Source organism: Acinetobacter sp. CS-2 (assembly GCF_016599715.1).
Lineage (GTDB): Bacteria > Pseudomonadota > Gammaproteobacteria > Pseudomonadales > Moraxellaceae > Acinetobacter.
On the sequence record NZ_CP067019.1, the window covers coordinates 807400 to 922742 of the forward strand.

The 115343-nt window shown below is 42.2% G+C and carries 108 protein-coding genes, 5 tRNA genes, 1 other RNA gene, 1 pseudogene and 1 riboswitch (1 of these 116 running past the window's edge); of the genes and pseudogenes, 49 read left to right on the plus strand and 66 right to left on the minus strand.

Annotated features, from left to right (window positions below):
* Positions 1-514: the start of an exonuclease SbcCD subunit D C-terminal domain-containing protein gene (locus tag JFY49_RS03715; RefSeq protein ID WP_200223836.1), read on the minus strand. The gene continues 740 nt to the left of window position 1, outside the view; the window shows 514 of its 1254 coding nt (coding positions 1-514); it begins with the start codon at positions 512-514; its stop codon lies off the left edge, out of view.
* Positions 515-1062: 548 nt separating this feature from the next.
* Here JFY49_RS03715 and JFY49_RS03720 point away from each other — a divergent pair.
* Positions 1063-2025: a diguanylate cyclase gene (locus JFY49_RS03720; protein ID WP_200223837.1), complete on the plus strand. Its 963-nt coding sequence runs from the start codon at positions 1063-1065 to the stop codon at positions 2023-2025.
* 69 nt (positions 2026-2094) lie between these two features.
* Here the strand turns inward: JFY49_RS03720 and JFY49_RS03725 are convergent, their stop codons facing one another.
* Positions 2095-3066: an MBL fold metallo-hydrolase gene (locus JFY49_RS03725; protein ID WP_200223838.1), complete on the minus strand. Its 972-nt coding sequence runs from the start codon at positions 3064-3066 to the stop codon at positions 2095-2097.
* Between the two features lie 103 nt (positions 3067-3169).
* Here JFY49_RS03725 and JFY49_RS03730 point away from each other — a divergent pair, with 103 nt between their 5' ends.
* Positions 3170-5170 (plus strand): ATP-binding protein, encoded by a 2001-nt coding sequence (locus JFY49_RS03730; protein WP_200223842.1) that lies wholly within the window; start codon positions 3170-3172, stop codon positions 5168-5170.
* Positions 5171-5220: 50 nt separating this feature from the next.
* Here JFY49_RS03730 and metG read toward each other — a convergent pair whose 3' ends face one another.
* Positions 5221-7278 carry a methionine--tRNA ligase gene (gene metG, locus JFY49_RS03735; protein ID WP_200223847.1) on the minus strand — a complete coding sequence of 686 codons (2058 nt, stop codon included), beginning with the start codon at positions 7276-7278 and terminating at the stop codon, positions 5221-5223.
* 307 nt (positions 7279-7585) lie between these two features.
* Here metG and JFY49_RS03740 point away from each other — a divergent pair, with 307 nt between their 5' ends.
* Complete coding sequence (locus tag JFY49_RS03740) at positions 7586-8302, plus strand: hypothetical protein (protein WP_200223849.1); 717 nt, start codon at positions 7586-7588, stop codon at positions 8300-8302.
* A gap of 269 nt (positions 8303-8571) precedes the next feature.
* Entirely contained in the window at positions 8572-9375 is an 804-nt protein-coding gene (locus tag JFY49_RS03745; RefSeq protein ID WP_200223851.1) for a hypothetical protein, read from the plus strand.
* Positions 9376-9652: 277 nt separating this feature from the next.
* On the opposite strand, the gene JFY49_RS03750 is transcribed toward JFY49_RS03745, so the two are convergent.
* Positions 9653-9847 (minus strand): hypothetical protein, encoded by a 195-nt coding sequence (locus tag JFY49_RS03750; protein WP_086196922.1) that lies wholly within the window; start codon positions 9845-9847, stop codon positions 9653-9655.
* A gap of 560 nt (positions 9848-10407) precedes the next feature.
* Here JFY49_RS03750 and sbmA point away from each other — a divergent pair.
* The 3 genes from sbmA to JFY49_RS03765 all read left to right on the plus strand — a co-directional run bounded on the left by sbmA (position 10408) and on the right by JFY49_RS03765 (position 14109).
* Positions 10408-11604: a peptide antibiotic transporter SbmA gene (gene sbmA / locus JFY49_RS03755; protein WP_200223856.1), complete on the plus strand. Its 1197-nt coding sequence runs from the start codon at positions 10408-10410 to the stop codon at positions 11602-11604.
* Positions 11605-11722: 118 nt separating this feature from the next.
* On the plus strand, positions 11723-12793 hold the full coding sequence (locus JFY49_RS03760) for a DUF1176 domain-containing protein (protein ID WP_200223857.1): 1071 nt from the start codon (positions 11723-11725) through the stop codon (positions 12791-12793).
* A gap of 326 nt (positions 12794-13119) precedes the next feature.
* Entirely contained in the window at positions 13120-14109 is a 990-nt protein-coding gene (locus JFY49_RS03765; protein ID WP_200223858.1) for a hypothetical protein, read from the plus strand.
* Between the two features lie 89 nt (positions 14110-14198).
* Here JFY49_RS03765 and JFY49_RS03770 read toward each other — a convergent pair whose 3' ends face one another.
* Complete coding sequence (locus tag JFY49_RS03770; RefSeq protein WP_200223859.1) at positions 14199-14777, minus strand: DJ-1/PfpI family protein; 579 nt, start codon at positions 14775-14777, stop codon at positions 14199-14201.
* 296 nt (positions 14778-15073) lie between these two features.
* Here JFY49_RS03770 and JFY49_RS03775 point away from each other — a divergent pair, with 296 nt between their 5' ends.
* From JFY49_RS03775 to JFY49_RS03790, 5 genes and pseudogenes are all read left to right on the plus strand, one after another.
* Complete coding sequence (locus JFY49_RS03775) at positions 15074-15529, plus strand: hypothetical protein (RefSeq protein ID WP_413784598.1); 456 nt, start codon at positions 15074-15076, stop codon at positions 15527-15529.
* 177 nt (positions 15530-15706) lie between these two features.
* Positions 15707-16000, plus strand: a pseudogene (locus JFY49_RS03780) (hypothetical protein); the annotation flags it as partial.
* 244 nt (positions 16001-16244) lie between these two features.
* Complete coding sequence (locus JFY49_RS17635; RefSeq protein WP_265092676.1) at positions 16245-16394, plus strand: AAA family ATPase; 150 nt, start codon at positions 16245-16247, stop codon at positions 16392-16394.
* Complete coding sequence (locus JFY49_RS03785) at positions 16388-17662, plus strand: DUF3696 domain-containing protein (RefSeq protein WP_265092677.1); 1275 nt, start codon at positions 16388-16390, stop codon at positions 17660-17662. The genes JFY49_RS17635 and JFY49_RS03785 overlap by 7 nt, the downstream gene beginning before the upstream one ends.
* Positions 17662-18672 carry a hypothetical protein gene (locus JFY49_RS03790; protein ID WP_200223862.1) on the plus strand — a complete coding sequence of 337 codons (1011 nt, stop codon included), beginning with the start codon at positions 17662-17664 and terminating at the stop codon, positions 18670-18672. The genes JFY49_RS03785 and JFY49_RS03790 overlap by 1 nt, the downstream gene beginning before the upstream one ends.
* 31 nt (positions 18673-18703) lie before the next feature.
* Here JFY49_RS03790 and gatB read toward each other — a convergent pair whose 3' ends face one another.
* Genes gatB through gatC form a run of 3 tightly spaced genes read right to left on the minus strand, consistent with a single transcriptional unit; the run spans position 18704 to position 22024 of the window.
* Positions 18704-20179 (minus strand): Asp-tRNA(Asn)/Glu-tRNA(Gln) amidotransferase subunit GatB, encoded by a 1476-nt coding sequence (gene gatB, locus JFY49_RS03795; protein ID WP_200223864.1) that lies wholly within the window; start codon positions 20177-20179, stop codon positions 18704-18706.
* Positions 20179-21657, minus strand: coding sequence for an Asp-tRNA(Asn)/Glu-tRNA(Gln) amidotransferase subunit GatA (gatA, locus tag JFY49_RS03800; protein ID WP_200223866.1), 1479 nt, complete (start codon positions 21655-21657; stop codon positions 20179-20181). Before gatA ends, gatB begins: the two co-directional genes overlap by 1 nt.
* Positions 21658-21709: 52 nt before the next feature.
* On the minus strand, positions 21710-22024 hold the full coding sequence (gatC, locus tag JFY49_RS03805) for an Asp-tRNA(Asn)/Glu-tRNA(Gln) amidotransferase subunit GatC (RefSeq protein ID WP_086174772.1): 315 nt from the start codon (positions 22022-22024) through the stop codon (positions 21710-21712).
* A 132-nt stretch (positions 22025-22156) separates the two neighbouring features.
* On the opposite strand from gatC, the gene JFY49_RS03810 reads away from it, so the two are divergent.
* The 6 genes from JFY49_RS03810 (at position 22157) to JFY49_RS03835 (ending at position 26911) form a co-directional block, all read left to right on the plus strand.
* Positions 22157-23203, plus strand: a complete 1047-nt coding sequence (locus JFY49_RS03810; RefSeq protein ID WP_086196910.1) for a rod shape-determining protein — start codon at positions 22157-22159, stop codon at positions 23201-23203.
* A 15-nt stretch (positions 23204-23218) separates the two neighbouring features.
* On the plus strand, positions 23219-24076 hold the full coding sequence (gene mreC / locus JFY49_RS03815) for a rod shape-determining protein MreC (RefSeq protein WP_086196909.1): 858 nt from the start codon (positions 23219-23221) through the stop codon (positions 24074-24076).
* A complete protein-coding gene (mreD, locus tag JFY49_RS03820) occupies positions 24063-24554 on the plus strand; it encodes a rod shape-determining protein MreD (RefSeq protein WP_200223868.1) in 492 nt (163 codons plus the stop codon). Before mreC ends, mreD begins: the two co-directional genes overlap by 14 nt.
* Positions 24542-25108, plus strand: coding sequence for a Maf-like protein (locus tag JFY49_RS03825; RefSeq protein ID WP_200223870.1), 567 nt, complete (start codon positions 24542-24544; stop codon positions 25106-25108). Before mreD ends, JFY49_RS03825 begins: the two co-directional genes overlap by 13 nt.
* Positions 25109-25150: 42 nt before the next feature.
* Positions 25151-26605: a ribonuclease G gene (gene rng / locus JFY49_RS03830; RefSeq protein ID WP_200223871.1), complete on the plus strand. Its 1455-nt coding sequence runs from the start codon at positions 25151-25153 to the stop codon at positions 26603-26605.
* A gap of 135 nt (positions 26606-26740) precedes the next feature.
* Positions 26741-26911, plus strand: coding sequence for a PA1571 family protein (locus tag JFY49_RS03835; protein ID WP_086196905.1), 171 nt, complete (start codon positions 26741-26743; stop codon positions 26909-26911).
* Between the two features lie 77 nt (positions 26912-26988).
* Here the strand turns inward: JFY49_RS03835 and JFY49_RS03840 are convergent, their stop codons facing one another.
* Positions 26989-28374 carry a WS/DGAT/MGAT family O-acyltransferase gene (locus JFY49_RS03840; protein WP_086196904.1) on the minus strand — a complete coding sequence of 462 codons (1386 nt, stop codon included), beginning with the start codon at positions 28372-28374 and terminating at the stop codon, positions 26989-26991.
* Positions 28375-28541: 167 nt separating this feature from the next.
* Positions 28542-29273 (minus strand): phosphoadenylyl-sulfate reductase, encoded by a 732-nt coding sequence (locus tag JFY49_RS03845; protein ID WP_200223873.1) that lies wholly within the window; start codon positions 29271-29273, stop codon positions 28542-28544.
* Positions 29274-29472: 199 nt separating this feature from the next.
* On the opposite strand from JFY49_RS03845, the gene thrH reads away from it, so the two are divergent.
* The gene (thrH, locus tag JFY49_RS03850; RefSeq protein WP_086196902.1) at positions 29473-30090 is read left to right on the plus strand and encodes a bifunctional phosphoserine phosphatase/homoserine phosphotransferase ThrH; all 618 of its coding nucleotides are present in this window, start codon (positions 29473-29475) and stop codon (positions 30088-30090) included.
* 77 nt (positions 30091-30167) lie between these two features.
* Here the strand turns inward: thrH and JFY49_RS03855 are convergent, their stop codons facing one another.
* Together JFY49_RS03855 and JFY49_RS03860 are read right to left on the minus strand one after the other, a co-directional pair.
* Complete coding sequence (locus tag JFY49_RS03855) at positions 30168-31379, minus strand: OmpP1/FadL family transporter (protein ID WP_200223879.1); 1212 nt, start codon at positions 31377-31379, stop codon at positions 30168-30170.
* A 328-nt stretch (positions 31380-31707) separates the two neighbouring features.
* Positions 31708-33006 carry an OmpP1/FadL family transporter gene (locus tag JFY49_RS03860; RefSeq protein WP_166171227.1) on the minus strand — a complete coding sequence of 433 codons (1299 nt, stop codon included), beginning with the start codon at positions 33004-33006 and terminating at the stop codon, positions 31708-31710.
* A gap of 499 nt (positions 33007-33505) precedes the next feature.
* On the opposite strand from JFY49_RS03860, the gene JFY49_RS03865 reads away from it, so the two are divergent.
* Positions 33506-34278 (plus strand): IS5 family transposase gene (locus JFY49_RS03865; RefSeq protein WP_413784590.1). Its coding sequence is split into 2 segments (ribosomal slippage): positions 33506-33740 and positions 33740-34278, totalling 774 coding nucleotides; the frame shifts between segments, so codons are not numbered across the junction.
* 156 nt (positions 34279-34434) lie between these two features.
* Here JFY49_RS03865 and JFY49_RS03870 read toward each other — a convergent pair.
* Positions 34435-34507: transfer RNA gene (locus tag JFY49_RS03870), tRNA-Arg, on the minus strand.
* Positions 34508-34597: 90 nt separating this feature from the next.
* Positions 34598-35953, minus strand: a complete 1356-nt coding sequence (locus tag JFY49_RS03875; RefSeq protein ID WP_200223881.1) for an amino acid permease — start codon at positions 35951-35953, stop codon at positions 34598-34600.
* Positions 35954-36279: 326 nt separating this feature from the next.
* Between JFY49_RS03875 and prpF the strand changes: the two genes are divergently transcribed.
* Positions 36280-37470, plus strand: coding sequence for a 2-methylaconitate cis-trans isomerase PrpF (prpF, locus tag JFY49_RS03880; protein WP_200223882.1), 1191 nt, complete (start codon positions 36280-36282; stop codon positions 37468-37470).
* Positions 37471-37689: 219 nt separating this feature from the next.
* The gene (locus JFY49_RS03885; protein WP_200223883.1) at positions 37690-38598 is read left to right on the plus strand and encodes a polyprenyl synthetase family protein; all 909 of its coding nucleotides are present in this window, start codon (positions 37690-37692) and stop codon (positions 38596-38598) included.
* Positions 38599-38677: 79 nt separating this feature from the next.
* Here the strand turns inward: JFY49_RS03885 and putP are convergent, their stop codons facing one another.
* The 5 genes from putP to JFY49_RS03910 all read right to left on the minus strand — a co-directional run bounded on the left by putP (position 38678) and on the right by JFY49_RS03910 (position 43399).
* The gene (gene putP, locus JFY49_RS03890) at positions 38678-40168 is read right to left on the minus strand and encodes a sodium/proline symporter PutP (RefSeq protein ID WP_200223884.1); all 1491 of its coding nucleotides are present in this window, start codon (positions 40166-40168) and stop codon (positions 38678-38680) included.
* Between the two features lie 181 nt (positions 40169-40349).
* Complete coding sequence (locus JFY49_RS03895) at positions 40350-41204, minus strand: SPFH domain-containing protein (RefSeq protein ID WP_200223885.1); 855 nt, start codon at positions 41202-41204, stop codon at positions 40350-40352.
* Between the two features lie 13 nt (positions 41205-41217).
* Entirely contained in the window at positions 41218-41691 is a 474-nt protein-coding gene (locus JFY49_RS03900; protein WP_086196894.1) for an NfeD family protein, read from the minus strand.
* Between the two features lie 98 nt (positions 41692-41789).
* Positions 41790-42707 carry a patatin-like phospholipase family protein gene (locus tag JFY49_RS03905; protein WP_200223886.1) on the minus strand — a complete coding sequence of 306 codons (918 nt, stop codon included), beginning with the start codon at positions 42705-42707 and terminating at the stop codon, positions 41790-41792.
* A gap of 65 nt (positions 42708-42772) precedes the next feature.
* Complete coding sequence (locus tag JFY49_RS03910; protein WP_166170473.1) at positions 42773-43399, minus strand: 1-acyl-sn-glycerol-3-phosphate acyltransferase; 627 nt, start codon at positions 43397-43399, stop codon at positions 42773-42775.
* Between the two features lie 145 nt (positions 43400-43544).
* On the opposite strand from JFY49_RS03910, the gene JFY49_RS03915 reads away from it, so the two are divergent.
* From JFY49_RS03915 to JFY49_RS03935, 5 genes are all read left to right on the plus strand, one after another.
* Entirely contained in the window at positions 43545-44792 is a 1248-nt protein-coding gene (locus JFY49_RS03915) for an MFS transporter (protein ID WP_200223888.1), read from the plus strand.
* A 141-nt stretch (positions 44793-44933) separates the two neighbouring features.
* The gene (locus JFY49_RS03920) at positions 44934-46049 is read left to right on the plus strand and encodes a porin (RefSeq protein WP_200223889.1); all 1116 of its coding nucleotides are present in this window, start codon (positions 44934-44936) and stop codon (positions 46047-46049) included.
* A gap of 127 nt (positions 46050-46176) precedes the next feature.
* The gene (locus JFY49_RS03925; protein ID WP_200223891.1) at positions 46177-47844 is read left to right on the plus strand and encodes a phosphoethanolamine transferase; all 1668 of its coding nucleotides are present in this window, start codon (positions 46177-46179) and stop codon (positions 47842-47844) included.
* A gap of 9 nt (positions 47845-47853) precedes the next feature.
* Positions 47854-48531 (plus strand): response regulator transcription factor, encoded by a 678-nt coding sequence (locus JFY49_RS03930; protein WP_166170465.1) that lies wholly within the window; start codon positions 47854-47856, stop codon positions 48529-48531.
* A gap of 39 nt (positions 48532-48570) precedes the next feature.
* Positions 48571-49881: an ATP-binding protein gene (locus tag JFY49_RS03935; RefSeq protein WP_200223893.1), complete on the plus strand. Its 1311-nt coding sequence runs from the start codon at positions 48571-48573 to the stop codon at positions 49879-49881.
* Positions 49882-49929: 48 nt separating this feature from the next.
* On the opposite strand, the gene JFY49_RS03940 is transcribed toward JFY49_RS03935, so the two are convergent.
* A complete protein-coding gene (locus tag JFY49_RS03940) occupies positions 49930-50631 on the minus strand; it encodes a phosphatase PAP2 family protein (protein WP_086196886.1) in 702 nt (233 codons plus the stop codon).
* Positions 50632-50840: 209 nt separating this feature from the next.
* On the opposite strand from JFY49_RS03940, the gene JFY49_RS03945 reads away from it, so the two are divergent.
* A complete protein-coding gene (locus tag JFY49_RS03945) occupies positions 50841-51524 on the plus strand; it encodes an HAD family hydrolase (protein ID WP_200223894.1) in 684 nt (227 codons plus the stop codon).
* A 386-nt stretch (positions 51525-51910) separates the two neighbouring features.
* Here JFY49_RS03945 and JFY49_RS03950 read toward each other — a convergent pair whose 3' ends face one another.
* The 6 genes from JFY49_RS03950 to JFY49_RS03975 form a co-directional block, all read right to left on the minus strand.
* On the minus strand, positions 51911-53098 hold the full coding sequence (locus JFY49_RS03950) for an ammonium transporter (protein ID WP_200223895.1): 1188 nt from the start codon (positions 53096-53098) through the stop codon (positions 51911-51913).
* Between the two features lie 437 nt (positions 53099-53535).
* A complete protein-coding gene (locus tag JFY49_RS03955) occupies positions 53536-54261 on the minus strand; it encodes an amino acid ABC transporter ATP-binding protein (protein ID WP_200224789.1) in 726 nt (241 codons plus the stop codon).
* Between the two features lie 14 nt (positions 54262-54275).
* The gene (locus JFY49_RS03960; RefSeq protein ID WP_086196882.1) at positions 54276-54959 is read right to left on the minus strand and encodes an ABC transporter permease subunit; all 684 of its coding nucleotides are present in this window, start codon (positions 54957-54959) and stop codon (positions 54276-54278) included.
* Positions 54959-55702: an amino acid ABC transporter permease gene (locus JFY49_RS03965; RefSeq protein ID WP_200223896.1), complete on the minus strand. Its 744-nt coding sequence runs from the start codon at positions 55700-55702 to the stop codon at positions 54959-54961. Before JFY49_RS03965 ends, JFY49_RS03960 begins: the two co-directional genes overlap by 1 nt.
* Positions 55703-55773: 71 nt before the next feature.
* Positions 55774-56721, minus strand: a complete 948-nt coding sequence (locus JFY49_RS03970; protein ID WP_200223898.1) for a transporter substrate-binding domain-containing protein — start codon at positions 56719-56721, stop codon at positions 55774-55776.
* A gap of 320 nt (positions 56722-57041) precedes the next feature.
* Positions 57042-57719, minus strand: coding sequence for a YetF domain-containing protein (locus JFY49_RS03975; RefSeq protein ID WP_200223899.1), 678 nt, complete (start codon positions 57717-57719; stop codon positions 57042-57044).
* A gap of 258 nt (positions 57720-57977) precedes the next feature.
* On the opposite strand from JFY49_RS03975, the gene JFY49_RS03980 reads away from it, so the two are divergent.
* Positions 57978-59006: a molecular chaperone DnaJ gene (locus JFY49_RS03980; RefSeq protein ID WP_200223901.1), complete on the plus strand. Its 1029-nt coding sequence runs from the start codon at positions 57978-57980 to the stop codon at positions 59004-59006.
* An 86-nt stretch (positions 59007-59092) separates the two neighbouring features.
* Positions 59093-59566: a hypothetical protein gene (locus JFY49_RS03985; protein ID WP_200223903.1), complete on the plus strand. Its 474-nt coding sequence runs from the start codon at positions 59093-59095 to the stop codon at positions 59564-59566.
* Between the two features lie 146 nt (positions 59567-59712).
* Here the strand turns inward: JFY49_RS03985 and JFY49_RS03990 are convergent, their stop codons facing one another.
* From JFY49_RS03990 to JFY49_RS04015, 6 genes are all read right to left on the minus strand, one after another.
* Positions 59713-61359 (minus strand): IS66-like element ISAba16 family transposase, encoded by a 1647-nt coding sequence (locus JFY49_RS03990; RefSeq protein ID WP_200223913.1) that lies wholly within the window; start codon positions 61357-61359, stop codon positions 59713-59715.
* Between the two features lie 74 nt (positions 61360-61433).
* Positions 61434-61769 (minus strand): IS66 family insertion sequence element accessory protein TnpB, encoded by a 336-nt coding sequence (gene tnpB, locus JFY49_RS03995; protein ID WP_000618091.1) that lies wholly within the window; start codon positions 61767-61769, stop codon positions 61434-61436.
* Positions 61766-62149: a transposase gene (locus tag JFY49_RS04000; protein ID WP_032022232.1), complete on the minus strand. Its 384-nt coding sequence runs from the start codon at positions 62147-62149 to the stop codon at positions 61766-61768. Before JFY49_RS04000 ends, tnpB begins: the two co-directional genes overlap by 4 nt.
* An 82-nt stretch (positions 62150-62231) precedes the next feature.
* Entirely contained in the window at positions 62232-63230 is a 999-nt protein-coding gene (locus JFY49_RS04005; protein WP_200223915.1) for a 5'-nucleotidase, read from the minus strand.
* A gap of 53 nt (positions 63231-63283) precedes the next feature.
* On the minus strand, positions 63284-64117 hold the full coding sequence (locus tag JFY49_RS04010; RefSeq protein ID WP_200223917.1) for a hypothetical protein: 834 nt from the start codon (positions 64115-64117) through the stop codon (positions 63284-63286).
* A gap of 63 nt (positions 64118-64180) precedes the next feature.
* The gene (locus JFY49_RS04015; protein WP_200223923.1) at positions 64181-67075 is read right to left on the minus strand and encodes a valine--tRNA ligase; all 2895 of its coding nucleotides are present in this window, start codon (positions 67073-67075) and stop codon (positions 64181-64183) included.
* Between the two features lie 184 nt (positions 67076-67259).
* On the opposite strand from JFY49_RS04015, the gene JFY49_RS04020 reads away from it, so the two are divergent.
* Both JFY49_RS04020 and JFY49_RS04025 read left to right on the plus strand, forming a co-directional pair.
* On the plus strand, positions 67260-67946 hold the full coding sequence (locus JFY49_RS04020; RefSeq protein ID WP_180043204.1) for a hypothetical protein: 687 nt from the start codon (positions 67260-67262) through the stop codon (positions 67944-67946).
* A 20-nt stretch (positions 67947-67966) separates the two neighbouring features.
* Positions 67967-68773 (plus strand): SDR family oxidoreductase, encoded by an 807-nt coding sequence (locus JFY49_RS04025; RefSeq protein ID WP_180080649.1) that lies wholly within the window; start codon positions 67967-67969, stop codon positions 68771-68773.
* A gap of 88 nt (positions 68774-68861) precedes the next feature.
* On the opposite strand, the gene JFY49_RS04030 is transcribed toward JFY49_RS04025, so the two are convergent.
* The 8 genes from JFY49_RS04030 to sdsA all read right to left on the minus strand — a co-directional run bounded on the left by JFY49_RS04030 (position 68862) and on the right by sdsA (position 79537).
* A complete protein-coding gene (locus tag JFY49_RS04030; RefSeq protein ID WP_180174712.1) occupies positions 68862-69296 on the minus strand; it encodes a YbjQ family protein in 435 nt (144 codons plus the stop codon).
* Between the two features lie 3 nt (positions 69297-69299).
* Entirely contained in the window at positions 69300-69656 is a 357-nt protein-coding gene (locus JFY49_RS04035) for a YbjQ family protein (RefSeq protein WP_180080651.1), read from the minus strand.
* 105 nt (positions 69657-69761) lie between these two features.
* On the minus strand, positions 69762-71222 hold the full coding sequence (gene adeK, locus JFY49_RS04040; protein ID WP_180080681.1) for a multidrug efflux RND transporter AdeIJK outer membrane channel subunit AdeK: 1461 nt from the start codon (positions 71220-71222) through the stop codon (positions 69762-69764).
* Positions 71222-74404, minus strand: a complete 3183-nt coding sequence (locus JFY49_RS04045) for an efflux RND transporter permease subunit (RefSeq protein ID WP_086196868.1) — start codon at positions 74402-74404, stop codon at positions 71222-71224. The genes adeK and JFY49_RS04045 overlap by 1 nt, the downstream gene beginning before the upstream one ends.
* Positions 74405-74416: 12 nt before the next feature.
* Positions 74417-75685 (minus strand): efflux RND transporter periplasmic adaptor subunit, encoded by a 1269-nt coding sequence (locus JFY49_RS04050; RefSeq protein WP_200223925.1) that lies wholly within the window; start codon positions 75683-75685, stop codon positions 74417-74419.
* A gap of 31 nt (positions 75686-75716) precedes the next feature.
* Entirely contained in the window at positions 75717-76322 is a 606-nt protein-coding gene (locus tag JFY49_RS04055; RefSeq protein ID WP_180080653.1) for a phosphatase PAP2 family protein, read from the minus strand.
* A 148-nt stretch (positions 76323-76470) separates the two neighbouring features.
* Positions 76471-78525, minus strand: a complete 2055-nt coding sequence (locus JFY49_RS04060; protein ID WP_200223928.1) for a site-specific recombinase — start codon at positions 78523-78525, stop codon at positions 76471-76473.
* Between the two features lie 34 nt (positions 78526-78559).
* The gene (gene sdsA, locus JFY49_RS04065; protein WP_086196865.1) at positions 78560-79537 is read right to left on the minus strand and encodes an All-trans-nonaprenyl-diphosphate synthase; all 978 of its coding nucleotides are present in this window, start codon (positions 79535-79537) and stop codon (positions 78560-78562) included.
* Between the two features lie 435 nt (positions 79538-79972).
* Between sdsA and rplU the strand changes: the two genes are divergently transcribed.
* The 7 genes from rplU to JFY49_RS04100 all read left to right on the plus strand — a co-directional run bounded on the left by rplU (position 79973) and on the right by JFY49_RS04100 (position 86138).
* Positions 79973-80284, plus strand: a complete 312-nt coding sequence (rplU, locus tag JFY49_RS04070; RefSeq protein ID WP_086196864.1) for a 50S ribosomal protein L21 — start codon at positions 79973-79975, stop codon at positions 80282-80284.
* An 18-nt stretch (positions 80285-80302) separates the two neighbouring features.
* Positions 80303-80560 (plus strand): 50S ribosomal protein L27, encoded by a 258-nt coding sequence (rpmA, locus tag JFY49_RS04075; RefSeq protein ID WP_086196863.1) that lies wholly within the window; start codon positions 80303-80305, stop codon positions 80558-80560.
* Between the two features lie 222 nt (positions 80561-80782).
* The gene (gene lolA / locus JFY49_RS04080; RefSeq protein ID WP_200223930.1) at positions 80783-81481 is read left to right on the plus strand and encodes an outer membrane lipoprotein chaperone LolA; all 699 of its coding nucleotides are present in this window, start codon (positions 80783-80785) and stop codon (positions 81479-81481) included.
* A 493-nt stretch (positions 81482-81974) separates the two neighbouring features.
* Complete coding sequence (locus tag JFY49_RS04085; protein ID WP_166170425.1) at positions 81975-82763, plus strand: RsiV family protein; 789 nt, start codon at positions 81975-81977, stop codon at positions 82761-82763.
* Positions 82764-82882: 119 nt separating this feature from the next.
* Positions 82883-84154, plus strand: coding sequence for a serine--tRNA ligase (serS, locus tag JFY49_RS04090; RefSeq protein WP_166170423.1), 1272 nt, complete (start codon positions 82883-82885; stop codon positions 84152-84154).
* Between the two features lie 90 nt (positions 84155-84244).
* The gene (cysG, locus tag JFY49_RS04095; RefSeq protein WP_200223932.1) at positions 84245-85621 is read left to right on the plus strand and encodes a siroheme synthase CysG; all 1377 of its coding nucleotides are present in this window, start codon (positions 84245-84247) and stop codon (positions 85619-85621) included.
* A 37-nt stretch (positions 85622-85658) separates the two neighbouring features.
* Positions 85659-86138, plus strand: a complete 480-nt coding sequence (locus JFY49_RS04100; RefSeq protein WP_200223934.1) for a tRNA (cytidine(34)-2'-O)-methyltransferase — start codon at positions 85659-85661, stop codon at positions 86136-86138.
* 57 nt (positions 86139-86195) lie between these two features.
* Here JFY49_RS04100 and JFY49_RS04105 read toward each other — a convergent pair whose 3' ends face one another.
* The 6 genes from JFY49_RS04105 to rpoD form a co-directional block, all read right to left on the minus strand.
* A complete protein-coding gene (locus tag JFY49_RS04105; RefSeq protein WP_200223935.1) occupies positions 86196-87590 on the minus strand; it encodes an APC family permease in 1395 nt (464 codons plus the stop codon).
* Between the two features lie 267 nt (positions 87591-87857).
* A complete protein-coding gene (locus JFY49_RS04110) occupies positions 87858-89042 on the minus strand; it encodes an iron-containing alcohol dehydrogenase (protein WP_200223937.1) in 1185 nt (394 codons plus the stop codon).
* A gap of 1 nt (position 89043) precedes the next feature.
* Positions 89044-89577: a hypothetical protein gene (locus JFY49_RS04115; protein WP_200223939.1), complete on the minus strand. Its 534-nt coding sequence runs from the start codon at positions 89575-89577 to the stop codon at positions 89044-89046.
* Between the two features lie 77 nt (positions 89578-89654).
* Positions 89655-90314, minus strand: a complete 660-nt coding sequence (gene lipB, locus JFY49_RS04120) for a lipoyl(octanoyl) transferase LipB (protein WP_200223942.1) — start codon at positions 90312-90314, stop codon at positions 89655-89657.
* A gap of 162 nt (positions 90315-90476) precedes the next feature.
* Positions 90477-90764 (minus strand): YbeD family protein, encoded by a 288-nt coding sequence (locus JFY49_RS04125; RefSeq protein WP_086196931.1) that lies wholly within the window; start codon positions 90762-90764, stop codon positions 90477-90479.
* 117 nt (positions 90765-90881) lie between these two features.
* On the minus strand, positions 90882-92768 hold the full coding sequence (rpoD, locus tag JFY49_RS04130) for an RNA polymerase sigma factor RpoD (protein WP_200223945.1): 1887 nt from the start codon (positions 92766-92768) through the stop codon (positions 90882-90884).
* Positions 92769-93137: 369 nt separating this feature from the next.
* Here rpoD and JFY49_RS04135 point away from each other — a divergent pair, with 369 nt between their 5' ends.
* Together JFY49_RS04135 and JFY49_RS04140 are read left to right on the plus strand one after the other, a co-directional pair.
* Complete coding sequence (locus JFY49_RS04135; protein WP_200223948.1) at positions 93138-93347, plus strand: PA3496 family putative envelope integrity protein; 210 nt, start codon at positions 93138-93140, stop codon at positions 93345-93347.
* A 69-nt stretch (positions 93348-93416) separates the two neighbouring features.
* Positions 93417-93941 carry a YecA family protein gene (locus tag JFY49_RS04140; protein ID WP_166170407.1) on the plus strand — a complete coding sequence of 175 codons (525 nt, stop codon included), beginning with the start codon at positions 93417-93419 and terminating at the stop codon, positions 93939-93941.
* A 161-nt stretch (positions 93942-94102) separates the two neighbouring features.
* On the opposite strand, the gene JFY49_RS04145 is transcribed toward JFY49_RS04140, so the two are convergent.
* From JFY49_RS04145 to JFY49_RS04160, 4 genes are all read right to left on the minus strand, one after another.
* Entirely contained in the window at positions 94103-94522 is a 420-nt protein-coding gene (locus JFY49_RS04145) for an ABZJ_00895 family protein (RefSeq protein WP_200223951.1), read from the minus strand.
* Between the two features lie 21 nt (positions 94523-94543).
* A complete protein-coding gene (locus JFY49_RS04150) occupies positions 94544-95158 on the minus strand; it encodes a DedA family protein (protein ID WP_200223954.1) in 615 nt (204 codons plus the stop codon).
* An 85-nt stretch (positions 95159-95243) separates the two neighbouring features.
* A complete protein-coding gene (locus JFY49_RS04155) occupies positions 95244-95528 on the minus strand; it encodes an FUSC family protein (protein WP_200223957.1) in 285 nt (94 codons plus the stop codon).
* A 513-nt stretch (positions 95529-96041) separates the two neighbouring features.
* Positions 96042-96974: a rhodanese-related sulfurtransferase gene (locus tag JFY49_RS04160; protein ID WP_180042395.1), complete on the minus strand. Its 933-nt coding sequence runs from the start codon at positions 96972-96974 to the stop codon at positions 96042-96044.
* Positions 96975-97180: 206 nt separating this feature from the next.
* On the opposite strand from JFY49_RS04160, the gene JFY49_RS04165 reads away from it, so the two are divergent.
* Positions 97181-97669 (plus strand): DUF1289 domain-containing protein, encoded by a 489-nt coding sequence (locus tag JFY49_RS04165; RefSeq protein ID WP_200223960.1) that lies wholly within the window; start codon positions 97181-97183, stop codon positions 97667-97669.
* A 139-nt stretch (positions 97670-97808) separates the two neighbouring features.
* Here JFY49_RS04165 and ribB read toward each other — a convergent pair whose 3' ends face one another.
* The 13 genes from ribB to JFY49_RS04230 form a co-directional block, all read right to left on the minus strand.
* Positions 97809-98468 carry a 3,4-dihydroxy-2-butanone-4-phosphate synthase gene (gene ribB, locus JFY49_RS04170; RefSeq protein ID WP_200223963.1) on the minus strand — a complete coding sequence of 220 codons (660 nt, stop codon included), beginning with the start codon at positions 98466-98468 and terminating at the stop codon, positions 97809-97811.
* 94 nt (positions 98469-98562) lie between these two features.
* Positions 98563-98723: riboswitch (FMN riboswitch) on the minus strand.
* A 150-nt stretch (positions 98724-98873) separates the two neighbouring features.
* The gene (locus JFY49_RS04175) at positions 98874-100208 is read right to left on the minus strand and encodes an IS4 family transposase (protein WP_200223737.1); all 1335 of its coding nucleotides are present in this window, start codon (positions 100206-100208) and stop codon (positions 98874-98876) included.
* Between the two features lie 124 nt (positions 100209-100332).
* Complete coding sequence (panD, locus tag JFY49_RS04180; RefSeq protein ID WP_086196843.1) at positions 100333-100713, minus strand: aspartate 1-decarboxylase; 381 nt, start codon at positions 100711-100713, stop codon at positions 100333-100335.
* A gap of 143 nt (positions 100714-100856) precedes the next feature.
* Positions 100857-101438 carry an aminoacyl-tRNA hydrolase gene (gene pth, locus JFY49_RS04185; RefSeq protein WP_200223966.1) on the minus strand — a complete coding sequence of 194 codons (582 nt, stop codon included), beginning with the start codon at positions 101436-101438 and terminating at the stop codon, positions 100857-100859.
* A 19-nt stretch (positions 101439-101457) separates the two neighbouring features.
* Positions 101458-101754: a 50S ribosomal protein L25 gene (gene rplY / locus JFY49_RS04190; RefSeq protein ID WP_086196841.1), complete on the minus strand. Its 297-nt coding sequence runs from the start codon at positions 101752-101754 to the stop codon at positions 101458-101460.
* A 100-nt stretch (positions 101755-101854) separates the two neighbouring features.
* Entirely contained in the window at positions 101855-102808 is a 954-nt protein-coding gene (locus tag JFY49_RS04195) for a ribose-phosphate pyrophosphokinase (protein WP_086196840.1), read from the minus strand.
* Between the two features lie 36 nt (positions 102809-102844).
* Positions 102845-102919, minus strand: a tRNA-Gln gene (locus tag JFY49_RS04200).
* Between the two features lie 91 nt (positions 102920-103010).
* Positions 103011-103085: transfer RNA gene (locus JFY49_RS04205), tRNA-Gln, on the minus strand.
* Between the two features lie 27 nt (positions 103086-103112).
* Positions 103113-103187 (minus strand) — tRNA-Gln (locus tag JFY49_RS04210).
* Positions 103188-103214: 27 nt separating this feature from the next.
* Positions 103215-103289 (minus strand) — tRNA-Gln (locus JFY49_RS04215).
* Position 103290: 1 nt separating this feature from the next.
* Positions 103291-104121 carry a 4-(cytidine 5'-diphospho)-2-C-methyl-D-erythritol kinase gene (gene ispE, locus JFY49_RS04220; protein ID WP_200223969.1) on the minus strand — a complete coding sequence of 277 codons (831 nt, stop codon included), beginning with the start codon at positions 104119-104121 and terminating at the stop codon, positions 103291-103293.
* 24 nt (positions 104122-104145) lie between these two features.
* Positions 104146-104727: a lipoprotein insertase outer membrane protein LolB gene (lolB, locus tag JFY49_RS04225; RefSeq protein WP_200223972.1), complete on the minus strand. Its 582-nt coding sequence runs from the start codon at positions 104725-104727 to the stop codon at positions 104146-104148.
* Between the two features lie 8 nt (positions 104728-104735).
* On the minus strand, positions 104736-106448 hold the full coding sequence (locus JFY49_RS04230; protein ID WP_200223974.1) for a tetratricopeptide repeat protein: 1713 nt from the start codon (positions 106446-106448) through the stop codon (positions 104736-104738).
* A 78-nt stretch (positions 106449-106526) separates the two neighbouring features.
* On the opposite strand from JFY49_RS04230, the gene hemA reads away from it, so the two are divergent.
* Complete coding sequence (hemA, locus tag JFY49_RS04235) at positions 106527-107816, plus strand: glutamyl-tRNA reductase (protein ID WP_200223977.1); 1290 nt, start codon at positions 106527-106529, stop codon at positions 107814-107816.
* A 22-nt stretch (positions 107817-107838) separates the two neighbouring features.
* On the opposite strand, the gene JFY49_RS04240 is transcribed toward hemA, so the two are convergent.
* Together JFY49_RS04240 and JFY49_RS04245 are read right to left on the minus strand one after the other, a co-directional pair.
* Positions 107839-109746 carry a DNA primase gene (locus tag JFY49_RS04240; protein ID WP_200223979.1) on the minus strand — a complete coding sequence of 636 codons (1908 nt, stop codon included), beginning with the start codon at positions 109744-109746 and terminating at the stop codon, positions 107839-107841.
* Between the two features lie 197 nt (positions 109747-109943).
* Positions 109944-110975 (minus strand): outer membrane protein assembly factor BamD, encoded by a 1032-nt coding sequence (locus JFY49_RS04245; protein WP_200223982.1) that lies wholly within the window; start codon positions 110973-110975, stop codon positions 109944-109946.
* A gap of 71 nt (positions 110976-111046) precedes the next feature.
* On the opposite strand from JFY49_RS04245, the gene rluD reads away from it, so the two are divergent.
* The 3 genes from rluD to JFY49_RS04260 are packed head-to-tail and all read left to right on the plus strand — an operon-like array spanning position 111047 to position 113482.
* Entirely contained in the window at positions 111047-112099 is a 1053-nt protein-coding gene (rluD, locus tag JFY49_RS04250; protein ID WP_180080671.1) for a 23S rRNA pseudouridine(1911/1915/1917) synthase RluD, read from the plus strand.
* 48 nt (positions 112100-112147) lie between these two features.
* Positions 112148-112888, plus strand: coding sequence for a peptidoglycan editing factor PgeF (pgeF, locus tag JFY49_RS04255; protein WP_200223985.1), 741 nt, complete (start codon positions 112148-112150; stop codon positions 112886-112888).
* A gap of 42 nt (positions 112889-112930) precedes the next feature.
* Complete coding sequence (locus JFY49_RS04260) at positions 112931-113482, plus strand: flavodoxin family protein (RefSeq protein WP_180080675.1); 552 nt, start codon at positions 112931-112933, stop codon at positions 113480-113482.
* 62 nt (positions 113483-113544) lie between these two features.
* On the opposite strand, the gene smpB is transcribed toward JFY49_RS04260, so the two are convergent.
* The gene (gene smpB / locus JFY49_RS04265) at positions 113545-114021 is read right to left on the minus strand and encodes an SsrA-binding protein SmpB (protein WP_086196831.1); all 477 of its coding nucleotides are present in this window, start codon (positions 114019-114021) and stop codon (positions 113545-113547) included.
* A gap of 140 nt (positions 114022-114161) precedes the next feature.
* Here smpB and coaD point away from each other — a divergent pair, with 140 nt between their 5' ends.
* From coaD to rnpB, 3 genes are all read left to right on the plus strand, one after another.
* Positions 114162-114653, plus strand: coding sequence for a pantetheine-phosphate adenylyltransferase (coaD, locus tag JFY49_RS04270; protein ID WP_086196830.1), 492 nt, complete (start codon positions 114162-114164; stop codon positions 114651-114653).
* A gap of 1 nt (position 114654) precedes the next feature.
* Positions 114655-114918, plus strand: coding sequence for a YfhL family 4Fe-4S dicluster ferredoxin (locus JFY49_RS04275; protein WP_200223990.1), 264 nt, complete (start codon positions 114655-114657; stop codon positions 114916-114918).
* 26 nt (positions 114919-114944) lie between these two features.
* Positions 114945-115328, plus strand: an RNA gene (rnpB, locus tag JFY49_RS04280) — RNase P RNA component class A.
* Positions 115329-115343: the final 15 nt, after the last annotated feature.

Sequence of the window (115343 nt, forward strand, 5' to 3'; positions counted from 1 at the left end):
GTTGCTGGTGCAAATAGGCAATCGCATTTTGGCTATTACTGGTGTGTTCATTCACACCGGTAATTTCTGCTGGACGTAAAAACGGTAGTGCCAGACACCAGGCCACAATCTGTTTTTGCTGATCGTAAATAGGCAGTAGCAAACGGTCTAAATCAATCTGGCCTGCCGCATTTTTATGAATCACCCCCACTGTTTTAGCATTATATTTTTCCAGTAAAGGTTCGACCTGTTCAATGCGATAACCCGAATCATGATTACCGGCGATCATCAGCGTTTGCATATGCGGGGCAAGGGCATGGGCATCGGCTAAAAATTGATAAAGCTGTTTTTGCGCGCTAGATGCAGGGTTGATGACATCAAAAATATCGCCAGCAATCAGCAGCGCATGGGGCTGTTTTTGTTGAATTTGTTGAAGTAGCCAGCTTAAAAACTGTTCATGTTCATATTGGCGTGAATGGTTATAAAAGAACTGTCCCAAGTGCCAGTCAGATGTATGCAAAAAATGAACAGCCACGAATGCCCCAAATCACAATGGATAAAATGAGCTTATAAATTACCATAAATGATGTAGCTGATTCTGTCATTGATTACAGAAAGAACCATTAAAATTAAAGTAAGTCTTTAGAATTAAAATATTTAATTTTTTGTTTCAGCAAAATATTTTACTTTACCAAATTTCCGGTCAAAACAATTTGTTGAATATGAAGGTCGCTAGATAGGTGCAAGGTTTGGACTGCAATCTAGACAATCTTATTCGCTCTTTGATCTAAACATAATGAATTCTGCATATTTTAGAAAGTTTATAGGAGATATTTCGGATAAGAAATTTTTGACTACTTTTTAAAATATATTAAATGATCTGAAGGATATACTTTTTTTGGAGAGAAATTGTAGAATAAATAATCATCTTGAAATGTAAAAATGTTCAGTGATGAAAAAGCAGTTTTTATTGAGGAACCTGCTCCAAGCAGGTGAATCATCAAGCGCGTATTGAAATGTCGTGTATGGTAAAACCAGAATATGCGAAGACATTTTTTTGCCCATTCAAATTAGAGTAGTCCTATGCCGAAAAATCCGTTTGATGAGCAGCAATTGTCGAATGACATGTTTTATAAAACATTATTAGAGTCGACTTTGGCCATACCCTGGAGCATAGACTGGGCCACCAAACAGTTTAGTTATATTGGCCCTCAAATTGAAAAGTTACTGGGCTGGGAACAGGATTCCTGGAAATCGGTGCAGGACTGGGCAGACCGTATGCACCGGGATGATCGTGATCATGTGTTGAATTATTGTGTGTCGCAATCGATTGCGGGTATAGATCATGAAGCGGATTATCGTGCCTTAAAGGCAAGCGGTGGATATTGCTGGATTCGTGATGTGGTTCATGTGGTACGCAAGGAAAATGGTGAAGTTGAACGTTTAGTCGGATTTATGTTTGATATTTCTGAACGTAAGAAAAAGGAAGATGAATTAAAAGCGTTGCACCGCAAGCTGGAAGAATTTTCCTATAAAGATGGTTTAACTGAAATTGCTAACCGACGCTTATTTGATGATTTTTATTCACGTGAATGGAACAACGCAATACGTGAACAAAAGCCACTCTCAGTCATTTTGATCGATATCGACTTTTTCAAGCAATACAATGACTTTAATGGGCACATTATTGGCGATGCCTGTATTAAGCAGATTGCACAGATGCTGGAAAGTTGCTGTGTACGTCCACGTGACCTGGTCGCGCGTTATGGGGGAGAGGAATTTGCGATTGTATTGCCAGAAACGGATTTAGAAGGTGCAATTCAAATTGCAAATAATATACTTCGTATGATAGATCAGGCAAATCTACCGCATCGGGCATCCCCCATTTCAGAAAATGTCAGCTTAAGTCTGGGGGGGAAATGTATTTGCCCGACAGAAAAAGATGACAAAATACACTTTTTAAATATGGTCGATAAAAACCTGTTTAAAGCCAAACAGACCGGACGTAAACGTTTTGTTGCTGATGAAGCTAAAATCATGGTTTAGGGCACAGCAGTTCATTAAAAAAGTAAAAAAAATCCCCTGCATGAGGGGATTTTTTTTATTCATCTTTTATCAATCTTTAAAGTGTACCGGAATCCACTGGTAGCTTTTCCCATCTTTTGAATAGATATGCCCAAGGCCCGGGAAAGGTAAATGTGGGGCGGCAATGAGCTGACCGTCTTTGGCATATTCGGCAAAGTGTTTTAAACGTGTCTGTACCGCTGTTTGGGGATCAGTATCAAACTCAATCGCGGTTTCGGGACGGTCAAACTGCAATGTATGAGAATGCGCGATGTCGCCAATAAATACGACTTCCTGACCATCTGTTTTTAGCTTAAAGCTGTAATGTCCCGGTGTATGACCAAAAGAAGGTTTAAATTGGATGTCACCAAAGGCTAAAGATTTATCTGAGAAGACTTTAATCTTTTTAGCTTTTTCATACGGTGCAAGTGCAGCTTTAATTTTATCCACTGTACCTAAGAAACCAGCCTGTTTGTCCTTTGGTAATTTCTTTACGGTATTTGGATTCAGCCAGAAATCGTATTCCGTTTTGGCAATGTGCAGCGTGGCATTTGGATAATTCGCTACGCCGTTATTGGAAATACCGCAGACATGGTCAGGGTGTAAATGGGTGAGGAATATCTCATTCACTTGTTCAGGCTTATAACCTGACGCTTTGAGATTGTTATAGATTGAACCTAAATGTGCGCCAAAGCAGCTTGCTGCACCGCTGTCTACCATTAATAGTTGGTTGCCTGTATTGATCAGGAATGCATTCACAGACGTTTGAATACCTTGGGCTTGATCAGCATAATATTTTTTGAGAATCCCGGTTTTTTCGGTGTCGCTTAAGCCTTTAAACATGGAAGGATTGAGGTAAAGCGTGCCATCAAGTAGGGCGGTGATTTGGGTGTTGCCGAATTGGTGATGGTAGTAGCCAGCAACTTGTTTTGGAGCTTGGATAGTTGTTGGTTCAGCAGCTTGGGTGGTGATGGCTGTGGTGCTTAGGGCTAAAGCTAAGAAAAGTGGTTTTAAAGTTTTCATAGGATTTTTATTAAATTATAAATTTTAATTTTTAACATAAATTGACACTAGATTATAGTATTGAGTATAAATGCTTATTATTTAGAATAAAAAGGTTTAGGGGATGGAAATAATTAAAGGTAAAACACAGATTACTAATGATGGGATTAAAAAACACTTTAATAGTAAAGATCCATACAAGTCAATTTTTGAATATGTTTGGAATGGTTTTGATGCCAAAGCAAATAATGTTAAGATTAATTTAATAAGAAATGAAGCTGATGGTCTAGATTCTATTTCTATTTTAGATGATGGTGATGGAATTGACTTATTAAACTTATGTAATAGTTTTGATAAATTTAACGAATCTAGTAAAAAAAATGATCATGATGTTCATGGTTCTCATGGTAGAGGTCGGTTAGCTTTTCATACCCTAGCAAATAAGGCAGTATGGTTCACTAAGTTTGAAAATAGTAATGCAAAAATCAGTATCTCAGCAGATAACATATCAGAATATGATTGCCAATTCCTTGATGAAGATAAGCAAAATGAACATCTACAGAAGATGAAATCAGGGACATATGTTGTTTTAACCTCTCTATATCCTGAAAAACAAAAAGGATTTCCAACTGATGAAGATTTTATAAATAGTTTAAAGAAGGAGTTTAGTTGGCTACTGATAATAAATCCGAAAAAAAAATTATTATTAAATGGTGTGGAAGTGCCAATTTTGGATAATTCTTTTTTTGAAAAAAATGTTGAAATAGAAAATTATGATTTTAAAATTAAAGCAATAAGATGGCATGAAAAGCTCAGTAGTGACAAATCATTCAACTATTTACTTAATTCTCAACAAAAAATTATATCTAAAGACTTAAGTAAGGCAAATAATAAAATAGATTTTCACACAAGTTGCTATGCATCATCTGAGTGGAATGATGGTTATAATAAAGATCTATTAGATATAAATCCACAATTCGAATTACAACAAAAAATATTTAAAAAAATTACCTCAGAAATGAGTTTATTTCTTAAAGAAATTTATGAGAATTACTTAAGAGAGTACGTTGAAGCGAAAATAGAGAGTTATGATGAAAAAGGGTATTTTCCAACTTATAAAGGCTATGATAGTAGTTATGCGTCATGGCGTAAGAAAAATACAAAAGACGCATTTAAAAGTATATATTTAGCTGATCCAAAAATTTTTGCAAAACTTGCGACAAAACCGCTAAAAATTATTATTAGAATGTTGGATAAACTTTTGGTATCAAAAGAGAATGATGCGATATTTGATGTTTTGGATGATGTTTTAGATTTAAACGAAACACAAATAGATTTGCTAGCAAAACAATTAAAGTCCACCACTTTAGAAAATATTATAAGCACAATAGAGGTTTTGCAGAAGAGAGAATTAGCTGTAACCAAATTAAAAGAACTAATGGATAACCACTACGAAACAGTATTGGAAACACCTGATTTACAGAAAATTATTGAATCAAATACTTGGCTATTTGGTGCTCAATATGAAATTTTAGGTGCAGAAGAGGATTCATTTACAAAAATAACTCAAAGATTGAGAAATCAAGTTAGAGGTATTAATGATGTTAGTACTGATGATTTAGATAAAAATGATGCAATTAATCAAGTTGTAGTAGATGGTCTAAATAGACAAGTCGATTTGTTCTTGGCAAGAAAAAATAAGACCTTTGATACGCTAAATAATCCTATATACAAATGTGTAATTGTTGAAATAAAAAGACCAAGTGTTTCATTAAATAAGAAACATATGAATCAATTGCTAGATTATGCAGAAATTTTATCTAAATTTCCTGAGTTTAGTAATGGAGAAATTTACTTTGAACTCATTTTAATTGGAAGGAAGATTTCTAAAGATGATTTTTCAATAACGTCTCATCTAAATAGTCATAAAGATAAAGGTGAAAAAGGATTAATATTGCATGATGGAAATATTAAATGTTATGTAAAAAACTGGTATTCAATTTTCCAAGATTTTCAGTTATCTAATACTTATTTACTAGATAATCTTAAATCTAAATATGAAGATCTATCTGACGAAAGTAAAATTTCTCTTGTAGATGATTTGCAAGGAAAAAAAGCTAGCTAAAAATAAAAGCCCCTACATCAGTAGAGGCTTTTTTATTTAAGATCTAGATCTTAAGACACTTTATCACCTGGTTTAGCACCAGATTCAGGTGAAATCACCCAAACGCCGTCGCCATTACCAGCAGCTAAAACCATACCGTTAGAAATACCAAAACGCATCTTACGTGGTGCAAGGTTTGCTACCATCACCACCAATTTGCCTTTTAAGTTTTCTGGTTTGTAGAACTCACGAATACCGCTAAACACGTTACGTGGTTCAGCTTCACCGACATTCAATGTCAATTGAAGAAGTTTGTCAGAACCTTCAACCGTAGCAGCTTCAAGAACTTCAGCAACACGAAGGTCTATTTTCATAAAGTCTTCAATGCCAATGATTTTAGCTTCGCCCACTTTAGGTTCATGTTTTTTCTCAACCTTCTTCTCTTTTTTCTTTTCCGCTTTTGGTGCTTCAGCAGGAGCAGCTAAAGAATCTTTAGATGCATCAACCATTGCAGCCACAGCTTTTGGATCAACACGTTGCATCAATGGCTGGAACAACGCAATTTCATGACTGACTAAAATTTGCTTACGCGATTCAAAGTTAAAGCTGTCTAACTGTAAGAACGCTTGCACTTGTTCAGCCAAAGTTGGAAGTACTGGGGCAAGGTAAACAGCCAATTGACGGAACAGGTTAATACCGACAGAACATACCTCATGTACTTGTTGTTCTTCGCCTTCAATCTTCGCAAGTGCCCAAGGCTTTTTCTCATCGATGTATTGGTTAGCTTTATCAGCCAATGCCATGATTTCACGGATTGCTGCTGAAAATTCACGGTCTTCATAAGCAGCAGCGATTGAATCACCGGCATCAATAAAGCTTTGTACCAGTTCAGGCTCTGCACAAGTCGCAGACAATTTATTGTCAAACTTGGTATTAATGAATTTTGCACAACGACTTGCGATGTTCACCACTTTACCCACAAGGTCAGAGTTTACTTTCTGCACGAAGTCGTCAAGGTTCAAGTCAGAATCTTCAACTTTGTCAGAAAGTTTAGACGCGAAGTAGTAACGTAAGTATTCAGGGTTCAAATGCTCTAAATACGTTTCAGCTTTAATGAAGGTACCACGAGATTTCGACATCTTTTGACCATTCACCGTCAAGAAACCGTTGACGAATAAGCTTGTTGGCGTGCGGTAGTTTGCACCTTCAAGCATCGCAGGCCAGAACAATGCGTGGAAGTAAACGATGTCTTTACCAATGAAGTGATAGACTTCATTTTCAGAATCTTTTTTCCAGTAATCGTCAAAGCTTAGGTCAGGACGCTTGGTTTTGATGTAGTTTTCAAAGCTCGACATATAGCCGATTGGCGCATCGACCCAAACGTAGAAGTATTTGTTTGGTGCATCCGGAATTTCAAAACCGAAGTAAGGTGCATCACGGGAAATATCCCAATCTGACAAACCTGCTTCAAACCATTCATCTAATTTGTTGGCAATCGACACAGGTAAACGACCTTCGTCACGTGTCCATTTTTGCAGGTATTCACCAAAGTTTGGTAGTTTAAAGAAGTAGTGATCTGAAGATTTTTCTACAGGTGTCGCACCGCTCAATGTCGATTTTGGATTGAGCAGTTCAGTAGCATTGTAGGTTGTACCACAGACTTCGCATGAGTCGCCGTATTGATCTTCCGCTTTACATTTCGGGCAGGTGCCTTTAATGAAACGGTCAGACAGGAACATGCCTTTTTCAGGGTCAAATAACTGCGTTACAGGGCGAACTGCAATGTTGCCTGCTTCACGGTTTTTGATATAAATCTCAGAAGCACGTGCCTGGTTTTCAGCGCTGTTGGTTGAGTCGTAGTGGTCGAAGTCCACTTTAAAACCGGCAAAGTCACGCTCATGTTCTTTTTGGACATTGGCAATTTGCTGTTCAGGCGTAATACCGTTGGCTTCAGCACGCAGCATGATCGCTGTGCCGTGAGCATCGTCCGCGCAGACATAAGTCACGTTATGACCCATTGCACGCATGGCACGAACCCAGATATCTGCCTGGATATAACCGAGTAAGTGACCCATATGGATCGGACCATTGGCGTATGGAAGGGCGTTAGTGACTAGGATATTACGCACGGATATGACTCTCTCATTCGTATTTTATGCAATGGGTCATAATTTTACATGATGCAGAGGGGATTACAAAGAAATGCTTTAGCTGAAGCGCAATGAATAAAGCAACTTGAATATTCAAATATAAAATTCGATATCATCCGATGAGCGAATATTAAATAATTGATCGAGCTAGGTTGACGCTACTTTCTCTAATCAATAGCAACAACATGTACAGGCTTTGTTGCAGTTTGCTTAATTCGTCCGCTGGATTGCATGCTTTGTGCTAAAAAATTGTCTGATCATTTTATGACACCTCAGGAGGGTACTCATGACTCAGAATAACCAGACAAGTACTTCGAAGCAAAACCAAGATAAAGAACCACATGCACAACAACTGAATGAGCAATTGGAAAAAGAGCAAAAGCAGAACGAGATTGATAAACAGCACAAGCAGGAGCATCAGGACGTTTTAGAAGCCCAGCAGAAAAATACTGATGAAAAGTCTGCAGTGAAGCAAGGTGCTCAGCCCAATGGCGAACATGCAGAGCAAAAAGATAATTCTAAAGAAGCTCAGTCTGGCCAGTCGGATAATAAAACTGAAACTATTAAGATGGATGACTTAAAAGCGAAGGCAATCGCGATTGGTGAGGATCTACTGAAAAAAGCCGAAAAGATTCTGAATGAGCTAAAAAATGGCAAGTCAGACAGTCAGCAAACTGGTGAACAGGGTTCTGGTGATACGAAAAAGGCGAAAGCGGATGATACATCGGAAGATAAGTCGGCAAATCAGTCAGATCAGCAGGACCGTATGGCACATTTCAAAGATGAGGCCCTGCATAAGTTTGAAGATACCAAACAGAAGATTACAGAGTTGGTCAATGAAGCCTCTGTCAAACTGGGAGAACTGAGACAGATGGCGACGGATACAATGAGTAAAATGAAAGGTGAAGATCAATCTCAGTCAGGTGAGCCGAAAAAGCAGGATCAAGATAAAACCCATCAATCTGAGCAAAACAAGCCTGACCAAAATAAAAATCATCAATAATGCTTTCAATTTTAAAGATACTTCAGCTAGGGCAGGGTTGAAGGAGCTAGAAATACCGAAAAATTTAAGATTGTTCGGATGCCATCACAACATGCTCCATCTGCATATTGGGAATGTCTAAATCAGGCACACTGTTATTGAGCGTCTATGACCTTGATTGAATCTCAATGGGGATTCAATCAAGGTCAGTATTTATTTTATAGCGCTATCTGCTGTATTGAATACCTGTGATAATGGGCACTTAAAGCAATGTGCCCAGAGTAAAGATCATGATTGACGAAGATGATTTCGATTTCGACCAACCCGTTACCCGTATTAAACAAAATACTGCGATTCAAAAACAATTGGGCAGTCAGATTTTAAAAGATGCTGAGCAGTACCTTGAAGAGATATCGGCAGATGAGCATGTACTTTTAATCAATACCCTATTGGGCTTGGCAGAGCAAGATGCTTACTTCCAAGTCTTGGCTGATGAACTTGATCAACCGATTGGGGCAAAAGTGGCCAATGATGCCTTAAACCTGATGCACTTTTGGCCTGCTATTCACCAGTTTGAAGATTTAGAACAATTTAATTTACTCGACATTATTAACAGCGAACATTTCCAAACCGAAATGCTTAAAGCTTTTGACGCTTTAGAGATTGATGAAAATATCAAAGTGAAGCGCCGTCTTGTGTTGCTTGAAAGTTTTAAAATGTACAAACTCGGCTTCTATAGTGGTTGCATTCCAAATGTTTACGCACAACTAGAAGGCATCTTGACCGATGTCCTGATTGAGGCGGGTTTTTTAAAACAAAATGCAACCAAGTTTGTTGATGTTTATAAAATTGTCCCAGGCTTAAAGAGTAATGAAATTAAAAGCTTGTGGCACAAATCTAAAATTGCGAATGAAATGAATCCATACTTTGCTGAACTTGCCGCTTATAAAAAGGATAGCAGTTCAACCGTGAGCATGACCCGGCATAACATTCTGCATGGTACCGATCTGAATCATTTTAATCAGGGACGCAGTTTTGTCTTGTTTATCTGGCTGTTTTCTGCGCTGAGTTTTATGGGGACGCTTAAGTACTGAACAAGCTGATCTAAACAATATTCGGCTTAAAGCCGCTGGGTTTGGGTGAGCTTATATACTGAATGGATCGCGGAGATAGAGGGAACTTTTAACGTTCACAACAGATAAAGTATGTATCTCTTTTCTATGGTTTTGATCAGCAGGGGTGCTGTTCAGCCAAATTTTATTGTTGTTTATGGCACATCGAAATTCTCGAACTTGAGTTTAGGGGAGTTATACTCAAGTTCGAGGATTCCGTAGCCAAATTTTTTAAATTACTATACAAATCTCATGAAGCTTATAGTTCACGCCAGACTTTATTTTCATCTTGCAAAGAAACAGTAAAATTAAAGTCGGTATCGTCTGATACCAGCAGGCTGGTCGGTGTTTGCATAATGACTTTTAAGATCGTGCCTTGTTCAAAAACGAGAGGACTGCAGTTCTCTTTTTCCAAGGTCACAGGTTTTAATAATTCGATGATTAAATTTTCCATTGCACTTCCCCCTAGATCTTATAAATTAGGTTAATAGTATCATAAATTGGTAAATATTTAACCAATCCTATCAGTCTTGAGAACTAAATCCAAAAACAAATGGATGAAAAATACGATATAGTTCACATATTCTATATTAAAATGAGATAAAATTAAAACTTATATTTTGATTTAGCTCCGGTTTTTCAAATATTTCCATAAAATCTCTATGGATTTAATGGCTGGATTATTTTTAAGCAAATTTTAATTTGTTCCGTCTATGCTGGGGCAAAATCTGACTAAAAGTCACCTCTGCTGCATTGGATGCGATATGCAGCAGATTTTAGGCTGAACTGGCGTGATAAAAACCTCATCACAGGGCGAATGAAGCATACAACTTGATTATAAGAGGCATCATTCAAAGAAAATGAATTCACCTGAAAAAACATTTCACAAACAGTCTATAAGTTGCTACAAAGATGAAAAGACGAGAATAATAGCCGCTTCATCCATCCAGTCTAAATGGGTCGGGTGGTTGATTGGCAAGTTTGAAACTAAAAATAAAGGAATAACCCTAACTGATGTTTAAATCTTTTTTTCCTAATCCAAAGTGGTTCTTTTCATCGTTGGTACTCTGGTTTGTCATCAATATTGCATTGTGGTATTCCGGTGGAAGTGGCTGGGGAACATTTTTAGGCTTTGCACCGGGTTATGCCACTGCAGAATTACCTGTTGGCGTAAGCCGTTTTTGGGCACCTTCATTTTTATGGTTCTATCTGTGGTTCATCGTTTCTACCGTTATTTTTGCGCTGTTCTGGCGCTTTAAATCCAGCAATCCATGGCAGGGCTGGTCGGTCTGGGGCTCGGCTTTTATCCTGTTCAATATCTGGTTTGCGGTGCAGGTCAATGTCGTGGTGAATGCCTGGTACAGCCCATTTTATGACCTGATTCAGAAAATGCTGAGTAGTGGTGGTGGTAATGTCAATCTACTTTACAGTGAAACCTTGACTTTCCTGTATGTCGCCATGGTCTATGTGACGATTGCCGTTTTTAACCTGTTCTTTGTCAGCCATTATATCTTCCGGTGGCGTACGGCGATGAATGACTATTACACCGCGCATTGGGAACAGTTACGTTATATTGAAGGGGCTTCGCAGCGTATTCAAGAAGATACCATGCGTTTTGCCAAAACCACCGAAAGTTTAGGGGTGAGTTTCATTCAGGCCCTGATGACACTCATGGCATTTTTACCGGTGTTGTTACAGTTATCATCGCATGTGAAACAACTCCCGGTGATTGGTGAAATTCCTTATGCACTGGTCTGGGCTGCCATCAGCTGGGCGGTGCTTGGTACTGTAGTGTTGATGCTGGTCGGTTATAAATTGCCGGGTCTGGAATTTAATAACCAGAAAGTTGAAGCCGCTTACCGCAAAGAACTGGTTTATGGTGAAGACTATGCCGATCGTGCCGATCCGCTGACCTTAAAAGAATTGTTCAGCCGTGTGCGTTTTAATTATTTCCGCCTGTATTTCCATTATGCCTATTTCAACATGGTACGCATCTGGTACATGCAACTGGACAATCTGTATGGCTTGTTTGTGCTGTTTCCAAGTATTGCCGCAGGGGCTATTACCTTAGGCCTTATGATGCAGATTGCCAATGTCTTCGGTAAGGTACGCGAGTCCTTCCAGTATTTAATCGAGTCTTGGCCGACCATTATTGAATTGCTTTCGATTTATAAGCGTTTACGGGCATTTGAATCGACTTTGCATAAATAAGGCATACTCAAATTGAGTAACAGAACCCGCATAATGCGGGTTTTTTTATAATGCTTTATATTTAACAATCATGAAAATGCTGAAGTATAGTAATTAAAAAGGGAAAGGGTCAGAAAAAATGAAAAGGTTTTATGCATGGACTTCGCTTTGCTGTCTGGCCGTGACCAGTCCTCTAACATTTGCCAAAGAAATTCAAGGCATGTCTTTTTCTCATCAGGATTGGGAAGTGTATTGCAGTAATACCGGCACCTGTCGGGCAGCAGGCTATCAGGATGATTATCTGCAAAGCATGCCCGCCACAATCTTGTTGACCCGTAAAGCTGGAGCAAAACAAACTGTACAAGGGACATTTGCCTTATCCAGTTTTGATCAAGCCTTAGATAACAAGAAACTGAATAATTTAAACTTTTTTATCAATCATCAGGATTATGGTCGAGTCAGGATTAACATTTCAGAGCAACTGCTCACAGGAGCGCTAAATAGCAAACAGCTCAATGCACTGTTACAACAGACTCGGAAAAAAGCGAACATCGTATTTAAAAATGCCTATTACACCTGGCAGGTTTCTGATGCAGGCATGACGGCTTCATTATTGAAAATGGATGATTTTCAACAACGTATGGGTACTGTAGGTGCTTTGGTCAAACCCGGCACTGCAGATGAGTCGAAAGTATTGGCAGCACAGCCTAAACGAGTAGTCACCAAAGTAAAAACCGCAGCAAAACCTTATTTAACACTACAGCCCAATAGCAGACAGTACCAAAACCTGCATAAGTTACTCATGGCTGCCCGGCCGACACAGTCAGATGTAGCTGAATTTTGTGAAGGCATTTATGATGGAGATGGTGCCAAACCACAAGCGATTGAACTCTATAAGCTTACCAATAACAAAATTCTAGCTACCACTCTATGCTGGCGCGGAGCCTACAATGAAGGCTATGGGGCTTGGGTAATGAATCAATCTTTAACAGGCAAAGCCAGCTTTGTGACCGAATCTGCATCGGATTTTGCAGCAGGCGAAATCAGCAGTGCGCAAAAGGGTCGTGGTATTGGTGATTGCTGGAAGATCAGCGAATGGATTTGGCAGGGACAAGCTTTCATTCAAACTGTAGATCGCTGGTCTGGCATGTGTAAAGGTTTTGCCGGTGGTGCCTGGGATCTTGATTTAATTGAAGCCGTGGTGAAATAACCCATTTTAATTTTAGCTTTTGAGTACGCCAGCTAGCTATTTATATAAAAGATTAAATTTTCATCGGTTTATGATGGAAATTGCCGAATAGTTTCAGGGATAACTAAAGCTTCACCAATCATAAAAAATTTTAAACTGGCTAAAAAGTGTTATCCCATTCGGATTTTCGTACTAAAACTTTTAAAAGATTGGCAGTTATTTTGCATTTTCAGGCAAAAAACTATCATTTAACTTGAAGGGAATTAATAATAAAATCAAAGTGCTATATTTGTGATTTTCCCAATTTTGATATATTTTTGAGTTACAGCATCAGTGAGCATTAACACGTGAATTTCAAAACATTCATCTTGATTGGCGGAGTGGGCATCACTTTACATGGCTGTACCAGTTTTAATGCTTTGAGTTCAGATGATTCTGTTAAAAATTATGCTTCAGCACAGGAAATGATCGTTCAAAAAAATATCAACCAACCCAATGGACAGGCCAAAGAATATGTCTATTCATGGGGAGTAAAACAGAATGACAAAGAGCCGCAATCTTTATATCCCAGAAAATATTTAAACAATTACTGTTCTGCCAAGCAGGGCAAATTCACGCTGCTGTATAAGAGTTCCATGGCTCTGGTGAAGGATGCATCGGATAAAAAACGCTTGTCTGCATCCGGCAATGTCAAACAGGGCATAGGCGCCTATAAGTGTGTACAAAAGAATGGACAGAGCTGGATTGCCTCTATTGAACCGGTGGCTGAACGTAAACTCAATGATGGTTCGGATGCACGGGCAGTCAGCTTACAGACCAGACTCATGTCGGCGGATGAAGCTAAAAAGTTTTATAAAAATATAAGTACAAATATTGCTGATAAAAAAATCATTTCCAATGATCAGGGCAACAAAAAAGCGCTCAATAAAACTGCCCTTCAAAAAGAGGCTGAAGCCAAAAAAGAAGCAGATCTGAAAAAAGAAACCAAACTAACTCTGGAGTTGCCAGCAGCACAGCCGCTAAAAGTCGTGGAAAGTCCGCAACAGCAACAGATGAAATTTTACGTCGCTGCACGTCGTGATTTAAATAGTGGTAAAAATCAGATCTCTGCCTGTAATAATGCCCAGCGGGCTTATAACTATGGCAAGCTGCAAGGAACTGAGGGAACCCGGGTCTATACCGAATCGGGGATGCTAGTTGCACGTTGTTTAACCAGTGTACCCAGTTATAGCAACCGCTTTTCTAATTCTAAAGCTCAAGCAACGCGAGTCTTGCAAAATTTAGCCGTGAATTACAATCACCGTGGGGCAAAAAATATGTTGAGGCAGATGAAATAAAAGCGATTTTGCTCATCTTCATACATTCATGTTCCATCATCATGGATGGAACATGAATGTTGAAATCTTCAAATCTGAATTCGGCAGGATTACAGGCTAATCGTTGCACCTAATGCTTTCACAAATTGTGCCATCCAAGCAGGGTGGGCAGGCCAAGCCGGTGCAGTCACCAGATGTCCGTCGGTGACTGCTTCAGTGACTGCGATATCGGCATATAAACCACCTGCAAGTTTGACTTCCGCTGCACATGCAGGGTAAGCAGAACAGGTTTTACCTTTAAGCACATCGGCAGCCGCTAAAAGCTGTGCGCCGTGACAGACGGCTGCAATCGGTTTTTGAACAGCATCAAATTCACGTACAATTTCCACCACGCGTGCATTCATGCGTAAGTATTCAGGTGCACGTCCGCCCGGAATCACCAGTCCTACATAATCTTCGGTATTGACCGCAGTAAAATCATAATTAATAGCAAAGTTATGACCACGCTTTTCACTATAGGTTTGTTCGCCCTCAAAGTCATGAATGGCTGTGGCGATGCTATCACCAGCTTTTTTATCCGTGCAAACCGCATGTACGGTATAGCCCAGACCGGTTAAAAACTGGAACGGCACCATAGTTTCGTAGTCTTCGGCATAGTCGCCCACCAGCATCAAGATTTGTTTAGCCATGATTTTTCCCTCTGTTTGGATATGATTTATATAAAGTTTTATTTTCATTCACCATAGCATAAGCAGATGTCATTTTTAAAGATGGGGTGGCTTTCTTTAGTCGAAGCCAGAAAACGTTCAAATCATCAGGTGGATAGACAAGCTGAAAAGAAGTTTGATTTTACAGAGTCATAACAGGCTGTACCCGGTAATTTATGATAAAAAGGCAGCAGTTCAGAATGGAAGTTTGCTTTATGTTTTACTCTATTTTTACCACCGTTGGTCGTCGCTTTGCTCGAATCGGTTGTTCGGTTTTGATGGCAACTACGATTACGGGAACCACACAAATTGCAATGGCCGGGCCAACGGTGGATCAGCTGAGTCATTGTCTGGTGAAATCCACCACGGCAGCAGATAAAACAACGGTGTTGCAATGGACCTTTGTCGCTTTATCTGCACATCCCGAATTGAAGAAATTCAGTAATGTGAATGAAGAGCAGAGAACTCAACTGGATCAAAACTTAGCGCAAGTATTGCAGCGGATATTGGTGGAGCAATGCTCGAGTCAGACCAAAGCGGTCATTCAGGCCGAAGGTTTGCAGGCGGTGGGCGATAGTTTTCAGGAGCTTGGACAAATTACCGGTGACGAAATTTTAGAAAATCCTGAAGTCAAAAGTCAGCTGAAAGGTGTGCTGCATTATGTCGATTTAAATAAATTGGTGATGACGTTTTTGACGCCGGATGTATGGAATAAGTTGGGTCTGATTCGTTAGTTTAAATCCTCTCCCTAGCCCTCATCCTTTCTTGCGCTTCGTTTTAAAGCAGTGCTTTAAAACTTGCTTAGCAGAGGGAGCTGTACGTATCTGTATAATTTCGTGACAAAGTCTCCCTTTTTAAAAATGAGAGGCGAACGCTTGCGAAAGGGATTGTCCAAAAATAATTTGAGTAGCAATAATGTGAATGAAGAGCAGAGAACTCAACTGGATCAAAACTTAGCGCAAGTATTGCAGCGGATATTGGTGGAGCAATGCTCGAGTCAGACCAAAGCGGTCATTCAGGCCGAAGGTTTGCAGGCGGTGGGCGATAGTTTTCAGGAGCTTGGACAAATTACCGGTGACGAAATTTTAGAAAATCCTGAAGTCAAAAGTCAGCTGAAAGGTGTGCTGCATTATGTCGATTTAAATAAATTGGTGATGACGTTTTTGACGCCGGATGTATGGAATAAGTTGGGTCTGATTCGTTAGTTTAAATCCTCTCCCTAGCCCTCATCCTTTCTTGCGCTTCGTTTTAAAGCAGTGCTTTAAAACTTGCTTAGCAGAGGGAGCTGTACGTATCTGTATAATTTCGTGACAAAGTCTCCCTTTTTAAAAATGAGAGGCGAACGCTTGCGAAAGGGATTGTCCAAAAATAATTTGAGTAGCAATATTTTTATTTTAAGTTTATAATTTTTATATAAATTTATAAACTTAAAATTAATTAGGTGCAATAATGATTGCAAACTATTCTATATCAAACTTTAAAGTTTTTTCTGAAAGTAACAAATTGAAGTTTGCTCCAATAACCTTGATTTATGGGCCAAACTCATCGGGGAAATCAAGTATTATTCAATCACTTTTAGTGTTAAAAAATCTTTGTTAAATGGACAAGTTAGCACGCCTTTAAAATCAAATAATGAATATTTCCAATTAGGTAGTTATACTTCAGTTGTAAATAATCATGATAAAACTAAAGACATAAATTTCGAAATAAATACTGAAAATTCAAGTTTTAAGTTTGTTTATGGATTGATAGAAAATAATAATATAAAGTCTTCGTTCTTAAAAAATGTTAATTTGAAGGATAATAAAAAAAGAGAATATAACTTTGAGTGCAAAATAGATGATAAAAATTTTGGTTTTGATAGATTCCAATTAAAACTTGGAGAAAATTATGATGAATATATCATTGACTCCTTTAAGGATACAATAAACCCTTTCGATTTTTTGCAAAAACAGTTTAATTCATTGGATGCGAGAAAAATTAAAAGAATATTTAAAGATATTCAAAATGAAACTGTTAAGAAAAGAGAGTCGAAGGTAATACCGATAGAAATTTTAAAAAGAATAAATCTTTCAAAATCACCAGTTCTTGGTGATTTTTCTGATATAGAACAAATATTTAAACGTGTAATGGTAGACATAATAGAAAAAGATTTATCTGATAAAGAACAAAAGCTTAAATATATTTTAAATAATATTTCCTATATTGGTCCTCTGCGTCCTCATCCTCAAAGGGTTTATTCTCTTGATAGTTTATATACTGACACTGTAGGACAAAAAGGGGAAAATTTCTTATCTTTTTTGGCTAAGGATAGTGAATATAAAAATAGTGTTAATAAAGTCTTAAAAGATTTTGGTATTAAATATGATATTGATATAACAAGAACAGATAATGAAATTATTGGTGATACTTTATCTTTAATATTAGTTGATAGAAATACTAATCTTAAAACTACATTGGTAGATGTAGGTTTTGGAATTGGTCAGGTTTTACCAATTTTAATTGAAGGTTTAGTAAAAAAGCACAGCACTATATGTATAGAACAACCTGAAATCCATTTACACCCCAAATTACAAGCTGACTTAGCTAATTTCTTTGCTAAGGATGTACTTTCAGATAAAAGTAATCAGTGGATAATTGAAACTCACAGTGAGTCATTACTTTTACGTTTTCAACGATTAATTAAGTATAAAGAACTAAACCCAGAACATATCTCAATAATTTATGTAAATCCCACTGCAGACGGTGCGGAAGTAATCCATATTCCGTTAGATGAAGATGGAGACTTTACTGTAGCATGGCCAAATGGCTTTTTTGATGAGCGTTTAGATGAAATGTTTGGTGGTAATCCTTTTGGTGAAAAATAATGTTGTATACATTTAAGTTAACTTATGAATTGTTAAATTCATCTGCCTTAAAGATTAAAGCTATTAATACAAATTTTCTTGAGTCATGGCGTAAAAATGGAGTTGTTGTTTTTAAAAAGCCTGAAGAGGTTTTGAAATTTAGTAGGTCCTTGGCAAAAAAAATTGACCCCAAGTACATACAACTTTGGAATACAGCTTTAACTTCTAATTTAGTAATATTCGATGAAGAATTGGAAGATATTGAATTTATATTGGATGAAGAAGATTTTAATAAAATTTTTTATAAAAAATTTGGATGTTCTACTATTTATATAGACCAAGATACAGAAGATTTGATATCTAATTATAGTAATTATAAAAAATATTGTGGTAAAGAGTTGAAAGAAATCATTAGTATAGATTCATATTCAGACTCATTTTTTTTAAGCGAAGCTGATATTTATTCTAATAAGCAAATTGATTCTGAAGAAACTCTTCAAGAAATTTGGGAAAAAAGATTTAAAAACTTTTTTAAATATAATCACAGTATCACTATTGTTGATAGATACTTATTTATTAATGAATGGGATAGTTATAATAGAAGAGGTAACTCAGCATTATTAAACTTATTTAGAAAACTAGCTAGTGAAAATATTAAACTAAAAAAAATTGAATTTGTCTCCAATGACTATGTAGACTCGATTAACATCTGTGATTTTTTTGAGAGAAATATTTGGTCATCAAGTATTTTAAAAAATGTATGTGAAGAGGTTAAACTTATTTCAAAAGAGGATAGTTTTTTTAAAGGGGACTTTCATGATCGTCTAATCCGTGCAGATAAACATTATATTGAGATTGGAATAGGTTTGGGTGATATATTTAGAGACCCAAAAATGAAAAAATTTACTACTTTGACAATGAAACCTAAAAAACCAGCAGATTATGAAAGTTATATAAATAGTGCAACAAGAATAGATATTAATAATTCTCAAGAATGGATTAAAAAGTATCAAAAAGAAAACCCGTCCTAAGACGGGTTTTTTATTACAAAATTAATCAGTTTTAACCAATCAATTTTTTCATTAATTCATTTACTTGAGCAGGGTTAGCCTTACCACGTGATGCTTTCATCACCTGACCAACCAGACCGTTGAAAGCTTTCTCTTTACCAGATTTATACTCTTCAACCATCTTCTCGTTTGCAGCAAGTACTTCTTTAATAATCGCTTCAATCGCGCCAGTATCAGTTTCCTGTTTCAAGCCTTTCTCAGCAATAATTTCGTCCGCAGTTTTGCCTTCGTCCCACATAAAGCCGAACACTTGTTTCGCAATCTTACCGCTGATTGTATTGTCTACAATACGTGCAATCATGCCACCCAATTTCTCAGCAGAAACAGGAGAATCAGCCAAATCTAAGCCTGCTTTGTTGAGCGCCCCTGAGAATTCACCCATCACCCAGTTAGCCGCAATCTTACCTTGTGCAGCACCGCCAGCAGCTTTCACCACGTCTTCGTAAAACTCTGACATTTCACGAGTCAGTGTAAGAACGTGAGCATCATACTCAGTCACACCAAAGTCCGCCACGAAACGCGCACGACGTGCAGCAGGAAGCTCAGGCATAGTCGCTCGAATTGCTTCGATTTGCTCGTCTGCAATAATTACAGGCAACAGGTCTGGGTCTGGGAAGTAACGGTAGTCGTTCGCTTCTTCTTTAGAACGCATTGAACGCGTTTCCATTTTCACAGGGTCGAACAAACGTGTTTCTTGGTCAATCGTGCCGTCCCATTCCAGGATTTCCATTTGACGTTCAATTTCAACATTGATCGCTTGTTCAATGAAACGGAATGAGTTCAAGTTTTTCAATTCACAACGTGTACCGAATGGTTGACCCGGACGACGTAAAGACACGTTACAGTCGGCACGGAATGAACCTTCAGCCATGTTACCGTCAGAAATGCCTAACCAGCGTACCAGTGTGTGAATCGCTTTAATGTAGGCAACCGCTTCTTCAACCGAACGCATATCTGGCTCAGAGACGATTTCAAGTAAAGGCGTACCTGCACGGTTGAGGTCGATGCCTGACATACCTTCAAACTGGTCGTGGATCGATTTACCAGCATCTTCCTCTAAATGTGCACGTGTTACGCCAATGCGTTTTGTGGTGCCATCTTCAAGCTGGATGTCGATATGACCCAAGCCCACAATAGGGTTGTCCATCTGGCTGATCTGATAGCCTTTAGGTGAGTCAGGGTAGAAATAGTTTTTACGTGCAAATACAGATGCTTTGTCAATATACGCATCGATACCTAAACCAAAGCGGATCGCAAGATCAACCACTTCTTTGTTGAGTACTGGCAATACGCCTGGCATCGCTAAATCAACCAGGCTGGCTTGTGTATTTGGGTCTTGACCAAAAACAGTTGAAGAACCTGAGAAAATTTTAGTATTGGTTGCCAGCTGAGTGTGAATCTCGATACCAATAACGACTTCCCAACCATCAATCAGGTTTGACTTTGGTTTCTTTTGAGCTTGAGCCATTATGCGTTCTCCTCAGCAATTGCAGCGCGTTTTGTATGCCAATCCGTTGCTTGTTGATACTGATGTACCACAGACAACAATTGAGATTCTGACCAGTAGTTACCAATCAGCTGTAAGCCAACAGGTAAGTTATCTTTGTCAAAACCAACAGGCGCATTAATCGCAGGCAGACCTGCCAAGTTTACCGCGATAGTGTAAATGTCACCTAGGTACATTTCCACAGGCGACAGGTTGGCACCGATTCTGTAAGCCGTGGTTGGCGCAGAAGGGGCTGCAATCACATCGATATTTTCAAAAGCTTTCAGGAAGTCTTGTTGAATTAAACGACGGACTTTTTGTGCTTTCACGTAGTAAGCATCGTAGTAACCCGCAGAAAGCGCATAAGTACCGATCAAGATACGTTGCTGAACTTCTTTACCAAAACCTTCTGAACGAGAGCGTTTGTAAAGGTCCATAATGTCTTTCGGATCTTCACAGCGGTAGCCATAACGCACGCCATCAAAACGTGACAAGTTTGAAGATGCTTCAGCAGGGGCAATCAGGTAATAAGTTGGAACATAAGCTTCTGTCATGTTGAGGTCAATCTCAACCAACGTTGCGCCCATCTCTTCCAGTTTTTTCAGTGATTCTTCAACACGTGCTTTTACGTCTGCATCCAAGCCGTGAACATTGAAGTACTGTTTAGGAATACCAATGCGTAAACCTTTAACTGATGTGCCGTTCAGGTTTGCCACATAATCATCAACATCTTTGTTTACAGAAGTAGAATCTTTTGCGTCATGACCTGCCATCACGTTCATCAGGTAAGCACAGTCTTCAGCCGAACGCGCCATTGGACCGCCCTGATCCAGGGATGATGCATAGGCAATCATACCGAAACGAGAAACACGACCATAAGTTGGTTTCAGACCAGTCAAACCACAGAAAGAAGCCGGTTGACGGATCGAACCACCAGTATCGGTACCAGTTGAAAATGGTGCAAGGTCAGCCGCTACAGCCGCAGCAGAACCACCTGAAGAACCACCCGGAACGTGATCCAGTGCCCAAGGGTTTTTGGTCGCGCCAAAGTAAGATGACTCGGAAGTAGAACCCATGGCGAATTCGTCCATGTTCACTTTACCAAGAGTGACTAAGCCCGCAGCTTTACCTTTCGCTACAATGGTGGCGTCGTAAGGAGAGATAAAATTGTCCAGCATTTTAGAACCGGCAGTGGTTTTGATGCCTTGGGTACAGAAAATATCTTTATGTGCAATTGGAACACCTGTTAAGGCAGTTGTATTGCCGGCTTTAATTGCAGCATCAGCAGCATCTGCTTGGGCCAATGCCTGCTCGGCGGTTACAGTCACATAAGATTGTACTTGAGCATCGATTTTTTCAATGCGTTTTAAATAATGTTCAGTCAATTCGCGAGACGAAAATTTAGCCCCAGCTAAACCCTCGGAAAGTTCACGAATCGATAAGCGATGTAAATCTGTCATGAGAAATATTTCTTTACGTTTAATTTAATAAAATGATTTAACTGAATAAAGATTATTCAATCACACGCGGAACAAGGTACAAGCCATCTTGGGTTGCCGGTGCAACAGCTTGATATTCTTCACGATGATTTTCTTCAGAAACCACGTCTTCACGTAAGGGCTGTGGATGGTCAAATGGACTTTTAAGCGGCTCGACATTTTCAGTGTCAATGCCTTTTAAGGTTTCCATCATGCCTAAAATTTTATTTAGACTTTGAGCATATTCAGCAGATTGCGTATCATTTAGCGACAATCGGGCCAGATGTGCGATTGCTGAAACTGTTTTTGCATTTAAATCTGCAGAATGCTGTGCATCCGATGTAGACATAATATTACCTAATCAGTATTAAAAAAATTCAAAATATCGTGCGTTATAATAAGCGATTGACTTGTCCAAATCATCACATTTAGTTAAAGTTGCCACCTTGCGTCCACATAAAGTTTAATCGAGAACGTCTCCGTGATTCTAAAAAGACTAATTGGCTTGTTTTCGCCCGATCTAGCCATTGATTTAGGTACAGCAAATACACTTATTTATGCACCAGGACGAGGCATTATATTAAATGAACCGACGGTTGTGGCCATCCGTCACAGCGGTTCACAGAAAATCGTTGCCGCGGTTGGTCTTGATGCTAAACAAATGCTCGGTCGTACACCTGCAAATATTTCTGCAATCCGCCCGATGAAAGACGGGGTGATTGCCGATTTCGAAGTGACCGAAACCATGTTGAACCAGTTTATTGGTAAAGTACATGAAAAGCGTCTTTTCCCGCCTGCACCGCGTGTTGTAGTGTGTGTACCGTGTAAATCAACGCTGGTTGAGCGCCGTGCCATTCGTGAAGCGGTATTCAATGCTGGCGCACGTGATGTCCGCTTGATTGAAGAGCCAATGGCTGCTGCAATTGGTGCCGGTATGCCGGTTGAACAGGCCTGTGGTTCGATGGTGGTCGATGTGGGTGGTGGTACCACTGAAATCGCAATTATTTCATTGCAGGGCTGTGTTTACGCAGACTCACTCCGTATTGGTGGTGATGTATTTGATGAACAGATCATTAACTATGTACGTAAAGCACATGGCTGTGTGATTGGTGAAACCACTGCCGAAGTGATTAAAAAAGAAGTGGGTATGGCACTTCCGGATGAAGGCGCGAAGCCGCTGGAAATTGAAGTGCGTGGCCGTAACCTGGCTGAAGGTGTTCCTCGCGCCATTACGGTGACTTCAGACGAAATTACCCAAGCGATTTCAGACCCATTACAAAATATTGTCTCTGCGGTTAAATCTGCCCTTGAACAAACCCCGCCTGAATTGTCTTCTGACATTGCAGAACGTGGCATTGTGCTGACTGGTGGTGGCGCACTACTTCGTAACCTCGACAAACTTCTTGCGCAAGAAACCGGTTTGCCTGTGGTTGTGGCTGAAGATCCGTTGACTTGCGTGACTCGTGGTGGTGGCAAGGTTCTGGAATTCTTCGACAATCCAAATCACGACATGTTATTTGTAGGTTAAGTTAGGGACCAGGCGGTGCAAACACAACTGTTTTCTCGACAACCGCCATCTTTTCGCTCATTTATCATTGCGGTGATTACATGTCTGGTGGTGCTGTTTTTTAACTGGCGCATGCCACATGTGATTCAGCCCGCACGTGATGTCTTGTATGCGGCATATAATCCTATTTATGCCCTTGCAAGCTATCCGGTGTTATCGCGAGAATGGCTCAATCAACAAACCAAGTCTGAAGCCCAGTTACGTCGTGAAAATACCGCGATGCAAGCCGAGTTGTTACAGGCTCAGGTTCGTTTGCAAAAATTATCTGAACTTTCTGCCGAAAATACCCGTTTAAGAGGTCTGCTGGATACGCCTTTGATTATTGATGGCCGCATGGAAATTGCAGAAGTCATCGGTACAGATGCCGATCCGCTACGGCATATTATTGTGATTAACCGTGGTTCCAACAGTCAGCTCAAGGTCGGTCAAACCGTACTGGACGATAAAGGAATTATGGGGCAGATCATCAATGTCAATTCGCATAGTAGCCGTATTATGTTGCTATCCGATAAAGAACATTCTCTCTCTGTGCGTTTGGAACATACCGGGATGCGTGCCATTGTATCGGGTACAGGTGATTTAGGTCATTTGAAGATGGAATATGTTCCGACCAGTGCCAATGTCAAGGTCGGTGAAAAAGTGTATAGCTCAGGACTGGGCGCACATTTCCCTGCAGGCTATCTGGTCGGCACAGTGTCCAAAGTCAACCGGCATAATTCGGGTGAATTTGCCCAGATTGAAGTCATTCCAGCCGCACAATTGGCTGGTGGACATCATGTCGTTGTCCTTTTTTCTGATTCATTAGCGATGGAGCAGCCGCATGCCACTCGCTAAATTACGGGCTGAAAGCAATCGGGATCCTTTAATTGCCATTATTGTTTCAGTCATTGTCTGTTCGGTGCTGATGGTTTATCCATTGTCTTATGCCGTATCCGGTGCACGTCCCTTATTCATGTTGCTGCTCATGCTATTTTGGGTGATGTGCCAACCTACATGGTGCGGAATCTGGTTTGCCTTTGCCACCGGCATGTTTACCGACTTGCTGGTGGATGCCCCTTTAGGCATGAATGCACTAAGTTTTGTGTTGATTACCTTTATTGTCCGGTTTTTAACCCGTGAACGACGCATCATGACCTTTGGCAATCTCTGGGTGATTAGCTTTCTGGCAGTACTGGCACATTTATTTGTGATATGGATTGCCCAAACGATGGGTGGCCTGCAATTTTCCATTACCCGACACTGGCAGCCTTTATTGAGCAGTGTGCTGGTTTTCCCTGTCATGTATTTTATGCTTAAAAAATGGCGCGTTTAATTCTGGCTTCGAGTTCTCCACGGCGTCGGGAACTGCTGCAACAGTTAGGTTTAGAATTCGAGATTTATAGTCCGGATATCGATGAATCTATTCTTGACGGAGAAGATGTTGCCGCCTATGTCGAGCGTTTAGCCTGTAGCAAGGCTCAAGCTGTATTGGAGCAATTTCCGGATGCCATCGTCATCGCCGCTGACACCAGTTTAGGTGTGGATAATCAGATTTTAGGTAAACCTGAATCAAAACAACATGCTTTTGAAATGTGGCAGTGCATTTCCGGGCGCAAGCATGATGTCTTTTCAGGTGTTTGTGTGCGTACAAGAACAGAAAAATCAAGTATAGTGGTACGAACACGGGTTGAGTTTCAAAAGTTAAGTCTCAATGATATGGAAGATTATTGGGCAACAGGGGAACCCTTAGGCAAAGCGGGTGCTTATGCCATTCAAGGCATCGCAGCGCGTTATATTCCCCGTATCGAAGGCAGTTATAGCAATGTCGTGGGCTTGCCTTTACATGAAACCGTACAGTTATTACAGGCAGTTAAGGCACTAAATTAACTGACCTCAAAAAAGAATTTTTATAATGTTTTGAGTTTTATTATGTCTGACGAGTTGTTGATTAACGTCACACCTATGGAATGTCGTGTGGCCTTAATCCAGAACGGCACGGTCAATGAATTATTTGTTGAGCGTACGGTTAAGCGTGGATTGGTGGGCAATATTTATAAAGGCAAAGTGGTGCGTGTACTTCCGGGTATGCAGGCTGCTTTTGTCGATATTGGTCTTTCTCGAACCGCCTTCCTCCATATCAACGATATGGTCTGGCCCCGCAATCAACCGACCCCCAACGTTTTTGAACTGCTGCAACCCGGTCAGATTCTCACGGTGCAAGTGATGAAGGATATGCTGGGAACCAAAGGGGCGCGTCTTTCTACCGATCTTTCCATTCCTTCACGCTATCTGGTACTGATGCCTTATGGTCATCATATCGGGGTATCACAACGCATTGAATCAGAAGAAGAACGAGACCGGCTACGTTCGATGATCGAACGCATTCAAAGCGAGCATAAATTACCGGGCAGCGTCATTGTCCGTACTGCAGCAGAGGGGATTCCTGAAGCTGAAATTGCGCAGGATATGGCATATTTGGCCAAGCTTTGGGAATTTATTCAACGCAAGCAAAAAAGCATTGCCGTCCCTTCACTGATTTTTGAAGAACTGCCGCTGCCACAGCGAGTCATTCGTGATTTGGCCAATGAAGATACTTCTAAAATCTCTGTCGATTCACGCGAAATACATGCCAAGTTGCAAGAATTTGTGCAAGAGTTTGTGCCGAGCATGCAAGACCGGCTGGTTCACTATCCGGGTGAACGTCCTATTTTTGATTTATATAATGTTGAAGAAGATATTCAGAAGGCCCTGCAAACACGCGTAGCATTGAAGTCGGGTGGCTATTTGATGATCGACCAGACTGAAGCCATGACCACCATAGATGTCAATACCGGCTCCTATGTCGGTGGCCGGACTTTAGAAGACACCGTATTTAAAACCAATATGGAAGCGACTCAAGTCATTGCCCGTCAGCTACGCTTACGTAATTTGGGTGGCATCATCATCATCGATTTCATTGATATGCAGGAAGCGCAGCATCGTGAAGAAGTCATGAGCCAGTTTGAGCGTATGCTGGAGCGTGATCATGCCAAAACCAAAATTACCCAGGTTTCAGAACTGGGCTTGGTGGAAATGACCCGCAAGCGTACTCGTGAATCTTTAGAACACTTATTATGTGAATCATGTCCAACCTGTCAGGGACGGGGTTATGTAAAAACGGCAGAGACAGTGTGTTACGAGATTTTTCGGGAAATTTTAAGATATGCACGCGCTTTTGAATGTAAAAGTGGTTTTACTGTGGTGGCACACCCTTTGGTGATTGACCGATTGTTAACAGCGGAAGCACCTGCAGTGGCCGATTTAGAGCACTTTATAGGGCGTATCATCAAATTTCAGGTGGAAAATCTGTATACGCAAGAGCAATACGATATCATTCTGAGCTGAAATTGTAACAGAATATCGTTAAACACTTGTTACATCTGAAATTTTACTTTTTAAGCTTAATTTTGAATACTAGTCATACACAAGTAGCCAAAGCCAAAATCTCCCAGTTTAGGTTTAGCAAACAAGAGGTATGACATGAGTATAAGCCAAGTAGCAGTTCAACAAAATACGAAAGTTACAGATAATAAAATGAGCCAAAATGGTTATATCGTCAATGAGCAGGGTAAAGAAGTTCAAATTACAGCTGCCATGATTCATTCAGTTTGTCATCAACTATTAAATCAATGTCGTGCAATTAAGAATTAATTTCGTGCAATAGAAAATAAAGGGACCTCTAAAAGGTCCCTTTATTTTATTTATTATTCACTCTTTTGAAGCTGCGGTTAACTCACCGCTTTTAACTTTTTTGGTGGAATATCTTGACCTACAATTTCTTCAAAGCGCTGAATTTCATCTTCCAGGTGCGTGAGCAAGTTTTGCATTTTCGGTAAGGCATTACGACAACCGGTTAAGCCCACTTCCAGTTTATCTAGATAGCTGGTCATGGTAATATTCAGTGCCTGTCCATCCAGGACAATTGAAGCTGGATAGAGTGCATCCAGTTTTGCACCATTCCAGTATAGCGGTTCGCGTGGCCCTGGCACGTTAGAAATCACAATATTGAACGCTTGGCGTTTTGGCATCATTCCCGAGACAATATTTAAACCTGCTGCACCGTAAACTAATGCGCTATAGTTTAAAATTTGATTTGAATTCATGCGTTTGAACCGCTGCTTGGCATTTAACACACTACGGCGAATAATTTGCAGGCGTTCTAAAGGCGTATCTTTATGTGTGCCCAGATTAGCCAAAATCATGGTAATACGGTTTGAAACTTCAGAATCATCATCACGAATTGAAGCAGGAACCATAGCAATCAGCGGTTTTTTCGGCAATGCGTGATGACTGATCAAATACTCACGCAGTGCGCCAGAACAGATGGCCAAGACTACATCATTGATGGTGACACCCAGTGCTTTTGCGATTTTGCTTAAGCGGCCCAATTCAAAGGATTGTGCGGCAAAACGGCGTGATGAACTGACTCGCTGATTTAAAATGCTGCTGGGTGCCTGGAAGCTGGAAACATAGTCAGGATTGCGCCCCATATCTTTGCAGATGGTTTGCGATAGTTCATACATGACTTTAGGGGTCGCTTCAAATTGTGATTTTACAGCCCCCATGACTTTCTTTATACGACTTGCTTTCGGTTCTTTTAATCGTTTAGCACGAGGACCTTCGACACACCAGAGTGGCACAATACTCTTGGCTTCTGGATCATAGGATAGTGATTTTTCTACTAAACGCATACCGGCAATACCATCAACCATAGCATGGTGAATTTTAAAGTACATGGCAAAGCGGTTGCCTTCAATGCCTTCAATAATGTTGCAGGTCCAGAGTGGTTTGGCACGATCAAGCAGTGCGCTATGTTCTTGTGAAATATAAGTCAGTAATTCACGGATTCGACCCGGGTGCGGTAGTGCAATGTGGCGGAAATGATGGTCTAGATCAAATTCCTGGTCTTCATCCCAAAATAGGCCATTGAGTTTATTATTAAAAGGCGCAACAGGAAGACATTTGGATTTACGAATATCAGCAACGAGGTCTTGAATAAATGTATCAGGTGCATTGTCAGGAATTTGAAACAGGAACAGCCCACCGACGTGCATCGGTTGCTGACGCTTTTCAAGCGACAGAAAAATAAAATCAATTGGGTGTAATGGACGCATAGCGTTGAATGCCTCACTGCAATTTTGTGCCTGTTCTTATATGAACAGGCTTGTTAGAATTATATAAAAGAGTGTTTTTAGTATATCTTTTTTCAAAAAGAAATGAACTGCTTTATGTGTAATGATAAGTTAAAAAAATCACTGAATAACAGTGATTTTTTTAACTATTATTTTAAATTTCCTGCATGTAACCCGCATTCTTTATGGGTCGCTTCTTCCCACCACCAGCGGCCTTCACGTTCATGCTGATTTGGCAATACAGGACGGGTGCAGGGCTCACAACCAATCGAAATAAAGCCACGCTCATGCAACGGATTATAAGGAATTTCCATCATGCGGATATAGTTCCACACGTCGGAACTTGACCAGTTTGCCAAAGGATTATACTTAATCAGCTGTTTTCCTGAACCTGAAAAACCAGCATCTGCTTGCACCACTGGAATTTCATTACGAGTCCCCGGACTTTGATCTTTACGTTGACCGGTAATCCAGCCATCCAGTGTAGCCAGCTTTTTGCGTAAGGGTTGAACTTTACGGATACCGCAACATTCCTGATGGCCATCCTGATAGAAGCTGAAAAAACCTTTTTCAGTCACCAGTTCTTGCATCGCTTCTGTTTCAGGGAAACAAATTTCGATCTCAATATTATAATGTTTACGGACCTGGTCGATAAATTGATAGGTTTCTGCATGTAAACGACCTGTATCGAGACTGAAGACACGAAAAGGTTTGCCCAAATGAGAAGCCATATCAATTAAAACCACATCTTCAGCACCTGAAAATGAAATGGCAATTTCACCTTCTTGACTTAAAGCAAGTTCCAGAATCTCGCTGGGAGATTTATCGGCATATTCAGATGCAAGTGCATCAACAAGGTCAATGGTAGGGATTGTAGTCATGACAGTTCCTGGCGTATAGGCTTGGACACTTAAAAACCTATATTAGTTTAATTCACAATGATTTTAATGGAATTGAAATAATCTGCTTAGCACTAAAAAATAAATGCTTATGAATAAAATAGATTTAAAAAACAGCCCCTGAAATCTCTATTTTTAAGCTATCATAATGCAAAATTTTTTACTGACATTGGGAGAGCCCATGGAAATCGTATGTCTTGATCTTGAAGGGGTGTTGGTTCCGGAAATTTGGATTAACTTTGCCAAGAAAACTGGAATTAAAGCGTTGGAAGCCACTACACGTGATATTCCAGACTACGATGTGTTAATGACGCAGCGCCTGAATATCTTAAAAGAGCATGGTTTAGGCTTAAATGATATTCAGGAAGTAATTGCAGAGATGGGGCCTTTCCCTGGGGCAAAAGAATTTGTGAAATGGGTGAGTACACATTTTCAATTGATTATTCTTTCCGATACGTTCTATGAGTTTGCTCATCCTTTAATGAAGCAACTGGATTGGCCAACCATTTTCTGTCACAAGTTAGAAACTGATGAAAATGGTATGATCACAGCTTATAAACTTCGTCAGCCGGATCAAAAACGCCAAGCAGTTAAAGCCCTGCATGGTTTGAACTTCCGTGTGATTGCCGCAGGCGATTCTTATAACGATACTACGATGCTGGGCGAAGCAGACCACGGTTTCTTGTTTGATGCACCGGAAAATGTCATTGCTGAATTCCCTCAGTTCCCACCGATTCACGGTTATGACGCGTTAAAAGAAGCAATTCGTAATGCTTCAGTACGTAATATTCCAGCTTAATATTTTTTAAGTTTATGCAATAAAAAGAAAAGGCGCCAATGGCGCCCTTTCTTTTTTAATCCTAATTTTTAATGCAATTAGAAGCGGTAACCGATTTTCAGACCATAACCCATTGCATGGTTATCAGTGAAATCAGCTTTTATAGCGCCGCCAGTTTGAGCTTGAGCATCGCCTAGCCAGAAGTATTTAACCCCAGCTTGAATAAAGTAGTTTTCTGCAGGACTGTATTGTCCACCTAGACCAACACTCCAATAGCCTTCAGTTGGGCCTAAAGTAGTTACAGGGTTGCCTGCGCCAGAATCGTAGCCTACAGCTGCTGTACCCGCCCACTTACTATTGAATTTATGTGAAAGACCTGTAGTTACAGAGTATTGATCGTTTGAGTAATCAATCAGGTTTTGCGCTTTGCCTTTTGCAAATGTAGATGCTTGAGCTAACAATTCAGGTTTAACTGCGAATTGATCCCAATGTACCCAGCGTAAGTTTGCAAATGCTAAAGTGTTTGCGGCAATACCTGTTTGTAAATCAATATTTACAGATTGAGGCGTTGTAGCATCAAGTATGCTTTCTTTGTAGCCTAAAGTTGATAAAAATGGTTTGTAAGGACTATATGGATGGCCTGTTGCAGGAATGCTTGCACCAAGAGCAGCTAAATTACTTGTTTCTGTAGCATTAGCTTTATGTTTGATTTCTGAACGATAAGTTACAGCAGCCTTTAAGGCTATTTCTGGGATTTGATAAGCAAATCCAGCTAACCAACCATACGCTTGTTTTTGATCAACTTTAATGTTGTAACCACTTAATAATGAATAAGCTGCACCACGTAATTTAATATCAGCCTCAACAGTTTGCCAAACCGGACCTGCATAAAAATTCCAGTTTGCTGTTGGTTGATAACCAATCAAAGCAGTTAAATTATTAGTACGGACTTCTACTTTTGTACCTTCTTTAAGTGTTGGGTCTGAGAAGTCTGAACCGTCAACTTGATAAGTAGCATCTGCACCATAAGGTTGGTCGTATAAAAGACCTAGGGAAATTTTATCTGTGGCTTGAACTTTAATGGCAGCAGAGGGGAAAGAGTAGTCATCTCCCATATCACCGACATGATGGCCACTTCGATCTTTACCTTTAACATCCGGATCTAGAACGGAAATTCCAGCTTCGGCATAATTTCCGGGTTGTAAAAATGCGGTGATAGATTGACCAGAACGGTCTAGACCAGCGGCAAATACTGAAGCAGATGGAAGTAAGCTAATTAAAACTGCTGAATATATCTTGTTGAGCTTCATGGTTCTTTCCCTGATGCCATTTTGTAACTAAAAGTGCTGGAAAAGTAACATAAATAAAAAAAGAGTAAATACTCTGCTAGAGTTTAATAATTGACTTGTAAGCACACAAATGATGCTTGATAGAGTAATAATTCTATTTTTGTTAAATTATCTTTATGATTTTTAAATAAAAAGAAAATTATGAAGAATGGAGTAAATTTCAAAATAAAAAATTAACCGTTTGATGGAAAATACAGCTATTAATTTATAAATGTATATTAAATGCTAATTACTGAATGAAAAAAAGACCATTGCGAACAATGGTCTTTTATTGTTTGGTTAAATAAAATTAGAAGCGGTAACCAATTTTTAAGCCGTATGCAAGTGCATTGTTGTCTTCAAAGCTAGCAACTGTATTAGGAGTACCAAATTGTGCGCCAGATTGTGCTTTAGCATCACCTAACCAGAAGTATTTCACACCACCCGCGATGAAGTAGTTTGGTGCTGGACTGAATTGTAAACCTAAACCAACATTCCAGTAACCTTCTGTTGGACCAAGGGTAGATACTGGATTGCCTGCACCAGTATCATAACCTACGGAAACGTTACCAGCCCATTGCTCATTCAGTTTACGACCAACACCAACAGTTGCAGAAATTTGATCATCGGAATATGCAACTAAATCAAAGCCATTTGGTTTTCCAGTTGAAGCTACAACAGGTGCTTGTACACTAGCTGTACCAAATTTAGGTGGGCGAATGGAGAAGTTAGACCATTCAACCCAGCGTACATTAGCAAATGCTACGGTATCTGCCATGATGCCGGTTTGGAAATCCAAGTTAACAGATTGTGGTGTCGTGATTGAAGTACTTGAATTTGGTTGTAGGTTAAGACCAGCAAATAAACCTGTATTAAAAGTTTCGGTGGTTTTTGCATCATGGTCAATTTCAGAACGATAGGTTAAAGATGCTTTGAGAGCAATATCAGGAATTTGATAAGCAAAACCAGCTAACCAACCGACTGAACCGTCTTCTTCCATATTGGCATTATAAGAGCCAAATGTACTGCTACCGCCATATGCTAGACCACGTAATTGAACGTCACCTTCAACAGTTTGATAAACTGGACCTGCATAAAAATTTAAATTTTTATTTGGTTGGAAACCAAATAGCATTGATATATTTTGTGTTTTTACTTCAACTTTAGTTGATTCAGAACCATTATGGAATAAACCTTGACCTTGAAATGCGGCTAATGCACCTGGTAGTACAGCAGGTGAACTTGAGTCTGTGGCTGAATAAGTTGCATCAGCTCCGAAAGGCTGATCGTAAATTAAGCCAAAAGAGAAATTATCAGTAAGCTGTAATTTTAATGCTGCGCTTGGAAAATAATAATCATCTCCCATATCTGATAAGTTTGTATTTTGAAGCCCAATAGCACTTGCTGGAGCTGCTGGGTTTGGAGTATATCCATTATTTACTTTACCTGAAACATTTGGATCTAAAACAGAAATACCCGCTTCGAAATAGTTACCCGGTTGTAGGAAGGCTGAAATAGATTGACCTGAGCGATCTAGTGCAGCTGCAAATGCACCTGTCATTGGTACTGTTGCAAGAATCATTGCGGTACTAAGAGTTTTTAATTTCATTTTGTGTCTTTCCTTGAGGTACAAATTTTATTACGGCTGATTTGTGTTTTTGAATGCGCTAAATTTATTTTCCTAATATCAGTTATATAACCAGATATCATTTGTTACTCCATGTGACAAAAATAGCACAATAAAAAAAAGAGTAAATGCTCTATAAAAAACTATAGAGTTTAAAAAATGAACGTATTAGAGTTTTTAGTCTAAATTTATACTAATAGTTTATTTTAAATAATTGAAAAATAATAAATTAAATTTAATTGATAATTATTTTGTTTGAATATTTATTTGATTAAAAAGTGATCATTTATCATAAAAAGTATCATATTTTTATGTGATAGAGTTCTCTTTTTAAGCGTAATAATTGAAATTAAAAAAACAGGAGGTCAGGAAATTTAATTTTTTAAATATTTTTTATTATTAGGGCGTGTCCTCATTTGAAGAATTGGTTTTAAATACTTAAAATCCTCCTTTAAGCTCTTTTCATTTCTATATTTTTTCAATGGCACGTACTCTTCTCACCGATGATATTTGGCAGCAAATTCAAGATACTATGCGATTACACGGTTGTTACTGTTCAAAAAACAGTAGAAATATCATGGAAGCCATTTTATGGAAACTACGTACGGGTGCGACATGGCGTGATATTCCTCAAGAACTTTGCCCTTGGCAAACTGCTTACAATCGCTTTAATCGCTGGGCAAGTAAGGGATTATGGGATAAATTTTTTTTAGATTACGAGGCATTCTGGATCAGGAATGGGTATTCATTGATGGAAGCTACATACGCGTGCATCAACATGCAAGTGGAGCTCGGCATGGTTTCGAAAGAGCAATTGGACAATCACGCGGTGGACGAACAACAAAAATACATCTTGCAGCCGACGCGAATGGATTACCGATTGATTTTAAAATCACTGGGGGTGATGTCCACGACAGTCAAGTTGCAAAACAACTGATTGATATTGTAGGCGAGGCAACTTATCTTATTGCTGACAAGGGGTATGATGCTAAGCACATTAGAATATGTGCCAACAAGAACAAGAACAAGAACAAGAACAAGAATATGATTCCCATTATTCCATTGAGATCAAACAGTAAGAGATCGAATAAGGAATTTGATAAATATCTATATAAATTAAGACATTTAGTTGAAAATGCTTTTGCGAGATTAAAACATTTCCGTGCTATTGCAACTCGATTTGATAAACTAGCACGCAATTATAAATCTATGATCCGTATAGCCTGCATATTTATTTGGTGCAAAGCCAAATGAGGACACGCCCTAATTGCTATTTGGAAATTTTAAAACACTTGTATCATTAACTGACTAAGGGAAAGTTTAAATATAGATAGTTAGGAAAACGAGATCTGGCAAGCTGGATAGGGCTTTAGATTATTTTTATTAAACATTCTAGGGTGAAAAGTATTGTGCGCCCTGCGGGAGTCGAACCCACGTCGGTCGCTTAGGAGGCAACTGCTCTATCCAGTTAAGCTAAGGGCGCAATGCGCAGCTAATGTAGCGCAAATACAGGTAAAAAAAAAGTTATTGTCGAAACAATAACTTTTTAAAATGATTTAAACGAATTTTATGTTTAAGATTTCTTCGTCTTTAGGCTTTTAAATAGGCCAAACATCAGCACTATCCAGACGGGAATCATCAATACGGATTCTTTAAAACCTTGGGTCCACATAATATAAAGTACTGTCGCAATAAAGATCAGTACCACATAATTACTGACAGGAGCCCAGAGTGCAGGGAACTTGGTTTGAATCGCAGCGTTTTTGACAGCCTGTTTGAATTTCAAATGTGTCAAACTAATCATGGCCCAGTTGAGTACCAAGGCACCTACGACCACATACATCAAGTGGCCCAAAGCGTCTTCTGGGACAAAGTAGTTTAAAAGCACACAACCGAAAATGAGCAGGGCTGAGAATAAAACAGCAGGAATAGGCACACCTTGTTTATTTACTTTCATGAACGCTTTCGGTGCATTGCCTTGCTGTGCCAGACCATACAGCATACGGCTATTGGCATACATACCGCTGTTATAAACAGACAGTGCCGCAGTCAAGATAATGAAATTGAGTAGATGTGCTGCCCAGCCAATTCCGAGTTGACTGAAAATCATTACAAATGGACTTTTATCCATACCACCCAGTTCCAGCTGGTTCCAAGGTACTAAGGATAAAAGAATCGTGAGTGAGCCAATATAGAAAATCAGAATACGGAACACGACCTGGTTAATGGCCTTAGGAATGGTCTTTTCCGGGTCTTTGGCTTCTGCAGCCGCCATACCAATCAGTTCAATACCGCCAAAGGCGAACATGAGGAAAGCCAGCATATAGAACAGGCCTTCAAAACCATTCGGGAAGAAACCGCCATGTGACCAAAGATTGCTAAATGAAGAGGTTGATCCTGCATCTGCGGTCAGTAATAAATACAGGCCGAAAACAATCATGGAAATCACGGCAGTCACTTTAACAATGGAAAGCCAGAATTCGGATTCGCCATAAAACTTGACATTGCCGAGATTGACCAAAGTAATGACAATGAAAAAGAACAGTACCGAAGCCCATGCAGGAATATGCGGCCACCAGTAATTAATATATTTGGCGACTGCAGTCAGTTCAGTCATGGCAACCAGAACGTACAAAATCCAGTAATTCCAGCCCGCCAGGAAGCCCGGGAATTTGCCCCAATATTTAAAGGCAAAGTGGCTAAATGATCCTGCTACAGGCTCATGAACAATCATTTCGCCCAGTTGGCGCATGATTAAAAAGGCGATTAAACCACCAATGGCATAACCCAAGATGATGGAAGGACCAGCAGATTGGATGACCTGTGCGGAACCTAAGAATAAGCCTGTCCCAATTGCACCGCCCATGGCGATCAGTTGGATATGACGGTTCTTTAAGCCACGCTGAAGTTTGGAAGACTCGTTGTTCAAAGTATTCAGCCCGACAATGTGTAAGGAAAGGATTGAAATGGATTGTAATAGATTGAAATGTATAAGCCTAGTACGGGCTCTAGAGAGGGATTGTTAAAAAATAATCATATAAAAAATATTTTATATATTCCTATTTTGAATCAATAAATTAATTTTATTTTTTAATACATAAAATAAAATAATGTAAATGATTAAAAAAAGTTTAGTATTCGTTTTTTATACTTAAGTCAAGAAAGCATCTATTTCATAAAAAAATCGCTATGATACTTTTTAGCATTTTGCTGACGGCGATGTACAACAACGATAAATGAAAGGATAAAAGAGAAATGAGTTTTGCTCCACAAATCAAGATTCCAGCAACTTATATGCGTGGCGGTACCAGTAAAGGGGTGTTCTTTAAACTGGATGACTTGCCACAAGCTGCACAGCAGGCTGGAAAAGTACGTGATCAGTTATTGCTGCGAGTGATTGGAAGCCCTGATCCATATGGCAAGCAGATTGATGGCATGGGTGGAGCAACTTCAAGTACCAGTAAAACCGTGATTTTGGCCAAAAGTGCCCAACCAGATCATGATGTCGATTATTTATTTGGACAGGTTTCGATTGATCAGCCTTTTGTTGACTGGAGCGGTAACTGCGGTAACTTAACGGCTGCGGTGGGTTCATTTGCCATTTCCAATGGCCTGGTCAGTGCAGAACGTATTCCGGAAAATGGCATTTGTATAGTTCGTATCTGGCAAGCCAATATTGAAAAAACCATTATTGCCCATGTGCCGATCACCAATGGACAGGTGCAGGAAACTGGTGATTTTGAGCTGGATGGGGTGACTTTCCCGGCAGCTGAAGTTGCCATTGAATTTCTGGACCCGGCTGATGATGGTGAAGAGGGCGGAGCCATGTTCCCGACGGGGAATGTCGTAGATACCCTGGAAGTACCGGAAATTGGAGCTTTCCAGGCGACCTTTATTAATGCTGGTATTCCGACCATCTTTTTAAATGCTGAAGATATTGGCTATGAGGGTACAGAATTACAGGATGCTATCAATAGCGATGCTCAGGCACTGGCACGTTTTGAAACCATCCGCGCTTATGGCGCAAAACAGATGGGTCTGATTCAGGATATTTCCGAAGCGGAAAAGCGCCAGCATACCCCGAAAATTGCCTTTGTATCGAAACCTAAAGCCTACACATCTTCAAGCGGTAAAGACATTCAAACCACTGATGTCGATTTGCTGGTGCGTGCCTTGTCGATGGGCAAACTGCATCATGCCATGATGGGAACGGCTGCAGTGGCGATCGGTACAGCTGCTGCGATTCCTGGAACTTTGGTTAATCTGGCAGCAGGTGGCGGAGTACGTGAAGCGGTACGCTTCGGACATCCATCAGGTACCTTAAGAGTCGGCGCACAAGCTGTTCAGGAAAATGGACAATGGGTAGTCAAAAAAGCTGTCATGAGCCGCAGTGCGCGGGTACTGATGGAAGGCTGGGTCCGAATCCCGGAAGATAGCTTGAAATAGCAAACAAGATAGAGAATCTTGCGAGAAAGCAGTATTATGCTGCTTGTCATTGATCAATAAGTTAGCCTGATTAAAGCTTAAACGATGATGACGGTTCAATTCTCATGTAGGTGAGGAATCGCAAGTTCTCTGTCGAAGGTGACAAGAGCATTGTATATTAGATTGGGGGCATTTTTAATTTTCCCGATCTATTCCCAAAGCAAAGTATTCGAGGCGAATGTGTCATCTTTAACTGACGTGCAAGCAAATGCATTAACTCAAGCACAGCAACGTATTCAACAAGATTTATTAACGGCATTAGACGCATTTTCCATTCCGGAGCCGCTTAAAGGGGCTGTGTATCATGCGGTCATGCTGGGTGGAAAACGGGTACGTCCTGCACTTTGTTATGCCACCGCTGCTTTAAAACCGAATGCAAATTTTGCTGCCGTACGCCGTGCTGCAGTCGCCATTGAAATGATTCATTGTTATTCACTGGCCCATGATGATTTACCCTGTATGGATAATGATTCCTTGCGTCGTGGTCAACCGACCTGTCATGTCGCTTTTGGGGAAGATACGGCATTATTGGCGGGTGATATTTTGCAGTCGATGGCCTTTGAAATCTTGGGCAGTCGCCTGTTTGATCAGGGCCCGGCAGTTGCTCCGACCATTGTTTTAAAACAGATGCAAATTTTGGCAACCGCCAGCTCGAAAATGGTCTGTGGTCAGGTGCTGGATTTGCAGGCTGAAGGCAAACGTGTCAATCAGGATGCTCTGGAAAATATTCACCGCAATAAAACCGGTGCCCTGATTTCTGCAGCCGTGATGATGACAGCCGTGACCATATTTGAAGGCACAGATCCTGCCATTCCTAAACTGCGTGAATATGCGCAAGCGATTGGACTGGCTTTTCAGGTGCAGGATGATATTCTGGATATTATTTCCGATACGGCAGTACTGGGAAAAACTGCGGGTAAGGATGAGCAAGTGGATAAATCAACTTATCCTGCACTTATGGGGCTGGAAAAAGCTCAAGCCTATGCCAAAGAGCTGCATGATCAGGCCTTTAATGCTTTGGAGATGTTTGCTGAAAATGCAGTTGAATTGAACCAGATTTCAGAATTTTTATTGGCGCGTAAAAGTTAATTTGATTCAAATACAGCAGCCAAGACTAAAAAAAAGAGGATCATAAATCCTCTTTTTTTATAGGCTTAGACTGTAAAAATTATTTAGATGCTTTATACAGGCGGTCACCTTCATCGAAACGGGTGGTGACTTCAGCAGAAGGGGCTTTACCCAGCAGGCTGACCACGACAATGGCAATGATTGAAGCAATGAAGCCGGGAATAATTTCATAAACACCGGTATTGCCCAACAGGTTTTTCCATAGAATCACCACCACAGCTCCGACCAGCATACCTGCAAGAGCACCATTTAAAGTCATACGACGCCAAAACAAAGACAGAATAATCAGTGGACCAAAGGCTGCACCAAAACCTGCCCAAGCATAAGCCACCAAACCTAAAACCTTGGATTCAGGGTTTCCAGCCATCCAGATGGCAAGCAGGGCAATCAGTAACACCATCAGACGTCCCACCCAAACCAGTTCTTTTTGTGTGGCATTTTTACGCAAGAAGGATTTGTAAAAGTCTTCGGTCAAGGTACTTGAGCAGACCAATAACTGACAACTCAGAGTACTCATCACCGCGGCTAAAATGGCAGCCAGTACAATACCTGCAATCCACGGATTAAACAGAATTTTGGTCAGTTCCATAAATACAGTTTCAGGATTAGCCGTCACAGCACCAGCCAGTTCCGGATGCTGCTGGAAGTAGGCAATCCCAAAGAAGCCTGCTGCCACCGCACCACCTAGACATAACGTCATCCAGGTCATACCGATACGGCGTGCATTGGGAATGGATTTCACCGAATCTGCTGCCATAAAACGCACCAGAATATGTGGTTGACCAAAGTAGCCTAAGCCCCAGGCAAGTAAGGACATAACCGCCACAAAGCTTAGATCACCCATGATATCCATCGCTTGCGGACGTGCAGCTTCAAGTGCCAGGGTCATTTGAGACAGGTCCGAGAAGCTCAGAATGGTCACAATAGGGGTGAGTAACAGAGCAAAAATCATCAATGACGCTTGAATGGTGTCGGTCCAGCTGACCGCGAGGAAGCCACCGATAAATACATAACTGATGGTGGCAATCGCACTGATCCACAGTGCCGTGCTATAGGACAGGTCAAACATGTTTTCAAACAGGCGCGCACCAGCCACCATGCCGGAAGCACAATAAATGGCAAAGAAAATCAGAATAATGAAAGCCGATGCCACACGTAAAATTTTCTTCTGGTCATTAAAGCGGTTGGAGAAATAGTCCGGCAGGGTCAGGGCATTGTGCTGTACTTCGGTGTGTACACGTAAACGTCCAGCAACCAGCAGCCAGTTGAGCCAGGCACCAATAATCAGGCCAATTGCAATCCACATTTCAGGTAAACCCGAAAGGTAAATTGCGCCAGGAAGGCCCATCAGCAGCCAGCCACTCATATCTGAAGCACCAGCAGAAAGCGCCGTCACGAAACTACCTAAACGACGACCTCCGAGAATGTAATCAGAAAAATTGGCTGTGGCGCGATAAGCTAGAAGGCCAATCGCGATCATGGCGACAATATAAAAAAGAAAGGTAATTAAGGTCGGATTCAGGGAGTTCATACGGTATCCCGTTACACGGTGGACAGTAGATCGAAACACAGGCTTTTAAAGAACAAGCACAAATCATTTCAAAAAAATAACGCGAAATTTAACCATAGATTAAAAAAAAATGCTGAGTTTTTCTTGGCTGAAATAAAAATAGACAGCTTTTGCTGTCTATTTTTTAATATAAAAGAGTAGCTTACTGATTGCGTCCCATTACTCCACGAATGGTGTTCAGGATGTCTGCAGGTAACACCACAGTTTTGGCATTATTGGATTTCGACATGTCCTGCATGGCTTTGACATACTGTTCACCAAGCAAATAAGCCACCGGAATTTCCTTATCTCCTACGGCTGAAGTCACCATTTCAATGGCACGTTGCGAAGACTCAGCCAACACCACTTGCGCTTCTGCATCACGGCGTGAAGCTTCTAGGCGACCATCGGCTTCCAAAATTGCTGCCTGTTTTTCACCATCTGCCTTGGTCACGGTAGCACGACGCTGACGCTCGGCAGCCGCTTGAGCTTCCATGGCCGCCTGCATAGTGGCTGAAGGTTGGATATCCTGAATTTCCACGGTTTTCAGGGTAATGCCCCAATCGGAAATATCATCGGAAATAGCGGCTTTCAGTTTCGCTTTAATGTGATCACGTGAGGATAGCGCATCATCCAGATCCATTTCACCGACAATTGAACGCAGTGAAGTTTGCACCAGGTTCTGAATGGCCCAAGTATAGTTTTCAATGCCGTAAACCGCTTTTTCTGGGGTAGTGATATTAATGTACGCCACTGCATTCATCAGTAGCACCGCATTGTCACGGGTAATGACTTCCTGTGAAGGAATATCCAGCACGATATCTTTGGTGGTCACTTTATATGCTACTTCATCAATATACGGAATGACAAAACTGAGTCCCGGTCCCAAAGTGGTATGGTATTTACCCAGACGTTGCACGATCCATTTATAACCCTGCGGGACAATGCGCACCCCTTTAAAAATGGTCACGCCGGCAAAAACCAGCAGTGCTAAAACAATAATTGTTCCACCAGACATGTTATTTCCTCACTTATATATTTTCGTTATTGGGATGGTGTGGTTTAACCACCAGATCATTGCCGAGAATATCGACCACGCGAACCCGATCACCCACTTCTACCGGAGACAGCGTCCGACAGTTCCACTCATCTGACCCCAAAACCGGCATGGGAAAACGCACCGTAATCAGGTCATGCTGCATATGAGTCTGAATGACCATGCCCACCTGACCAATAGTCGCTTCACGAGATAATCCGGCTTTGGTTTTATCAATAGAAAGCGGTTTGATAAATTTGAACCACAACAAGGTGCATAGCACAGACAGGATAATCCAGGTGACAATCTGGGTGGTTAAGCCCATCATCGGAAACATCCAGAATAAAACACCGACCATGATGGCTGCGATGCCAAACCATAGTGCAGCAAAAGCGGGGATTACCAATTCAGAAAGCATCAGTAATACCCCGAGTACAAACCAATGCCAAGGTTCGAATGCAAATTCCATACATCTACTCGTGTATTGTCAAAATAAAGAGAGACTATAAGGCCTCCATATCAATTTAGCAGATGAATAAGTCTTTGAATATTAAAAAAGCATATTTTTTAGATTCTGGATTTTGGCGCGGATTTAAAGGCTGCGGGTGATTTTTTAAAGTCGCTGATCGCCTTTTTAATGGCGATGATTTTCAGCTGGGTCGCTTTTTCGCCTTCTAGAATGGATGCATTGCTGGCTTTTAAATCCAGCGTGCCTAAATGTCCCACTTTAGGCTGAATGATCACATTGGCCTGATTCAGTTCTTCATGAATGCTTTGTTGACCCATAATATTGATGGTCTGGTCCAGTAGGCCCCACATATTCATCGGTTGATTGCCACTCGGTCGTGCAGAAATGTCGACGGCAATAACAATATCTGCACCCATCGCTTTCGCGGTTTTCACCGGAATCGGGCTGACCAGCCCCCCATCGACATACTGTTTCCCACCGATGGTAGCGGGAACAAAGACATTGGGGATACTGCAGGAAGCACGCACCGCCTGACCGGCATTGCCTTTAATAAATTCAGCTTTAGTGCCGGTGTCCAGACGGGTTGCAACCGCTGCAAAGCGAATCGGGAATTGCTCAATCGGTTTGTTGGCAATATGCTGGTTGACATAATTCTGCAATTTTTGACCTTGTACAACACCTTGACTGTTCAGGGTTAAATCACGGATATCCGATTCTTTTAAAGTCAGTGCAATTTGCTGTAGTTGATAGGGCGTTTTACCACTGGCATAAATACTGCCGACAAAACTTCCGGCACTGGTCCCGGTGACAATTTTTGGTTTAATGCCGTGCGATTCTAAAACTTTCAGCACACCAATATGGGCAAATCCTTTAGCCCCGCCACCTCCAAGCGCAATGGCAATGACAGGTTCGCGGGCCTTGATGGTTGTGGTTTGCGGTGGTTTTTTGGTGGTTTTGTCACAGCCAATCAGTCCAAGCCCTAGTAGAGCAATGAAAGAATATTGCACAAGCTTCATGGTTGAATTTGTATACCAATGAGATGAAAATTTGCGCACATGACAGCAGATAATTGCTATTTTGACTAGCTGTTTTTTATACGATTTTGTAACGGTTTGGCTAACCAGTCCGGATTTTTAGCTGAAAATTTGCCGGTATAGTGATCCAAAATCTGTTCTACATCCTGCGCGTAATTTCCTGTTGGCTGAAACACGCCCAGACAGTGTATCGCCTTGTTTTTATAATCCAGTGAAAACATCACAATCGGGATATGGGCACCCACGGCAATGCGGTAAAAACCACTTCTAAACGATTCAGCCTGTTTGCGTGTTCCTTCCGGTGCCATACCGACCCAGATCTGCTGTTGCGTATTAATAAAGTCGATAATTTGCTGAGTGGTGCCCTGTTGGATACTGCGATTGACCGGAATCACCCCAATCCATTCAAGTATGGGTTTCAGCGGTGTGTTAAATAAGGTGTGTTTGCCAAAAACCGTGATCTTGATGCCCAGTCCAAGCAGTGCTGCAAAACCGTGCCAGGCATCGATATTCGAGGTGTGTGGAGAAATAATGGCGACCGCTTTCGGCAGGTTGGGAAAATCACCCTCAAAACTCCAGCCTTGGGCAAGAAATAATTTTTTGAAAATATTTCGGCTTAAGTGACCACTACGGGCAGGCACTTGATCGGGCAAGGTCGGAAAGTGTTGAGTCATGGTGTTTGATTGCACTCTCGCGTAAATTTATCGGCTTTTAAACATGTTAAGCTTTTGTAAAATAAGATTCATTGGCAAAATATCAACTGTCATTCAGCTTGCCTGATCAAAATAGTCAATCCGGTTTTGACCCGAAGGGCCCACTATGCCGAGTACACGTAACATCTATCTCTTGTTGTTCTCTTTATATTGGGCCCAAGGTTTACCGGTTGGTTTTATGACCCATGCTTTACCCGTGATTTTACGTACTCAAGGGGTGTCACTGGCACAGATTGGCGGTTTTGGCTTATTGATGTTGCCTTGGTCGATTAAAATTTTCTGGGCTCCCTGGGTTGACCGTTTTGGCCATGCAGCATTTGGACATTACCGTAGCTGGATTATTCCGACCCAGTTATTGAGTGTGGTCGTATTGACTGGCTTATCTTTTCTGCCGATTCAGGCTTTAAACCAGCCTGAATACTTGCTGGCTTTTTTTGTGGCTTTACTGAGTATGAATCTGGTCGGTGCAACGCAAGATATTGCTACCGATGGTCTCGCGGTCAATATGCTGAACAATCAGCAGCAGCATTGGGGCAACACCTTTCAGGTCATTGGCTCACGATTGGGCTTTATTGTCGGTGGGGGAGCTATTTTATGGGCACTGGACTGGCTGGATTGGCAAAGCACATTTTTAATCTTGGCGGGACTGGTGCTGTTGAATACTTTACCGATTTTATGGCTGAAAGAACCGCAACGATTAAAGCATATGCTGTCCAGTACCGAAGCAGGAACATTTCGCTGGCAAAAAATAAAAGATTATCTTGCTTATTTTTATCGAGAGCAAAATGTTGCTGCATGGTTAGCGGTGCTCATCACCTTTAAAATTGCCGATGGTTTAGCTGGACCTTTGCTGAAACCCTTAATGGTGGATTTAGGACTGACATTTTCCCAAATTGGCATTTATGTGACCATGTTTGGCGCTGTGGCTGCACTCATCGGTGCAGGGCTTGCAGGGTTCAGCCTGAAGTATGTGTCCCGTGAGCATGCTTTACTCGGTTTTTCTATTCTGAAAATTTTCACTTTGGCTGCCTACGCATGGCTAGCTGTTCAATATGAGGCACAACGCTTTATTGATGTCTGGATCATTTATCTGATCAATGCCGCTGAAGACATGATTTCTGCCATGCTGTTGGTGGTGATGCTGACTCTGGTCATGCAATACAGCCGCAAACATTTAGCAGGAACAGATTTCACTTTCCAGGTGGCGTTGATGGCAACCGTGAGCGGAGGACTGTATAGCCTAAGCGGGATTTTAGGCGATCTCTTGGGTTATGCGAGTTATTTAAGCTTGATCACCGTGTTGGCATTGCTCTGTATTGTCCCGATTCTGAGATGGAAAAACAGTTTGCTCTAAACCCTAAAAGCTTTTTAATTCAATTCAATATACATTTAAAATCTAAGGATTAAATAAGATAACTAAATAAAAATTAAATCATTTTTTTAAATATTTCTGAATTGTAACATCTGTTACAGAATAACTTAGGGGTATTTATAGATGAAAACCAAATTAGCAGCAGCGATTGCATTAAGCCTACTAGCAGCACCAACTTTTGCAGCACCAACTCTTTATGGGGAAATTGATGCAAGTATCGATTACTTGCCAGAAGATAATGCCAATACTTCGGATAAAGATGTAGTAGAAGTCAGTTCTAATAGCTCTTTCATTGGTTTAAAGGGTGAAGAAAAACTGAACGATCGTCTAAACGCAGTTTATGCGATTGAATGGGGTCTCAGCGCAGATGGTGATAGTACAGACTGGACTACGCGTAACCGTTTTGTCGGTTTAAAAGATGCTCAGCTCGGTACTTTAAAAGTGGGTGCACATGACACGCCATTGAAGCAACTCTCAAGTCCAGTTGATAGTTTTAACAACTACGTTGCTAATAAAGCAGATGTAAACGGTATTTTCACTGGTGAAGCCCGTATATCGAATGCAGTCATTTATGAATCTCCGGCAATTAAATTGCCTACAGGTACCATTAAAGTGAATGCGTTGTTGGCCTCTGGTGAAGATTCAGGCATTGCAAAAGGTAATGGCTCATCTAAAACTGCTGGTCGTGGTTTAGGCGATGCATGGTCTGCATCTGTAGTCTATGACAGCCCAGTCGTTGTGGCGGGTATTGCTTATGATAAAGCGATTCCAAGTAATTTTGCAGGACGTGGTTTTGTCAATGCATCTGCTCCAGAAGTAACTGCTGGTGCTGCAGGCAGTGCGTTTGCCGCAGCAAATACACTACGTGCCATTGGTCGTGTAAACATTGATGGTGGTTTGGCATTAAAAGCACTTTATCAGACTTCTGAAGTAGAAGATGCAGCCGGCAATGAACTACCAGCAGCAGATATCGACGATTCACAAGGCTGGTTGTTGGGCGCAGAATATAATTTGCCAACTGCCAAGGCCTGGACGGTAAAAGCACAATATAGCCAAAATACAACCAGCTTTAAGTCAGCAAAATCAGACTTTGATGCGCAACAAATTTTTGTCGGTGCAGATTATGCATTTAATAAACAGGTAAAAGCTTATGGTTATGCCGGTTATCTGACTCTTGAACAAGGTTCGAATGAAACTAAACAACCTGTAGTCGGTACAGGATTAGAATATAAGTTCTAATCTGTCCATTGTTTTTTCTAAAAGGCGATGTTTTACATCGCCTTTTTTATTACTGGTTTTTATATTAAGTGAATTTTAAGTTTGGTATTCTACATTAAGACAACAGTAGAAAGATTAACCAACAGTCATGTCAAATATCATCAGTCCTATACGTGATAAAATAAAGCCCATTTCGTTAAGCCTGTTTAATTTATTGCTGGCAATATGGTTGGGCTTGGTGCTGAATTTTGCCTTTTTTCAAAAAATACAAAGTTTGACCCCTTATCAGGGCAGCAAAGCCTATTTATTTTTAATCGCGACCGTATTGGTGATCGTGGCGGCCTATAACCTGATTTTTCAGCTGCTGCAATGGCGCTGGAATGCAAAAATACTGGCTTCAATTTTTTTAGTAATTGGGGGCTTTACGGCCTATTTTGTCAATAGTTTGGGCGTGGTGATTTCACCTGAACAAGTTCAGAATATGATGCAAACCGATGCCCGTGAAGTCCGCGGATTGATGTCCTTACGCTTTGGGCTTTGGACGCTGGTATTTGTCATTTTCCCACTCATTCTTGTGGCGCTCGTTCGGATCAAGCCTGAAGCTTTTTTACCTAAATTTGGCAAAAAAATGTTAAGCAGTATCGCTTCATTGTTATTGGTTGGCGCCTTGCTGTTTACCTTTTATGTAGATTATGCTGCGATTTTCCGGGAACATCGTGATTTGAAAGGCATGATTTCTCCACAAAATGCCATCGCATCGACCTTATCGTATTACCGTAAATCTGCACCTAAAAAGAATTTACCTTTAGTTCGTTATGGTGAAGATGCTCATTTGCTTCAGCCAGTCAATAAGCAGGCTAAACCTAAGCTTATGGTGTTGGTCGTGGGTGAAACAGCCCGTGCAGAAAGTTTTTCATTGAATGGCTATGCCAAAAATACCAATCCTGAACTGTCTAAACTGGACATTATCAATTTTAGTCAGGTGAGTTCATGTGGTACTGCAACCGCTGTATCCGTACCCTGCATGTTCTCCGGGATGCCTCGAAAAGATTATGACGAACAGCTGGCCAGTCACCGTGAAGGACTACTCGATATTGCACAACGTGCCGGCTATAAAGTGACCTGGATGGATAATAACTCGGGTTGTAAAGGTGCTTGTGACCGTGTTGAACAGTATCAAATTCCGCAACAGCTCAAAGATAAATGGTGTGCCAAAAATGGCGACTGCTATGATGAAATTCTGGTCGATAGTCTAAAAACTTATCTGGCTGCGATTCCTGAAACCGACAAGACTCCACGTTTAATTGTATTACATCAGATGGGTAGTCACGGACCTGCTTATTATCAGCGTTCCAAAGCACCCTTCCAGCCTTTTAAACCAAGTTGCGATAGCAATGCAATTCAAGGTTGCAGCCGTACAGAATTGTTGAATAGTTATGATAATTCAATTGTATATACTGACCATGTTTTAAGTTCACTCGTTCAGGTGTTAAAAGGCAACAGCGCTTATCAAAGCGGATTCTGGTATCTGTCTGATCATGGTGAATCGACAGGAGAACATGGTTTATATTTACATGGCTCACCTTATGCGATTGCGCCTAGCCAACAAACTCATGTTCCAATGTTGATGTGGTTTTCTCCTGAATGGACTGCACAAAATTCTGCGCAAATCACTTGCTTAGCCCAGCAAAAAAGCAAACAATTAAGTCAGGATAATCTGTTCCCAAGTCTGTTAAGTTTGCTGGATGTCAAAACCCAAACCATTGATGAACAAAATAATATGTTGCAAAACTGTCAGTCAAAACAGAAAGTATGAGTTTAAAATATGGCTAAAATATTGATCATTGAAGATGATTTCATGATTGCTGAATCCAGCATCACTTTGCTGAAATATCAGCAATTTGATGTGGAATGGGTCAATAATGGCATTGACGGTTTAAAGAAACTCATACAGGAAAAGTTTGATATCGTCCTACTCGATCTAGGCTTGCCGATGATGGACGGGATGCAGGTATTGAAACAGATTCGCCAGCAGTGGCCTGCTTTACCTGTGCTGATTATTTCAGCACGGGATCAACTGCAAAACCGGGTGGATGGATTGAACAGTGGGGCAGATGACTATCTGGTCAAACCCTATGAATTTGATGAACTGTTGGCCCGCATCCATGCTCTATTACGTCGTAGCGGGGTAGAATCTGCGCTTCAGGACAGCCCGCAAATTTTAAGTTATGGCGAACTCACGCTGGATGTTGAACAGCATATTGCCAAGTTTAAAGGGCAATATATTGACCTGTCCAATCGTGAATGGGCGATTTTGATTCCCTTGGTGAGTCATCCAAACAAGATATTTTCTAAAGCCAATTTAGAAGATAAATTGTATGATCTGGATAGCGAAGTAAGCAGCAATACCATTGAAGTGTATGTGCATCACTTACGCGCCAAACTCGGCAAAGATTTTATTTGCACCATTCGTGGTTTAGGTTATCGACTGGGACAATTATAAATCAGACAACGATAAAATCAGCTAGAAGGTCAGCCACTGGTGCAGTCACAGTATTCATTAAAAAAACGTCTGATTATTTATGTTTCTGTTTTTAGTATTGCCTTGGGCTGCTTGCTGATTTTTTCTGCTTACCGCATTGCCCTGCAAGAAATTAATGAAGTGTTAGATGCCCAGATGCAGAATCTGGCAGAACGCGTCGCGCAGCATGATCCTGAACCGGTGCAAAGCAAGTTTGATCAAGCCAGGCATTATCACGAAGAAGACCTGTTTGTCGATGTCTGGTCTTATGCAAATGAAGAACATAAAAGCTATGCCATGAATTTATTGGTTCATCCTGTGAAAAAAGCAGGATTTTATACCCATAAAACCGCACAAGAGGTTTGGCATACTTACATCCTGCCTTTAGAACATTATCAGATTCAGGTAAGCCAGCAACAATCGACACGGCAGCATCTAGCCTTGGAACTTGCCGGCAGTATGTTTATTCCTTATTTACTGTTTATGCCTTTTGTGATTTGGGGACTGAGCTGGATTATTAGCCGCAGCCTGCAGCCTTTGGATGATTTTAAAGCGGAATTGGCACAACGTGATTCGGAGGAATTAAGTGCCATTCAATCAAATAATTATCCGCTTGAAATTGTGCCGACCATTACCGAAATGAATCATTTGTTTGAGCGGATTTCCTCTGCACAGCAGGAGCAGCGGCAGTTTATTGCCGATGCAGCACATGAGCTTCGCACGCCTATCACTGCATTGAATTTACAGATGCAGATTCTGTTAAAACAGTTTCCTGATGCTCAGGAGCTACAGAATTTAAGTAAAGGATTAATCCGGATTCAGCATTTGGTCAGCCAATTACTCAGCCTGGCTAAACAGGATGCGTCAATTCTAGAAGTTGAGACCAAACAGCAGTTTTTACTGAATCAGGTCGCGGTGAATTGTGTAGAACAGCTCGTTCATCTGGCCATGCAGAAAGAAATTGACTTGGGTATGGAACGTCAGGAAGATGTGCTGCTGTATTGTCAGGAATCAGCAGTACATTCCATTATTTATAACCTGATTGATAACGCGATTAAATACACGCCCAATCAGGGAGTGATTAATGTGTCTGTATTTGAACAGGCAGGTTTTGCCATGATTCAGGTCGAAGATAGTGGACCCGGAATTTCCCCCGAACTGTATGAAAAAATTCTTAAGCGCTTTTATCGTATCCATCATCATCTGGAAATAGGCAGTGGTTTGGGACTATCTATTGTAGATAAAGCCACAGAAAGGCTTGGCGGCAAGATTTCTTTTTCCAAGAGTACCAGCTTAGGTGGCTTGCAGGTCAATGTGCAATTGCCACTCTAGCAGATCTCTTCTCTTAGATGATGGGTTCTAGCAGATAGGTATGAGCAGTTAAACTATCTCGGCTGTTTTATCCATGCTTTGGCTTGGTGCAAATCTTTTATAATTGAGTAGATAAAAGCTCACGTTGACGAGCCAGATAATCCAGGCGGTCCATAAGTTATGACTGAGAAAATGTGCTCCACGCATCATTTGCGCCCAGCCCATGGCGAAACCTAAAATAAGCCCCGAGACCAGAAAAAAATAGGCACGCTTTTTATCGGAAAGTCTGAATACAAAAAAACCAGCCATCAGTGCAAAGCCGGTAGATGCATGTCCCCCCGGGAAACAGTGTCCTTTGGTGGCAGAAAAATCCCAGAAAAAACCTTGATGGGTCGGAATGGTGATATTCCAAGGGCAGGCATGGGCAGACTGTGATTTCAACAAGCCAATAATCGAGGTGGAAAGGAGGATCAGCCCAAAGAAATAACCATAGGTCCAGCGTAAAGCTTTAACTTTCTCAAACTTGAACGATGCCAGCCAGATCAAAAAAAAGCCGGTATATACCGCAATAATCAGATTTTTGACATAACGATGGTTCAGTTCAGCTAAATACCAATTGTCACGTAACAGGAATTTCCCGGATTCACTGACCCAGGGATGAATTAGCGTCAGATCCAGTGCCCCCCCAATCGGGAAACAAACTAAAAGCAGGCAAAAACTGATAATGAGAAAACAGCCCTGATAGAGCATAAAACGTTGCTTATCGTGCATAGTAAAGATCAATTGATTTTAGTGCTGCGATTACAGCAATAAAAACTTAATCCAGACTTAAGCGAGCTTGAATCGGTGGGGAAAATCGCCGTAAAAGTATCGTGTTAAGTATGATGTTGGGTTAAATGCTGATAAGCATATCCAGGAAAGAGCATAACCGGATCAAGCTTTAATGCTACATTAACGGCAAGATTGCTATAGGTATTCAAATGACGATTCGTGCTGTTCTATTCGACCTGGATAATACCTTAACCCATCGTGATCGAAGTATTCTGGCGTATAGTCAATATCTGCTACAGGTCTATCAGCATCAGTTACCGCATGATGCAATTGGGAAAATTCAGGCGATTATCCGCCGCATTGATAATGGTGGCTACCCGAAAAAAGAATTGCTTACCCATCCCAGCATTGCTGCATCTGTGGCTTATGCCTTGCAGCAGGAATTAACCTGGAAAAGCATGCCGCATTTGGATGAACTTACCCAATTCTGGTTTCAGCAATTTGGCTTATTCGCAGTGGCTATGCAGGGTGCCAGTCAGCTCTTAACCGAATTAAAACAGGACGGTTATCAGCTGGCGGTCATTTCAAATGGTGGACATGCGACCCGACTCACCATTTTACAGGGTTTGGGTTTTAGTCATTATTTTGATGAAATTGTCAGTTCTGAACTGGTCGGCATCAGTAAACCGAATCCGGAAATTTTTCTCTATACCAGCCAGAGGCTGGGCGTTGCACCAGAACATTGCCTTTTTGTCGGTGATCATCCCGTCAATGATGTACAAGGGGCAATCGATGCCGGTATGCAGGCTGTCTGGTTACAGGGTTTTCATGAAGTTCAAGATCAGCCCATAAATCGCATTCAATCTCTGGCTGAAATTAAGCAGTTTTTATGATGTTGATGATATTTAAAATTAGATTTTCTAAATTACCATGGCCTCATATTTAAGTGATTTCATTTTGATACCTCTGCGTAGGCAATGTCTCTACTTTTGAAAGGTCAAAAGTAGCCAAAAACCTTTTGTTTCCCATACACGACATCCTTGTCGTGATGAGAAATGTTGTGGCATCCATGCCACATTCATGAATCAAATACCTACTCAAATCTATTTTAACTTTGCATTACGAACAATTTGTAGTCATTGAAAATGATTTATGAAAGAAGTCTATTCAATAAGGAAAAACTGTTTAAGATAGTTAAATCTAAGAACTAAAAAGCGACTCTTTTGAGTCGCTCTGAAAATTGAAATGGCGTTTAGATAGTCAGTTTAAAGCATCAGCTTTAAAAAATGGTTTCTTCCGAATTGGCTGAAATTTTATGAATAGACAAATCGGCACCACGGAATTCATCTTCTTGTGATAAACGAATGCCCATAATCAGTTTAAGTATGCCGTAAACGAAAAAGCCACCAGCCAGTGCAATCGAGATGGCCAGTAAAGTACCAATCAGTTGAGAGAGGATTGAAACACCGCCCAAACCGCCGAGCCATTGCTGTCCGAAAATCCCTACGGCTAAACCGCCAAAGGTTCCGCATACGCCGTGTAATGGCCAAACACCGAGTACATCATCCACTTTCAGTTTGTTTTGGGTGTAAGTGAACAGTTTGACAAAAATGACCCCAGCCACCATGCCAATGATTAATGCACCTACGGGGTGAACGACATCGGAACCTGCACAGATAGCAACCAGACCAGCCAAAGGACCGTTGTGCAGGAAGCCCGGGTCATTTTTGCCGATGAAGTTGGCCGCAATAGTACCACCAACCATCGCCATCAGTGAGTTAATGGCAACCAGTCCAGAAATGGCATCCAGACGTTGTGCACTCATCACGTTAAAACCAAACCATCCGACAATTAGAATCCATGAACCAAGTGCCAGAAATGGAATGGAAGAAGGGGGATGTGCACTGACACGACCATCTTTTTTATAACGGCCATGACGTGCGCCCAGTAAAATGACCGCTGCGAGTGCAATCCAGCCACCCATAGCATGCACCACGACTGAACCGGCAAAATCGTGGAAAGCTGCACCAAAAGTTTTTGCTAACCAGCCTTGTAATCCTAAATTGCCGTTCCAGGCAATGCCTTCAAAGAACGGGTAAACCAGTGCCACCAATAATAATGTAGCAATTGCTTGAGAACGCATTTTGGCCCGTTCTGCAATACCTCCAGAAATAATGGCAGGAATGGCGGCAGCAAAGGTCAGCAGAAAGAAGCAGCGCATCAGGTTGTAGCCATGATCTGCGGCTAAGGTTGTACCGATATGAAAAAAGTGTTGTCCATAAGCAATATAGTAGCCGACAAAAAAGTAGGCGATGGCAGAAATGGAGAAATCTGTCAAAATTTTACTTAGGGCATTGACCTGATTTTTATGTCGTACTGTGCCCAGTTCCAGGAATGCAAAACCTGCATGCATGGCTAAAACTAAAACTGCACCAAGAAGGAGAAAGAGTAAATCTGTATTTTGCATTTTATGGCTCCATTTTAGTGCTTAAAATCACAAAAAGAAGATCAGTATAACCATGAGATTATTTTCGTGAAGATGGTCGAAATGGGGAAATTTTGATTAAGGCTGAGAAAAAGACTACAAGACTCGATATAAAGCAATCACTTGCTGAAGTATGAATGATTTGCGTTATTATGGTGCAATATTGTTTAATTTAAATTATAAATAAATATATGAAAATTGAATGAAATTTAACTTTTTTAAAGAAGTGGATTTTATATGCTTTTTATAGCACTGAATAGTAGCAAGTTTAGCCCGATAAAAACTTCAATGGGTTTCTTGCTCAGCATAAAGAAAAAATGAAAAATATATTTAAAGAGATTCTAATTTGGTTCAGTTTTAGAAATTGAGCATAAAAAACCAAGCCACAAACTCTGGACTTGGTTAAAGTACTCACTCTTTTAGTGCAAAATTTTATTTAAGAACTGCTGAGCACGTTCACCACGTTGGGTATTAAAGAACTCATCTTTGCTGCAGTCTTCCACAATTTTTCCCTGATCCATAAAAATCACCCGGTTGGCCACCTGGCGGGCGAAGCCCATTTCATGGGTCACACACATCATGGTCATGCCTTCTTTGGCCAGTTCGACCATCACGTCCAGCACTTCATTGATCATTTCCGGATCGAGTGCCGAAGTGGGTTCATCAAACAGCATCGCAATCGGGTCCATGCTTAAGGCACGGGCAATGGCCACACGTTGTTGCTGGCCACCGGACAGTTGTGCCGGGAACTTGTTGGCGTGAGCGCTGAGTCCGACCCGCTCCAGATAGGCCAGACCTTTTTTCTTGGCTTCAGCTTCAGAACGGCCCAGTACTTTAATTTGGGCAATGGTCAGATTTTCGGTAATGCTTAAATGCGGGAACAGTTCAAAATGCTGGAACACCATGCCTACACGGCTACGCAGTTTGGTCAGGTCGGTTTTGGGGTCCTTGATGGAAATACCATCCACCATAATATTGCCTTGCTGAAAGGGTTCCAGACCATTCACAGTTTTAATCAGGGTCGATTTACCTGAACCTGAAGGTCCACATACCACCACCACTTCTCCTTGGTGAATCTGGGTGGTGCAGTCGGTCAGTACCTGAAAGTCTTTATACCATTTACTGACATTTTGCAGATCAATCATCACTTTACCATCAGTCATACAGTTAACTTCCTTTGTAATTTTTTAACGGCATAGGTCGCGATCATACTCACAGTGAAGTACACCAAACCTGCAAATAAAATATATTGGGTCAATAGCGACATCAGGTCGCCACGGACATAGTTGGTCCGGAAAAAGTCCAGCAAACCAATGGCATAAACCATGGTGGAATCCTGAAACAGGATAATGGTCTGTTGTAACAGCAGCGGGGTCATTTTACGGAACGCCTGCGGCAGAATAATCAGTCGCATCGACTGGCTGTAACTCATGCCGAGTGCATAGGCGGCCGCAGTTTGGCCCTTGGGAATGGACTGGATGCCGGCTCGGACAATTTCCGAAAAGTAAGCCGCTTCAAACAGCATAAAGGCCACGATACTTGACACCAAGGCGGTATCAATGGTCAGGTAATTGCCCGTCACAGCCGTGTAAATAAATGGTACGGCAAAATAGAACCACATCAGTACCAGTAGTAAGGGGATAGAACGGAACAGATTGACATAGCCTTGCGCAAATAAATTCAGGACTTTAAATGACGATAAGCGCATTAAGGCCAGCAGGGTACCAATTAAAATACCACCGATGGTCGCACTGATGACCACTTTTAAGGTAATGCTCATGCCATGCCACAAGGCTGGAGCAGAGAGTTGTAAGTCATTTAAAAATGCAGTGAGCCATTCCATTATTTATCTCCTGCAATAAGACCGGGAACACGTAAGCGTTTTTCCAGCATATTCATTGCCTGAATTAAACAGAAGTTAATCACAATAAAGATGATGGTCACATAGGTGTAAATTTCGATGGTGTTCTGGGTATATTCACTGATGGTTTTCATCTGTGAAATAATTTCTGCTACACCGACCAGTGATGCAACCGAGGTATTTTTGACACAGTTGGTCAGCTCAGAACTCAGTGGCGGTAAAATGGTGCGGAACGATTGCGGCAAAATCACATAACGGTAAAGCTGAGCAGTAGTAAAGCCCATGGCATAACCGGCATTGACCTGACCGACCGGCAAGGCTTCAATTCCGGTACGCACCTGTTCGCAAACCCGCGCTGCGGTAAATAGCCCCAAACCGACACTGGCGGAAATGAGTGCTGTAGTATTGGCGCCCAGATCATTCATCCACCATAATTTGATGGGCGTGGGTAAAAAATTGGGAACCACATAAAACCAGATAAACAATTGAATTAATAAGGGGACATTACGAAAGATGGTCACATATGCCGTGCCAATGCCCCGTGCGTTTTTGCTAGGTAAGGTGCGCATGATGCCCAGTATGCTACCCAACACCATTGCAATGCTCCAGGCCACTACGGCAATCACCAGCAGCCAGCCTAGACCGGTCACAATCCAGTTCAGATAGGTGGTGTCGCCCACTCCAGTGGGCTGAAATAAAACTCCCCAGTTCCAACTATAATTCATAGTAACTCCTGAGTAGGGTCAGGCAAAAAAGTCCTTTTTCTGCCTGATATATTAAGTTGTTGTTCTAATGTTTATTGGTCACGATCATGCGGGTTACTGATTAACGCTTTTAACTGATCAGACATCTGGAAGTTCAGGTTGATATTTTTCGGTGGAATCGGTTGCTGGAACCATTTCTGATACATCTTGTTGATTTCACCGGAGCTATAGGTGGCTTTAATGGCATCATCAACCACCTGTTTAAAGCCAGTATCACCTTTACGCAGCATGCAGCCATAAATTTCATGAATTGGCGCAGTTCCGACAATTTCCCATTTATTTGGATCGGCTGCTTTAGATTTTTCACCAGCAAGCAGGATGTCATCCATCATAAAGGCCGCAGCACGACCGTTTTGCAGCATGAGGAAAGATTCGGCATGGTCTTTGGCCGAAATGATTTCTCCAATTCCTAATTCTTGCTGATGTTGACGGATATAACGTTCCGATGTCGTCCCCGCCGTAGTGACCAGTTTTTTACCTTTCAGGTCGGCAAAATCTTTCACTCCAGAATCTTTGGCTGTGAGCAGACGAGAGCCGACTTCAAAGAAACCGACCGAGAAATCAACCTGTTGCTGACGTTCCTTGTTGTTGGTGGTCGAGCCACATTCCAGATCGACTGTACCGTTTGAGACCAGTGGAATCCGGTTTTGGCTGGTCACCAGGTTATAACGAATTTTTAAATCCGGCATATTCAGCTTTTTCTTCACAGCCTCTACAACTTTTAGCTGTAAATCATGGGCATAACCGACCGGTTGATTGGGATTGTCGGCAATATAAGAAAAGGGAATAGAGGAGTCACGATAGCCCAGAACAATGGTACCAGATTTTTTAATCTTATCCAGCGTACCGGATGCGCTGGCATCCCCAGTTCCAGCGGTTTTTTCACCCGATGCGGGAGCCTTATTGTCACTACAAGCACTTAGCCCAAGCATAAGAGCACTTGCACAAAGTAGGGAGGTGATACTGCGTTTATGTGTCATGTATAAAACTCCATTTTTATTTCATTATCATCAGCCAAGGCCATCAGTTTTGTTATGTAAAAGGTATTTTCTGTTATGTACATAAATAGATCAGATTTCATCTTAAGCGAGTTTTCAATGCTTGCTCAAGCAAGTTTTTTTACCATTTTGTTACCGATAAATGATTATCAAACAATCAGTTTTTGAAACAAGACTGCATCAGATGCAATGCTAACTGCTGCAGGAACTATGCCATTTAAAATATGATTATTACTGCGTCGACTCAGCTTTTAGCCGATAAACTTGAATTAAAGCCAAAAACCAGTTGAGCTACTGCCAGCTTATCTGAGCATCTGTTCCTTTATGGCCTTGGCCCAGCGGCAACAGCCACAGCGTGGGCAGGACTGCTCGGGCTGGTCAGGATGATCGACATGGCCACAGTACATGCAAGCATAATACGTGTTGGGTTCTATCTGGGTAACTTGCTGATATTGCTTGGGAAACAGTGGTAATCCATAACGGATATCTTCAGGGTGAAAAAGCAGGATACTAAATTTACCATCGCTTTCGAGCAGCCCGGCACGCACCTGACCCAGATGTTCAATGCCTTGCTGGCGCATTTCTGCAAAGAATTCATCGTGTGACATTTTTCCGCGCTTGATTTTCTCCAGCACCAATACACCATCTTCTACAATGTACAGCGACTTGCCTTCCAGTAAATCTTCAAAGGGTTGGTATTTCATCATCAGCCAGGTGGTCAGGCGGTACATCATGATGATTACGCTCATGATCAGCAGTGCCTGAATTAAGGGCAGGTCTTCGGTAAACATTGGGTCGCCGGCAATCGAGCCGAGGGACAAGATAATGGCCAGTTCAAACACCGAAAGCTGGCGGACTCCGCGTTTCCCGGTGAGGCGTAAAAATAGAATAATCATGATAAACATACACACACAGCGCACCACAATTTCAGCGGCAAATTCCCAGTTGGTGTCGTGGATGAAAATACTGGCCCAATCCATGTGTGCAGTTCCTTTTTATGCTTTATTCATCATTCTTTTTATACTATGCACGAGTAGAGCAGTAGGTATCTTTATAGTTCGGTAAAGAACTGCAATTATTTGAGTCACTTAGTTAATTCAAAAATTACCTGATCTGAAAGCGTGTAATGCTAAGGCGTACCTGCTCAGTATTTTGCAGAGCTTCGATTTTACCGAAATGAGCCAAAAAATACTTTCGCATAAATCAGGTATAATTTTTCTTTTGCATTTTTCTGCCTTATGTCTTTCGATTTAAAAACCACGGTTCAACCCGATGCCGAGCTTCCGCCACAGCAGAAAAAGCTGAACCGTCTGATTGAAAAAATTGAACAGCAGCAGCTGGAACTGAAGCAGTGGCAGCAGGCTCAGGAACAGATTCAGCAATATACCCGTCAGACTTTGATGCCGGTCTATCATGAGCTACATGCAGTGCTGTTTGAGCAACTGGAACAGCTGTGGAAGCATTTGCAGGTAGCAGAATTTTCCAAGGCAGAGCTGACGCAGCTGGATGTCAAAATCCAGAATCTTGCAGCTTACTTAAAAGATTCAGCATCTTTATCAGGGCAACAAGTTCATACGGTCGATGATATTTATAATTATTATCAACAGCATATTGAACATACTCAAAACAGAAAAAATAAAAAGCAAAGCGCAGAGGATATAGAGCTATTTTTTGATGAAGAAAGTGATTCGGAACAGATAGCATCTGAAGATTTTGAAGAATGGGACACCGAGCAGTACAGTCAGGCCCGTGAGCAAGCCAAGCTTAAACGCCAGCAGGCAAAACTGGAGCAAGCTGCCAAGCTAGCAGAGCAGTCCTTAAAAACAGTGTATTTAAAAATTGCTGCGACGATTCATCCGGATCGTGAACAGGATGAAGCCAAGAAAGTTGAAAAGACTGAGTTATTGCAACGCGCGAATGAGGCCTATGCAGCGCAGGATTTGTTTTATTTGCTGAAACTGCAAATCCAGATTGAGCAGAATCGGGGCGGCTCATCAAAAAGTTTAAGTGCCGAGCAGATGAAGTTTTATCAACTGGCTTTGGATGTGCAAAGTCAGAAATTGGATGACCAAATTGAGGAAATTATTCAATTGCTGAGCTGGAATAAAAAAGCGCATACAAGCAAGGTGAAAATTACCAATTTATATAAGCAGGTGGATGCGGATACTTCAGCGTTGAAACAGCAGCTAAAAGGGGAGAAAGAACGATTGAAGTATATGAAGAAGTTGAAAGGATTGGAGATGTTGATGGAGAATGGAGCACTGTAATTTAATAAATTTTCCTTATTATTAATAAATTAGTTTTTAAAGAATTAAGTTCATTATAATTTTTTGTTTAACAAGTGAGGATAAAAATGCAGCATATATCGAAAGAGAATATAGGATTAGTGGGGGAATACCTAGTTGCAGCAGAACTATGCAAGCGTGGTATTTATGCACAACTGACATTAGGGAATCATAAGAAAACTGATTTATTAATTGAAACAGATGATGGAGCTGGATGTGTTTCTGTTAAGACTAAAAGAGGTACTACTTGGCCTAAAGTGAAGGGTATTTGGAAAGAATGTGACTTCATTGTATTTGTTGATTTTAAAGATAAGTCAATTAATGATATTCCTGATTTTTATGTTTTAAATACTAACGATTGGAAGGAAATTATAGAGGAGATAGGTAGCAAGAGGAAGGGATGTTTTATAGATCCAGAAACTAATACTGTCTATTGGGATGATAAAGAAGGTTATCTTCGTTGGGAAGGATGCCAAATATCTGTAACAGACGTAAAAAAATATCAAGATAAATGGCCATTGAATAAAACAGCGATTAAATAACCTTTTATAGTTTGATATTTATATAGTATCGATGAAATACTCTTTACCTAATCATCTCTCTATAGAAGAGAGATGATTAGGGAATATTTATGATTAATTTTATATTTTAGCTAGATCGTAAGCGTCCGCTGAATCCCATACCAATTTTAATTCGATTTAGGTTTCCAGCAGTGTGGCAGTAACTCTTCAATCTGGGTCACTTTATGTGTCGGTAACCTTTTCAGCACATCACTTAAATAGGCATACGGATCCAAGCCATTCAGCTTTGCTGACTGGATTAAAGTCATGATATTGGCAGCTCGTTGGCCGCTGCGCAGCGAGCCAGCAAACAGCCAGTTCTTACGTCCCAACGCCCAGGGGCGCATCTGATTCTCTACCCAATTGTTGCATATCGGTAGATTGCCATCATCCAGATAGCGGCTTAAGGCTGGCCAACGCTTCAGAGTGTAATTGATAGCCTTGGCGGTAGGAGAACTCGATGGCACTGTCAGATGATGTTGGTTGAGCCATTCATATAGTTGTTGCATCACTGGTTGACTATGCTGTTGTCGGTATTCGCGGCGGTCTTCCGCTGTACCATCGGTCTTTTTCCTGAGTTCTGCTTCTATCGCATACAGTTTCTGAATCAGCACTAAGGCCTGTTCAGCAACCTGACTTTTCCCAGTTACATGCAGTTCATGGAATTTACGACGTGCATGGGCCATGCACCCCACCTCAATCACCTGGCCTGATTTAAAACGTGCTTTATAACCACTGTAATCATCACAGACTAGATAGCCCTGCCAGCCTTTCAAGAACTCTTCAGCATGCTGGCCTGAACGACTATCCTGAAAGTCATAGATCACCGCCTGAACTGGATTGTACTGTGTGGTGGCATAGGCCCAGACATAACCTTTCTTCGGTTTTTTATTATTCTCACCCATCCGCATGATGGTGACCGGTGTTTCATCTGCATGCAGCACCCGCTGTTGCAGCACCACCTCTTTTAAGGCATTGGCCAGAGGTTCCAGTTCTACACCGCAGCGACCTATCCAGTCAGATAAAGTTGATCTAGAAAGTTCGATTCCCGCCCGCTGATAGATCAGACGTTGACGGTACAGCGGCAAATGATCGGCATATTTCGATACCAAAACATGGCTGAGCAGTTCAGGTGAAGCAATACCTTTATCAATCACATAGGCGGGCATCGCTTGCTGAGTCAGAGTGTCACACTGATCACAGACCCATTTACCACGCACATGCTGTTCCTTATAGAACTGTGCCGGTCTGAAATGCAGTTTTTCACTGACATCTTCGCCGATACGACGGAGTTGGCAGCCACAAGCACATTGGGTTGATGCAGGTTCATGCTCAATACGGATGGTGTGTAGATGATCTGGCAGTGGTCGACGTTTAGGTTTATTGGTTTTGGCTTTCTGTGTCGCTGCATTGGTTTTATCTGCATTTAGCCGTTCCAGTTCTAGATCAACCGCAGCAATATCTTCTTCAACCGCTTCATCCCACAGGTGGATTTGTTTTGCAGTGAGATGTTCGTTTTTACTGCCGAATTTGTGCTGTTTAAATAGTGCGAGTTCATGCTCGTATTTTTGATTGAGAATAGAAAGATGTTGAACTTTAGAATCTAATTGCTGATTGGTGACTTCAAGATGTTGAACTTTGGCATCCAATTGCTGGTTTGATTTTTCTAATTCTTGATTTGATTGTGCTAGAGACTGATGCTGCATCGCCAACTGCCGGATAAATTCCAGCAGTTGTTCATGGGTCAGTTGGCTTAAGTCAGGCAGCGTATTCATGACCGCAGTATGCCTGAGGTCATGAGAAGAATGAAATAGAACGTTTGGAGAATAGCAGAATGGAACAGCCTGGTTTAAAGCATCGTCACCACCTGCTGTCGTCCAATGCGCTGCCAGGGCAAACCTTGGATCAGTGCCTGTAACTGTTCCGGGCTGAGGGCCACGGTTTCACCTTGGTGAACTTGAGCCCAGTGAAATTTGCCCTGTTCCAGCCGCCGGGCACACAGCCAGATGCCCAGTCCATCATGTACCAGTACTTTCATGCGATGGCCACGTTTATTACAGAACAGGTAAGCACAATGCGGTTTGATGTAGCCAAAGGCTCTCACCACCTGAGCCATGGTCGTATCCATACCTGCACGCATGTCCATGGGCTGAGTAGACAACCAGATTTCATCAATGCGGATCATGTTGCAAGTGCCTTGAGTAATTCTGCCAAGGCAGGTATTTCTGATGTCTGCCATTTTAGCTGAATATCATTATTCGTATGAGGCACGGTGATACACAACGTGATCCTCTCATCCATAGGTTGGCTGATTGCAGCAGTGTAAGGCAAAGCAATAAATGCTGGATTCACATGAGTAGGATCCTGCACGGCACCCTCATGATGGCTGAAGATCCTGATCCAACGACTGACAAGGTTGGCATTAATACTATGTTGCAGTGCGACCGAAGCGATCGAGGTATTAGGATTTTTACAGGCATTGACAATACTGAGTTTGAATTCTTTGCTGTATGTTCTGCGTTTTTTAGCAACAGGAGGTGTTGCTGAATATATATCCATGTTCATGGATTAAGTCCCCACTTGTTTTTAGGTGGGAACTAAATTAAGGCTTATAGGATCGCTTGGTAAGGCTGTGTTAGCCGGATGCTTACGCTAGATCTAAAGTTGAACAATCTTCAAGTTGGGAGCTTGAGAGCAGTTCCTTAGTTTCTAGTTTTTTATTAGCAATCCCAAAAGGAATGTGAACAGAAGCAATACTTTCAGCAGTTCTTTCAAGATGAGTTACTTGATCATCAAAGAAAATATGAGGTTGTAGAATTTCTAAAACTTTAAGCTTTTCAATTCCACCTAAGAAAAAAGCTTCGTTTACGGTTTCAATTCCCCATGAACGTAAAGAGTTAATTACTCGTTTATGTGCAGGTGCATTACGTGCAGTAACGATAGAGATCCTTAATCGACTTTCATAATCAGAATGTTGCGCTTGATATTTAAGTTCTTCTTTTTGCAAAGTAGATAATTCTTTCAAAAGTTTGTGGAGTGGGCCCTCATTAGCAGGTTTATCTGCAAGATTTTTCTCATTTTCAATAAATGCACCCAAACCACTTTCTTTATAGACTTGTTCAGAGGAATCGTCGGCTATAACACCGTCAAAGTCAAAAGCAATACGTAGTTCTTTATCGTGTTCTACATCAAATATTTGACCTTTTAATATTAGTCCTGCTGGATATCCAGCATTAATTGCTTGATTTACATCAGTTTCATTTGCCGAAAGAAATAGACTGATATTTAGAGCATTAATATATTTATGCGGTGTACGACCTTGTAAAAAAATAGCTCTTTTAATACCTAAACCATAATGTTCTATTGAGTTCATTACACGTAAGCCAGTGTTAGGATCATTACGAGAAAGGAGTATCACTTCAACGAATGGCTTATCTTTAGGAAAAATACTATTCAAACTAAGTAGACGTTGTATGAATGGAAAAGCGACTCCTTGATCTAAAAGGGTATTTTCGTGTTCACGCTGGTATTCACGATAAGCTAGTTCTCCTTGTGTTCTAAACACTTCATCTGATTCTTCAAGATTGAATAAAGCACTTGAAGCTAAACCAATAACAAGCTTTTGTTCTAAATCATAACCACTCATATTCATTTCTCTTTGTTTTCTTTGCACCATTTAAAGATGCAATATGCTGAATCTTATTTTTTATATCTATTATCATCGTAACCATCATCTCGATTAGGAATAATTTGATTACGAATATCTATGCTAGCTACTGACTTACCAGGGAATCCCGTAAAAATACGATGCGATAGAGTATTGTTGTAAATATAATCACCTATAAATGTTGATGATATGAATAGGAAAATCCAAGTTATTAAAAGTAATCTTGCTGTTTTGATAGGAATTTTACTGACTGATGGTTTGGTAAGAATTCGATTATTTATATTTGAAAAAGGATTATAAGTCGTTAAGGTACTACGAGATAGAAAATGCTCAGTATCGTATTTTTCTTTTATAAAAAGACGTGTATTCAATCTCTTAAAATATTTGGAATAAAGAGTATGTTGAATATCTACAGTATCTTTATTAAATAATTGATGAAAAGAAGTCTTTTTTACGTTTTCATAGAAATTTTTAAGATTTTTTTCACATATGTCTACTTCTGATTCCCAATAATCTTGCCAAAACTTAGCTCCAGCAGCAATCTGCATTTGAAAAAATGAGATAAAAACACCTACAAAGCAAACGGCTGTATGTATAAAGGGGACTGTATTATTTGAATAAATGATACAAGCAATTAGAACACCCTGAAAAATCATAAAAAAGTTATTTCTCTGAACTAATTGGGTAATCTCAAAGTTACGGGTTTTGACGGCTATGTAATATAATTTCTTTAAACGTTCTTCTTGCTCTTTTTGTTTTTCTTCTTCTTGGTTTTCGTCGTTTGATTGAGTTTGGATAGTAAGTAAAGTTTTTCCTTTGCTGAGAAAAGTAGAACTAAACTTAGATACGACATCAAATTTTTTCATTTAAATAATAAAGGGCTGAATAATCAGCCCTTTATACACAAATTAGATCAAACTAACAACACATTAAAGCGCCGCAATTTGCTCCATATTCGCTTTAATTTTCGCTAACTGATCAGCAAACTCAGCAAGTTTTACTTTCTCGCCTTCAACCACAGCAGCCGGTGCTTTCGCTACGAAACCTTCATTCGAAAGTTTGTTAGCAATCTGGTCATGCTGTTTTTGAACCTTGTCTAAGTCTTTTTGTAGACGACCCAATTCCGCTTTAGGGTCAATTAAGCCCTTCATTGGAACGAATACAGATACGTGACCAACGACAGATGAAGAAGACAATGGTGGTTGTTCGCCATCAGCCAAGAAGGTAATGCTTTCAACTTTCGCCAATGCTTTAAATAATGCTTCAATACGAGTGATCTGTGCTTTTTCAGCTTCAGTGGTGTTTTGCAGAAGAACAGGCAACAAACGTGCATTACCTAGACCCATCTCACCACGGATGTTACGTACTGCACCAATCAAACCTTGCAGCCATTGCATATCTGCTTCAGCCTGGTCATTCATCAACGACTCGTCCGCAGTTGGGTACTGCGCAAGCATAATGGTTTCGCCTGAAATACCAAGTTTAGGCGCAAGCGTTTGCCAAATTTCTTCAGTCAGGTAAGGCATTAACGGATGTGCAAGACGTAAAGATGCTTCCATTACTGCAAGCAACACACGACGAACTTCAGCTTTACGCTCTTCAGATACGTTTTCATCGTTTAATACAGGCTTGGTCAGTTCTACATACCAGTCACAGTATTCATTCCAGATGAACTCGTAAATCGCTTGTGCAGCCAGGTCTAAACGATAAGTTGCAAATGCAGTTTGTACCGCAGCAGTCGCTTTTTGCAGACGGCTGACAATCCACTGTTCAGGCAATTCCCAAAGATCAGGACGTGCAGTTTGACCAACCGTTTGACTTTCCACGTTCATCATCACGAAACGTGTACCGTTCCAGATTTTGTTGGCAAAGTTACGGTAACCTTCAACACGTTTCATGTCGAATTTGATGTCACGACCGGTGTTGGCTAGTGCGCAGAATGTGAAACGAACCGCGTCCGTACCATATGCCTGAATACCTTCAGGGAATTCTTTACGCGTTGATTTTTCAATCTTCGAAGCCTGTTTCGGGTTCATCAAACCAGTGGTACGTTTTTGTACTAGAGTTTCTAGATCAACACCATCAATCAAATCTAATGGGTCAAGCACGTTGCCCTTAGATTTAGACATCTTCTGACCTTCGCCATCACGAACAAGACCGTGTACATACACAGTTTTGAACGGCACTTGCGGTGTACCATCTTCATTCTTCATGAAGTGCATGGTCATCATGATCATGCGGGCAACCCAGAAGAAGATGATGTCAAAACCTGTCACCAATACATCAGTCGGGTGGAATGTATTGAGGAAGTAGTTTTCCGCATCTTTCTTGGCATCACCAGTCCAACCTAAAGTTGAGAATGTCCAAAGACCTGAAGAGAACCAGGTATCGAGTACATCTTCGTCTTGGTTTAATTGAATATCTGCAGGGATGTTGTTTTTCGCACGAACTTCAGCTTCATCACGACCAACGAATACGTTACCTTCAGCATCGTACCAAGCTGGGATGCGGTGACCCCACCACAATTGACGCGAGATACACCAGTCTTGGATGTTGTTCATCCACGCCATGTACATGTTGCTGTACTGCTCAGGCACGAACTTGATACGACCGTCTTGAACTGCTTCAATCGCAGGTTTCGCAAGTGGTGCAATTTTCACATACCATTGGTCTGTGAGTAGAGGCTCAACGATTACGCCTGAACGGTCACCACGAGGTGGTTTAAGCGTATATGGTTGAATCTGGTCTAACCAGCCTTCCGCTTCAGCTTGCTCAACCAGTTTTTTACGTGCTTCAAAACGCTCTAAACCAACGTACTCTGCAGGGGCAGGAATGGTTTTAGAGATTTGCTCGCCGGCTTTCGCAATGTATTCAAACTCAGCCAATACTTCAGCATTTTTGTTGAAGATGTTAATGATTGGCAATTCGCAGCGTTTACCCACTTCATAGTCATTGAAGTCATGCGCAGGGGTGATTTTTACACAGCCGGTTCCGAATTCTTTGTCGACATATTCATCTTTAACAATAGGAACCGCACGACCGGTAATTGGCAGGATGATGTTTTTACCCACTAGGTCTGCATAGCGTTCATCATCCAGCGCAACTGCAACTGCTGTATCACCCAGCAAGGTTTCAGGACGCGTTGTTGCTACTACGATGTAATCTTTACCATCATGCGTGCGCAGTGATTTGTCTTCAAAGAAATATTTGAAGTGCCACAGTGAACCTGCTTCTTCTTTATCTGATTCTACTTCCAGATCAGACAGTGCAGTTTGTAATTTTGGATCCCAGTTTACCAAACGTTTGCCGCGGTAGATCAAACCTTCTTCATGCAGTTTTACAAACACTTCTTTCACCGCATTGGATAAACCTTCATCCATGGTGAAGCGTTCACGAGACCAGTCTACAGAAGAGCCCAGGCGACGGATTTGACGGGTAATGTTACCGCCAGACTGTTCTTTCCATTCCCAGACTTTTTCGATGAACTTTTCACGGCCCAGGTCATGACGGCTAATACCTTCTGCACCCAACTGACGCTCTACCACCATTTGCGTTGCAATACCGGCGTGGTCCGTACCCGGTTGCCATAAGGTATTTTTGCCTGACATACGGTTAAAACGGGTCAGTGCATCCATGATGGCATTGTTAAAACCATGACCCATGTGCAAGCTACCGGTGACGTTTGGTGGCGGAATCATGATACAGAATGATTCGCCTTTTTCAGACGGCTTGAAGTAACCGCGCTCTTCCCAAGTTTGGTACCATTTTTTCTCGATCTCGGTAGGATCGTATGTCGTAGCAATATTTTGCGCAGAATCAGTCATAGTGAAAACAGATCAAAAGTGAATAAAAAATTGCAGTTATTGTAGCAAAAAAAATGACAGATGAGACAGCTAAAGAAAATGCAAAAATAAGCGATTGGCACATACACAATTCGGTTCTATGATGAGAGTATTATAAAAACAGCGCAGATGATCGCAGAACAATACTAAAAAGGAGATGATCACCATGAATTATATGATTTCTTTAAAATTAAAATCAGAAACACATCAACGGTTCCAGCAGATTCACCAGCAACTCAATCAGGGCAAAAGCGAAAGTCTGGCGAAACCGCTGGGTGAAGTCCTGGCGGATATCTCTTGTGAAATTGTTGATCAGGTGTTTGGTGAAATTGCCCGTTTATCTACCTCCAGTGACCGGGAATCTGAAAAAGTGGTGCAACAGATTTTAGATACGGTACGTAAATATATGCCGTGGTCGGTGTCATTTTTTGGTAATGACCGCCTCACTCCAATGGTTAATTATTTGATTGAAATGGCACATGAAAAAAATGACCAATACTATATTTCCTATCAGGTTGATCATGTGCTGGTGGTGGAACTGTTAGGTTGTGTGGAACAAGTCAAGAGTGGAAATAGCCAATATGTTTCGCCTGCCTTGAAAGCTTTTACCGAAATGGTCGATCAAGGCGTGACCTATTTGCTACGTGAGCCTAAAAAAATGTTGAAATTCAATTTGGTGGTTGATAAAACCCTGAATGGGGTGATTCATTTGACCACGCAAATGGGCTATAAACGTTTGGAAAAAATTGGAACTTATTATGATGCTCAAGATACTCATCGTTATCTTGATCATTTTCTGATGTTTTTGAACCCAGAGCCCAAAAATGATAGATCAAACCATTCTGAAATGTAATTTAAAACAGGAAGCATAACATGGCGCAGCAGGACAGTTTAAACAACAAAGTGGTATGGATTACCGGTGCATCTTCAGGTTTAGGCAAGGCTCTTGCTCAGGAGTGTGCTTTGCAGGGTGCACAGGTGGTACTGACTGCACGCCGTATCGATGAACTGGAAAACGTCCGTTTAAGCTTACCTCATCCTGATCAGCATATTTGTGTCGCTGCCGATATTACTGATGAAAATCAGGTTCGTCATGCTTATGAGCAAGTGCTAAGTCAGAAAGGGCGTATCGACTGGTTAATCAATAATGCCGGTTTAAGCCAGCGTGCCCTGATTGCCGACACCACCATGCAAACTGAACGTGCCATTATGGAAGTGGATTATTTCTCACAAGTATTTCTGACCAAAACGGTTTTACCGACTTTCCTGCAACAAAAGTCGGGCCGGATTATCTTCGTTTCTAGCGTGGCAGGTTTATTGGGGACTCAGTACCGTGCCAGCTATTCGGCGGCAAAAGCGGCGATTCACATGTGGGCGAATAGCTTGCGTGCTGAGGTGGCACAAGAGGGTGTTCATGTCAGTGTGGTGTTCCCGGGTTTTGTCAAAACCAATGTGTCTTTCAACGCCTTAAATGGAGAAGGCAAACCGCAGGGGCATCAGGATGAAGCGATTGAAAATGGTCTGGAGCCAGAAGCGTTTGCCAAAACCGTGCTGAGTGCTTTGCTGAACGGTGAAGAATACATTGTAGTGGGTGGGACTAAAGAAAAACTGGGGGTATGGATGTCACGCTTATCGCCAAGCACACTGTATAAAATGATCCGTAAGGCTAAGGTGAAATAATTAAAGCTCCCTCGTTTTTAAAAGGAAGCTTTAAAGTCCCCCTTTGCAAAAGGGGGATTTAGGGGGATTCAAACTTTATTTAATTTACTTAACCCCGAATCGCCGTCCCATAAGCAAACACTTCTACCATCCCGCCTTGCATGCCCATCTCTGTGGTACTGAGGCGTAAGCCCATAATCTGGGTTGCACCGATTTTCTCGGCTTCCAGTTTCAAGCGGACAATCGCTTCACGTCGGGCACGTTCCACCACACTTTCATAACTGGTCAGACGACCACCGAAAAAGTTCTGGATATTGGCAATCACATATTTAAAGTAATCATGCGAAATTACTACATTGCTGCTCACCAGTTGCCCCGGATATGAAGATATTTTAAAACGGCTATTATCCAGGGTGATATAAGCCAAACGCTGTTCATTTTCCGCCAGTGAATCCAGGTGCTTGCGTTCATTGTATCTGCCGAAACCAAAACCGAGTGCAAATAAAATGGCAAAAACAACTATCTGGAGAATTAACCCATCCATCACTTAGACCTGCGCTTGAAATGGATCGGGAAGTTTAGGAATGTTTGGCTCCACCACAACTGCTGTGCCATACACAAAAAGTTCCGAAGCACCTTGGGCAATATTGGAGGTTGAAAAACGGATGCCAACCACGGCATTGGCGCCCATTAATCTGGCCTTTTCAATCATGCGGTTCATGGCTTCCTGCCGCGACTCTTCCAGCAGTTCAGTATAGGCCGTCAGTTCACCACCGACAATATTTTTTAAGCCTGCAAGTAGGTCACGTCCGACATGCTTACTGCGTACAGTGCTGCCATAGACCACATCGAGTTGACGAATAACGGTATGACCCGGAACAGATTCTAAATTACTCAGCAGCATGTTTTGATATTCAAATGAAATGGGATTTATTGAAGATAGGAAATCATGTTTAAAAAAGCAATAAAAAAGCCTGCATGGCGCAGGCTTTTTTATCATATTGGAATATTACTGAGCACTGTTTGCCGCTTTGCGTTCAGCCGAAGAAGGTACCTGTTGAACGGCATCACCGGTGTTGGCTTTAATACCGCCACCCAGGGTCTTATACAATTCAACCTGGTTATTCATGTTGGCTTGTTCAAGCAACAATAAACCCTGTTCGGCTGCATATGATGCACGTTGTGCATCCAGTACCGTCAGGTAGCTGTCAATACCGGCGCGGAAGCGGGCATTTGACAATCGGTAAGTGGTATTGGTTGCATCCACCAGACGGCGCTGTGCTGCCAGACGGTCACCAATATTCTGACGTACCGCCAATGCATCATTCACTTCACGGAAAGCGGATTGAATCGATTTTTCATAGTCAGATAAGGCAATTTGCTGATCTGTTTCTGAAATCTTGATGTTGGCTTTACGCGTACCCCAATCGAAGATTGGCAGGTCGATGCTCGGACCCACTGACCAGACAAATCCACCTGATTTAAACAGGTCGCTCAAGCTGGTTGAGGCATAGCCTGCGTTGCCGGTCAGACTGATAGTCGGGAACATGCGTGCTTTGGCTGCACCAATATTAGCACCCGCCGCAGACAGTTTATATTCCGCAGCACGAATGTCAGGACGATTATTTAATAAGTCACTTGGTAAACCGGCACCAATGGCATTGCTTTGACTGATACGTGTGACACGTTGAGTCGGCAGCAAATTGGCAGGAACCGCTTGACCAACCAGCAGGTTCAGCAGGTTTTGTGCCTGGGCAATTTGGGTCTTGTAATTGGCCACATCGTTACGGGCCGTTTCTACAGAAATTTGTGCCTGACGCACAGGAACTTCACTGTCGATACCGACATCGAAACGTTTTTTATTGAGGTTATAAGACTCAAGCTGGGCTTTCAGCGTTTGCTCGGCAAGTTTTAAATTGGCATTGGCAAACGAATAATTCAACCAGGCTTGTGCAACCTGACCTATCAATGCAATTTGAGTCGCATCACGCGCACTTGAAGTCGCTAAATACGTATCTAAAGCATTGTCTTTCAAGCTGCGCACGCGGCCCCAAAAATCCAGCTCATAGGCAGTCACACCTAAGCCGACATTGTAGCTGGTCATCGCACCCTTGGTGTTCATTGTATCCTGACGCAGTACACTGCCACTGGCACCAATGGTTGGCAGCTGGTTGTTCTGGGTAATTTGGTACTGCTGCTGTGCACGCTGAATATTCAACGTTGAAGTACGCAAATCACGGTTATTAGCCAATGCCAGATCAAGCACTTGAAGCAAGCGTGGATCGGCAAAAAAGTCTTTATAACCTTTTTCAGCAATTGAAGGTCCAGAACTTGCGGTTAAATAACCCTGTTCTGGAATATTTGCTTGAGCTACGGGCTCTGGGCCACGCATGCTTTGACAGGCTGTCAAAGCAAGCGCAAGTGCAGATACCGCAATGCTACGACCTGAAATAGACCATACCTTTTGCATCACGATGCTTGCTCCTGATTATTTTGGTTTTTAGGTTTGTATTTAAAGATACTTCGAATCCAGACGTAGAACACCGGAATAAAGAAGATACCCAATAAAGTCGAACTGATTACGCCACCCAGTACACCATATCCGACTGAATGTTGGCTACCTGCACCTGCACCTGCAGCCAGTGCAAGCGGAAGTACACCAAAACCGAAGGCAAGGGTGGTCATAATAATGGGACGTAAACGCATTTTCGCTGCATGAAGCGTCGCTTCAAGCAAAGGCTCGCCTTTATCCTCCTGCAGCTCCTTGGCGAATTCTACAATCAGGATCGCATTCTTCGCAGCCAAACCAATGACGGCAATAATCGCGACCTGGAAGTAAATGTTATTCGACAAGTTTGGATCTTTCAGTACGATCATGCCAAGGAACGTTAAGCCAATTGCACCGACAATACCTAAAGGAATCACCAACAGTACCGAGAATGGAATAGACCAGCTTTCATACAATGCAGCAAGACACAGGAACACGATTAACATAGAAAGCCCGTATAGACCCGCAGTTTGCGAACCTGCTTCACGTTCTTCTAAAGATAAACCTGTCCATTCATAGTCAAAACCGCTCATGCCCATTTGTGGCAGTTTGGCAATGATTTCTTCCATGGCGAGCATTGCATCACCAGAGCTGACGCCCGGTGCAGGGGTACCCTGAATATTCACCGATGCAATACCGTTATAACGTTCAAGACGTGGCGAACCATAGGTCCATTCACCGGTTGCAAAGGCAGAGAACGGCACCATTTGTCCCAGGTTGTTACGTACGTACCACTTGTTTAAATCTTCCGGCATCATACGCGCATCGGGTACGGCCTGAACATAGACTTTTTTCACGCGACCGCGGTCAATAAAGTCATTAATGTATGAACCACCCCAAGCAATACTCATGGTGCTGTTGATTTCAGAAATACTGACGCCCATAGCGCTGGCTTTTTCATTATCAACATAAATTTTGTATTGCGGCGTATCTTCTTGGCCGTTCGGACGCACACCGACAAGACGTTTATCTTGTGCTGCCATACCCAGAATCATGTTACGGGCAGTAATCAGTTTTTCGTGACCACTACCTGCAGCATCTTTCAACTGCAAGTTAAAGCCAGCAGAAACACCCAGTTCCGGCATTGCAGGAAGCTGCAAAGGCATCACGTAAGAGGCATCTTTGGCAATCACGTTCAGGGCCATACCACGCTGGATGATGGCACCGATTTGAGATTCAGGTGTTGTACGCTCACTCCAGTCTTTTAACTTAATGAAGGCTAAACCGGCATTCTGACCGATACCCGTGAATGAGAAGCCCGCAACGCTGAAGATAGAATCGACATTGGCCTTTTCACCTTCCATAAAGAAACCGTTCATTTGATCAATCACTTTTTCGGTACGATCAAGTGTGGCATTCGGTGGAAGCTGAACCAGCGTCATTACTACACCCTGGTCTTCATTCGGCAGGAATGAACTTGGCAGGTTCTTGAACATGAACAGCAAGCCAGCGATGACCACGGCATAAATGGCACCCGCAATGATTTTATGAATCAGCAGTTTGCCTACCCATTTCTGGTAACCGACTGATAAGCGGTCAAAGCCATGGTTAAACCAGCGGAAGAAGCGTGCGAACACACCATTGCTTTCCGGCTTGTCTTTATCATGCTGTTTCAGCAAGGTTGCACAAAGCGCAGGAGTGAAGGTCAGGGCAATGGCCAGGGATAAAATCATCGCGGTCACAAGCGTGATCGAGAACTGGCGATAAATTACACCGGTCGTACCACTGAAGAATGCCATCGGTACGAATACTGCGGTTAATACTGTCGTAATACCGATCAGGGCACCCGAAATCTGTTGCATCGACTTTTCAGTCGCCGTAACCGGATCGAGATGTTCTTCCTGCATCACTCGTTCTACGTTCTCGACCACAACAATCGCATCATCCACCAGCAAACCAATTGCAAGGACCATGGCAAACATGGTGAGGGTGTTAATCGAGAAGCCAAACAGGTTGATGATGGCAAAAGTACCCAACACCACTACAGGCACGGCCATGGTTGGAATCAGGGTGGCACGCCAGTTCTGCAAGAACAGGAACATCACCAGGAATACCAGCACAATCGCTTCAATTAAGGTGTGAACCACACTTTCAATCGAAAGTTTGATAAACGGCGTGGTATCAAACGCCAACTGGTCTTTCAAACCACTTGGATAGTTTTTGCGCAGTTGTTGCAAGCGCTCTTCTACTGCAGTTGCCGTGTCGAGTGCATTTGCACCGGTAGCCAGTTTAATTGCTACACCGCCAGCAGGTTTACCGTTGAATTTAGACCGGAACTGATAGGTGTCAGAGCCTAATTCAACTTTAGCCACATCACCCACAGTCACTTTTGCACCAGAACCGGCATTTTTCAAGAAAATGGCACGGAACTGTTCAGGTGTTTGCAACAGGCTTTGTGCATTTACAGTGGCATTTAGTACCTGGCCTTCAACAGCAGGCGCACCACCGAGTTGACCTACTGCAACCTGTGCATTCTGGGTGCGCAGTGCGGTCACAACATCACTTGGGGTCAGCTGGTAACTGCTGAGTTTTGCTGGGTCCAGCCAGATACGCATGGCATAAGAACCACCAAAGACCTGTACTTCACCTACACCAGCTACACGGCTTAGCGGTTCAGAAATATTCGAGTTGACGTAGTCTTTGATGTCGGCATCAGAGAGTGATCCATCTGGCGAGTAGAATGCAACGACCTGCAGGAAGCTGGCACCCGATTTGGTCACCTTGAGGCCCTGACGCTGTACATCTTCAGGCAGCAGGGCAGTTGCGGACTGTAATTTGTTTTGCACCTGAACTTGTGCAATATCAGGATCAATGCCTTGTTCAAAGTTCAAGGCAATAGATGCCTGACCGTTACCGGCACTGTTGGACGAAATATAGCGTAAGCCATCCAGACCGTTCATTTGCTGTTCAATAATTTGGGTCACTGTATTTTCTACAGTTTCAGCAGATGCACCTGGATAGGTCGCAGCAATGGTTACCGTTGGCGGTGCAATGGTCGGATATTGTGCAATGGGCATTTTGCTGAGGGTTAAAATACCCGCCAGCATAATCACCAATGCAATCACCCAGGCAAAAATCGGGCGATGAATAAAAAAGTGAGCCATTCAATCTACCCCTTATGCATTTGAAGTAGCTTTTTGTTCAGTTTTAGGTTGTGCTTGGCCAGCAGGTTGGCCTGCTTTATTTGCATCTGCCGCAGGCTGACCTGCACCCTGAGGTGCCGCAGTTTGAGGCTGGTAAGGTTTGGCAACCACGGTTGCGCCTTCTTTCACCTTGGCAATACCATCAACAATGACTTTTTCACCCGTTTGCAAGCCTTTGGTCACAATCCAGTCTTTGCCTTGCACACCGGCAGTTTCAACCGGACGTGTTTCAACCACACCTTTGGCATTCACGATCATGGCAATCGCCTGACCTGTTGGGGTACGGGTAATCGCTGCCTGAGGAATCAGCATGGCATTCGGAATAACACCTTGCACGATTTGAGCAGTTGCATACATGCCTGGAAGCAGTAAATGGTTCGGGTTCTGGAACACAGCACGCAGCGTTACTGTACCGGTTTCCGGATTCACACTGGCATCGGAAAATGCAAGACGACCTTCAATCGGGTAATAGCTACCATCTTCAAGCTTAAGCTTCACTTTAGTATTGTTGCTGCTACCCAAATTGCCTTGGCTCAACTGTTGACGTAAACGCAGCAGCTCGGCACTCGACTGGTTAATGTCGACATAAATCGGATCCAAGCGTTGCACGGTCACTAAAGGTGCTTCCTGGCTTGCGGTAACCAGGGCACCTACAGTGACGCTTGAACGGTTGGTTTGACCTGAAATAGGTGAACGAACGGTAGAATAACCGAGGTTGATTTCTGCATTTTTAAGTTCGGCCTGGGTTGCCGCGACATCCGCTTCAGCCAGTTTTACTTGTGCAGCAATATCATCATATTCTTGTTTTGAAATGGCATTGGTGCCGACAAGTTGACGGTAACGTCCTTCTTTCACCCTTAATAGGTTTAAGTTGGCCTGCTGACGGTTGAGCGCAGCACGTGCACTGGCGACAGTTTCACGGTTGGTTCGCGAGTCAATTTCATACAGTGCCTGTCCTTGACGGACATAACTTCCTTCAGTAAACAGACGTTTAAGAATGACACCACTGGTTTGTGGACGGACTTCAGAAATTTCAAATGCCGTCATACGGCCAGAAAGTTCTACCGATTGCTCTACGCTTTGGGGTTGAGCAACAATGACACCGACTTCAGCCGGTGGCATTTTTTGGGCTGCTGCAGCTTGCTGCGCATCCTTGGGATCTTTGCTACAACCAACAAGTGCAATACTTGTTGCTAATGCGCAAGCGGTAAGGGCGGGTGCCCATAGCTTTGCAGACATCATTGTTCCACCTCGATTAGATTCTTCTCTAAAACTAATTTCTTTTTTCTCTACTTAATTTGGCATACAGCAGATAAAGTAGTGTGATCCAAATAAAACTTATGCTCCAACCCGCCAAGACATCAGAGGGGAAATGCACGCCCAGATAAACTCTGGAAATTCCCATAACAAACAGCCAGATAAAAGCACATATACACACCAGTATGTGCTGGGGATGTTTTTGACTGAGATAAATTGCAAGACAACCCAAAGTTGCGGCATAAAGGCTATGCGCACTGGGAAATGCAGCACCATAGCTTGCAACCAGATGATACATTTCGGGTGGGCGAGGTCTTGAAATTACATATTTAAGTAGCCAAACCGTGGCAGTACTTCCGATCAGCCCCATGCCAATAAAAACAACATTTGTAAATTTTTTATACCATGCCTGCTGTAAACACCAGACTGTGGTTAAAAATAACACAAATGGCATACCGCCTATAGTCGAAAGTGTGATGAATATTCTATTTAGTGGCACGCTACGATGCTGGCTCAGCCATTCAATCATCACCCAGTCGAAGTGATTCAAGAATGGCGTAACCAACATTAATATGCTGAAAATAAATAAGAAAAATCCTACACCAAGCAACAGATAAGGCATGTAAGCAACCTTTGTTATCTTAGTCGATTGAAGCATGACTAATGAATGGTTAAAGTGTACTCATCAGTACACTTTATTTCAAGTATGTGTAAATTATGCTTTTCTTTTTACCGATTTTTTAACATGAAGTAAAACAAAAATAGCAAAATTACTTGAGTGCCGATTTTTGTGGTGTTGAAAATTCATCTACTTCTAATGGAGTTTTTGGCGGCCAAAAAAAGTCACTGGGGCGGGTCAGGAAGTGTGTGAGTACCAGTTTGGCCAACGGCTTCCATTGTTCAAAACGAACGCGGCGAGCACGTAACGCGACAATAATCGTTAAAGTAAAACTCACAAACAGGTTGGTCAAACCAATTAACAATACACCTAAAAATGACACAATAATCAAGCCAATTTCAGGACTGCCATTAATACAAATCAAACCCTGAATAAAGTTGGCTGAAGCAAAGGCAATGTGGCGAATATCCAGAGGTAGCCCTAAAATAAAACCGATAGTGCCCATACTGCCAAGCATGATCCCAAACAGGAAGTTCCCCGCCAATGCGCCTAAATTGCGTTCTATATAGGCGGCAAATTTATTCAGGCGTTTTTGCCCCAATAACTGTTTTAAGTTTGCATGGGCCTGTAAACGTGGACCCACCTTACGGTACACCGCCATGTTGTCAAAATAGCCGGCAATCAGTCCTGAAAAGAATAGACACACCCCGGCAATCGCTGCATGAGGAATGGCCAGTGAGGTAAATGGATTGAGGGAATGTAAGGTTTTGGTGGCTTTAACATGAGTTAAAAGCGGTTCATCCATGCCGTACTGCCAGAGCAGGGTGATGACGGCCGCAGTAGGAATGGCAATGGAAATATTACCTAGAATGGCAATGAACTGGGTGCGGATGATGTTAATGATCAGTGCGGCAAGTTCAGCAATCTGTGTAGTTTTAGAGCCTTTGGTCTGTTGTACCGTTGCTGCAAGTGCCGCGGCAGTCATAGCGGGTTGTTTGGTGGCAACGGTAAAATGCAAGACATGAATCAGCATAAACCCGAATGAATAATTCATGCTAAAGACCAAGGCCTGCATGATGGGTGCCATGGCCATTCGCGCAGCCAATATTTTCAAGCTGGCCATGGTGGCAATAATGACACCGGCACCCGCAGCCGATTTATACATCGACCAAAAACCTTGCTTGTCGGTACTTACATAGTGTTCACCGGTTTTACTGGCATTCTCGGTCACCTGTAATGCAATCAGTTCGCTATTGGCGGCTAAAAGTGACCGCACACTGCGCTCGCTATAAATGGCATGGGTGATATCGACTAGCAACAAGCCTAAAGATTCATAGCGAAGCTGGTCTTCATCCATAATCAGATTAAGTAACAGTTCAATACGGTCCAGACATTGTTCCAGTAATGACAGCAGATAGGTCAGGCTTAAACTCACGCCAATTCTTTTGGTAGCACGACGAATTTTTAATACCACATCTCGACATTGCTCAATCATGACCAAAGCTTGAGATGCATCAGGAGGAACAATTAAGGCCATCGGGTCGGTGTTTTGATGCAGTGCCTTGTAATGCTGGATAAATTCATTGATTTCCCGGTTTTGTACCAGGAAAGGCGATTCATATTCGGTCAGTTCCGGATGGGCGTTAATAAATTCCGGATACAGTCCAATGCCACTAATCCGGTAAGATAAAACGGTAATGGCCTTGATCAGCTCGCTTTTAATTTTAAGCTTGTCTTGCTGATTACTGTGACCCTGATTGATCAAAGAAAAGAGTTTTTGCCAGTCTGCATCGACAATATTATCCAGCCAGTATTTGTCACTACGCTGATAAAAAACACGCCGTACCAAATCTTGCAGTTGGCTTTGATCATTAATCAGGGGAAGAAAATGCGCACCCAGCCGCTGAGCGAGCTGATTCCAGAAACCATCCAAAGACAAAATGCCAGTATCGGCATATAAACTGGTTTGCTTGTACTGGTTAATAAGTTTTAAGATAAAATTCTGAAAGGTAGTAATTGCATGGGGTGTAAGCAGCAGTGCCTGGATAAAAGCCTGGAATTTATGGTTAATTTCGTCAAGATCGGTGGCGTCATCTGGGCGAATCCGGTTCACCAGCTCAATCAGCAGTGAATCATCAAGAACAGCCTGACTGGATTCAAGCTGCTCCTGCATTTTTAAAAATAGATCATTAAAATTTATATGCATAGGCGAGGGGTAAAACTATATTTTTCAAATCCCGTTATTGAATCCGGTTGAGGGCAAGCTGGGCCAAATTAATCAGTGCCTGGCGATATTCACTTTCAGGAAGTGCATCTAATGCGTTCAGTGCAAATTGTGTTTCTTCAGTGGCACGTTGGCGGCAATAATCCAGAGCACCACAGCTTTGCACAATCTCGATTACCCGTTCCAGCTGGTTAAGACCGCCGGTGGCAATACTACGACGAACAATTTCATGTTCTTCATCGGTGGTTTTTTGCAAGGCAGAGATTAATGGCAAAGTCGGTTTACCTTCCATTAAATCATCACCAATATTTTTACCTAATGTTTCGGCATCTGAAGTATAGTCTAAAATATCATCAATAATCTGAAAGGCATTGCCAAAGTGACCGGCAAAGACGCGCAGGGGTTCACGGTATTGTGGCGTGCCCGATAAAATGGCAGCACCTTCAGTGGCCAGTTCAAATAGGCGCGAAGTTTTACCATGAATAATGTCGAGATAAGTCTTTTCGGTGGTTTCAGGCTGATGCTGTGCTTGCAGTTGCAACACTTCACCTTCGGCAATTTCACAGGTACCGGTAGAAAAGTCTTTCAGCAGGGTCATGTCATTCAAATCGACCAGCAAATCGAAAGCACGGGAAATCAGAAAGTCACCGACCAGAACCGCAGTCTGGTTATTCCATGTAGCATTGGCTGTAGGTCGACCGCGGCGCAAGCCTGATTCATCGACCACATCATCATGCACCAGCGTTGCGGTATGCAGCATTTCAATAATCGCTGCCAGTTTACGCTGGCGTTCGATATCTTCTGCGCCGCAGGCTTTGGCTGCCAATAGGCACATGATTGGGCGCATACGTTTGCCGCCTGCTTCAACCACGTGTTTACTTACTGCCATCACCAAGGCAACTTTTGAAGTGATTCCTTCATTGATAAATGTGTCCATCGCAGCAAAGTCTGAAGCAACAGGAGCGAGAATGTCTTGCTTAAAATCGATGGCCATATGAAGAGAAACCTCTAAAAATTGAATTGCTTATTTATAGTTTAACAACTATAGCTGATATAAGGCGAAGATCTTAATATAGTTGTTTAAAACCTGACTAGGCAAATGGTTTTAAATTTAACCGCATTATTATTATCCAGCCAGATGTGTGATGGAACTGGTACTCGGGTTTTTATACTAGCGAATTGAGTTTAAAAATCTATTACATTGACAAAACGTCAGCTTGACATACATAGCTAAGGGTTATTTTTTAATACGCTTTGATCGTTTATAAAATAAACTGCGGACAAAGTGCAAAAAAACGCTGAAATGGCTTGTTGTTTGATTTATTATCACTTAATATGTTTGCCCTTATATATCCCCCCAGTGGCGTTCGTATTAAGATCGATATATTCCTTTATCGGCACGACGACACGGGCATGTTTGGAGTACATTATGTACGCAGTAATCCAAAGCGGTGGTAAACAACACCGTGTGGTTGAGGGTGAAACCCTTAAAGTAGAATTGTTGAAAGCTGAAACTGGTACAACTATTACGTTTGATGACGTATTAATGCTTGTAAACGGCGAAAGCATTCAAATTGGTGCCCCAGTTGTTGCTGGTGCTACAGTAACTGCTGAAGTAGTTAGCCACGGTCGTCACGACAAAATCCGTATTGTTAAAATGCGTCGTCGTAAACATTACCGTAAACAACAAGGTCACCGTCAATGGTTTACCGAGTTGAAAATTACTGCTATTTCAGGCTAATTACGAGGATTATGAAACATGGCTACTAAAAAGGCTGGTGGATCGACACGTAACGGTCGTGACTCGAACCCTAAAATGCTAGGTGTTAAAATGTACGGTGGTCAATCTGTGACTGCGGGTAACATTATCGTTCGTCAACGTGGTACAGAATTCCACGCTGGTGCAAACGTAGGTATGGGCCGTGACCATACTTTATTTGCTACCGCTGATGGCGTGATCAAATTCGAAGTGAAAGGTCAGTTTGGCCGTCGCTACGTATCTGTTGAAACTGCATAAGTTTTAATGGTACGAAAAAAACCCACATTTGATGTGGGTTTTTTTTATGTCTGTAAATCGGTGAAATAATGGTTACCATCTTCATCATGATGTAGAAATGGCTACATTGGCTATTAATAACAATACAAAACTTCTTATTTTCTCAATTATTAGGATTAAAAATTGGTTTAAGATGGACGCATTGAACAAATTGCGATACCGCAAATAAAAAAAGGTGATGATATGAAAATGCTTCGTAAAACCCTGTGTGCGATGACCTTGGGTGCTGCAACGCTTGCACCGGTAATGAGTACAACTGTTTTTGCTGCCCCTGTAGCAGCATCGGAGCAGCAAGCAACCAACAATCTGGTCAAGCAGTTAAGTAATATTCGTACTTTGTCTGCTAACTTTGAACAAACCACAAAAGCGACTTCTGCTGGTAAAGCCCCGCAGAAAAAAGGCTTGACTGGACAACACATGAATCAAACCTTTAAAGGGGTGATGAAAGTTGCGCGTCCGGGTAAATTCTTCTGGGAAACCACCAGTCCATCCAAACAGACCATTGTGACTTCCGGTAAAACCGTATGGATTTATGATCCTGATTTACAGCAAGCCGTCCGTCAAAGCCTGGATGAACAGGTGGCAAATACTCCAGCATTGTTATTGTCGGGGAATACCAGTCAGATTATGAAGTCTTATCGAGTGACTCAGCCCGATAAAAGCAAGACCTATTACACTTTGTACCCTAAAGTGAAAGACAGTGCATTCCAAAGCCTGACCATTAGTTTTGGCGCGAACAAGGCCCCAAGTTTGATGATTTTGCAGGACTCATTGGGGCAAACTACCTATGTGCGCTTTAATAATGTGAAATTGAATCCATCGATTGCTTCTTCAACCTTCAATTTTACACCACCAAAAGGTACCGATATTATTGATCAATAATATATTGATTTATAATATTTAATTGTGAGTTCGTCATAAATTGAAAAGCAGTCCTGTGTGGCTGCTTTTTTATTGGATATGCTGTTAAAAATGAGGGAAATTTTTATTCACCCAGCACCACCCTACAAGAATATGTTCAAGCTCGGACCTAAACATCATAATGCACAATATTTCAAAATCTGCGGATGCGCAGAAGGCGAGGGCTATCTTTTATCTTATCTCTATCATCTCCATACAGAATCTTCCAAAGTGGTGATTCTCAAAGTGTAAGATTTAACACTTCAGTCTCAGGCAGGAATTATCCTCGGTGTGCATGTACCCTAGGGTTTTCACGATAATTGGGTTGAGCCATCTTAAAATCAGGCAATTTTTTATACAAATGCCTCGTTATTCGGCTAAAAAGAGTTAAAGATACATATTTTAAATGTTATTCAGGGATCTGGCTTTGTATAGTGAACCCGCATGATCAAAGGCACTAGGTTGTTAAGATAAGATGAAAATACGCACGAATCAACAATGGCTCTGGGCTGTTCCGGTTTCTTTGGCAGCACTCGTTATGGCGGGTTGTCAGGAGCGACCTGCACCGCAAAAGGAACAGGTTAAGGTAGAAAAACAGGAAGCTTCTTCTACAATTCCATTAATTCAAGCCAAGGTTGTTCCTGTGAAATTAAGCAAACCGGAAGCATGTGATGCGGAAGGTTGTACCCAGTATGAGATTCAGACGGTAAAGAGCAACTTGAAATGGGTGGATGACTATTTTATCGATCGGGTGAAAAAAGCCGATCCGATTGCATTTTCTACCACGCCCAATGAAAAGATCAATACTGCCGAAGGAGCGAGTCCCAATTTAAGTCAAAGCTCGACCTATATCCGTTTTGTCAGTCAGCAGTATGACCGGGCAACCTTTGCCATTCAAACTTATACCTATTCATCCGGTGCTGCACATGGCATGTATCATCAGGAATTTGTCAATTTTGACTTGAAAAACAAAAAGCGTCTGGCACTGCAAGATATTATGGTCAAAGGTGCAGAACAGCAATTATTGAATACTTTATATGATTCAAATAGCATCTGGCTGGAACAGCACAGTATAGATAGAGAAAAACTGAAATTAAGTGATAATTTTTACTATGGTGCCAATGGCATTGTCTTTGTTTATCCCTTGTATGAGCTGGCTTCCTATGCAGAAGGCATGACTGAACTGACCTTGCCTTATTCGGCACTCACTAAACTGATTAAAGCGGAATATCTGCCAGCTTTACCCAAGTATCCATCGTCCTAATTTAAGCTTAATTCGGGTAAATTTGCTCTAATAAGCCACAGCTGTCCGCTCGATCACTGTCTTTTTTAGTGTTTAGCGCTTACACTATAGCCAGTTTTTTTCTTTGCAAAAGATTGGCTATGATCGACCCGAAATTAATCCGAAATAATATTGAGGCTGTAAATTTAGCCTTGGCAAAACGTGGTGTACAGCTGAATGTCGAAGAGTGGGCTTCACTGGAAGCTCGCCGTAAAGAGCTTCAATCGAAAACTGAAGCTTTACAAGCAGAGCGTAATTCGGGTGCTAAACAAGTTGGCCAAATTAAAAAATCTGGTGGCGATGCATCTGAAATCATGGCACGTATGGCTGCCATTGGTGATGAAATTAAAGCTGCTGAAGTTGCACTTGCTGAATTGCAAACTGAAATTGAAACCAAGTCTTTAAGTATTCCAAACATGCCGCATGAATCTGTACCTGAGGGTAAAGATGAAGACGACAACGTTGAAATTTTAAAATGGGGCACACCGCGTCAATTTGATTTTGAAATCAAAGATCATACTGACCTGGGTGAATGGATGGGCGGTTTGGAGTTTGAAACTGCAACCAAATTGACCGGTACGCGTTTCAGTGTTCTGAAAGGCCCATTGGCGCGTTTACAACGTGCGCTAACCCAGTTCATGTTAGATACCCATACCCTGAAAAATGGTTATACCGAAGCCTATGTGCCTTATCTGGTCAATGCAGATTCATTGCGAGGTACAGGTCAATTGCCTAAATTTGAAGAAGATTTATTCAAATTGCAGGGTGAAAAAGAATATTACCTGATCCCGACTGCGGAAGTGCCGGTCACTAACTTTGTACGTGACGAAATTATTGATCCTGAACGTTTGCCATTGAAATATGCCGCACATACGCCATGTTTCCGCAGCGAAGCAGGTTCATATGGTCGCGATACCCGTGGTTTAATCCGTCAACACCAGTTTGACAAAGTTGAGATGGTGCAAATTGTAAAACCTGAAGATTCGATGCAGGCTTTGGAAGAACTGACCGGGCATGCTGAAGGTATTTTGCAGGCACTCGGTCTGCCATACCGTAAAATTATTCTGTGTGGTGGTGATATGGGCTTTGGTTCAACCAAGACCTATGACCTTGAAGTTTGGGTACCGAGCCAAAATACCTACCGTGAAATTTCTTCATGTTCAAATATGGGCGATTTCCAGGCCCGCCGTATGAAAGCACGTTACCGTGTCGACCAGAAGAAAACCGAATTTGTGCATACCCTGAACGGTTCTGGTTTGGCTGTTGGCCGTACCTTGCTTGCAGTGATGGAAAACTACCAGCGTGCAGACGGTTCAATTGAAATTCCTGAAGCACTTCGTCCATATATGGGTGGTGCGGAATTTATTGATTGATCTTCGGATTGATCAATAAATTTATGAATAGCACAATTTTGTGCATGAAAATTGCTTAAGACAGTCAGATTTAAAATATTGAGGTAGTGTGTGGATATCTTTCCAATCTCTTTAAAGTTGCAACAGCAACCTTGTCTGATTGTCGGTGGTGGGCGCATTGCCTATCGTAAGGCCGTACTTTTGGCAAAAGCAGGGGCAATCATTGATGTGATTGCGCCTGAAATCGAAACTGATTTACTAGAGATTGTTCGTGCCAGCCAAGGGCAATATGTCCAAGCATCTTTTAGTCCAGATATTCCATTACGCCCTTACCGGTTGGTGATTGCGGCTACCAATGACAAAGCGACCAACATACAGGTTTTTGAAGTTTGCGAAGCTGAAAAAATTCTGGTGAATAGTGTGGATGATCTACCGCATTGCCGTTTTATGGTGCCTGCTATTATCGACCGTTCTCCTTTGGTGGTTTCGATTGCCACCAATGGCAAATCACCAGTTTTATCCCGTCAAATTCGTACCCAACTGGAAGCCAGTATTCCGCATGGCATGGGCAAGCTGGCAGAGTTTTCTGGAAAATGGCGTGCGGCAGTAAAAGCCAAAATTGCCAATCCAGATGAACGCCGTATTTTTTGGGAAGACCTGTATGCCAGTCCACTCAAAGAACAGGTGTTTAATGACAATATCGCTGAAGCGGACCGTTTAATTGAACAAGCCTTAATGGAATGGAAAGCGCCAAAAGGTGAAGTCTACCTGGTGGGCGCAGGACCTGGCGATCCTGAACTGTTGACCTTAAAAGCACTGCGTTTAATGCAGCAGGCAGATGTGGTTATTTACGACCGTTTAGTATCGCCTGCGATTATGGACTTGTGCCGCCGTGATGCGGAAAAGGTTTATGTGGGTAAAGCCCGCTCCAATCATAGTGTGCCGCAAGAAGGCATTAATGCACTCTTGGTGGAATATGCTGCAAAAGGTAAACGTGTCTGCCGTTTAAAAGGCGGTGATCCATTTATTTTTGGTCGTGGTGGTGAAGAGATTCAGGAACTGTTTGCTGCAGGTGTGGCTTTTCAGGTGGTGCCAGGGATTACCGCGGCTTCAGGTTGTTCAGCCTATGCTGGTATTCCTTTAACTCATCGTGACTATGCGCAAAGTGTGCGCTTCCTGACTGGACATTTAAAAGAAGGTTCGCCAGAGTTACCTTGGAGTGAGCTGGTGTATGAAAACCAGACCTTGGTGTTGTATATGGGGCTGGTGGGTCTGGAAAAAATCTGTGCCCAGCTGATTGCCCATGGCCAACGTCCAGACATGCCGGTTGCACTTATTTCCAAAGGGACTACCCCTGACCAGAAAGTGGTGGTTGGAACCTTGGCCGATATTGCTTCAAAAGTGTCAGAACATCAAATTCAAGCGCCAACCCTGACCATTATTGGGGAAGTGGTAAAATTGCGCGAACAATTACAGTGGCAAGGCTAATTCGAGTCTTGTTACATTGAAAGAGTAGAGAAATCCTGTGATCCACGTTGTTTTATACAAGCCTGAAATTCCTGCCAACACTGGGAATATCATCCGTTTATGTGCCAATACCGGTGCGCAGTTGCATCTGGTAAAACCGCTGGGTTTTGAGCTGGATGATAAAAAGCTGAGACGTGCAGGTCTGGACTATCATGAGTGGGCGCATATGAAAGTGTGGGAAAACTTTGCAGAATGTATGGCGCATTTAAAAGAACAGGGAATTGAGAATGATGCCATCTATCCCTTAACCACCAAAGGTTCTGAAACTCCGCATACATCAAATTTAAACCGCCCGGTGGCGTTGTTGATGGGACCAGAAACACGTGGTTTGCCTGAAAATGTGCGTATGATGTTTCCGGAAAAACACTGGGTTCGTTTACCCATGGCTGCTAATTCACGTAGTTTAAATTTATCTAATGCTACAGCAGTTATTCTGTACGAAGCATGGCGTCAGCAAGGTTTTAAAGAACTGGTTTAATTTCAGAGCATAAAAAAAGACGCATTGAGCGTCTTTTTTTTGCATGAAGTCAAAGCATTAATGCGTATCATCAAACTCGTTGTGCTGCGGAGCGGGGTGTTTGAAGCCTTTGGTTTTATAACCCAGATACAAAATACCGAACATTGCCCACCATAAACCAAATTTTAATGCCGTATCTTCAATTTCTAGCCACATCGCAAAAATGCTCAGGAAGCCGAGTAAAGGAATGACCACAAAGCTGAGAATGTCTTTGATGCTTTTGGTGCGACCATCTCGTAAGGCATAACGTGAAATCACAGACAGATTTACAAAGGTAAAGGCAGTGAGGGCACCAAAACTGATCATCGAAATTACGATGTCCAAATCCATGAAACCAGCAGTTAAAGCCACGGCACCTACAATCAGAATGTTGTAAACTGGCGTGTAGCTTTTTGGGCTAATATGACCAAAAATTTTCTTATTGATCACGCCATCACGGCCCATCACATACATTAAGCGTGAAACACCTGCATGTGCAGAAATACCTGATGCCATCACCGTGACGATTGCAAAGTAAAGCACTACAGTTTTGAACGCTACTCCGCCAACAGCTTGAAGAATGTCTGGCTGAGTTGCAGCAACATCTTCGAAGTAAGTCTTCGGATCGTTCGGGAAGTAAATTTGCATGAAATAGGTACTGATAATGAAGATAATACCTGCGATGAGTGCCGTAAGGAAAATCGCTTTAGGTAGAGTCTTTTCAGTCTCTTTGGTTTCTTCTGCCAGTGAGCTGAGTGAGTCAAAACCGGTAAAAGAGAAACAAAGCAATGTTGCACCGGTAATTAACGGACCCAAAGCTGTCATTTCATTCCAGAACGGTTCAAGACTCCATAACTGGTATTTGGCATTCGCTAATGTACCATCGGCATTGATCCCACCTGCAAGTAGAGAGTAAACCATCCAGGTGAAGTATGCGATGACTGCCAGCTGAATCAATACAATCAGGCCGTTGAAGTTGGCAACGAATCTGGCACCACGCAAGTTTACGCCAGTCATAAATGCGGTCAGTGCAACAACCCAAACCCAATGATTGACTTCAGGAAACAAGGCTTCCAGATAAATGACTGCCAAAATGATGTTGACCATGGGTGACAGTAGATAATCCAGCCATGATGACCAGCCCACCATAAAACCGACATTAGGGTGAATCGATTTTTGTGCATAAGTATATGCCGACCCTGATGATGGATAACGACGGATCATGTGTCCATAACTAATAGATGTAAACAGAATTGCAATCAGGGCAATAATGTAGGAAGTTGGCACGTGGTAATGGCTTTCTTCAGAAACCAGACCGAAGGTATCAAATAATGTCATTGGCTGAATATAAGCTAAACCAATAATAATGATGTGCCAGAGTCCAAGCGTTTTTTGCAGTTTAGCTGTCGATTGAGTCCCAGAGATATTTGTCAACGGCGTTATCCTCTTATCGTTGATCAAGGATCAGTCATGTTTACAAGGATCGTTTGAGACGAACGATCCCCCCTAAATGAATAAAACAAAAGTGCGCCAATCTACTCTAGTTTGGTACGTTTTGCCAATATCTTTGTGAGTTTTTAATGCAGAAAATATGCCACTTGATATAAAAGACTCGCTTTAATTTTCTATATAAAAGTAAAAGCCTGATGCTTAAAAAAACATCAGGCTCATTTTTAGCTATATTCGCTTAATTTTCAATATTTACCAAGCTTTTTCTAAAATCGCTTTTAAATCGCTCAAGGTGGCTTCTTTCGGATTGTAAATAATGGAACCATCATTTAATGCTTTGTCTGCGACTTCATCCAGTTGTGCTTCTGAAACCTTGCCGGTTTCACGTAAAGTACGTGGCAATTTCGTCAGTGCATACAAGCGATCACGCATGGTCAGAATCGTAGCAATGGTTTTATCGGCACGTAGATGGGCAGGGGTTTGCGCATAAATGTCTGAACCTGCTAAAGGTAGCAATAATTCTGCAATCTTGTCACCATTCACTTCTTTATTGTACTCAAGCACATAAGGCAGGAACAGGTTCATGCACAGGCCATGTGGTAAATGTGCAACTGCACCTAAAGCATGTCCAAGGGAATGCACCAGGCCTACCATGGAGTTCGAGAACGCAATACCGGCCATGGTGGAAGCTTGGGCTAATTCCAGACGGCCAAACTCATCAGTTGGATTATCTAACACATTGAACAGGCTGTTGCTCACTTTTTTGATGGCAGCTGTCGCATAAGCATCACTGATCGGATTGGCTGCCATACAGGTATAGGCCTCAACTGCATGGGTTAGTGCATCCATGGCTGTCATGGCAGTTAAATGTGGTGGCAAGGTCTGGGTCATGCGCGGATCCAGAATTGCCGCATGTGGCATCAGATAATAGGATGCAAAGGGCATTTTGACATTTTTTTCAAGATCCGAGACCACAGCCACCATGGTCACTTCTGAACCCGTACCCGATGTGGTAGGAATCACAAAAAATGGTTTTAACGGTTTTGGCAGGTTATGTGCACCTGAATATTTAAGCAGGTCATCGCCACCTTCGGTCACCAGAATATTGGTTGCCTTGGAAGTATCAATCACTGAACCGCCACCGACAGCAATAATCGCATCACAACCATTATCACGATAAGCTTTCGCTGCATTTCGGACGGTTTGTACACTTGAATCAGGTGGAACATCATCAAAAATATAACCAATCACCGCATCGGTAGATTCAAAAGCCGCTTCAATGGGTGCAAGCAGGTTGTTGCTGCGTACACCTTTGTCAGTAATGATCAGAGGACGTTTTGCACCCAAAGTAGCAAGTTCAAACGGAATATGTTCTAAGGCAGCATGACCTGCAATGACTTTGACCGGACAGAAAAATTCGTAATAAGGCTTAGCCATGTTATGCACTCCGTTTAAAATAGGATTGAGCTACTTTCAAATAAATATTTGCAGCTCCAGTCAGTTTTTCTTTTAGGCTTAATTCGGTCGGATATTGTTTTACAGCAAGCTCAGCAAGGAGCTTAGGTAAAATCAGCGCTTCCATTTTGTTTAAGCAGCGGACCAAACGAATGGCAAATGCAATATCTCCATCGGCTATCATACGGTCATGGGCAAAGGCCTGTGCGGTACTTTCCTGAAAGGAAAATACTAAAAAGGCATGGCTTAAGTGCTTAAAAGTAATGGTAAGGTCAGGTTTGCTGTCTACAGATTGCAGTAATTGTAATTGATGGTCTTCCGTGACTTTTGCAATAAAAGCCGGGCCATGGGGAAATACTTTCATCGATAGAACGAAACCCACCGGGAATTTTGCAACTTCCTGTTTGACTTCGGCGTCGACTTGACTCGCCATTACCAGACCTCTGCCAATCACATCCATCATGAGTTTGACATAGGTCAGTTGTAAAGCGGGCTTAACGGATTTGGTTGAAATCACTCGCGTATCCCTTATCTAAAGAATATTTTATTAGTTTAGAGTAAATACTCTAATTTATTTTTATGTCAAAAGCAAAATTATTGTTGCATGATTTGAACTTCACTAAAGTAACCGCTGTTGTTTAAAGTTTCAATGATATCGAAGCATAAGTTCTCGAATTTTGGATAATCTTGAACTAAATCCTGAATGCGTACCATCTCCAGGCCAGCATAACCACAGGGGTTAATGGTGTGGAAACCAGACAGGTCACAATCAATATTTAGAGCCAGTCCGTGATAGCTGCGTCCTTTGCGGATTTTAAAACCCAGCGAACCAATCTTGCGCTCATTGACATAAACGCCCGGCGCATCCGGTTTGGCATAGGCTTCAATGCCATATTTGTTCAGCAGTCCAATCATTAAATTTTCAGCATAAGATACCAGCGTGCGTACATTCCAGCCCAAGCGGTTTAGGTCAAACATAAAGTAGGCTACCAGTTGGCCTGGGCCATGCCAGGTCACTTGTCCACCGCGATCCGTTTGTACGACTGGAATATTGCTGGGTATCAGAATATGCTCAGGTTTGCCAGCTTGACCTTGAGTTAGTACATCATGATGCTGCAAAATCCACAGTTCATCTGGTGTATGTTCATCACGGTTTTCAGTCAGGTTTTTCATCTCCTGAAAATGGTCGAGATAAGGTGTGAGCTGGTTAAATTGACGAATAATCAGTTTGGGTTTTAGAACAGCATCAGTCATGTGAAGTGCGTCCTTAAAAATTTTCAACAGGATGCAAGGATTATAATGAAATCATGCCAAGATAGGGGATGATCACTGGATGATTTAAAGTTTTTCGTAGTATTGATAATATTTATATTGCCTTATAAATAAAAAAACACGCATGACGCGTGTTTTTTGCTCTTAAAGTGCAGTTTTAATCAATGGGCAGGCTGCCAAGTCAGCATATAAAGCATGTACCTGTTCCAGTTCGACAAAAACGATTTGGGCAGTTAAAGAGTGATATTTTCCAGTGCGTGAAGGTTGTACCTTGATGCTGTTACCATCAAATTCCGGAAAATGTTTTACCAAAATATCTACAACAGCAATATGTAATTCTTCACAGGCTTCACCAATCAGTTTGATCGGATAATCCATAGGGAAAACCCATAGATGTTCCTGAAGTTCGCGAGATGGTGTACGGTCTAACATGGTCATAGTAGTCCCACTTATATATCAAACGCCTGCATAGAGGCAGGCGTTATGTGTTGCTGAATACTAGATGGGGGTATTGGATAACTTTTCAATCCCCATCCGTATCACTATGTCTTAGTCATTTTCCAGGAATGAACGTAAGTGTTCAGAACGAGAAGGATGACGTAATTTGCGTAGTGCTTTGGCTTCAATCTGGCGGATACGTTCACGGGTAACGTCAAACTGTTTACCGACTTCTTCCAGAGTGTGGTCAGTCGGCATGTCGATACCAAAACGCATTTTCAAGACTTTCGCTTCACGTTCAGTCAGGTTTTCCAGTACTTCACGGGTTGCTTCTTTCAGGCCTTCTGAAGTTGCCGCATCAATTGGAGAAGTGATGTTGCCATCTTCAATAAAGTCACCCAAATGCGAATCTTCATCATCACCAATTGGCGTTTCCATGGAAATCGGCTCTTTGGCAATTTTAAGTACTTTACGGACTTTAACTTCATCCATTTCCAGACGTTCGCCCAATTCTTCCGGGGTTGGTTCACGGCCCATTTCCTGAAGTAATTGACGAGATACACGGTTGATCTTGTTGATGGTTTCAATCATGTGTACCGGGATACGAATGGTACGTGCCTGATCGGCAATCGAACGGGTAATTGCCTGACGAATCCACCAGGTGGCATAAGTCGAGAATTTATAACCGCGACGGTATTCAAACTTGTCTACCGCTTTCATCAAGCCGATGTTCCCTTCTTGAATCAGGTCAAGGAATTGCAAACCACGGTTGGTGTATTTTTTCGCAATCGAAATCACCAGACGCAAGTTGGCTTCAACCATTTCCTTTTTCGCACGACGGGCTTTTGCTTCACCTACAGCCATACGTTTAGAAATATCTTTGATTTCCTTAACATTCAAACCCAATTCTTTTTCGATGTCAGCAATCTTTTGCTGGAATGCCAGTACATCGGGACGTACTTTTTCTAAATAAGTTTTTTGTTCAGCTGGCGCTTTGGCAATTTGCTCATCCAACCAAGCTGGATTTGATTCCTGGCCCGGGAAAGATGTACGGAATTGAGTGCGGTCCATACGGCCACGGCGGACTGCATAACGCATTACTTCACGTTCAGACGTGCGGATCTGTTCATGGGTGCCACGAATCATTTCAGAAATGATGTCAAATAGACGCGGAGTGAATTTGAACATCATAAACACGGTTGCCAGTGCTTGAAGCGCTTCATCTGCCTGTTTGCTGTTACGACCGTGTTTTTCAATGGTCGCTTTAGTGGCTTTCCAGGCTTCTTCCAGTTCAGCAAAACGCACACGTGCAATTTCCGGGTCAGGACCTGACTCACCTTCAGAATCATCCTCAGTTTCAGATTCTTCTTCTTCGTCATCGTCCAGTTTTACATCTTTGGTCGATTTAGATGTTGATTCTTCATCCTCATCGATATCCGCTTCATCTTCTAAAACTTCTGGAATTTCTTCATCAGATTCCGGGTCTAAATAGCCCGATAAAATATCAGCAAGACGACGTTCACCTTCGGTAACATCGCTATATTCTTTTAATACAACTTCAACGGCATTTGGCCAGTAGGCAATTGAGTGCAGAACGTCACGAATACCTTCTTCAATGCGTTTGGCAATGCTAATTTCGCCTTCACGTGTTAAGAGTTCAACCGTTCCCATTTCACGCATGTACATACGTACGGGATCTGTGGTGCGACCAGGTTCGTTTTCAACAGAAGCAAGTACGGCTGCCGCTTCTTCTTCGGCAACTTCATCGGTCGCTTCTGCACTGGTGCCATCGAACATGGTGTCATCAGATTCAGGTGCACGTTCATGAACAGGAATACCGACATCCTGAAGCATCTGAATGATGTCTTCAATCTGTTCGCTTTCAGTGATCGAGTCTGGGAGATGATCGTTAACCTCAGCGTAAGTTAAGTAACCTTGCTCTTTGCCTCGGCTAATCAGAGCCGCTACTTGCGAAGTAGGGGAAGTCATATCGCTCATCTTTGCTTACTCTTCGTTGAATCTGTGGCAGTGAAAAACCGTGCATGATAGCACAATTTGCTTAAAATTGTTTTGAATATTGATTGCTCAAGTTTCATTTAAAAATATAAATTTGATTTAACAGCTGTTTTCAATATTGGGCTGAAACTTTTTTTTTCAAGTCCATAGGGTGGATCACTCAAATTATGTTGAGTTTTTATTGGTCCATGCTGGAAATTCCAGGAACTAATAAATACACAATTTTTAGGGAGAAAAACAAGATTAAACCCGGTTTACGGGAGAAAAAAATAAAAATACTTGACAAGAGCGCATAAGCAGGATAAATAGCGCCTAGACCCATTCACTTTTTTTCACCATGAGGTAGTTTTAGTGTCTTCTACAGATTTTGAACTAGATGATAGCTACAGTGATGATGATGTTAGTTTTGATGAAGTATCAAGCAAAATTAGTGCTAAAGAGTCGTTAGAAAAACGTCGTCTGATTGATGACCTTCTTGCACAACGTCGTTTAGAGCGTGAGCTGAAAGATTTTGATTATGATCTGGATGATGACGACGATTTTGATGATGAAGAAAACTAAAATAGGATTCTGCATAGCGGGCTAAAATGCTATGCTATGTCGCAGTTATTTTACAAACCTGGATTTTAAATGAGTGCTTTAGATTTAGACCTTTTAAGCGAATATCTAGATGGCGACCAGAATGAATATGGTCTAGATTTTCCGGCTACTCATGGCTTTTTATGTGCAATTGCGGTTGGTCCGAAATTCGATAAATGGCTGGACGAACTTTTTGATAACAATCACAAGAAAGTGCCTGCTGAAATCATTGCTCAAGTAAAAGCCTGGTTAGAATCAATTCGTCAAAGCCTGGCGAATGAAGAAGGAATTGAGTTTCCTTTTGAAATTGAAGAAGCAGAAGTGGATTCAAGTTTAGGTGACTGGAGCGTTGGTTTTGTCGATGCGATGTTCCTAAACGAAGATGCCTGGTTCACGCCCGAACATGAAGAGCAACTGGTAGACTTAACTTTACCAATGATGGTCTTTAGTGGTGTGGATGAAGAAGATCCGCAAATGGAATCTTTCCGTCGCAATGGCCAGTTGATGGATGAAATTGCTGAAGAAATCCCGGATAATTTAAATGAATTATATTTGATGTACCATACGCCAGCATGATGGTACGCCTTGCGCTGCTATAATCGCCGCGCATAGATCCACACACACCAGCGTGATGTGACATCTTGTGCTGTTCTAATCGCAGCTTATGTATGTATTTAGCTCAGATTAATTTGTTAATTAAAAAAGCACTATAAGGTGCTTTTTTAATTGTCAACTGGCTATTTTCTGGATTTTAATTTCAAGAAGAGCGGACTCATCCACTGATAGGCAATAAAGAATAAAGCAAAATGTATTGCAACGATGAGCAACATAAATACGGCATAACCTGTTAAACCCATTTTTTCAGCAGATTGAATAATTTGTTCTGCATTCGGGTTCATCATGACCAAAAAGAATATAATAAAACACTCCAAAGTAATGGCAATTGCAGTATTTCCCCAGACCAAGATATTGCGTTCTTGTGCAGTCGGCAAGCGTTGTTCTTTTTGCAGGAATTTAATCACATGACGAATCATGGTAACAAAAAAAATAGCGACGAAGAGCATCAAGCCAAGATTGGTAACAAACAATAAAAACAAAACGCTGAGAATTAAAACCACGCCATAATCGATAGCAAAACTTTTTAGATATTGTTGCATTTAAGCCCCTGATAAAATCAATTAGTTCTTCATTTTGCGTAGTTGTCTACGGTATAAGAGGATGGCGATAATCACCAGGATAATGAGGATAATACCATGGCTGACTTGGCTAAATATTTGCTGCATGAGCTGTTGGTTTTCACCAAAATAAAAACCGACACACGCCAGAAATGTAGTCCAGATGATGGTCCCTAAGCCGCTGTAAAACATAAATTTCCAAAAAGGCATGTGGCTCATGCCAGCAGGAATACTAATCAGCGAGCGAACTGCTGGAATCATACGACCAAAGAATACGATGCGATGTCCATAATGCTCAAACCAGTCCAGAGACTTTTTAACATCACTAGATTTGATAAACATATATCTGCCATAACGGTCAACGAAACGGAAAATATTGTCATGGTTAAACTTATAGCCAATCCAATACAGTAAAGCAGCTGCAAGCAATGAACCGAAACAACCGGCAATGATGACGCCAAATAAAGTCAGCTGGCCTTGTGATGCAGAATAGCCAGCAGAAGGCATGATGATTTCAGATGGAATGGGAGGAAATATATTATCAAGAAACATCAGCAGGGCAATACCAAGATAGCCCAGTTGTTCCATAATGGAAATAATCCACTCTGTCAGATTCATAAAGTGATAAAAATATTAGTGATATTTATATCATCCTAAATTTAATTGATTGCAGGGTAAAGTATATTCAGGGAATCCATTTAGATTATTCTTGGCTATGAATCAGTGTGTGGATATAAACTTTTCTTAAGCTATAGGCGAGCGCGAATGGAATGACACCGAGCAAGACATATTCAAGCAGATTAGGTGTGAGATGGTAGGCAATAAACAGGGAAAAAATACTGCCAATAACAGCACCCATCATCACAATAAAAAGATGGGATTCCTGCTCTAGAGTTTGTTTAATGTGTTTGACTTTTTGTAGATTTCTTTCGCGTGCAAGGTAAAAGCGTCGAGTATAATTGGCGGAACGACTAATTGCTCTTGACATAATTTAACTCCTTTTCACGTTATAAATTAATATGTTGTGGGATTATTGTAATTTTTATCTCAGACTATCAGATTGTTTGTGACTTGACACACATTAATGGTAAAAATTGGTGATATTTTTTTATTTATTGTTAATTTTAGGTAAATAAAAGTCCTCTTGTGATTAATGCTAATCAGTTAAGGAATTTAAAAAGAGACTCTTAAATTTTTGGCTTCATGACGGAGTCTGGGTATTTTAAATTAGATACTTGAGACCATTTTTTACTTTGGTTCCGCCCTGAGAAGCATTACTTCCTAAGATCAAAGCTCTTTGTTATCCGTAAAACTCATCAGCCACTATCAACTCGTAAATTTATCGCAGAAACAATCATTTTTTAATGTAGTGCTGTTTCAATAGGCTGTGGATGAATTTTCAAAATATTAAATATAATCATGGATTTAAAAAAGAAAATGCCAGTCAATTGCTTAACTGACTGGCATTACTTTTGTGAGTGCTTTTATTGAAGGCATTCGATTACAGACGTTTACGTTTAGCGGCTGCAATTTGTGACTGACGCATACGGAAACCAGCTTTTTGCTTCTCGCTGGTTTTGTCGATGCAGTATTTACATGATACGCCATGTTCATAGCTTGGAAGTTCTACTTCTCCAGGAAGCAAAGGCCAGCCACAAGCATGACACTTGGTGTTCTGGCCTTCTTCTACACCATGAGTTACGGCTGTACGGCCATCAAACACGAAACATTCACCTTCCCACATACTTTCATCAGCAGGAGTTTCTTCCAGGTATTTTAAAATACCGCCTTTCAAGTGATAGACCTCATTAAAGCCTTCTTGCAGCAATAATGATGTTGATTTTTCACAGCGAATACCACCCGTACAGAACATGGCAATTTTCTTGTCTTTATGCTGTTCCAGCTGTTTTTTTACATATTCCGGGAATTCACGGAAGGTTTCAGTTTTAGGATCAATTGCACCTTTAAATGTACCGGCTTTATATTCGTAGTCGTTACGCGTATCAATTAAGATCACGTCATCACGTGCAATCAGTTCGTTCCATTCTTTTGGATCAAGATAGTGACCGACTAAATCGCGCGGTTTGACTTCAACGCCTAAAGTCACAATTTCTTTTTTCAGTTTAATTTTCATTTTACGAAATGGCTTGTCAGAGCTGTGTGACTCTTTATATTCCATTGCGTTAAAACCTTCATCCAGAAGAAACTGGTGGATGGTATCAATTGCTGCACGGTCACCTGCTACAGTACCGTTAATGCCTTCTCCTGCAACAATAAGAGTTCCACAAAGATTGATGGTTTTTACCAAATCAAGAAGACGTTGCTGCAGATCGGCAGGATTTTGAACTTCTTTAAATTGATATAGTGCCGCAACAACCCAGTCAGTGGTCGCTTGCTGTTCTACAGGTGCAAGCTGTTCTACAGTAGCGTTCATGGAAAACTCCAAATGTATTAAGGTAAGACAAAATTTAAGCCGCATATTCTAACGTGAATTGGCACAATTAGCGATAAAACCTAGTATGAAATATGGTTTTTCATTTGCTGTTGGGGGATGTATGATGCCTGTGCTGATGGTTTATCAAATCAGAAAAGCGGTCTGAATTTTCCAGATGTGAACATTGTTGAATTTCGGAGTTTATTTTGAATACTGATCGTCGAATTGCTTCTTTGACCCCATGTGCAGGGCGTTGCTCTACGGTGTTTGGTGATTCGGTCTGTCGGGGGTGCCGTCGTTTTAATCATGAAGTGATTAAATGGAATACCTATACAGCAGAGCAGCATACAGCCATTTGGCGTCGATTAGATTCGCAACTTGATCAGATTTTGATTCCAATGTTGCCTATGGCCGATATCGCCCATGTTGAAAGTTTTGTTTTGTCCAAGCGTGTGCGTTTGCGTCCGGATGCGAGTAAAGGGCGCAAGCTCTACCATGCATTAAAGTTGTGTGAGAAAAATCGTCATTTTACTGATGATAGTGGGTTAGGTATTCACTATAAAGATGTTCGTCCTTTGTGGGATGAATTTGAGCGACGAGTATTGGCACTTGCCACGGCCAGTTATGATTTGGCCTTTTTACGAGCTGATGGCATCAGTATGCATTTGCTGCAAAGTCTGGAAGAAGAGGATTAAGTCCTCTTTTTTAACTTAAAATTTATAAAAAAATTTCTTATTCTCGTGTGCACTGAAATCATTTTGCATTAAAAAATCATCAGGCTTGACCAGGAAGCCTGATGATTTTCATTTTTTGTGGCAAGCTTTGTTGTCTCGTTTAAAGATTATGCTGCAAACGGTACTGTACAATTTCTTCAATGGTAATCACGGTTAAATGATGAGTCTGTGCATAAGACAGAACCTGAATACCAGATGCCATCGTACCGTCAGGATTGGTCAGTTCACACAAAACCCCAGCAGGTTTTAAACCGGCCAAACGTGCGAGATCAATAGTACCTTCGGTATGACCACGACGGGTGAGTACGCCACCTTCGCGCGCACGTAAGGGGAACACATGACCCGGGCGGTTTAAGTCGCTTGCCACAGCGCCATCCTTAATGGCCGCTTTTACTGTGGTGGTGCGGTCTTTGGCGGAAACACCCGTAGTGACACCTGAAGCTGCTTCAATGGTCACGGTAAAGGCTGTTTTAAACTGACTCGAGTTGTCAGTCACCATTGGTGGCAGTTCTAAATGATTGGCGAGTTTATCGGTCAGGCAAAGACAGACAATGCCTGAACCATCACGAATCATGCGAGCCATGGTTTCTACAGTTAAGGTCTCTGCTGCTACAATCAGGTCGGCTTCATTTTCGCGGTCAAAGTCATCCATCACCAAAACAGGTTTACCCTGGCGGATATCTTCTAGGGCTTTTTGGATGCGTTGTTCAGCAGGAGGAAGGGCAGAAAAGAAAATTTCGGGTTGAATCAAACTAGACATTGAAACGCTCTCGTAAAATAAACATACGGTTGAACATTTCAGGACTGATGCAGAAATGGGGTCGCAGCGATATATCACATATCAATATCGGTTACGTCGTCTTCTTTCATCCGGACTATACCGTCGGCTTTGGTTTTTCACCAAATCTGCGAGTAAACTTTAACCAGTTTACAGGCTCGTGGGCTGATTAAATCCTACAAGAATGTAGTTTTAATTTACCACCGGTGGGGAATTGCACCCCGCCCTGAAGCGATGTGTCATAAGTATAGTCCTGTTTTTAACAGTGGGTACAAATTTCTATAGATGAATCAGTCATATCCATAGTCAAACCAAGAATAACTTTAGAATAAGCTTATAATTATGAATATGTAGGGTATAAAAAAGCCCGCAGAAGCGCAATGCTGTTCACTTAAGAGGAGCAGCATTGTGATCTACCGGATAACGGGTTTTTGACATCTTAACCGTTCGGGGTGTTGTTGGCCTCGAACGCCTTTCCAGAAACAGGCTACCCATCCCTGATCTCAGCTCCGATAGCCGCCTGCCAGTCCCTGACAAAGGGTTGGCATTCGCCATCACAATCAGCTGAACGGCTATGTACTGGCATGCAGGCTTAAAACGGATATCCGAAGGTGAACGCCCAAAGGCTACCGCTGCAAATGCCGCTTCTCGCCGAATAATATTGTAGCTCAGCAACAGACCCCACAACTCCTGATAAACCAGCTCTACCGTCTTGCTGCGAAGCGTGATGGCATTATGCTGCATCGAGCTTTTGATATCCCGAAAACCCAATTCGATTTCCCAACGCTCTTGATAGAGCCTGGCGATATCCTTTGCAGGATATTGATCGGCCGGCAGCGAGGTCAGAACTGTCTTTATTCGTCCGCCCCGCACAGCATAACTCACTTGCCTGACTTCCCAGTATTCGGGGAGCATCGGGTTTTTCTTTCTTGCCTGGGGTGACACTTTCATCCGTACCCGCACGTCACCTTCTGCATACGTCTCGATCACATCACTTTTCAGATTTTTGCGCTCCGGAATCAGCCAGTGACGACCTTGACCTTGCATCGAGAGTGAAAGCAATAAATCCGCACTCCAAAAACCCTTGTCAAACAAGGTGATCGAGTTATTCGGAATCTGGGAGATAAACTTTGCAGCCAAAGGAATCTCGCCCCGGCGATAGGGACTGATCTGTGCATCGACCAGTGTATGTGAGCGCACATTCATCAGCGCGACGAGCCGTAGCATCGGAAATGGCGTCTGGCGCTGTGTAGAAGTATTGCCTGAGCCAAAGTGCTCACGAAGATCAGTCGTATCCTGGGTTCGGAAGAGTGCACCATCGACAGCAAAGACCTGAAGCCCCTGCCATTGATCATCTGGATATCGCTCATGTCCCCAGTATTGACCCGTCTGGCGAAATAGCCACTCTACAGGATCTGCACCCAAACGCTTACGGGCTTCAGTTACCCCACTACGTGCCAGCAGGTCAAGAGAGGCTAACCCCTGAGCGCAAATATTCAGTCTTCTTGCCACTTCATGGATGGGCTCATCCCGAAAAATTGCCATCCCAAGAACCAGCCAGAGGACTTGATCTGCAGGCAAGCGTCGCCTGCGGATAGTAGCTGAACTGCTCAACTTGAGTGCGGATTCGACCCACTCAATGGGGATATTGTGAGTAAAGGTACTCAGATCCGAGAAGTTAAATAGACCGTTGAGGTCGAGAAGATCCTGCTGAAACACCATAAAAAATCCGATGCCAAACCTGACATCGGATTCTCTAATAAATTTCGCGAGGCTTCAAATGCTTAAGTGAACAGCATTGCCGCAGAAGCGAGCTTTTTGAATGTTTTGATCTGAACTGATCAGTTTAGGCAACCTGTACAGGAATACAGTTGGCGGTATGGTTCACTGTATTGTCCGGATTGGCATATACCAGACGAGGTTTATGGGCATTCGCTTCAGCTTCGGTGAAATCGCCAAATGTGGCGATAATCATTAAATCGCCCACATCAGCCTGCAGGGCAGCACCACCATTGACTGAAATAATGCCAGAATTTTCTTCACCACGGATGGCATAAGTGGTAAAACGCTTACCATTAGTCACGTTCCACATATGAATTTCTTCATATTCACGGATACCGGCTAAATCCATTAACACGCCGTCAATTGCACAAGAACCTTCATAATGTAATTCTGCTTGTGTCACGACACAACGGTGGATTTTAGCTTTTAATAAACGAGAAAGCATGGCTAGCGTCTCCTTAGTCGACCTAAGATTTTATCTTAGTTAAATCAAATCACTTCTTACTGGATCAGTAATCCGCAGAAAGCGCATTTTGCTCCGAAAAAAGCAACATGGCAAGAAGGAAAATTCAATTATTTGTAGAATGATCAGTTCGGTTTATACGCGTTAATTTGATTCATGGCTGTCTGAATGTCACCGTTTACCAGCAATTTAATGCGAGATAAAGCATGTGCAATGGCATCATCCATTAAACCTTGTTCGCTGCTTGGAGCTTTGCTCAGGACATGACCTGATACGCGTTCTTTGGAACCTGGGTGACCGATACCGATACGTAAGCGATGGAAATTGGGACCTGTATGCGGAACGATATCACGTAAACCGTTATGCCCACCATGCCCACCACCTGTTTTCAGGCGAATGACACCGGGATTCATATCCAGTTCATCATGTGCGATTAGCATGGTTTCAGGAGCAACTTGATAGAATTTGGCGAAGGGTACAACACTTTTGCCAGAGGCATTCATAAAGGTTGTGGGTAACAGCAGACGAACGTCTTGACCTTCGATGTTACCTCGACCACTGATTCCGTGGAATTTAGGATCGGCTTTGAGAGAGATGCCATATTGTTCTGCAAGGCGTTCAACGAACCAGAAGCCTGCATTATGGCGAGTTTGGGCATATTCCTTACCAGGATTGCCCAAACCAACAATTAGCGAAAGTTTTGACACTAATTTACACCGTTAACACTTATGCGCGTTTAAAGTCAGCGTGCATTGGAGTGTTTTTAGCTGGGTGACGTTGTAAAGCTTGGATTTTAACGCTTTCAACTTTGTCACCAACTTTGATTTCAACAACTTCTTCAAAGAAAGCGTTGTCTTCAAGTGCTTTAACAAGTTCACGAAGTTCTAAAGTAACCGCTACAGGTTCAGCAGCACCACCGTAGATGATTGCTGGTACTTTGCTTTGAAGACGAAGGCGGCGGCTCGAACCTTTCCCTTGTACTGCTTCTTCACGTGCTGCTGCGTTTAATACGAAGTTTGCCATGATAGACATTCCTAATTTAAGTTTAATTAAGCTGAGTTTTCGACCAGCTCAGCGATAGAAAACCCTGCCAAAGGCAGGGTTTTGAAAATTTAGCGCTATATTATAGATAAGAATCAAACATTGCGCTAATAGATTCTTCGTTGTTAATACGACGAATTGTTTCAGCAACCATGCTGGCGACTGAAACTTGGCGAATCTTACCAAGTTCTTGAGCTTCTTGAGAAAGAGGAATGGTATCTGTAACAACGAGCTCGTCGATTACAGAGTTTTTCAAGTTCTCAATTGCTTTACCAGAAAGTACTGGGTGAGTTGCATAGGCAACTACACGGCGAGCACCAAACTGTTTCAGTGCATCAGCAGCTTTACACAAGGTACCTGCTGTATCAACCATATCATCCACGATCACGCAGTCACGATCTTTCACATCACCAATCAAATGCATCACTTGTGATTCATTGGCTTTTTGACGACGTTTATCGATGATTGCAAGATCGATATCACCCATTTGTTTCGCTACAGCACGTGCACGAACTACACCGCCCACGTCTGGAGAAACAACCATAAGGTTATGGTGTTGCTGTTGACGAAGATCAGCAAGTAATGCTGGAGTACCGTAGATGTTGTCTACAGGGATATCGAAGAAACCTTGAATCTGGTCAGCATGAAGGTCGATCATTACAACGCGGTCAATACCGACAGTTGTCAGCATGTCTGCGACAACTTTTGCAGTGATTGGCACACGGCTTGAACGAGGACGACGGTCTTGACGAGCATATCCGAAGTAAGGGATGACAGCAGTAATACGACCTGCACTTGCACGACGCAAAGCATCAGCCATAACAAGGACTTCCATCAGGTTGTCATTTGTTGGGGCACAAGTAGGTTGTACTAGGAATACGTCTTTACCACGAACATTTTCAGTAATTTCGACAGCGATTTCACCGTCAGAAAATTGACCTACAGATGCTGCACCTAAAGGGATGTGCAGATGGCTTACGACTTTTTGGGCGAATTGTGGATGTGCAGTTCCACTAAAAACGACAAGATTGGGCATGAAGCACCCTTGGCGGTTGGAATGTTTGAAAGTAGATGGCAGGGGCGGCTGGATTCGAACCAACGGATGCCGAGATCAAAACCCGGTGCCTTACCACTTGGCGACGCCCCTAATGCGGCAGAACTTTAATATTTTTGCTGTTCTGTGTCAAGGTGAATTAACAAATGAACATGCAAATTCTGTTCTGTCTTTTTTGAGAAAATGGCAGGGGCGGCTGGATTCGAACCAACGGATGCCGAGATCAAAACCCGGTGCCTTACCACTTGGCGACGCCCCTAATACAGTAATCTACAGATGAATATGATGGCAGGGGCGGCTGGATTCGAACCAACGGATGCCGAGATCAAAACCCGGTGCCTTACCACTTGGCGACGCCCCTAATACAGTAATCTACAGATGAATATGATGGCAGGGGCGGCTGGATTCGAACCAACGGATGCCGAGATCAAAACCCGGTGCCTTACCACTTGGCGACGCCCCTATCATATAACCTTGAAATGACGTAATGGTGATTCATTTAAACTATTGACCAAGTAAGCTTTACAAGGTGAATGAGCTAAAATCTCATCAATATTCATGTCGGCGGTTACTTCAGTAAAAACACAAGCACCTGTACCTGTAAGTTTTGCAATACCGAACTGGTCTAAATACTGCATCGCTTCATTTACCTCAGGATAGAAGCTTCTTGCCAAAGGCTCAAAGTTATTTCCAAAGTTAAATGGCTTTAACTGATAGGCGCAAAATTTAGTAGGCTTCGTGTCTCTTGTCAACGTTTTTTGTGAAAAAAGCAATTGAGTGCTGATAAAACAATCAGGTTTTAACACAATGTATTGTTTTTGATCTAAGTCTATGAATGTTAAGTGTTCACCAATACCTTCCGCCCAAGCATTCCGCCCATGGACAAAAACTGGAACATCGGCACCTAACTTGAGTCCCAGTTCGGCCAACTGCTCAATACTTAAGCCACATTGCCATAACTGATTGACCACAATGAGGGTGGTGGCCGCATTGGATGACCCCCCACCAAGTCCAGCACCCATAGGAATATTTTTTTCAATGCGGATATTTAAGCCTGAATATGCTTTTGCATACGGCTTTAAAATCTGTGTTGCCTTGAAAATTAGGTTCTGTTCCAAATCAACGCTGTTTAGTCCATCAATACTAATTTCAGGAGTTGCTGGTTGGCTAAATTCCAGCCAGTCATACAGGTCAATGAGCTGAAAAATGCTTTGCAATTCATGGTAGCCGTCGTCACGACGGCCGGTGATATGCAAAAAAAGATTAAGCTTGGCAGGAGCGGGAACACGAATCATAGAATTTTAAACTTTTGAATAGGCTTAACGGTTTTGAATGAGCATTGTAATACGGTTTTCCTGACCGGATTCAAGTACATGTTTTAAAACTAGCTTGTTCGGTAACTGGGCTTGCTCGTTATAACTGAGATCTACTATCCAGCCATCTTCCAAGAACTGGATGGGGCGGTTTTGCTCATCTTTACTGATTTTTGCCAGCATGGTTGCCGGTTTAGCCTGAACCCAATCGACTAAATGGGTAATGGGGGCTTGCCAGCCTGTGGCACGCTCAAGTAACTCTTCCGGAGTATCCGCTGTAATCAACCCGGTTTTTGCACTATTGAGGGTGACATTACCCGGTTGGCCGGAAATCTGGGTTTTACCCACGCCCAAAATTCCGCTTAATTCGATGTCGAATGCATCCTGCTGTTGTACCCAGGTAAAAAAGGCACTGCCAGATTGTCCCGGAGTTCTTACCCCAATTTTACCTTGCAGATTAAAATTCTTCGCAGCTTCTGGAATTTGAGCAACATTCGGTGCTTGAGGCTGGGTGTATTGTTGGCAACCGCTCAGGATTAGCGTGCTTGCTGCAATCAGGCTTAAACTGAATTTTGAAAAAATGTGCATACAGATAGTTAACTCTTTTTCATTTGTTGCGGTAACAGTAACGATTTCAATTGCTCTAATTGCGGATCATTCGGATGATTTTTTTGTAATTGTTGTAACACTTTACTAAATTTTGTCAGCTCACCTTGCATGTATAAAGATTTGGCATAACGTACACCAATTTTCACATTTTGACTTAATTGGTAGGCTTGCTCTAATACTTGAGCTGAAGTTTTAAAGTCATTTTGTAAATAAGTGATATAGCCTAAAGTATCTAAAATAGAGGCCTGTTCCGGAGCAAATTCCAGAGCATGTTCAACATACTTGCGGGCTTCATCTAAACGCCGGTTTTGCAGGGCAAGCGTATAGGCATAGGCATTGAGGTAAGTCGGGCTATTGGGTTCTATTTCCAGTAATTTTTTCAATAATTTATCCAGTTTATCTTTGTCTTGAAAAGCATCAAGTAATAACACTTCGGAGTAAATTAGTTCCGGGTCATCCGGGACGTTTTTAATGGCTTCATCCAGCAGGCGCATGGCTGCTTTTTTATTGTCCATTCGTTTTAAAATATCAGCCTGAGCCTGGTACAGGAAACTGGCATATTGCGGATAATTGACCCGTTCCTGAGTCAGGAAGCGCAGGGCATCGGTGGGCTGGTTCTGGGCGGAAAAAATATTAATCATGTTGCGGCGCGAAACTGTGTAGAGGCTACCATCCACCAGACGGTAATAGGCTTTTGCAGTTTCAAAATGTTGTTTACGCTCGGCATTGACTGCTAGATAATAATAGGCCTCATTTTGATATTGCGTGGAATATCGCAGCTCAACTAAATATTTTTCAGCTTTTTCATACTGTTCTAAGTCAATACTGGTTAAACCGGCAATAAACAATGCTTCTTCTTCATGGGGCCATTTTTTTAACAGGGCTTCAAGTTTATTGAGAGCTTCTTCTGACTTATTTAATTTAATCAGATATTTAATTTCCGCTAAGCGAACTTCGATATTGTTTTTATGTTTGCGGCTGGCTTTGTCGTACCATTTTAGGGTTGCTTCATCATCCCCCAAGGCACTGAGTAAATTGGCCTTCATTAAAATAAAGCCGGTCACATTGGCACGCTTTTTTAATGCACGACTAATGGTGATCAGGGCCTGCTCCAGTTGCCCGTTTTGTGCTTCCAAGCCTGCAATCAGTACCAGTACGGAAGGATTATCCCGTTCTTTACTTTTACGTAAAGCATCAATCAGAAAATCCCGATCTTCAGGGTCTTCAGGGGCAATCCCGGCCAGAATTTTTTCCAGGTCTGCATTGGGGTCAATATTTAAAATTTTGTCCAGCGTTTCTGCAGCCAGTTCATATTCATGGGCTTTTAAGGCAATATGTGAAAGATAAAATAAAGCCGGCACATCGGTCGGTTCTTGCACCACCCAATGGGTTGCAATATCCAGGGCTGCTTTTAGATCATTCTGTTCAATCGCAACATTTAAGGCGCGCTGTTTAACCGTAGTGGAATTGCTTTTAATTGCAAGCACAGTGTAGTTGTGTAATGCTGTGGGAATGTCATGATAGGTCAGTGCAAATTCAGCAATCATGCTTTGTTTTATGGCATTATAGTTTGAATTGGCATGATAAATTTCTCCAGATGCTCTAATATGAGCACTGTAAGCCATGCTACCCACAAGTAAGAATGTGGTAGAATATTGCTTAATTGTCGCGCCGTTTATCCGGCTATTTGTTTGACGCAATTTTTCTTGATCCAAGTAATGCTTTTTATGACACCAATACTGCACAATAGCATAAATTTAGCGAAATGATGATCTGATATGTCTTTCTTTGCATTGGGTGTCAACCATCAAACCGCCTCTGTAGAGCTGCGTGAGCAGATTGCATTTAATCCTGAAAAATTAATGCACCTGCTTGCCCTGCAAAGCCAAAACCATGACCTGAATGATATGGTGGTGGTCTCTACATGTAACCGCACCGAAGTTTATGCCATGTCTGAAAATGCGGACATGGTAATGAATTGGCTCGCCGAAGCAAATGACTTAGATGTTAAACAATTGTTTAATCATGTATATCGTTACGAAAATGCGCAGGCAGTGACCCATTTAATGCGGGTAGCCAGTGGTCTGGATTCGCTGATGCTAGGTGAACCGCAAATTTTGGGGCAGGTGAAATCAGCATTGTCTCTGGCTAAAGATGCACATACTGTTTCGCCGGATTTAAACCGAATTTTTGAATATGCTTTTTATGCAGCCAAACGTGTGCGCTCGGAAACAGCAGTGGGGAGTCATGCTGTTTCGATGGGTTATGCCGTTGCCCAGCTGGCCCTGCAGGTGTTTAGCAAACCTGAAAAACTGACCGTGATGGTGGTAGCTGCAGGGGAAATGAACAGCTTGGTGGCGAAGCATTTAGCGGAAATGGGAGTGGGGAAAGTCCTGATTTGCAACCGTACCCGTGCGCGTGCAGAAAGTTTGGCACAAGAAATTGCACATCGCGTTGACGTGGAAATTATTGAATTCTCTGATTTGGCTGCAAATTTACACCGTGCAGATGTCATTTCAAGCTGTACCGGAAGTCTGCATCAGGTTATTTCATATCAAGATGTTAAAACAGCGTTGAAAAAACGCCGTTATCAACAAATGCTGTTGGTCGATTTGGCCGTTCCGCGCGATATTGATCCCAAAGTGGAATCTCTGGATGGCGTTTATTTGTATGGAGTGGACGACCTGCAAAGTGTGATTGATGACAATCTTGCCCAACGTCGCCAGGCTGCGGTTGAAGCCGAGGTAATGGTCAATCAGTTAGCTACAGAAATGCTGACCCAGCAAAAAATCAAAAAAGCTGGCAGTACCATTCAAGCTTATCGTGAACAGGGTGAAGTACTCAGGCAAGAAGAACTGGCTTTGGCAATGTCACGTCTGGCTAGTGGTGACAATCCTGAGCAGATTTTGCAGGAATTATCGTATCGCCTGACACAAAAACTACTGCATCCGACTTCAATCTTGTTGCGACAGGCAGCCAAGGCTGAAGATCCGGCTTGTTTTGAATCGATGCGTGATCAATTAGAAGATGTATTTGCTAAACGGCGTAATATCAAGCATAAATCATAAATACTAAATTATAGCCGCTCGCTTAGTCTTCCAGCAGGGTCAGCGAGCGCTTTTTATCAATCTCGTAAATTTTCTGTTTCAGGTTGCGCATTTCGGCAATGCTGGTGAACTTTTTAGATTTGAGTTTTTGTTGCAAACATTGATATTGCAGTTTGATGGAAAAATCTTCTGCCAGTTTGTCGGCCTGCTCAGGTGAAGATGTGTAATCACTGATATTGGCGTGTAGCAAAATATTTTGCAGATCATGGTGATAAGGCGCACAGGCACCTAAGACATAATACTGTGACAGCTCGGTATCATCAGGTAAATCATCAAAAATGATATTGAAGATATCAAGAATTTTAAACAGCAGTTGATCGTGTGAAATCAAGGCGCGTAGCGGTTCAAAATGAATATACAGATAGGGGTGATTCATTAAAATCGCAATGACATATTCTTCTGCATCAATCTTGGTGCTAAAGCTTAAGGATGCATCATTGTTGACCTGAGGTTGCCATTTGCGGTTAAAGCCCAGTTTTTCTCTAAAGAACTGCTGCAATAAATAACGGTACGACCCCTGTTTTGGCAACAGTTCGGTCAGTTGACGTAATTCGCCCATGACCTGGCTTTTGCCTTCCGGCTTGGTCACATCATGATTCTGGGTTAAAAGAGCAAAGACAAAATCGGAGAGTAACGGCGCTTGCTGTAACAGGCGGTGAAAGTTTTCAATACCTTCACGGCGAATCAGTGAATCCGGGTCGTGATCATTGGGTAACACAAAAAACTTGAGTTCACGGCCATCATTGAGTAGCGGCAGGGCAATTTCGAGTGTACGGCGGGCGGCTTTTTGTCCGGCAGCATCACCATCGAAAGCAATGGTAATACGGTTGTTTTGTTTGAATAAAATATTCAGGTGTTCGGTATTACTCGCTGTTCCCAAGGTCGCCACAGCCCCAGAAATGCCATATTGCTGCAAGGCAATGACATCCATATAACCTTCAACCATTAGCCAGTCTTGGGCTTTCTGTTTGCGGCCTTCATATAAACCATACAGCAACTGGTTTTTATGAAACACTTCCGAGTCCGGCGAGTTGATGTACTTGGGTTTGATTTCGTCATTCAAGGCACGACCACCAAAACCGACCACGCGACCTTTAGCATCCCGGATCGGGAAAATCACCCGGTCACGCAGCAGGTCAAAATCGCGTCCATTGTCACTGGTACGGATCAGCCCCAGTAATTTTAAGCCTTCAATATCCTGTGGAAAAGCTTTTTCCAGATGTTGCCAGTCTTCTGGCGCATAGCCTAAACGCCAATAGTCAATGGTCTCTGCACTTAAGCCACGTTGCTTGAAATATTGCTGGGCACTGGTACTTTGCGGTAACTGGCGTTGGTAATACTGGGCAATGTTTTCCAGTAGATCAAACAGGTTGCCGTCTTGTACTGTTTCTTCCATTGGCATCTGTTCAAAAGATGCAAATGGATCATCATGGTATTCGGTTTCTTGCGCCTGAAATTCTGCAAAAGGATCAAAATGTGCTACAGACGCTGCATTCGGTGTTTGATCGATGGTGTTTTTCGGTTGTTCTTGCAGCTGTGTTGCTGCAGCAGGTTTTATGGATTCACGTTTATATTTGATTTTATTGCTGTCGTTATTGTCTTTCGGCAGTTCAATCCCTGTACGGCTCGATAGATCCTTCATCACATCAATAAAGTTACGACCGTCAATATCCATTAAAAAGCGGATGGCATTACCGTTGGCCTGACAGCCAAAACAATGGAAATATTGCTTGTCGCGATAGACATGGAAAGATGGCGATTTTTCCTGATGAAAAGGGCAGCAACCTGAATAGGTGCGACCAGTTTTCTTGAGTTTCACGCGCTGACCAATCAGATCGACAATATCGGTGCGATCCAGGATTTGATCAATCGTGTGTTGAGGAATAGCCATAGGTATGCAATCGGGTGATAATTTATCTAAATGGCTGACAAATAAGCTGTCAGAATTTCCGCATATTAAAATTGCGGCATCGGTTAAAAGTTAATTTGTATACCTTTTGCGCAAAATGATCAATATGATGCATTGAAATGACAAAAGGGCAAGTATGATAACTTGCCCTTCATAAAAATGCGACCGATAAGCCAAGCTTATTCTGATGCTGGCGCCTCGGTTGGTGTTTCTTGTTGAGGCTGTTGCTCTGGTGCGGCAGGAATGCTGCTTTCAGTTTTAGGACGGTCTAGCAAGCCAAAACTGATGCGATTAGTGAAACTGCGTTTTTCACTCTGCGCTGCATTTTGCTGTTGCTCTGCTTCGGTCGAGCTTTGCGCTTCGCGACCAAAAATACCTAAAGTGGCGCGGTTAAACCAGCTGCCTTCACCATGTGCAGCACGCATATTCACGCTACCATCAGCTTTGACCAGATGCGGATAATTCAGCTTTAACACTTCAATGTACTGCTGTGAAGTCTGCTGATCGCCCAATTTGTCATACCCGTAAGCCATGGTGGCTAAAGCTTCAGGAACTTGCGGGGTTTGTGGATAATGTTCGACTACCCATTGTGAACGTTCAACAGCAGCAAGCCATGCTTTACGCTTAATATTAAAGCGCGCCGCGTTCATTTCACTTTCAGCCAGCTCCGTGCCAATGAACTTCATACGCTGTGCCGCATCGACAGCATAAGTACTTGATGGGAAACGGCGGATGAAATCGACAAAATTCTGATAAGCCACTTTTAAATAGCTGACATCACGGTGTGACTGTTTTAATGAGGTATAACGTAATAGGCCATCATAGTTTTGTTCCATGTTCGCGACACCACGAACATAGTAGGCATAGTCCACATTGGGATGTTGCGGGTTTAAACGGATAAAACGCTCAGCCAGGGCAACTGCGCCTTCATAATCTTTTTGTTGAAATTTAACATATAACAATTCCAGCTGTGCCTGTTGGGCATAGTCACCTGTTGGATAATAGGTATCGATTGCTTCAAGATGTTTGGCCGCATCGGTATATTGACCACGTTCAAGGGCTTTTTCAGCTTTTTGAATATAAACTTGTTCGCTAGATTGTGGTCCTGTGTCTACCACTTCTTTCTTTGGATTACTGCTACAGCCCACTATTGCCGACGCAACGCCTAAAGATAAAGCAAGCATTGTCATTTTATAACGTGGTAACGACATAAAAATTCCTCTGTTAATACGGGCAATGAGCTACAATTGCACTATTAAACCACTTTTGTCTGAATGAGCAAATGAGTCAAGCACAATCTTCTAATTCTAATGTCCCTGAAACTGATTTCAATTTACTTGAAGATTCTGAGGATGCAGATAACCATACTTCAGACTCAACTGCAACACGTTTATCGTTGCAATTTCAATTGGATGAAAGTTATTTAGGGCAACGTATCGATCAGGTTGCAGCGTTAGTTTGGAGCGATTTTTCTCGTGAAAAATTGAAGCAGTGGCTGAAAGATGGCCATTTGTTGGTAAATGGTAACACTGTCAAACCTAAGTATAAATGTGAAGGCAATGAGCTGCTCACGCTGGATGTCGAGCTGGAAGTTCAAACCAAAAGCCTGCCGGAAAATATTCCCCTCAATGTGGTGTATGAAGATGACGATATTATTGTCATTAACAAACCGGTTGGTATGGTGGTTCATCCGGGTGCGGGAAATACGAGCGGTACACTGGTGAACGCCTTGCTTTATCATTATCCAAAATCTGCCGAACTGGCTCGTGCCGGTCTGGTACACCGTATTGATAAAGACACTAGCGGTTTGCTGGTGGTGGCGAAAAATCTTGAAGCCCAGTTTTCTTTAAGCAAGCAATTGGCGAAGAAATCGGTATATCGTCTCTATGATCTGGTGGTGTACGGTAACATTATTGCCGGTGGTACGATTGATGAGCCAATTAAGCGCCATCCGGTCGATCGAGTAAAAATGGCCGTGTTGCCGGGTGGTCGAGATGCAGTGACCCATTACAATGTGAAAGAACGCTTTCAGCATTTCACCCGTGTGCAGGCACGTCTGGAAACCGGCCGTACCCATCAGATTCGTGTGCATTTTAGTTATCTGGGCTTTGGTCTGGTTGGTGATTCGGTGTATATGAGCCGTGTCCGTGTACCGGCAGGTGCTTCAGAATTACTGGCCGATACTTTGCGCGGCTTTAAACGTCAGGCCTTGCATGCAACCAAACTTGGACTGATTCATCCACGCAGTGGTGAAGAAATGATGTTTGAGGCACCATGGGCAGATGACTTTGCGCAGTTGATTGAGGTATTGCGCAGTGAAAATAAAGCCTACTAAGTGGTTTTATGGCTGGTGAATCATAAGGAAAAGCACAAGGAAATAGACATGCAATTTGTTCAAGGGCTTCCGGAAGGTGTATGTGTTGGGCAGACGCGAGTGCATCATGAAAAAATTCAGCCTTCAGCTCAACCTGAACTGGCAGGATTTAACCTGGCCTTGCATGTGGGGGATGATGCAAAGCGTGTACAGCAGCATCGTATGGCTTTACTGGCGGAGTTTACTGAATTCGGGGTCGATAAAGTGACCTGGATGACGCAAACCCATAGCACCATTTGTCATACCATCAATGAAGAAATCCCTTTTCAGGCCCTGGAAGGGGATGGAGTGGTGACCCAGCGTAAAGCACATGCCTTAATGATGATGACTGCGGATTGTTTGCCTGTGGTGCTCGGCAATGCAGATGGAACGGAGATAGCGAATTTGCATGCCGGCTGGCGAGGCTTGGCCCATGGTATTGTGGAAAATACCATTGCTGCCATGCAAACCCAGCCAACTTGGGCATGGTTGGGCGCTGCGATTAGTCAGCCCTGTTTTGAAATTGGAGCAGAAGTCAAACAGGCTTTCTGCTCTAAATACCCTGAACTGGAAGCTGCTTTTAAAGCGGGTGAAAAAGCAGATAAATTTTATGCTGACTTATATGCGATTGCACGATTTATCTTAAAGCAAAATGGGGTTGAAATTGTGCTGGGCGGTGACCAATGTTCATATACACAAGCAGAAGAATATTTTTCCTATCGCCGTGAAGCCAAAACCGGTCGTATGGCAACATTCGTGTTTATGATTTGAAACTGTTAAACTTGTTGATTAAAACTTACTGCTTTTATTGATATGCCTTTATCCACGAAATCTCTTGCTATCGTTTATCACAGCCCCTATGGACATACTGCAAAGGTCGCTTCTTTCATTGCTCAAGGGGCCAAGCAAACCGGTATTCAGGTACATTGCATGAATATCGAGCATGTGGATTGGGATGTTTTGGATCAGGCTGATGCCATTATATTCGGTTGTCCGACCTATATGGGCAGTATTACTTCAGCCTTGAAGCTATTTATGGAGCAGTCATCCAAACGCTGGCTGGCACGGACCTGGCAAGGCAAAATTGCAGCAGGTTTTACCAATGGCGGTGGATTGAGTGGTGATAAACTGGCAGTATTGCAGCAGATCAATCTGTTTGCCATGCAGCACGGCATGCTGTGGGCAGGTTTGCCGCTGATGCCGACTGGGCGTGGTTCGCAGGACCTGAACCGGATGTCGGGCTTTTTGGGATTGATGACCCAATCGGATAATGCCCCGGTAGAGGTGACACCACCGCAAGGTGACCTGGATACGGCTATCTGGTTTGGTGAATATCTGGCATTGTTAGCAAACAGATTCAAGTAAGTTCAGATTTTTTCAGAAATTTAAAAACCTCCAGCTGGAGGTTTTTTTTATTCAGGTGAAAATTATTTGTGGAAAATCCGGGCCTTGTCACGCTGCCAGTCCCGGTCTTTTTCAGTCGCACGTTTATCGTGTAACTGTTTCCCTTTCACCAGGGCAATTTCCAGTTTGGCTAATGGACCTTTCCAGTAGCAGGCCAAAGGTACGCAGGCATAACCTTTCTGATTCACTGCACCTAAAAGTTTTTCAATTTCGCGGCGTGAAAGCAGCAATTTGCGTGTGCGGGTTGCTTCAGGCACCACATGCGTTGAAGCAGATAACAGGGGCTGGATTTGTGCACCAAATAAAAACGCTTCATTGTTCTTGAACAGAATATAACTTTCGGTAATGGTCATCCGCCCGGCACGCAAGGACTTGACTTCCCAGCCTTGTAAAGACAACCCGGCTTCGAATTTATCTTCAATAAAATAATCATGGCGAGCACGCTTGTTCTGCGCAATAGTGCCACCAGTATTTTTTTTAACTACGATTGATTTCGACATAATACGCATATTCCAAGATTAGTTCTATTTTGCCTCAAACTCGCTCTGAGGTGAAGTTTTTTCAAAAGTAAGGAGATTGTTCACTAAAAAAAGAAGTTTTTGTTAAAATAGGGCTCTACTAAAAACTAGAGTAAAAATGGATGACTAAATCTCGCGTCATTTATCCAGGCACTTTCGATCCAATTACCAATGGACATATCGATTTGGTGTCACGTGCAGCGAAAATGTTTGATGAAGTTGTGGTTGCTATTGCCATTGGTCATCACAAAAATCCAGTCTTTAGTTTGGAAGAGCGAGTGGAACTAGCAAAAAAATCGCTCAGTCATTTGCCTAATGTAGAATTTGTCGGCTTTGATGGTCTGTTGGTCAATTTTTTCCGTGAACAGAAAGCAACAGCAGTTCTGCGTGGATTACGCGCCGTATCTGACTTTGAGTATGAATTTCAACTGGCCAACATGAACCGTCGCCTGGATGCAAGTTTTGAGGCGGTATTTCTAACCCCTTCAGAGCAATATTCTTTTATTTCATCTACTTTAGTACGTGAAATAGCACGCTTAAATGGTGATGTCGCGCAGTTTGTACCGCAAGCTGTGGTAGAAGCCTTTAAGCGGAAACAACAGCAAGGTTGGTAACGTGTCTTTATATATTACCGATGAATGCATCAATTGTGATGTCTGTGAGCCGGTGTGCCCGAATGAGGCGATATTCATGGGTGAAATCATTTATGAAATTCACCCGGATTTATGTACCGAATGCGTTGGGCATTTTGATCAACCGCAGTGTCAATTGTTCTGTCCGGTCGACTGTATTCCGCATGATCCCCAGCATGTGGAATCACAAGATGACCTGATGGAAAAATATAAAAAGCTGATTGCACAAAAAAGCACCAGTAATTAGTGCTGAAATTTGTTAGCATACGCCCCGAAGTGAGCCAGACGATCGCTGCTGTGGAGATCTCCGTGATTGAAGCAGGGGAGGAAAGTCCGGGCTTCGTAGGGCAGGGTGCCAGGTAACGCCTGGGCGGTGAAAGCCGACGGCAAGTGCAGCAGAGAGTAGACCGCCATCTTTGCAATTTTCCTTCGGGGAGACCAAGAGAGATGGTAAGGGTGAAAGGGTGCGGTAAGAGCGCACCGCGTGTCTGGTAACAGTTCACGGCAAGGTAAACCCCACCAGAAGCAAGACCAAATAGGAATCCTTCAGGCACGGCCCGTGCTGGATTCGGGTAGGTCGCTTGAGCGTACGAGTGATTGTACGCCTAGAGGAATGATCGTTCACGACAGAACCCGGCTTATCGGCTCACTTCACCAATTTTTTTACAATTA

What these genes read in the sequence shown, in the direction of transcription:
- JFY49_RS04150 (WP_200223954.1), bottom strand. Translation starts at nt 95,158, where the DNA reads ATGAATCTGACAGAGTGGATTATTTCCATTATGGAACAACTGGGCTAT.
- JFY49_RS03975 (WP_200223899.1), bottom strand. Translation starts at nt 57,719, where the DNA reads ATGGATTGGGCCAGTATTTTCATCCACGACACCAACTGGGAATTTGCC.
- JFY49_RS03950 (WP_200223895.1), bottom strand. Translation starts at nt 53,098, where the DNA reads ATGCAAAATACAGATTTACTCTTTCTCCTTCTTGGTGCAGTTTTAGTT.
- sdsA (WP_086196865.1), bottom strand. Translation starts at nt 79,537, where the DNA reads ATGGCCATCGATTTTAAGCAAGACATTCTCGCTCCTGTTGCTTCAGAC.
- JFY49_RS03840 (WP_086196904.1), bottom strand. Translation starts at nt 28,374, where the DNA reads ATGCGTCCATTACACCCAATTGATTTTATTTTTCTGTCGCTTGAAAAG.
- pgeF (WP_200223985.1), top strand. Translation starts at nt 112,148, where the DNA reads ATGCAATTTGTTCAAGGGCTTCCGGAAGGTGTATGTGTTGGGCAGACG.
- JFY49_RS03925 (WP_200223891.1), top strand. Translation starts at nt 46,177, where the DNA reads ATGTCAAATATCATCAGTCCTATACGTGATAAAATAAAGCCCATTTCG.
- JFY49_RS04025 (WP_180080649.1), top strand. Translation starts at nt 67,967, where the DNA reads ATGGCGCAGCAGGACAGTTTAAACAACAAAGTGGTATGGATTACCGGT.
- JFY49_RS03910 (WP_166170473.1), bottom strand. Translation starts at nt 43,399, where the DNA reads ATGACTCAACACTTTCCGACCTTGCCCGATCAAGTGCCTGCCCGTAGT.
- rpoD (WP_200223945.1), bottom strand. Translation starts at nt 92,768, where the DNA reads ATGAGCGATATGACTTCCCCTACTTCGCAAGTAGCGGCTCTGATTAGC.
- tnpB (WP_000618091.1), bottom strand. Translation starts at nt 61,769, where the DNA reads ATGATCCGCATTGATGAAATCTGGTTGTCTACTCAGCCCATGGACATG.
- JFY49_RS03955 (WP_200224789.1), bottom strand. Translation starts at nt 54,261, where the DNA reads ATGATTGATCTGCAAAATGTCAGTAAATGGTATAAAGACTTTCAGGTA.
- JFY49_RS04160 (WP_180042395.1), bottom strand. Translation starts at nt 96,974, where the DNA reads ATGAACGCTACTGTAGAACAGCTTGCACCTGTAGAACAGCAAGCGACC.
- lolB (WP_200223972.1), bottom strand. Translation starts at nt 104,727, where the DNA reads ATGCACATTTTTTCAAAATTCAGTTTAAGCCTGATTGCAGCAAGCACG.
- coaD (WP_086196830.1), top strand. Translation starts at nt 114,162, where the DNA reads ATGACTAAATCTCGCGTCATTTATCCAGGCACTTTCGATCCAATTACC.
- rpmA (WP_086196863.1), top strand. Translation starts at nt 80,303, where the DNA reads ATGGCTACTAAAAAGGCTGGTGGATCGACACGTAACGGTCGTGACTCG.
- JFY49_RS03920 (WP_200223889.1), top strand. Translation starts at nt 44,934, where the DNA reads ATGAAAACCAAATTAGCAGCAGCGATTGCATTAAGCCTACTAGCAGCA.
- rluD (WP_180080671.1), top strand. Translation starts at nt 111,047, where the DNA reads ATGAGTCAAGCACAATCTTCTAATTCTAATGTCCCTGAAACTGATTTC.
- ribB (WP_200223963.1), bottom strand. Translation starts at nt 98,468, where the DNA reads ATGTCTAGTTTGATTCAACCCGAAATTTTCTTTTCTGCCCTTCCTCCT.
- hemA (WP_200223977.1), top strand. Translation starts at nt 106,527, where the DNA reads ATGTCTTTCTTTGCATTGGGTGTCAACCATCAAACCGCCTCTGTAGAG.
- JFY49_RS03960 (WP_086196882.1), bottom strand. Translation starts at nt 54,959, where the DNA reads ATGGAATGGCTCACTGCATTTTTAAATGACTTACAACTCTCTGCTCCA.
- JFY49_RS03940 (WP_086196886.1), bottom strand. Translation starts at nt 50,631, where the DNA reads ATGCACGATAAGCAACGTTTTATGCTCTATCAGGGCTGTTTTCTCATT.
- JFY49_RS03760 (WP_200223857.1), top strand. Translation starts at nt 11,723, where the DNA reads ATGAAAAGGTTTTATGCATGGACTTCGCTTTGCTGTCTGGCCGTGACC.
- rng (WP_200223871.1), top strand. Translation starts at nt 25,151, where the DNA reads ATGTCTGACGAGTTGTTGATTAACGTCACACCTATGGAATGTCGTGTG.
- JFY49_RS03895 (WP_200223885.1), bottom strand. Translation starts at nt 41,204, where the DNA reads ATGTCTGGTGGAACAATTATTGTTTTAGCACTGCTGGTTTTTGCCGGC.
- JFY49_RS04140 (WP_166170407.1), top strand. Translation starts at nt 93,417, where the DNA reads ATGAGTGCTTTAGATTTAGACCTTTTAAGCGAATATCTAGATGGCGAC.
- ispE (WP_200223969.1), bottom strand. Translation starts at nt 104,121, where the DNA reads ATGATTCGTGTTCCCGCTCCTGCCAAGCTTAATCTTTTTTTGCATATC.
- JFY49_RS03945 (WP_200223894.1), top strand. Translation starts at nt 50,841, where the DNA reads ATGACGATTCGTGCTGTTCTATTCGACCTGGATAATACCTTAACCCAT.
- JFY49_RS04125 (WP_086196931.1), bottom strand. Translation starts at nt 90,764, where the DNA reads ATGTTAGACCGTACACCATCTCGCGAACTTCAGGAACATCTATGGGTT.
- JFY49_RS03970 (WP_200223898.1), bottom strand. Translation starts at nt 56,721, where the DNA reads ATGACACATAAACGCAGTATCACCTCCCTACTTTGTGCAAGTGCTCTT.
- JFY49_RS04060 (WP_200223928.1), bottom strand. Translation starts at nt 78,525, where the DNA reads ATGCATATAAATTTTAATGATCTATTTTTAAAAATGCAGGAGCAGCTT.
- JFY49_RS04240 (WP_200223979.1), bottom strand. Translation starts at nt 109,746, where the DNA reads ATGGCTATTCCTCAACACACGATTGATCAAATCCTGGATCGCACCGAT.
- JFY49_RS17635 (WP_265092676.1), top strand. Translation starts at nt 16,245, where the DNA reads ATGATTGCAAACTATTCTATATCAAACTTTAAAGTTTTTTCTGAAAGT.
- putP (WP_200223884.1), bottom strand. Translation starts at nt 40,168, where the DNA reads ATGAACTCCCTGAATCCGACCTTAATTACCTTTCTTTTTTATATTGTC.
- rplY (WP_086196841.1), bottom strand. Translation starts at nt 101,754, where the DNA reads ATGGCAAACTTCGTATTAAACGCAGCAGCACGTGAAGAAGCAGTACAA.
- JFY49_RS04145 (WP_200223951.1), bottom strand. Translation starts at nt 94,522, where the DNA reads ATGCAACAATATCTAAAAAGTTTTGCTATCGATTATGGCGTGGTTTTA.
- prpF (WP_200223882.1), top strand. Translation starts at nt 36,280, where the DNA reads ATGAGTTTTGCTCCACAAATCAAGATTCCAGCAACTTATATGCGTGGC.
- JFY49_RS04020 (WP_180043204.1), top strand. Translation starts at nt 67,260, where the DNA reads ATGAATTATATGATTTCTTTAAAATTAAAATCAGAAACACATCAACGG.
- JFY49_RS03965 (WP_200223896.1), bottom strand. Translation starts at nt 55,702, where the DNA reads ATGAATTATAGTTGGAACTGGGGAGTTTTATTTCAGCCCACTGGAGTG.
- gatB (WP_200223864.1), bottom strand. Translation starts at nt 20,179, where the DNA reads ATGGCTCAAGCTCAAAAGAAACCAAAGTCAAACCTGATTGATGGTTGG.
- JFY49_RS04175 (WP_200223737.1), bottom strand. Translation starts at nt 100,208, where the DNA reads ATGGTGTTTCAGCAGGATCTTCTCGACCTCAACGGTCTATTTAACTTC.
- JFY49_RS03860 (WP_166171227.1), bottom strand. Translation starts at nt 33,006, where the DNA reads ATGAAATTAAAAACTCTTAGTACCGCAATGATTCTTGCAACAGTACCA.
- lipB (WP_200223942.1), bottom strand. Translation starts at nt 90,314, where the DNA reads ATGACTGATGCTGTTCTAAAACCCAAACTGATTATTCGTCAATTTAAC.
- JFY49_RS03980 (WP_200223901.1), top strand. Translation starts at nt 57,978, where the DNA reads ATGTCTTTCGATTTAAAAACCACGGTTCAACCCGATGCCGAGCTTCCG.
- JFY49_RS03845 (WP_200223873.1), bottom strand. Translation starts at nt 29,273, where the DNA reads ATGACTACAATCCCTACCATTGACCTTGTTGATGCACTTGCATCTGAA.
- JFY49_RS04110 (WP_200223937.1), bottom strand. Translation starts at nt 89,042, where the DNA reads ATGGCTAAGCCTTATTACGAATTTTTCTGTCCGGTCAAAGTCATTGCA.
- JFY49_RS03990 (WP_200223913.1), bottom strand. Translation starts at nt 61,359, where the DNA reads ATGAATACGCTGCCTGACTTAAGCCAACTGACCCATGAACAACTGCTG.
- JFY49_RS03930 (WP_166170465.1), top strand. Translation starts at nt 47,854, where the DNA reads ATGGCTAAAATATTGATCATTGAAGATGATTTCATGATTGCTGAATCC.
- JFY49_RS03750 (WP_086196922.1), bottom strand. Translation starts at nt 9,847, where the DNA reads ATGGAAAATTTAATCATCGAATTATTAAAACCTGTGACCTTGGAAAAA.
- JFY49_RS03740 (WP_200223849.1), top strand. Translation starts at nt 7,586, where the DNA reads ATGACTCAGAATAACCAGACAAGTACTTCGAAGCAAAACCAAGATAAA.
- JFY49_RS03725 (WP_200223838.1), bottom strand. Translation starts at nt 3,066, where the DNA reads ATGAAAACTTTAAAACCACTTTTCTTAGCTTTAGCCCTAAGCACCACA.
- JFY49_RS03900 (WP_086196894.1), bottom strand. Translation starts at nt 41,691, where the DNA reads ATGGAATTTGCATTCGAACCTTGGCATTGGTTTGTACTCGGGGTATTA.
- JFY49_RS03775 (WP_413784598.1), top strand. Translation starts at nt 15,074, where the DNA reads ATGGCAACTACGATTACGGGAACCACACAAATTGCAATGGCCGGGCCA.
- JFY49_RS04245 (WP_200223982.1), bottom strand. Translation starts at nt 110,975, where the DNA reads ATGTCGTTACCACGTTATAAAATGACAATGCTTGCTTTATCTTTAGGC.
- thrH (WP_086196902.1), top strand. Translation starts at nt 29,473, where the DNA reads ATGGAAATCGTATGTCTTGATCTTGAAGGGGTGTTGGTTCCGGAAATT.
- mreD (WP_200223868.1), top strand. Translation starts at nt 24,063, where the DNA reads ATGCCACTCGCTAAATTACGGGCTGAAAGCAATCGGGATCCTTTAATT.
- JFY49_RS03835 (WP_086196905.1), top strand. Translation starts at nt 26,741, where the DNA reads ATGAGTATAAGCCAAGTAGCAGTTCAACAAAATACGAAAGTTACAGAT.
- JFY49_RS04005 (WP_200223915.1), bottom strand. Translation starts at nt 63,230, where the DNA reads ATGAGTGGTTATGATTTAGAACAAAAGCTTGTTATTGGTTTAGCTTCA.
- rplU (WP_086196864.1), top strand. Translation starts at nt 79,973, where the DNA reads ATGTACGCAGTAATCCAAAGCGGTGGTAAACAACACCGTGTGGTTGAG.
- JFY49_RS03985 (WP_200223903.1), top strand. Translation starts at nt 59,093, where the DNA reads ATGCAGCATATATCGAAAGAGAATATAGGATTAGTGGGGGAATACCTA.
- JFY49_RS04000 (WP_032022232.1), bottom strand. Translation starts at nt 62,149, where the DNA reads ATGAACATGGATATATATTCAGCAACACCTCCTGTTGCTAAAAAACGC.
- JFY49_RS04055 (WP_180080653.1), bottom strand. Translation starts at nt 76,322, where the DNA reads ATGCCTTATCTGTTGCTTGGTGTAGGATTTTTCTTATTTATTTTCAGC.
- JFY49_RS04195 (WP_086196840.1), bottom strand. Translation starts at nt 102,808, where the DNA reads ATGCCCAATCTTGTCGTTTTTAGTGGAACTGCACATCCACAATTCGCC.
- JFY49_RS03720 (WP_200223837.1), top strand. Translation starts at nt 1,063, where the DNA reads ATGCCGAAAAATCCGTTTGATGAGCAGCAATTGTCGAATGACATGTTT.
- JFY49_RS04155 (WP_200223957.1), bottom strand. Translation starts at nt 95,528, where the DNA reads ATGTCAAGAGCAATTAGTCGTTCCGCCAATTATACTCGACGCTTTTAC.
- JFY49_RS04010 (WP_200223917.1), bottom strand. Translation starts at nt 64,117, where the DNA reads ATGAAAAAATTTGATGTCGTATCTAAGTTTAGTTCTACTTTTCTCAGC.
- serS (WP_166170423.1), top strand. Translation starts at nt 82,883, where the DNA reads ATGATCGACCCGAAATTAATCCGAAATAATATTGAGGCTGTAAATTTA.
- adeK (WP_180080681.1), bottom strand. Translation starts at nt 71,222, where the DNA reads ATGCAAAAGGTATGGTCTATTTCAGGTCGTAGCATTGCGGTATCTGCA.
- gatA (WP_200223866.1), bottom strand. Translation starts at nt 21,657, where the DNA reads ATGACAGATTTACATCGCTTATCGATTCGTGAACTTTCCGAGGGTTTA.
- sbmA (WP_200223856.1), top strand. Translation starts at nt 10,408, where the DNA reads ATGTTTAAATCTTTTTTTCCTAATCCAAAGTGGTTCTTTTCATCGTTG.
- JFY49_RS04030 (WP_180174712.1), bottom strand. Translation starts at nt 69,296, where the DNA reads ATGGATGGGTTAATTCTCCAGATAGTTGTTTTTGCCATTTTATTTGCA.
- JFY49_RS03745 (WP_200223851.1), top strand. Translation starts at nt 8,572, where the DNA reads ATGATTGACGAAGATGATTTCGATTTCGACCAACCCGTTACCCGTATT.
- JFY49_RS04015 (WP_200223923.1), bottom strand. Translation starts at nt 67,075, where the DNA reads ATGACTGATTCTGCGCAAAATATTGCTACGACATACGATCCTACCGAG.
- JFY49_RS04050 (WP_200223925.1), bottom strand. Translation starts at nt 75,685, where the DNA reads ATGATGTCTGCAAAGCTATGGGCACCCGCCCTTACCGCTTGCGCATTA.
- JFY49_RS03825 (WP_200223870.1), top strand. Translation starts at nt 24,542, where the DNA reads ATGGCGCGTTTAATTCTGGCTTCGAGTTCTCCACGGCGTCGGGAACTG.
- gatC (WP_086174772.1), bottom strand. Translation starts at nt 22,024, where the DNA reads ATGTCTACATCGGATGCACAGCATTCTGCAGATTTAAATGCAAAAACA.
- JFY49_RS04035 (WP_180080651.1), bottom strand. Translation starts at nt 69,656, where the DNA reads ATGCTGCTGAGTAATTTAGAATCTGTTCCGGGTCATACCGTTATTCGT.
- JFY49_RS03905 (WP_200223886.1), bottom strand. Translation starts at nt 42,707, where the DNA reads ATGAAGCTTGTGCAATATTCTTTCATTGCTCTACTAGGGCTTGGACTG.
- JFY49_RS04045 (WP_086196868.1), bottom strand. Translation starts at nt 74,404, where the DNA reads ATGGCTCACTTTTTTATTCATCGCCCGATTTTTGCCTGGGTGATTGCA.
- JFY49_RS03730 (WP_200223842.1), top strand. Translation starts at nt 3,170, where the DNA reads ATGGAAATAATTAAAGGTAAAACACAGATTACTAATGATGGGATTAAA.
- JFY49_RS03770 (WP_200223859.1), bottom strand. Translation starts at nt 14,777, where the DNA reads ATGGCTAAACAAATCTTGATGCTGGTGGGCGACTATGCCGAAGACTAC.
- JFY49_RS03855 (WP_200223879.1), bottom strand. Translation starts at nt 31,379, where the DNA reads ATGAAGCTCAACAAGATATATTCAGCAGTTTTAATTAGCTTACTTCCA.
- smpB (WP_086196831.1), bottom strand. Translation starts at nt 114,021, where the DNA reads ATGTCGAAATCAATCGTAGTTAAAAAAAATACTGGTGGCACTATTGCG.
- JFY49_RS03915 (WP_200223888.1), top strand. Translation starts at nt 43,545, where the DNA reads ATGCCGAGTACACGTAACATCTATCTCTTGTTGTTCTCTTTATATTGG.
- JFY49_RS03790 (WP_200223862.1), top strand. Translation starts at nt 17,662, where the DNA reads ATGTTGTATACATTTAAGTTAACTTATGAATTGTTAAATTCATCTGCC.
- JFY49_RS04085 (WP_166170425.1), top strand. Translation starts at nt 81,975, where the DNA reads ATGAAAATACGCACGAATCAACAATGGCTCTGGGCTGTTCCGGTTTCT.
- JFY49_RS04260 (WP_180080675.1), top strand. Translation starts at nt 112,931, where the DNA reads ATGCCTTTATCCACGAAATCTCTTGCTATCGTTTATCACAGCCCCTAT.
- lolA (WP_200223930.1), top strand. Translation starts at nt 80,783, where the DNA reads ATGAAAATGCTTCGTAAAACCCTGTGTGCGATGACCTTGGGTGCTGCA.
- panD (WP_086196843.1), bottom strand. Translation starts at nt 100,713, where the DNA reads ATGCTTTCTCGTTTATTAAAAGCTAAAATCCACCGTTGTGTCGTGACA.